Annotated in this window: 90 protein-coding genes, 1 tRNA gene, 1 pseudogene and 1 riboswitch; of the genes and pseudogenes, 57 read left to right on the top strand and 35 right to left on the bottom strand. The window is 73.2% G+C overall.

What is annotated here, in order from left to right; all coding sequences use genetic code 11:
- The 3 genes and pseudogenes from K7G60_RS16625 to K7G60_RS16615 form a co-directional block, all read left to right on the top strand.
- Window positions 1–87: pseudogene (locus K7G60_RS16625) on the top strand (class F sortase); the annotation flags it as partial.
- Between the two features lie 214 nt (window positions 88–301).
- A tRNA-Leu gene (locus K7G60_RS16620) sits at window positions 302–389 on the top strand.
- A 97-nt stretch (window positions 390–486) separates the two neighbouring features.
- Window positions 487–636: a hypothetical protein gene (locus K7G60_RS16615; RefSeq protein WP_225801683.1), complete on the top strand. Its 150-nt coding sequence runs from the start codon at window positions 487–489 to the stop codon at window positions 634–636.
- 8 nt (window positions 637–644) lie between these two features.
- Here K7G60_RS16615 and K7G60_RS16610 read toward each other — a convergent pair whose 3' ends face one another.
- The 3 genes from K7G60_RS16610 to K7G60_RS16600 all read right to left on the bottom strand — a co-directional run bounded on the left by K7G60_RS16610 (window position 645) and on the right by K7G60_RS16600 (window position 2,370).
- Window positions 645–1,382 carry a class I SAM-dependent methyltransferase gene (locus K7G60_RS16610; RefSeq protein ID WP_225801682.1) on the bottom strand — a complete coding sequence of 246 codons (738 nt, stop codon included), beginning with the start codon at window positions 1,380–1,382 and terminating at the stop codon, window positions 645–647.
- Window positions 1,383–1,459: 77 nt separating this feature from the next.
- A complete protein-coding gene (locus tag K7G60_RS16605; protein ID WP_225801681.1) occupies window positions 1,460–1,921 on the bottom strand; it encodes a hypothetical protein in 462 nt (153 codons plus the stop codon).
- 17 nt (window positions 1,922–1,938) lie between these two features.
- Window positions 1,939–2,370: an ATP-binding protein gene (locus K7G60_RS16600; RefSeq protein WP_225801680.1), complete on the bottom strand. Its 432-nt coding sequence runs from the start codon at window positions 2,368–2,370 to the stop codon at window positions 1,939–1,941.
- A gap of 271 nt (window positions 2,371–2,641) precedes the next feature.
- On the opposite strand from K7G60_RS16600, the gene K7G60_RS16595 reads away from it, so the two are divergent.
- The 3 genes from K7G60_RS16595 to K7G60_RS16585 all read left to right on the top strand — a co-directional run bounded on the left by K7G60_RS16595 (window position 2,642) and on the right by K7G60_RS16585 (window position 4,634).
- Entirely contained in the window at window positions 2,642–3,517 is an 876-nt protein-coding gene (locus tag K7G60_RS16595; protein ID WP_225801679.1) for a helix-turn-helix transcriptional regulator, read from the top strand.
- Window positions 3,518–3,754, top strand: coding sequence for a DUF397 domain-containing protein (locus tag K7G60_RS16590; RefSeq protein WP_015037566.1), 237 nt, complete (start codon window positions 3,518–3,520; stop codon window positions 3,752–3,754).
- A 73-nt stretch (window positions 3,755–3,827) separates the two neighbouring features.
- Window positions 3,828–4,634, top strand: a complete 807-nt coding sequence (locus tag K7G60_RS16585) for an SAM-dependent methyltransferase (protein WP_225801678.1) — start codon at window positions 3,828–3,830, stop codon at window positions 4,632–4,634.
- A gap of 58 nt (window positions 4,635–4,692) precedes the next feature.
- Here K7G60_RS16585 and K7G60_RS16580 read toward each other — a convergent pair whose 3' ends face one another.
- Together K7G60_RS16580 and K7G60_RS16575 are read right to left on the bottom strand one after the other, a co-directional pair.
- Window positions 4,693–6,582 (bottom strand): M64 family metallopeptidase, encoded by a 1,890-nt coding sequence (locus K7G60_RS16580; RefSeq protein WP_225801677.1) that lies wholly within the window; start codon window positions 6,580–6,582, stop codon window positions 4,693–4,695.
- 73 nt (window positions 6,583–6,655) lie between these two features.
- A complete protein-coding gene (locus K7G60_RS16575) occupies window positions 6,656–7,999 on the bottom strand; it encodes a 6-phospho-beta-glucosidase (RefSeq protein ID WP_225801676.1) in 1,344 nt (447 codons plus the stop codon).
- Window positions 8,000–8,113: 114 nt separating this feature from the next.
- Between K7G60_RS16575 and K7G60_RS16570 the strand changes: the two genes are divergently transcribed.
- Complete coding sequence (locus tag K7G60_RS16570; protein ID WP_225801675.1) at window positions 8,114–8,557, top strand: YchJ family protein; 444 nt, start codon at window positions 8,114–8,116, stop codon at window positions 8,555–8,557.
- A 28-nt stretch (window positions 8,558–8,585) separates the two neighbouring features.
- Here K7G60_RS16570 and K7G60_RS16565 read toward each other — a convergent pair whose 3' ends face one another.
- From K7G60_RS16565 to K7G60_RS16555, 3 genes are all read right to left on the bottom strand, one after another.
- Window positions 8,586–10,679, bottom strand: a complete 2,094-nt coding sequence (locus K7G60_RS16565; protein WP_225801674.1) for an MDR family MFS transporter — start codon at window positions 10,677–10,679, stop codon at window positions 8,586–8,588.
- A gap of 65 nt (window positions 10,680–10,744) precedes the next feature.
- Complete coding sequence (locus K7G60_RS16560) at window positions 10,745–10,939, bottom strand: hypothetical protein (protein ID WP_221518607.1); 195 nt, start codon at window positions 10,937–10,939, stop codon at window positions 10,745–10,747.
- A gap of 476 nt (window positions 10,940–11,415) precedes the next feature.
- On the bottom strand, window positions 11,416–12,474 hold the full coding sequence (locus tag K7G60_RS16555) for an ATP-dependent DNA ligase (RefSeq protein WP_225801673.1): 1,059 nt from the start codon (window positions 12,472–12,474) through the stop codon (window positions 11,416–11,418).
- 52 nt (window positions 12,475–12,526) lie between these two features.
- On the opposite strand from K7G60_RS16555, the gene ligD reads away from it, so the two are divergent.
- Together ligD and K7G60_RS16545 are read left to right on the top strand one after the other, a co-directional pair.
- A complete protein-coding gene (gene ligD / locus K7G60_RS16550) occupies window positions 12,527–13,555 on the top strand; it encodes a non-homologous end-joining DNA ligase (RefSeq protein ID WP_225801672.1) in 1,029 nt (342 codons plus the stop codon).
- Between the two features lie 134 nt (window positions 13,556–13,689).
- A complete protein-coding gene (locus tag K7G60_RS16545) occupies window positions 13,690–14,592 on the top strand; it encodes an alpha/beta fold hydrolase (protein WP_225801671.1) in 903 nt (300 codons plus the stop codon).
- Window positions 14,593–14,717: 125 nt separating this feature from the next.
- Here the strand turns inward: K7G60_RS16545 and K7G60_RS16540 are convergent, their stop codons facing one another.
- Both K7G60_RS16540 and K7G60_RS16535 read right to left on the bottom strand, forming a co-directional pair.
- Window positions 14,718–15,389 carry a TetR/AcrR family transcriptional regulator gene (locus tag K7G60_RS16540; RefSeq protein ID WP_225801670.1) on the bottom strand — a complete coding sequence of 224 codons (672 nt, stop codon included), beginning with the start codon at window positions 15,387–15,389 and terminating at the stop codon, window positions 14,718–14,720.
- A 55-nt stretch (window positions 15,390–15,444) separates the two neighbouring features.
- Window positions 15,445–16,236: an IclR family transcriptional regulator gene (locus tag K7G60_RS16535; protein ID WP_225801669.1), complete on the bottom strand. Its 792-nt coding sequence runs from the start codon at window positions 16,234–16,236 to the stop codon at window positions 15,445–15,447.
- Window positions 16,237–16,450: 214 nt separating this feature from the next.
- On the opposite strand from K7G60_RS16535, the gene K7G60_RS16530 reads away from it, so the two are divergent.
- Window positions 16,451–16,702, top strand: a complete 252-nt coding sequence (locus K7G60_RS16530; RefSeq protein ID WP_225801668.1) for a WhiB family transcriptional regulator — start codon at window positions 16,451–16,453, stop codon at window positions 16,700–16,702.
- Window positions 16,703–16,803: 101 nt separating this feature from the next.
- Here the strand turns inward: K7G60_RS16530 and K7G60_RS16525 are convergent, their stop codons facing one another.
- The 4 genes from K7G60_RS16525 to K7G60_RS16510 all read right to left on the bottom strand — a co-directional run bounded on the left by K7G60_RS16525 (window position 16,804) and on the right by K7G60_RS16510 (window position 21,182).
- A complete protein-coding gene (locus K7G60_RS16525; RefSeq protein ID WP_225801667.1) occupies window positions 16,804–17,778 on the bottom strand; it encodes an acyl-ACP desaturase in 975 nt (324 codons plus the stop codon).
- A gap of 416 nt (window positions 17,779–18,194) precedes the next feature.
- On the bottom strand, window positions 18,195–19,868 hold the full coding sequence (locus K7G60_RS16520; RefSeq protein WP_225801666.1) for an ABC-F family ATP-binding cassette domain-containing protein: 1,674 nt from the start codon (window positions 19,866–19,868) through the stop codon (window positions 18,195–18,197).
- Window positions 19,869–20,112: 244 nt separating this feature from the next.
- The gene (locus K7G60_RS16515; protein ID WP_225801665.1) at window positions 20,113–20,529 is read right to left on the bottom strand and encodes an SsgA family sporulation/cell division regulator; all 417 of its coding nucleotides are present in this window, start codon (window positions 20,527–20,529) and stop codon (window positions 20,113–20,115) included.
- Between the two features lie 167 nt (window positions 20,530–20,696).
- The gene (locus K7G60_RS16510) at window positions 20,697–21,182 is read right to left on the bottom strand and encodes a (4Fe-4S)-binding protein (protein WP_225801664.1); all 486 of its coding nucleotides are present in this window, start codon (window positions 21,180–21,182) and stop codon (window positions 20,697–20,699) included.
- Between the two features lie 84 nt (window positions 21,183–21,266).
- Here K7G60_RS16510 and K7G60_RS16505 point away from each other — a divergent pair, with 84 nt between their 5' ends.
- Window positions 21,267–22,343, top strand: a complete 1,077-nt coding sequence (locus tag K7G60_RS16505; protein ID WP_225801689.1) for an oxidoreductase — start codon at window positions 21,267–21,269, stop codon at window positions 22,341–22,343.
- Here K7G60_RS16505 and K7G60_RS16500 read toward each other — a convergent pair.
- Both K7G60_RS16500 and K7G60_RS16495 read right to left on the bottom strand, forming a co-directional pair.
- A complete protein-coding gene (locus K7G60_RS16500) occupies window positions 22,340–22,639 on the bottom strand; it encodes a YciI family protein (protein ID WP_225801663.1) in 300 nt (99 codons plus the stop codon). The two genes, K7G60_RS16505 and K7G60_RS16500, sit on opposite strands and share 4 nt — an antisense overlap.
- A gap of 53 nt (window positions 22,640–22,692) precedes the next feature.
- Complete coding sequence (locus K7G60_RS16495) at window positions 22,693–23,289, bottom strand: hypothetical protein (protein WP_225801662.1); 597 nt, start codon at window positions 23,287–23,289, stop codon at window positions 22,693–22,695.
- A 133-nt stretch (window positions 23,290–23,422) separates the two neighbouring features.
- Here K7G60_RS16495 and K7G60_RS16490 point away from each other — a divergent pair, with 133 nt between their 5' ends.
- The 3 genes from K7G60_RS16490 to K7G60_RS16485 all read left to right on the top strand — a co-directional run bounded on the left by K7G60_RS16490 (window position 23,423) and on the right by K7G60_RS16485 (window position 24,674).
- Window positions 23,423–24,127, top strand: coding sequence for an endonuclease V (locus K7G60_RS16490; protein ID WP_225801661.1), 705 nt, complete (start codon window positions 23,423–23,425; stop codon window positions 24,125–24,127).
- A gap of 62 nt (window positions 24,128–24,189) precedes the next feature.
- Entirely contained in the window at window positions 24,190–24,309 is a 120-nt protein-coding gene (mmpA, locus tag K7G60_RS39405) for a morphogenic membrane protein MmpA (protein WP_374115636.1), read from the top strand.
- Window positions 24,306–24,674 (top strand): VOC family protein, encoded by a 369-nt coding sequence (locus K7G60_RS16485; RefSeq protein WP_225801660.1) that lies wholly within the window; start codon window positions 24,306–24,308, stop codon window positions 24,672–24,674. The genes mmpA and K7G60_RS16485 overlap by 4 nt, the downstream gene beginning before the upstream one ends.
- A 67-nt stretch (window positions 24,675–24,741) precedes the next feature.
- On the opposite strand, the gene K7G60_RS16480 is transcribed toward K7G60_RS16485, so the two are convergent.
- Complete coding sequence (locus K7G60_RS16480; protein ID WP_263985965.1) at window positions 24,742–25,947, bottom strand: saccharopine dehydrogenase NADP-binding domain-containing protein; 1,206 nt, start codon at window positions 25,945–25,947, stop codon at window positions 24,742–24,744.
- 233 nt (window positions 25,948–26,180) lie between these two features.
- Between K7G60_RS16480 and K7G60_RS16475 the strand changes: the two genes are divergently transcribed.
- The 4 genes from K7G60_RS16475 to K7G60_RS16460 are packed head-to-tail and all read left to right on the top strand — an operon-like array spanning window position 26,181 to window position 31,939.
- Window positions 26,181–27,326, top strand: coding sequence for a CaiB/BaiF CoA-transferase family protein (locus K7G60_RS16475; RefSeq protein WP_225801659.1), 1,146 nt, complete (start codon window positions 26,181–26,183; stop codon window positions 27,324–27,326).
- The gene (locus K7G60_RS16470; protein WP_225801658.1) at window positions 27,323–28,465 is read left to right on the top strand and encodes an acyl-CoA dehydrogenase family protein; all 1,143 of its coding nucleotides are present in this window, start codon (window positions 27,323–27,325) and stop codon (window positions 28,463–28,465) included. The genes K7G60_RS16475 and K7G60_RS16470 overlap by 4 nt, the downstream gene beginning before the upstream one ends.
- 44 nt (window positions 28,466–28,509) lie before the next feature.
- Complete coding sequence (locus tag K7G60_RS16465; RefSeq protein WP_225801657.1) at window positions 28,510–29,724, top strand: acetyl-CoA C-acetyltransferase; 1,215 nt, start codon at window positions 28,510–28,512, stop codon at window positions 29,722–29,724.
- A 40-nt stretch (window positions 29,725–29,764) separates the two neighbouring features.
- A complete protein-coding gene (locus K7G60_RS16460) occupies window positions 29,765–31,939 on the top strand; it encodes a 3-hydroxyacyl-CoA dehydrogenase NAD-binding domain-containing protein (protein ID WP_225801656.1) in 2,175 nt (724 codons plus the stop codon).
- Here K7G60_RS16460 and K7G60_RS16455 read toward each other — a convergent pair.
- From K7G60_RS16455 to K7G60_RS16445, 3 genes are read right to left on the bottom strand one after another with little or no spacing between them, the layout of a single operon-like run.
- The gene (locus K7G60_RS16455) at window positions 31,926–32,663 is read right to left on the bottom strand and encodes a MerR family transcriptional regulator (protein WP_225801655.1); all 738 of its coding nucleotides are present in this window, start codon (window positions 32,661–32,663) and stop codon (window positions 31,926–31,928) included. The two genes, K7G60_RS16460 and K7G60_RS16455, sit on opposite strands and share 14 nt — an antisense overlap.
- Before the next feature lie 55 nt (window positions 32,664–32,718).
- Window positions 32,719–33,273, bottom strand: coding sequence for a Clp protease N-terminal domain-containing protein (locus K7G60_RS16450; RefSeq protein WP_225801654.1), 555 nt, complete (start codon window positions 33,271–33,273; stop codon window positions 32,719–32,721).
- Complete coding sequence (locus K7G60_RS16445; RefSeq protein WP_225801653.1) at window positions 33,273–33,482, bottom strand: helix-turn-helix domain-containing protein; 210 nt, start codon at window positions 33,480–33,482, stop codon at window positions 33,273–33,275. The genes K7G60_RS16450 and K7G60_RS16445 overlap by 1 nt, the downstream gene beginning before the upstream one ends.
- A 101-nt stretch (window positions 33,483–33,583) precedes the next feature.
- On the opposite strand from K7G60_RS16445, the gene K7G60_RS16440 reads away from it, so the two are divergent.
- Both K7G60_RS16440 and K7G60_RS16435 read left to right on the top strand, forming a co-directional pair.
- On the top strand, window positions 33,584–34,066 hold the full coding sequence (locus K7G60_RS16440; RefSeq protein ID WP_225801652.1) for a macro domain-containing protein: 483 nt from the start codon (window positions 33,584–33,586) through the stop codon (window positions 34,064–34,066).
- Between the two features lie 92 nt (window positions 34,067–34,158).
- The gene (locus K7G60_RS16435) at window positions 34,159–34,677 is read left to right on the top strand and encodes a hypothetical protein (RefSeq protein ID WP_225801651.1); all 519 of its coding nucleotides are present in this window, start codon (window positions 34,159–34,161) and stop codon (window positions 34,675–34,677) included.
- Window positions 34,678–34,690: 13 nt separating this feature from the next.
- Here K7G60_RS16435 and sph read toward each other — a convergent pair whose 3' ends face one another.
- Window positions 34,691–35,725, bottom strand: coding sequence for a sphingomyelin phosphodiesterase (sph, locus tag K7G60_RS16430; protein WP_263985964.1), 1,035 nt, complete (start codon window positions 35,723–35,725; stop codon window positions 34,691–34,693).
- 125 nt (window positions 35,726–35,850) lie between these two features.
- Here sph and K7G60_RS16425 point away from each other — a divergent pair, with 125 nt between their 5' ends.
- Window positions 35,851–36,339 carry a hypothetical protein gene (locus tag K7G60_RS16425; protein WP_225801649.1) on the top strand — a complete coding sequence of 163 codons (489 nt, stop codon included), beginning with the start codon at window positions 35,851–35,853 and terminating at the stop codon, window positions 36,337–36,339.
- A gap of 97 nt (window positions 36,340–36,436) precedes the next feature.
- Window positions 36,437–37,321, top strand: coding sequence for an oxygenase MpaB family protein (locus K7G60_RS16420; protein WP_225801648.1), 885 nt, complete (start codon window positions 36,437–36,439; stop codon window positions 37,319–37,321).
- Window positions 37,322–37,685: 364 nt separating this feature from the next.
- On the opposite strand, the gene K7G60_RS16415 is transcribed toward K7G60_RS16420, so the two are convergent.
- On the bottom strand, window positions 37,686–39,224 hold the full coding sequence (locus K7G60_RS16415) for a M1 family metallopeptidase (protein WP_225801647.1): 1,539 nt from the start codon (window positions 39,222–39,224) through the stop codon (window positions 37,686–37,688).
- A gap of 223 nt (window positions 39,225–39,447) precedes the next feature.
- On the opposite strand from K7G60_RS16415, the gene K7G60_RS16410 reads away from it, so the two are divergent.
- The 3 genes from K7G60_RS16410 (at window position 39,448) to K7G60_RS16400 (ending at window position 43,194) form a co-directional block, all read left to right on the top strand.
- Window positions 39,448–41,463, top strand: coding sequence for a Xaa-Pro dipeptidyl-peptidase (locus K7G60_RS16410; RefSeq protein WP_225801646.1), 2,016 nt, complete (start codon window positions 39,448–39,450; stop codon window positions 41,461–41,463).
- On the top strand, window positions 41,460–42,773 hold the full coding sequence (locus tag K7G60_RS16405; RefSeq protein WP_225801645.1) for a M14 family metallocarboxypeptidase: 1,314 nt from the start codon (window positions 41,460–41,462) through the stop codon (window positions 42,771–42,773). The genes K7G60_RS16410 and K7G60_RS16405 overlap by 4 nt, the downstream gene beginning before the upstream one ends.
- Before the next feature lie 118 nt (window positions 42,774–42,891).
- Window positions 42,892–43,194 carry a hypothetical protein gene (locus K7G60_RS16400; protein ID WP_225801644.1) on the top strand — a complete coding sequence of 101 codons (303 nt, stop codon included), beginning with the start codon at window positions 42,892–42,894 and terminating at the stop codon, window positions 43,192–43,194.
- 89 nt (window positions 43,195–43,283) lie between these two features.
- Here K7G60_RS16400 and K7G60_RS16395 read toward each other — a convergent pair whose 3' ends face one another.
- Window positions 43,284–44,240, bottom strand: a complete 957-nt coding sequence (locus K7G60_RS16395) for an FAD-dependent oxidoreductase (RefSeq protein ID WP_225801643.1) — start codon at window positions 44,238–44,240, stop codon at window positions 43,284–43,286.
- A 70-nt stretch (window positions 44,241–44,310) separates the two neighbouring features.
- Between K7G60_RS16395 and K7G60_RS16390 the strand changes: the two genes are divergently transcribed.
- The 4 genes from K7G60_RS16390 to K7G60_RS16375 all read left to right on the top strand — a co-directional run bounded on the left by K7G60_RS16390 (window position 44,311) and on the right by K7G60_RS16375 (window position 47,771).
- The gene (locus K7G60_RS16390; protein ID WP_225801642.1) at window positions 44,311–44,757 is read left to right on the top strand and encodes a hypothetical protein; all 447 of its coding nucleotides are present in this window, start codon (window positions 44,311–44,313) and stop codon (window positions 44,755–44,757) included.
- Between the two features lie 188 nt (window positions 44,758–44,945).
- Complete coding sequence (locus K7G60_RS16385; RefSeq protein ID WP_225801641.1) at window positions 44,946–46,583, top strand: ABC-F family ATP-binding cassette domain-containing protein; 1,638 nt, start codon at window positions 44,946–44,948, stop codon at window positions 46,581–46,583.
- Between the two features lie 58 nt (window positions 46,584–46,641).
- Window positions 46,642–47,373: a 2-phosphosulfolactate phosphatase gene (locus tag K7G60_RS16380; RefSeq protein ID WP_225801640.1), complete on the top strand. Its 732-nt coding sequence runs from the start codon at window positions 46,642–46,644 to the stop codon at window positions 47,371–47,373.
- Window positions 47,370–47,771, top strand: coding sequence for a hypothetical protein (locus tag K7G60_RS16375; RefSeq protein WP_225801639.1), 402 nt, complete (start codon window positions 47,370–47,372; stop codon window positions 47,769–47,771). The genes K7G60_RS16380 and K7G60_RS16375 overlap by 4 nt, the downstream gene beginning before the upstream one ends.
- A 409-nt stretch (window positions 47,772–48,180) precedes the next feature.
- On the opposite strand, the gene K7G60_RS16370 is transcribed toward K7G60_RS16375, so the two are convergent.
- Window positions 48,181–50,598: a Tex family protein gene (locus K7G60_RS16370; protein WP_225801638.1), complete on the bottom strand. Its 2,418-nt coding sequence runs from the start codon at window positions 50,596–50,598 to the stop codon at window positions 48,181–48,183.
- Between the two features lie 166 nt (window positions 50,599–50,764).
- On the bottom strand, window positions 50,765–51,631 hold the full coding sequence (locus tag K7G60_RS16365) for a hypothetical protein (protein WP_225801637.1): 867 nt from the start codon (window positions 51,629–51,631) through the stop codon (window positions 50,765–50,767).
- A gap of 125 nt (window positions 51,632–51,756) precedes the next feature.
- On the opposite strand from K7G60_RS16365, the gene K7G60_RS16360 reads away from it, so the two are divergent.
- Both K7G60_RS16360 and K7G60_RS16355 read left to right on the top strand, forming a co-directional pair.
- Window positions 51,757–52,728 carry a GlxA family transcriptional regulator gene (locus K7G60_RS16360; protein WP_225801636.1) on the top strand — a complete coding sequence of 324 codons (972 nt, stop codon included), beginning with the start codon at window positions 51,757–51,759 and terminating at the stop codon, window positions 52,726–52,728.
- Between the two features lie 215 nt (window positions 52,729–52,943).
- The gene (locus tag K7G60_RS16355) at window positions 52,944–53,585 is read left to right on the top strand and encodes a DJ-1/PfpI family protein (protein ID WP_225801635.1); all 642 of its coding nucleotides are present in this window, start codon (window positions 52,944–52,946) and stop codon (window positions 53,583–53,585) included.
- A 1-nt stretch (window position 53,586) separates the two neighbouring features.
- On the opposite strand, the gene K7G60_RS16350 is transcribed toward K7G60_RS16355, so the two are convergent.
- On the bottom strand, window positions 53,587–54,330 hold the full coding sequence (locus tag K7G60_RS16350; RefSeq protein ID WP_225801634.1) for an enoyl-CoA hydratase/isomerase family protein: 744 nt from the start codon (window positions 54,328–54,330) through the stop codon (window positions 53,587–53,589).
- Window positions 54,331–54,396: 66 nt separating this feature from the next.
- On the opposite strand from K7G60_RS16350, the gene K7G60_RS16345 reads away from it, so the two are divergent.
- Both K7G60_RS16345 and K7G60_RS16340 read left to right on the top strand, forming a co-directional pair.
- The gene (locus K7G60_RS16345; protein WP_225801633.1) at window positions 54,397–55,062 is read left to right on the top strand and encodes an HdeD family acid-resistance protein; all 666 of its coding nucleotides are present in this window, start codon (window positions 54,397–54,399) and stop codon (window positions 55,060–55,062) included.
- Window positions 55,063–55,192: 130 nt separating this feature from the next.
- Window positions 55,193–55,645 carry an ATP-binding protein gene (locus tag K7G60_RS16340; protein ID WP_030686739.1) on the top strand — a complete coding sequence of 151 codons (453 nt, stop codon included), beginning with the start codon at window positions 55,193–55,195 and terminating at the stop codon, window positions 55,643–55,645.
- Between the two features lie 65 nt (window positions 55,646–55,710).
- Here K7G60_RS16340 and idi read toward each other — a convergent pair whose 3' ends face one another.
- The 3 genes from idi to K7G60_RS16325 all read right to left on the bottom strand — a co-directional run bounded on the left by idi (window position 55,711) and on the right by K7G60_RS16325 (window position 58,868).
- Complete coding sequence (gene idi / locus K7G60_RS16335; RefSeq protein ID WP_374115635.1) at window positions 55,711–56,331, bottom strand: isopentenyl-diphosphate Delta-isomerase; 621 nt, start codon at window positions 56,329–56,331, stop codon at window positions 55,711–55,713.
- Between the two features lie 152 nt (window positions 56,332–56,483).
- Complete coding sequence (locus K7G60_RS16330; RefSeq protein WP_225801632.1) at window positions 56,484–57,728, bottom strand: bifunctional class I SAM-dependent methyltransferase/N-acetyltransferase; 1,245 nt, start codon at window positions 57,726–57,728, stop codon at window positions 56,484–56,486.
- 198 nt (window positions 57,729–57,926) lie between these two features.
- Complete coding sequence (locus K7G60_RS16325; RefSeq protein ID WP_225801631.1) at window positions 57,927–58,868, bottom strand: cation diffusion facilitator family transporter; 942 nt, start codon at window positions 58,866–58,868, stop codon at window positions 57,927–57,929.
- A gap of 389 nt (window positions 58,869–59,257) precedes the next feature.
- On the opposite strand from K7G60_RS16325, the gene K7G60_RS16320 reads away from it, so the two are divergent.
- From K7G60_RS16320 to K7G60_RS16235, 18 genes are all read left to right on the top strand, one after another.
- Complete coding sequence (locus K7G60_RS16320) at window positions 59,258–61,081, top strand: DUF5941 domain-containing protein (RefSeq protein ID WP_225801686.1); 1,824 nt, start codon at window positions 59,258–59,260, stop codon at window positions 61,079–61,081.
- On the top strand, window positions 61,078–61,815 hold the full coding sequence (locus K7G60_RS16315) for a sugar phosphate nucleotidyltransferase (RefSeq protein ID WP_225801630.1): 738 nt from the start codon (window positions 61,078–61,080) through the stop codon (window positions 61,813–61,815). The genes K7G60_RS16320 and K7G60_RS16315 overlap by 4 nt, the downstream gene beginning before the upstream one ends.
- Entirely contained in the window at window positions 61,803–62,864 is a 1,062-nt protein-coding gene (locus K7G60_RS16310; RefSeq protein ID WP_225801629.1) for an iron-containing alcohol dehydrogenase family protein, read from the top strand. Before K7G60_RS16315 ends, K7G60_RS16310 begins: the two co-directional genes overlap by 13 nt.
- A complete protein-coding gene (locus tag K7G60_RS16305) occupies window positions 62,842–63,654 on the top strand; it encodes a CDP-alcohol phosphatidyltransferase family protein (RefSeq protein WP_225801628.1) in 813 nt (270 codons plus the stop codon). The genes K7G60_RS16310 and K7G60_RS16305 overlap by 23 nt, the downstream gene beginning before the upstream one ends.
- Window positions 63,655–63,701: 47 nt before the next feature.
- Complete coding sequence (locus K7G60_RS16300; protein ID WP_225801685.1) at window positions 63,702–64,547, top strand: glycosyltransferase family 2 protein; 846 nt, start codon at window positions 63,702–63,704, stop codon at window positions 64,545–64,547.
- A 49-nt stretch (window positions 64,548–64,596) separates the two neighbouring features.
- Entirely contained in the window at window positions 64,597–65,529 is a 933-nt protein-coding gene (locus K7G60_RS16295) for an ABC transporter permease (RefSeq protein WP_225801627.1), read from the top strand.
- Window positions 65,522–66,307 carry an ABC transporter ATP-binding protein gene (locus K7G60_RS16290; protein ID WP_225801626.1) on the top strand — a complete coding sequence of 262 codons (786 nt, stop codon included), beginning with the start codon at window positions 65,522–65,524 and terminating at the stop codon, window positions 66,305–66,307. Before K7G60_RS16295 ends, K7G60_RS16290 begins: the two co-directional genes overlap by 8 nt.
- Before the next feature lie 117 nt (window positions 66,308–66,424).
- Entirely contained in the window at window positions 66,425–67,072 is a 648-nt protein-coding gene (locus K7G60_RS16285) for a TetR/AcrR family transcriptional regulator (RefSeq protein WP_225801625.1), read from the top strand.
- Between the two features lie 313 nt (window positions 67,073–67,385).
- A complete protein-coding gene (gene hpnC, locus K7G60_RS16280) occupies window positions 67,386–68,297 on the top strand; it encodes a squalene synthase HpnC (RefSeq protein WP_225801624.1) in 912 nt (303 codons plus the stop codon).
- Window positions 68,294–69,244, top strand: coding sequence for a presqualene diphosphate synthase HpnD (hpnD, locus tag K7G60_RS16275; protein ID WP_225801623.1), 951 nt, complete (start codon window positions 68,294–68,296; stop codon window positions 69,242–69,244). Before hpnC ends, hpnD begins: the two co-directional genes overlap by 4 nt.
- A 103-nt stretch (window positions 69,245–69,347) precedes the next feature.
- Window positions 69,348–71,057: a hydroxysqualene dehydroxylase HpnE gene (hpnE, locus tag K7G60_RS16270; RefSeq protein WP_225801622.1), complete on the top strand. Its 1,710-nt coding sequence runs from the start codon at window positions 69,348–69,350 to the stop codon at window positions 71,055–71,057.
- The gene (locus K7G60_RS16265; RefSeq protein ID WP_225801621.1) at window positions 71,054–72,154 is read left to right on the top strand and encodes a polyprenyl synthetase family protein; all 1,101 of its coding nucleotides are present in this window, start codon (window positions 71,054–71,056) and stop codon (window positions 72,152–72,154) included. Before hpnE ends, K7G60_RS16265 begins: the two co-directional genes overlap by 4 nt.
- Before the next feature lie 107 nt (window positions 72,155–72,261).
- Complete coding sequence (gene shc, locus K7G60_RS16260; RefSeq protein WP_225801620.1) at window positions 72,262–74,247, top strand: squalene--hopene cyclase; 1,986 nt, start codon at window positions 72,262–72,264, stop codon at window positions 74,245–74,247.
- On the top strand, window positions 74,247–74,897 hold the full coding sequence (locus K7G60_RS16255) for a 1-hydroxy-2-methyl-2-butenyl 4-diphosphate reductase (protein WP_225801619.1): 651 nt from the start codon (window positions 74,247–74,249) through the stop codon (window positions 74,895–74,897). The genes shc and K7G60_RS16255 overlap by 1 nt, the downstream gene beginning before the upstream one ends.
- Window positions 74,898–74,904: 7 nt before the next feature.
- A complete protein-coding gene (gene hpnH, locus K7G60_RS16250; RefSeq protein ID WP_225801618.1) occupies window positions 74,905–75,927 on the top strand; it encodes an adenosyl-hopene transferase HpnH in 1,023 nt (340 codons plus the stop codon).
- Window positions 75,928–75,934: 7 nt separating this feature from the next.
- Window positions 75,935–77,320 (top strand): aspartate aminotransferase family protein, encoded by a 1,386-nt coding sequence (locus K7G60_RS16245; protein ID WP_225801617.1) that lies wholly within the window; start codon window positions 75,935–75,937, stop codon window positions 77,318–77,320.
- A gap of 74 nt (window positions 77,321–77,394) precedes the next feature.
- Window positions 77,395–78,021, top strand: coding sequence for a helix-turn-helix domain-containing protein (locus K7G60_RS16240; RefSeq protein ID WP_225801616.1), 627 nt, complete (start codon window positions 77,395–77,397; stop codon window positions 78,019–78,021).
- Window positions 78,022–78,039: 18 nt separating this feature from the next.
- Window positions 78,040–78,195 (top strand): DUF6126 family protein, encoded by a 156-nt coding sequence (locus tag K7G60_RS16235; protein WP_225801615.1) that lies wholly within the window; start codon window positions 78,040–78,042, stop codon window positions 78,193–78,195.
- A 6-nt stretch (window positions 78,196–78,201) separates the two neighbouring features.
- Here the strand turns inward: K7G60_RS16235 and K7G60_RS16230 are convergent, their stop codons facing one another.
- A complete protein-coding gene (locus K7G60_RS16230; protein ID WP_225801614.1) occupies window positions 78,202–79,023 on the bottom strand; it encodes a tyrosine-protein phosphatase in 822 nt (273 codons plus the stop codon).
- A gap of 372 nt (window positions 79,024–79,395) precedes the next feature.
- Window positions 79,396–79,550: riboswitch (cyclic di-AMP (ydaO/yuaA leader) on the top strand.
- Between the two features lie 4 nt (window positions 79,551–79,554).
- Between K7G60_RS16230 and K7G60_RS16225 the strand changes: the two genes are divergently transcribed.
- The gene (locus K7G60_RS16225) at window positions 79,555–80,511 is read left to right on the top strand and encodes a LysM peptidoglycan-binding domain-containing M23 family metallopeptidase (RefSeq protein WP_225801613.1); all 957 of its coding nucleotides are present in this window, start codon (window positions 79,555–79,557) and stop codon (window positions 80,509–80,511) included.
- A 163-nt stretch (window positions 80,512–80,674) separates the two neighbouring features.
- Window positions 80,675–81,469 (top strand): SGNH/GDSL hydrolase family protein, encoded by a 795-nt coding sequence (locus K7G60_RS16220; protein ID WP_225801612.1) that lies wholly within the window; start codon window positions 80,675–80,677, stop codon window positions 81,467–81,469.
- Here K7G60_RS16220 and K7G60_RS16215 read toward each other — a convergent pair.
- Genes K7G60_RS16215 through K7G60_RS16195 form a run of 5 tightly spaced genes read right to left on the bottom strand, consistent with a single transcriptional unit; the run spans window position 81,456 to window position 86,630 of the window.
- On the bottom strand, window positions 81,456–82,316 hold the full coding sequence (locus K7G60_RS16215) for an STM4011 family radical SAM protein (RefSeq protein WP_225801611.1): 861 nt from the start codon (window positions 82,314–82,316) through the stop codon (window positions 81,456–81,458). The genes K7G60_RS16220 and K7G60_RS16215 overlap by 14 nt on opposite strands.
- A 6-nt stretch (window positions 82,317–82,322) precedes the next feature.
- Window positions 82,323–83,657, bottom strand: coding sequence for an STM4012 family radical SAM protein (locus K7G60_RS16210; RefSeq protein ID WP_225801610.1), 1,335 nt, complete (start codon window positions 83,655–83,657; stop codon window positions 82,323–82,325).
- Complete coding sequence (locus K7G60_RS16205) at window positions 83,654–84,475, bottom strand: STM4013/SEN3800 family hydrolase (protein WP_225801684.1); 822 nt, start codon at window positions 84,473–84,475, stop codon at window positions 83,654–83,656. The genes K7G60_RS16210 and K7G60_RS16205 overlap by 4 nt, the downstream gene beginning before the upstream one ends.
- 11 nt (window positions 84,476–84,486) lie before the next feature.
- Entirely contained in the window at window positions 84,487–85,674 is a 1,188-nt protein-coding gene (locus K7G60_RS16200; protein ID WP_225801609.1) for an STM4014 family protein, read from the bottom strand.
- On the bottom strand, window positions 85,671–86,630 hold the full coding sequence (locus K7G60_RS16195; protein ID WP_225801608.1) for an STM4015 family protein: 960 nt from the start codon (window positions 86,628–86,630) through the stop codon (window positions 85,671–85,673). The genes K7G60_RS16200 and K7G60_RS16195 overlap by 4 nt, the downstream gene beginning before the upstream one ends.
- Window positions 86,631–86,797: 167 nt before the next feature.
- Here K7G60_RS16195 and K7G60_RS16190 point away from each other — a divergent pair, with 167 nt between their 5' ends.
- The 4 genes from K7G60_RS16190 to K7G60_RS16175 all read left to right on the top strand — a co-directional run bounded on the left by K7G60_RS16190 (window position 86,798) and on the right by K7G60_RS16175 (window position 90,979).
- Window positions 86,798–87,124, top strand: a complete 327-nt coding sequence (locus tag K7G60_RS16190; RefSeq protein WP_225801607.1) for a hypothetical protein — start codon at window positions 86,798–86,800, stop codon at window positions 87,122–87,124.
- Window positions 87,125–87,150: 26 nt separating this feature from the next.
- Window positions 87,151–88,209: a DUF6745 domain-containing protein gene (locus K7G60_RS16185; protein WP_225801606.1), complete on the top strand. Its 1,059-nt coding sequence runs from the start codon at window positions 87,151–87,153 to the stop codon at window positions 88,207–88,209.
- A gap of 141 nt (window positions 88,210–88,350) precedes the next feature.
- Window positions 88,351–89,127 carry an SIMPL domain-containing protein gene (locus K7G60_RS16180; protein ID WP_225801605.1) on the top strand — a complete coding sequence of 259 codons (777 nt, stop codon included), beginning with the start codon at window positions 88,351–88,353 and terminating at the stop codon, window positions 89,125–89,127.
- A 649-nt stretch (window positions 89,128–89,776) separates the two neighbouring features.
- Complete coding sequence (locus K7G60_RS16175; RefSeq protein ID WP_225801604.1) at window positions 89,777–90,979, top strand: MBL fold metallo-hydrolase; 1,203 nt, start codon at window positions 89,777–89,779, stop codon at window positions 90,977–90,979.
- Window positions 90,980–91,319: the final 340 nt, after the last annotated feature.

Here is a 91,319-nt window from a genome sequence, read left to right as displayed (position 1 = left end):
GTGATCACCTGCGGCGGCACCTTCACCGAGGAGAGCGGCTACGAGGACAACGTGGTGGTCTCGGCCCGCCTGGTCGAGGTCCGCTGACCGCGCTCCGCCGACCTGACGAATTTCCGCCGAAGGATTGGCCTGGACCGGTTGGTGGTCGTCAGTGTGGCCTCCACGGAGCCGGCGTCGGGGGGCGCCGGGTTCTCCCCCGGTACCGGTTGACCACGGGAAACGCTGGTGAAAGGCGCCTCGAACCCCTGGTAGAGTTATCTCTGTCGTCGCGGGGGAAACCCCGGAACGACAATCACACCCAGTCCGGGTGGCGGAATGGCAGACGCGCTAGCTTGAGGTGCTAGTGCCCTTTATCGGGCGTGGGGGTTCAAGTCCCCCCTCGGACACCACGCGGAAGTGCCGGTCGATCTCATGTCGACCGGAACTTCCCGTTTTCACCGACGGGACATCGCCCGAGGTCAGGGGCGTGGGCGCCGCCTGTCCTGGGTGGGTGAACGAGAACATTCCCCCTGCCCCCGGTGCGCCGGCGAGTACACCTACGAGACGAACGACCTCGTGGTGTGTCCGGAGTGCGGCCATGAGATCGACGGCTTCGGCGCCATGCGGCTCAAGTCCAGCGTGGTCAAGAAGGCCTGAGCCGCACCTCACCGCGCGGGTCGCCCGCCGCCGTCCTGTGCCTTCCGCGCCACCACCAGCCTGCACCGCGGGCTGCCGTCCTGCCGTCGTCCCAGGGACTCGATCGGGACGAGGGCGACCTCGAAGCCCGGTTCCTCCAGGCGGGCGCGGACGTCGGCGAGGCGGAAGGTGCGGTAGTACATGACGAACGGCGGTCGCCAGAGGGCGTTCCTGACGCGCATCGCCGTGTCGAAGCCCCACAGGGCCCAGTAGAGGCGGGATCCGACCGGCGGCGGGGCGGGGAGGGGGAAGGCGAAGGTGCCGCCCGGGCGCAGGACCGTGTGGATCCGGGCGAAGAGGGTGCGCTGTTCGGCCGGGAGGAAGTGGCCGAAGGCCCCGAAGCTGACCGCCAGGTCGAAGGTCGGGGCGAAGGGGAGGGCCAGGGCGTCGGCGCGGACCAGGTCGGCGTCCGGGTGGACGTCCCGGGCCCTGGCCAGCATGCCCGTGCTGAGGTCGACGCCCGTGATCCGGCCCGAGCAGACCGAGCGGAGGACGCCGAGGCCGGCGCCGGTGCCGCAGCAGACGTCGAGGCCCGAGTCGAAGGGGCCGAGGGTTTCCAGGGTCTCGGCGACCGCGTCGAGGAGACGGTCGGAGGTGCGGAAGGGGGTCGCGTCGAACTTGTCCGCGAGCAGGTCGTAGCCGCGCTCGACCGAGGAGAGGGCCTGGACGGTCAGCTCGCGGAGGCTGGGACCCTGCGGGGTGAACATGCACCGAGCCTAGGCGGTCGCGGGCCGTGCGGGCCGGAGCGGTGCGCACCGGGGGCCGTCGGCGAGGGCCGCACCGGTCAGAGCGTGCTGCCCACCGGGGGTGCCGGCCAGGCCGGGGCGGTTCCCGTCAGCTGGCAGACGAGGAGGTAGAGGGGGATCGGCGGGGTGTAGGGGGAGGTGCCGTCGGGGTGGTGGATGAGCCGCGGGCGGCGGTCCGGGATCTCGGCGCCGGGTGCGTAGCAGGCGGGCAGCGGCCAGGTGAGGTCGTGGTCGGAGCCGGCGGGGACCAGCCACCACCACCAGTCGGAGTCGGCGTAGACGCAGCCCTTGGCGGGGAGCCGGGAGAGGATCTTGAAGCCGAAGCGGGCGGGGACGCCGACGGCGTCGCAGCCGAGGCCGGTGTGGAGTCCGACGGGCACGGTGAGGCGGGTGGCGCCGAGCTCGCGCGCGCCCCGGGTGCGGTCCAGCACGGATTCGGGTGAGCGGCGCGGGACCGGCACGGAGGCGGCTTCGGGGGTCCTGAAGGATCGCGGGAGCATGCGGATCGCCATCGACCTCAGCACGGTTCCCCCATGCCGTGGGCGAGTTCCGCCCAGACGATCTGTGCCGTGCCGAGACCGGTGCGGTCGGCGCCCCAGGCGGTGCAGAGGGCGTCGACGATGAGGAGTCCGCGGCCGCGTTCCTCCTCACCGCAGTCGCGTATCCGGGGTCCGGCGGGGCCGCCCTCGTCCCGTACGGCTATGCGCAGGGTGTCCTCGCCCTCGCGGAGTTCGCAGACGACGCGGTCGCTCGCGGTGTGCACGACGGCGTTGGTGACGAGCTCGGAGACGACGAGGGCGACCGTGTCGCGTATCCCGGGGTCGCAGCCCCAGAGGATGAGCCGCTCCTCCGCGAGCCGGCGGGCCCGGGCGACGGAGCCGGTGAGGGCGGGGAGCTCGAAGGCGAAGCGGCGGACGGGGTCGGTGTGCTGCTGCGGGCGCTGGGCCATGACCCGAGGGGCTCGAGGGCTCATGAGACCTGAGGGCTGCGCGTTACCAGAAGCCACGACCGGTTCCTCACAACAGTGGGCAGGACTGCCGTACGGCGCTGTCGCCGTGACGCGGTGGCGCACGGCGGCAGCGTGTACTGGTTCACCGGAACACTGTCCTCCTGAGTCGGACACTTGGCAAGTGGCACTCTGAAAATTGCAGAGTGCCGTGTTCTCTCTGGCCCGGCTTCGTGGCACACTCGTCGAAACAGCGCGTCGGGGAGGTCTGAGAGTGAGCGAGCCGCGGTCCGCCCCGACGGTGGGACAGGTCGTCCTCGGAAAGCGTCTGCAGGACCTGCGCGAGCGGGCCGGCATGAAGCGGGAAGAGGCCGCGAAGATCCTCCGGGTGGCCCCGGCCACCGTCCGGCGGATGGAGACCGCCGAGGTCGCGCTGAAGATCCCGTACGTGCAGCTCCTGTTGAAGGAGTACGGGGTCACGGACTCCGAGGCGGAGGGCTTCGTCGCCCTCGCGGAGGAGGCCAACCTCCCCGGCTGGTGGCAGCGGTTCCACGACGTGCTGCCCGGCTGGTTCTCCATGTACGTCAGCCTGGAGGGGGCGGCCAGTCTCATCCGGGCCTATGAACCCCAGTTCGTCCCCGGTCTGCTCCAGACCGAGGAGTACGCCCGCGCCATTCTGCGCAGCGGGGCGGTCGGTGCCGGCAGCGATGCCGGCAAGGACGAGGACGCCGAGCGCCATGTAGCCCTGCGGATGGAGCGCCAGTCCCTGCTGACCAGGGACGACGCTCCGAAGCTCTGGGTGATCATGGACGAGACGGTGTTCCGCCGACCGGTCGGTGGCGGGCCCGAAGTGATGCGCGACCAGCTCGACCGGCTGCTCGAAGCGTCCGAGCTGCCGAACGTCACCCTGCAGATCGCGGAGTTCGCGTCCGGCCACCACCCCGGCACCTACGGACCGTTCGTCCTCTTCCGCTTCGCCATGCCCGAACTCCCGGACATGGTCTACAGCGAGTACCTGACCGGCGCGGTCTATCTCGACGCGCGTCCCGAGGTGGCATCCCACCTGGAGGTCATGGACCGCATGGCGGCGCAGGCCGCGACTGCACAACGCACGAAGGAGATTCTCCGGAATCTCCGCAAGGAGCTGTGAATGGATCGCATATACAACGGCATGCCCGCCGCGGAGCTCGGTGCCGAGGGTTGGCACAAGCCCTGGAGCGGCGGGAACGGGGGCAACTGCGTGGAGGCCATGAAACTGGCCGACGGCAGGGTCGCCGTGCGACAGTCCGCAGACCCTGAAGGACCAGCGCTCATCTACACCCACGGGGAGATCGCCGCTTTCATCCAGGGTGCCAAATCCGGTCAGGCTGACTTTCTGCTCACCTGAACCTTCCGTCCCGGCCCCGCCATCGCGTAACTCTTGTAGCAGCGCCACCCGTTCATCCCGACCAGGAGAGCCGATGACCCAGGATCCCGCAGCCGTACGGATCGACACCAGCAAGCCGCATCCGGCGCGCATGTACGACTGGTTCCTGGGCGGCAAGGACAACTACCCGGTCGACGAGGCGATGGCACGCCAGCTGCTCACCGTCGACGCCCGGGGCCGGGACATGGCCCGCGTCAACCGGGCCTTCATGCACCGCGCCATCCGCTGGCTCAGCGCCCACGGCGTCCGCCAGTACCTGGACGTCGGCACGGGCATCCCGACCGAGCCCAACCTGCACCAGATCGCGCAGGAGGCCGCGCCGGAGTCCCGCGTCGTCTACTGCGACAACGACCCGATCGTGCTCGCGCACGCGGCTGCCCTGCTGCGCTCGACCCCGGAGGGGGCCACCGAGTACATCCAGGCGGACGCCCGCGAGCCCGAGATCATCCTCGAAAGGGCCGGAAAGGTCCTTGATTTCGACCAGCCCATCGCGCTGTCGATGCTCGCCCTGCTGCACTTCGTGGGGGACGAGGACGGTGCGTACGAACTGGTCTCCAAGCTCGTCGAGAAGCTCGCGCCGGGCAGCTACCTGGTGCTCTCGCACGTCACCGGGGACTTCAACCCCGAGGGCGCGGCGCAGGCGGCCGCCATGTACAAGGCGCGCGGGCTGACCCTGCGGCCCCGCTCGCGCGACGAGCTGGCCGCGTTCTTCGACGGCCTCGAGTTCGTCGAGCCCGGGGTCTCGCTCACCGCCGAGTGGCACCCGGAGCTGGGCGAGCCCGTACCGGTCCAGGGCGACGAGCCCATCCCGGGGTGGGCCGCGGTGGCCCGCAAGCCCTGACCCGGTCCGTACGCGAAGGGGGCCCGCCGGCATCGCCGGCGGGCCCCCTTCCGTCCTGCTACGGCTGCACCAGCGTCACCAGGAAGCTCCGCGCCCGGCCGATGTTGCCGGCCGCGTCGATCGTCCGGTACTCGACGGTGTGCGTGCCGTAGTCCGGGGTCGCGTCGTCCCACGGCACCGCCCGGCTCCGGCCCAGCTTCCCGTACACGAGGTCGTCGATCACCGTGCCGCCCGGCGAGAAGCGGAAGGGCGCGGCGGCGTCCGTCGGCCAGCCGTAGTACGTGTACCAGCCGTCGCCGTCGACCCGGAACTGGCTCACCACGGCGCCCTCCTGATCGTCCCGTGCGGTCAGCCGCATCGTGAACGCGCCGTCGTACACGTACTCCACGGGGCGCCCGGGACGCCGCACCGTCCGCAGCGGCTCGGACAGTTCGTACGCGGCCGTGGCCGGGCGGGCGTCCACCGTCCAGCTCAACTCCTCGTCCGTGCCCGCGAGCCGGGCCGTGAGGACGTGGGTTCCCGGCGCGATCCGCAGCGAACGCAGGTCCAGGTCACGGTCGTTGCGGCCGTCCGCCGCGACCGGCCGGCCGTCCAGCCGCCAGCGCACGGCGGGGGTGCCGTCCACCGCGTGGGTGGTGTCCGCGTGGACCACGCTCCGGGCGCCGACGGGGGACCCGGTCGGGGTGTGCCCGGTGAAGCCGGGATCCTCCGGACCCCCCACGGTGGTCAGCGAGGGGTCCACCGTCCAGCCGACCGTCCGGGTGAGCGCCGCCGAGTCGCGGACCGCCGGGTCGCGGACGAAGGGCGTCGGGTCGGTGACCGTCGCCGTCAGGGTGTGCGTCCCGGGGGAGACCCGCAGCTCCCGTAGGTCGACGGTGCGGGCGCCGCGGGTGTCGAGGGTCCGCCCGTCCAGCTTCCAGGTCACGGAGAGCGCGCCGCCCACCGGGTGCAGGGTGTCCACCCACACCGTGCGGTCCGCCCCGATCGGCGCCGTGTCCGGGGTGTGGTCCTGGATCAGGTTCACCTTCGCCGAGATCGCCCGGACCATCACCTCGCGCTCCACCTGGTCGAAGGCGTAGCCGAGGGTCTTCATGAGGGAGTGCCGGCTCGGGCGCCAGACGCCCTTCGTGCTGTACATCCCGCCTTCGTGGCGGCCGATGACCCCGCCGGACTCGCTCTCCTCGCCGAGCCAGCGCCACCACTTGGCCCGCTGCTCCCGCATCTGCTCCTCCGTCAGGAGGGTGTGGTGCGCGGAGGACGGTTCGGATCCCTCGTAGGCCCCGCCCGGGACCCCGCGAGCGTAGTAGTCGTACTCGTCCTGGAGGCCGCCGAGCGAATGCCCGATCTCGTGCGGGGTGATGAGCGAGGAGAGCGCGTTGCCGCCGGAGGCCGTGGCGTAACTCCCGCCCGCCCCGCCGTAGGTGTCGCTGTGGGCGAGGGCGACGATCTGCCGGTTGGCGCGGACGGTGCCGGGGACGAGGTCGGCGAGCGCGCCCGCCTTCCGGCTGTCGACGGTGAGCAGCCGCTGCACGCTGTCCGGATCGCAGCCGCCCCAGAAGCCCATGTCGAGCGCCGTGTCACGGACGGGGGCGTCGAGGCCCGGGTCGCAGTCCACGCCGGACTCCGCCGAGGGGACCTCCACCGCCCACACGTTGATGTACGAGCGGTACGAGGCGAAGGGCTCGATGCTCCACAGGGTGTTGAGGTGCCGTTCCAGGTCCGCGCGGAACGCCGGCATCTCCGCCGCGGTGTACCCGTCGCCCATGAACACCAGGTTGAACCGCCGGTCGGCGGGCCCGGTGGTCTGCACGGGGACGACGGCCGGCCCTTCGCCCGGCGTGGGCGTTCCGGCGGCCGCCGGCGTGGTTCCCACCAGGCCGGCGGCCAGCAGGCAGACCGCGGCGAGGAGGCCCGCCGCACGTCGAACTCCCTTGCGCAGTGAGGTCATGGGGCGCGAGCCTAGGCCGCGCCCCCCGGCCCGTAAAGGTGTTCGTCAGCCGTCCGTTCGTCGCCCGGCCATCTCAGCTTCGCAGCCAGGCAAGTCCCGGGTGCTCCGCCGTGTAGCCCTCCACGAGACGGCGGGCCACCGCCACCGAGTCCACCAGGGGGTGCAGCGCGAAGGCCTTGACGGCCGTCGCCCGCGAGCCGCTCTCCACGGCCGCGAGGACCTCGCGCTCCACCGCCTTCACGGCGGTCACCAGACCGACGGCGTGGTACGGCAGCGGGGCCACGGAGACGGGGTGGGCGCCGTTCGCGTCCACGAAGCACGGCACCTCGATCACCGCGTCCGCGTCGAGTACCGAGAGCGTCGAGCCGTTGCGGACGTTGAGGATCAGCGTGGTCCGCTCGTCCCGGGCGATCGCCCCCATGAGCGCGAGCGCCACCTTCTCGTAGCCGCCCGACTCCAGGTCCTCCTCGTCGCGCTCCCCGATCCCGGCGGCCTCCCGGTTGGCGGCCATGTAGGTGGCCTCGCGGTCGGCGAGCGTACGCCGCCAGGCGGCGAGGGCCGGGGTGTCGGGCTTGCCCATCTCCTCGTAGAAGCGGCCCTGTTGGTCCCGCAGGTACGCTCCGCGCGTCCGCTCGGCCGTCCGGTAGGCGTGGACCGCCTCCCGGTTGAAGTAGTAGTAGTGCAGGTACTCGTTGGGGATCGCGCCGAGCGAGCGCAGCCACTCCGGGCCGAAGAGCCGGCCCTCCTCGAAGGAGCCGAGCGCCTCCTCGTCGGCGAACAGCCGCGGCAGCACGTCCCGGCCGCCGACCCGCAGCCCCCGCAGCCAGCCCAGGTGGTTGAGGCCCACGTAGTCGATCCAGGCCTCGTCCGGGTTCGCGCCCAGGACGCGGGCGACCCGGCGGCCGAGGCCGACCGGGGAGTCGCAGATGCCGACGACCCGGTCGCCGAGCACCCGGGCCATCGCCTCCGTGACCAGGCCGGCCGGATTGGTGAAGTTGATGACCCAGGCGTCGGGGGCGAGTTCGGCGATCCTCCGGGCGATGCGGATCGCCACGGGCACGGTCCGCAGGCCGTACGCGATGCCGCCCGCCCCCACCGTCTCCTGGCCGAGCACGCCCTCGGCGAGCGCGATCCGCTCGTCGGCCGCCCGCCCCTCCAGACCGCCGACCCGGATCGCCGAGAACACGAAGTCCGTCCCGCGCAGCGCCTCGTCCAGATCCGTCGTCGCCGTCACCACCGGCGCGTCCGGCACGCCCTCCGCCTGGTCCGCGAGCACCCGCGCGATGGCCGAGAGCCGCCCCTCGTCGAGGTCGTACAGGGTGACGTGGGTGACCCGCCCCTCGGCGTGGTCGCCGAGGAGGGCGCCGTACACCAGCGGCACCCGGAATCCGCCGCCTCCGAGAATCGTCAGTTTCATGCTCGTACGCTACTCGGACGCGCCCTCTGAGCAGTGGGATTCCGGGCCGCCGTCCACGGGGGCGTCCACATGCCGGGCGCCGCCGCGACCACCCGGGTGGGGGACAATGACGCCATGTCCCGACGCAAGACCCGCCCCCGCACGTCCCCGGCCGCCGCGCCCGCCGTGACCGCGACCTCGCCCTGCCCCTGCGGTCTCGACGCCGCGTACGGCGCGTGCTGCGGCCGGTTCCACTCGGGCGCCGGCGGTACGGCGCCCACGGCCGAGCTCCTGATGCGCTCCCGCTACAGCGCCTTCGTCGTCCGCGACGAGGCCTACCTGCTGCGCACCTGGGCGCCGGAGACACGGCCGGGCGAGGTCGACTTCGACCCGGGGATGCGCTGGACCGGCCTGGAGATCGAGGAGACCGCCGAGGGCACCGCCTTCCACCAGCGCGGCACCGTCACCTTCACGGCCCGCTACGTCCACGGGAGCGAGGCCGGTTCCCTCCACGAGCGGAGCCGTTTCGCCCGCCACGAGGGCGCGTGGGTGTACGTGGACGGCGACTTCCCGGACTGAGCCGGGCCCCTTGCCCGACCGGGCCGGCTCAGCGCGCGCCCGCGCCCGCCGGCACCCGTTCTCTCGGGAGCCCGCTCGCGAGGTCCTCGGCCACGATCTTCTTGGCGATGGCGTCCGTCGCCACCCGCAGCTCGGGCCCGCTGGGCCGGCCGCGCTCCCGCGCGACCGCGTCGGAGAGCCACTCGCCCCAGGCGCGGGTGATGACGTCCGCCTCGCGCCTGCCCGCCTGCGTGTGGGAGAGCAGGTTGCCGTCGCGGGTGAGGAAGCCCTCGTCGACCATCCGGTCGAAGACCGGCAGCAGCACCTCGGGCGGCACCCGCCGGCCGGCCGCGATCAGGCCGAGGCTCGCGTGCCCGACCGTCCGCGTGAAGAGTTCGACCTGCATCACCGCCCAGGCCCCGGCCGTGTCGAGCCGGGTGTCGGACGCGGCGACGATCCGCCGGGCCGTCTCGTAGTCGGTGCGCCGCAGGATCCGGCCGACGACCAGTTCGAGGAGCTTCTCCGAGTCGCCGGACATGGTGGGGGAGCCGAAGCCCTCGCCCATGTCGGGGGCGGCGGAGCGGGCCGAGTCGCGCAGCTCTACCTGCTTGAGGAAGAGGGCGACGACGAAGCCGACGGCCGCGACCGGCACCGTCCAGAGGAAGACGGTCTGCAGGGTGTCCGCGTAGGCCCGGACGATCGGCTCGGCGATCCGGTCCGGGAGGGCGTGCAGCCCGGCCGGGCTCTGCGCGGCCTGCGCGATCCCGGCCGGATCCACGCCGAGGCTCCTGGCGACGGTGCCGGCCTCGACGACACCGCTGGTGAGGTTGGGCCGGAGGGAGTTGGCGTAGATCGTGCCGAAGACGGCCGTGCCGAAGGAGCTGCCGAGGGTGCGGAAGAAGGTGACGCCGGAGGTGGCGGTGCCGAGGTCGGAGTAGTCGACGGTGTTCTGCACGGCGATGGTCAGGACCTGCATGCACAGGCCGATGCCGGTGCCGAGGACGAACATGTACAGCGATTCCAGCCAGGTGCCGGTGTCCGGTCCCATGAGGGAGAGCAGGAAGAGGCCGATGCCCATCACCAGACAGCCGACGATGGGGAAGACCCGGTACCGGCCGCTCTTGCTGACGACGTTGCCGCTGAAGATCGAGGCGATGAGCAGGCCGACGACCATGGGCAGGGTGCGGATGCCGGACATGGTCGCCGACTCCCCGTCGACGTACTGCAGATAGGTCGGCAGGAAGGTCATCGCGCCGAGCATGGCGAAGCCGACGACGAAGCTGAGCACGGAGCAGACGGTGAAGACCGGGTTCCGGAACAGCCGCATGGGCAGCATGGGCTGGACCGCCCGGGTCTCGATCCAGCAGAAGAGCCCCAGGGCGACGAGACCGCCCGCGAAGAGTCCGATGATGACGCCGGAGCCCCAGGCGTACTCGTTGCCGCCCCAACTGGTCGCCAGGATCAGGGCGCTGGAGCCGACGGCGACGAACGCGATGCCGGCGTAGTCGATGACCGGCCGGCTCGCGGAGCGCACCGAGGGGATCGAGCGGGCGGCGGCGATGACGACGAGGATCGCGATGGGGACGTTGACGTAGAAGGCCCAGCGCCAGCTGAGGTGGTCGGTGAACAGACCGCCGAGGAGCGGGCCGACGACGGTCGAGACGCCGAAGACGGCCCCGATCGCGCCCTGGTACTTGCCGCGGTCGCGCAGGGGGATCACATCGGCGATGAGCGCCATGGAGGTGACCATCAGACCGCCGGCGCCGATGCCCTGGAGGCCGCGCCAGACGATCAGCAGCGTCATGTTGGTGGCGAGTCCGCAGAGGAACGAGCCGGTGATGAAGACGACCGCGGAGATCTGGAAGATCACCTTGCGGCCGAAGAGGTCGCCGAACTTGCCGACGAGGACGGTGGCGACCGTCTCGGCCAGCAGGTACGAGGTGACCACCCAGGACATGTGGGCGGCGCCGCCGAGGTCCGAGACGATCGTGGGCAGGGCAGTGCCGACGATCGTCTGGTCGAGGGCGGCGAGGAGGACGCCCAGCATGATCGTGCCGAAGACGATGTTGCGGCGGCGGCTGTCGAGCACGGGTGGCTCGGTGGCGGCCGTGGGTGCGGGCGCTGCGTCGCTGGTCGTGGTCACCCTCGCAGCGTCACACCGCCGCCGCCCTCACGCATGCGGGGGACGGCCGGACAGGTGGGGGCGGATCAGGGGGTGACGGGCAGTCGGGGGTGGTGCTTGGCGAGGATCTTGTTGGCCCGCGCCAGGGCGGCGAGCGCGTGCTCGCGGTCCGCCCGGTCCTCCGCGCAGAGCGGTCCCCGGAAGCGGTACACCTCGCGCGCCGCGCAGTCCGCGTCGACCTCGGCCTGGAGGACGTGCAGCGGCAGGCAGGCGCCGATCATCGCGGCCACGCTGTCGGGGATCGGGACGGGAACGAGGCGCGAGGGCGAGGTGATCACGGGTCAGTCCTAGTCGGTCCGGGGAGGGTACGGAAGAGTCTCCTCTCCATACGTACCGGATGGCCGTACGGGTTCCGGCACGGCGGTGTCGCGAGCGGGCAACGGCGGGGTGCGCCGGCGGAGGGCGGCGCGGGCCCCGGAGGAGCGGCGCGCGCGGCGGTGCGGTCCGGTGCCGGGCGCGTTCCCGCAGGTACGGGGGCGGGTGGCCGCCGCCGCTTTGCGCACCGTCCTTGCGTATCGCGCGGGAGTTCGTCGAACACATGACCTGATCACGGTGGCGGGGGCCGGCGGCCCGGCCGTGGAATGTGTGGCATCTCACGTACCGGTCCGGCTGCTTCCGCCGGCGTCCGTTCCGTGCTTGCGGTCGCCGTCCGCCGTCTCCGGGCCGCGGTCCACGGGGTCTATGTGATCCACGTGATCTACGTGAAGATCTCCGCCAGGTCGTACGAGACGGGTTCCCCCAGTTGCGCGTAGCCGCAGGAGTCCGGCGTCCGGTCCGGGCGCCACCGCTTGAACTGGGCGGTGTGACGGAACCGGTCCCCCTCCATGTGGTCGTAGCCGACCTCGCAGACCCGCTCCGGCCGCAGCGCGACCCAGGACGGGTCCTTCCTGCCCGACCAGCGGTTCGGGGCGCCCGGCAGCCGGGCGCTCTCGTGCGCGGCCTCGTCCGTCCACGCCGCCCACGGGTGCCCGTCCGGGGGATCCATCCGGAGCGGCTCCAGCTCCTCGACGAGCTCGGCGCGGCGGGCGGCGGTGAAGGCCGCGCACACGCCGACGTGCTGGAGGGCGCCCCGCTCGTCGTAGAGGCCGAGCAGTAGCGAGCCGACGACCGGTCCGCCCTTGTGGAAGCGGTATCCGGCGACGACGACGTCGGCCGTCCGCTCGTGCTTGATCTTGTACATGAGGCGGGCGTCCGGCTGGTACGCCAGGTCGAGCGGCTTGGCGATCACCCCGTCGAGGCCGGCGCCCTCGTACTGATCGAACCAGCGCGCCGCGAGCCCGGCGTCCCGGGTCGCCGGGGCCAGGTGGAGGGGCGCGCCGACCCCGGCGAGGACCCGCTCCAGGGCCGCCCGGCGCTCGCTCAGCGGGGTGTCGAGCAGCGAGTCGTCCCCGAGGGCGAGCAGGTCGAAGGCGATGAACCGGGCCGGGGTGGTCTCGGCGAGCAGACGGATCCGGGAGGCGGCCGGATGGATGCGCTCCGCGAGCCGGTCGAAGTCCAGGCGGCCGTCGTGCTCGACGACGATCTCCCCGTCGACGACGCAGCGCTCCGGCAGCCGGGCCGTCAGCGCCTCGACCAGCTCGGGGAAGTAGCGGGTGAGCGGCTTGCCCGTCCGGCTGCCGATGACGAGCTCCGGCCCGTCCCGGTGCACGATCGCGCGGAAGCCGTCCCACTTCGCCTCGTAGTGCATCCCGGGTGGGATCCGCTTCGCGGGCTTGGCCAGCATCGGTTTCACGGGCGGCATCACCGGGAGGTCCATGGGCCGATTGTCCGGTATGCGCTACTTGTCGGCGAACCCTAGGCTGACCGGCATGGCAGGCAAGGCGGCGGCGGTGGAACTCGAAGTGGGCGACCGGACCGTGCGGATCTCCAGCCCCGACAAGGTGTACTTCCCGGAGCCCGGCTACACCAAGATGGACCTGGTCCGGTACTACCTGGCCGTGGGCGACGGCATCACCCGCGCCCTGCGGGACCGCCCCACCACCCTGGAGCGCCGGCCCGACGGGATGACCGGCGAGTCCTTCTTCCAGAAGCGCGCCCCGAAGCACCTCCCGGACTGGATCCCGACGGCCCGCATCACCTTCCCCAGCGGCCGGACGGCCGACGAGATGTGCCCCACCGGGCCGGCGGCCGTGCTGTGGGCGGCCAATCTCGGCACCGTCACCTTCCACCCCTGGCCGGTGCGCCGGGACGACACCGACCGTCCCGACGAGCTCCGCATCGACCTCGACCCCCAGCCCGGCACGGACTACGCCGACGCCGTCCGCGCCGCACGCGAGCTGCGCGCGGTCCTCGACGAGCACGGGCTGCGCGGCTGGCCGAAGACCTCCGGCGGCCGGGGCCTCCACGTCTTCGTGCCCATTCATCCCCGATGGACGTTCACCCAGGTCAGGCGGGCGGCGATCGCCTGCGGCCGGGAGCTGGAGCGGCGGATGCCGGACCGGGTCACGACCGGGTGGTGGAAGGAGGAGCGCGGCGAGCGGATCTTCGTCGACTACAACCAGATGGCCCGGGACCGCACGATGGCCTCCGCCTACTCCGTGCGCCCCCGGCCGAACGCCCCCGTCTCGGCGCCGCTGAGGTGGGAGGAGATCGGCGAGGTCGTGCCGCAGGACTTCGACATCAGGACGATGCCGGCCCGGTACGCGGAGGTCGGCGACGTCCACGCCGACATGGACGACGAGCGGTTCGGTCTGGAGTCGCTGCTCGAACTGGCCCGGCGGGACGAGGCGGAACGCGGTCTCGGCGACCTGCCGTACCCGCCGGAGTACCCGAAGATGCCGGGCGAGCCGAAGCGGGTGCAGCCGAGCCGGGCGAAGGAGGGGACCGAGGGGGAGTAGGGGCGGAGGGGGAGCGGGGGGCGGAGGGCCGGGACGCTTCCGGGGGACGTCGCCGGCCTCATGGTCCACTCTGAAACAACACGAACGATCGTGCTAGCATTTTTTCGTGCCCAGGACGACCGAGGAGATCCGGCATGTACCCCATGGCCCCGCTCATCCGCACCGCCCTGAACGCCGCCGCGCGCCTCGCCCCGGGCCGGGCCGGCCGCTGGGCCTTCCACCTCTTCACCCGGCCGCTCGGCAGGGCCCGGCTCCGACCGGGGGAGGCCGCGCTCTTCGCGGGCGCGCGCACCGACCGCCTCCGCGTCCGCGGCAAGGAGGTGGTCACGTACGCCTGGGGTGACGGCCGGCGGCCCGTCCTGCTCGTCCACGGCTGGTCCTCCCGCGCCTCGCGGCTCGGTGCCTTCGCCGAGGAGCTCCTCGCGCGGGGCTACAGCCCGGTCGCCTTCGACGCGCCCGGCCACGGCGACTCCTCCGGCAAGGCGAGCAACATCGTCGAATACCGGGAGATCATCCGGGAGTTGCACGCCCGGCACGGCGACTTCGAGGCCGTCGTCGCCCATTCGTTCGGCGTCCTCGCCTCCCTCTTCGCCCTCCGCGACGGCGTCCGCACCTCCCGCTTCGTGGGGCTCGGCGGCGTCGGCTCCTTCGAGATGGTCCTGGAGGGCTTCCAGGCGGGACTCGGCCTGGACGACCGGGTGATGCGGGCCCTGCGCGCGCACGTCGAGCGGCGGCTCGTCCCCGGCGAGCCCGGCGTCTGGGAGCGCTTCGGCGCCGACCACGCGCCGGACGAACTCGGCGCGCCCGTCCTGCTGTTCCACGACGAGGGCGACGACATGGTGCCCCTGGCCCAGGCGCGGTTCCTCGCCCGGGCCCACGGCGGGCGGGCCCGGCTCGTCGTCACCCGGGGGCTCGGCCACCGCCGCATCCTCATGGACCCCGACGTGGTGGCCGAGGCGGTGGGTTTCGCGACGGCGGGCGCCGTCACGGAGCGGGCGGCCGGCGCGCGCCAGGGTGTCGGCGCGACGGCGCCGTGAGGGGGGGCGCCCGTCGGGGCCTTCGTGACGTCCGCGCGGCTCCTCGGGGCGCCCCGGCGCGGAGTCTTCGGGGTGCCGGCGCGGAGTTCTCGGGGCGTCCGGCGCGAGGTCCTCGGGGCGTCCGGTCAGGCCGGGTCGGCGAGCGCCGCCCGGCCCTTGTCCGTGGCCGAGGCGAGCAGGCGGGCCGTGACGCCCCGCTCGGCGAGGGCGTACGCGCCGGGCTCGCCGAACAGCACGGACTGGGCGTTGGCCGCCTCCATGAGGGCGATCACCTCGAAGGCCAGCTGCTCCGCGTCCAGGTCCTCGACGAACTCCCCGACGGCGCGCGCCTCCGTCAGGGCCCCCTCCACGTACGCGGTCCAGTCGCGGCGGGCCCCGGCGACGGCGTCGTGGACCGGGCCCGTACGGGCGTCGAACTCGGCCGAGACCGCGTAGAAGAAGCAGCCGCCCGCGAACACCCGCTCCGCGGAGTACGCGAGCCAGTTCCGGCACAGCTCGCGCACCCGCCGCGCGCCGGGCGGCAGGTCCTCCAGCGGAGCGACGACGCGGCCGGCGAAGACGGCGACGGCGGCCCTGACGGTGGCGAGCTGGAGCTCCTCCTTGGAGCCGAAGAGGGCGAAGACACCGCTCTTGCTCAGCTCCAGCTCGGTCGCGATCCGTCCCAGGGACAGGCCTTCGAGCCCTTCGACCGAGGCGATGTCCATCGTCCGGCCGAGGACGAGGCGCCGCGTCTGATTGCCCCGCTCGACCCGTCCGTCCGTCTTGGTCCGGGTGCCGCTTCCGGTGCTGCCGCTCATGGCCCCATCGTACTGAACGCACGACCGTGCGGATATTTCCGCGTGGCATCGGGTGCTACCCGGCCCGCCCTCCCGGTTCCCGCCGCTCCGCCGGCGCGAGCAGCAGCACCTCCAGGGCCCGCGCGCAGGCCCGCGCCTGCGCCAGGTACCAGTCGAGCCGCGCGTCGGTGATCAGCTCGGGCGCCCCTCGCACCGCGAGCGCGAACCGGGCGTGCCCCGCGCGCTCCAGGACCGGCACGGCCACCGTCCGCACCCCGTGGGCCGGCTCGCCGCCGTCGAGGGCGTACCCCGCCTCCCGTACGCGTACCAACTCGGCGGCCAGGGAGGGCGGTTCGGCGACGGTCCGCTCCGTGGACGCGTGCGGCGGCACCGAGCGCGGGCCGCCCTCGCCCGTCCGGGGCCACGCGAGCAGCACCTTCCCGAGCGCCGTCGAGTGCAGCGGTCGGCGCAACCCCGCCCTCGGGGTCACCGGACCGCCCGCCACGATCACCGCGTACGGGCCGCTGCGCAGCGCCAGATCGGCCGTCGCCCCCGTCCGCTCGGCGAGATCGGACAGCTCGGGCGCGGCCAGGTGCAGCCCCCGCTGGTGGTACGAGAGCCGGCCCAGCTCGGTCATCGCCGGACCGAGGCGGTAGCGCGCGGTCCGGGCGTCCTGCTCCAGGAAGCCCGCGCCGAGCAGGGTGCGGGCCAGCCGGTGGGCCGTCGAGGTGGAGAGCCCGAGCCGGCGCGCGAGGTCGGAGGCGCTCAGATCGGGCCCGTTGTCGTGGAAGCAGTGCAGCACGTCCAGTGCGCGGCGGACCGCCTGGGCGCCCGCCGGGGGTCGGACGATGCCGGCCTCGGTCGTCATAGGGTTCGCTCCCCGTGGGTGATCGGGCTCCCACGCTCCCACATGACGGGAGCCGAACCGGGCTCCGGAGGAGGCTGGAAACACTCCGTTCACGAGAGATCCCGCATCGTGGGAGCCCGGTCGGGAACGGCGGAACGGCCGTGCCGGGCGCCGGGTATGCGCCATTGATCGAACGTTGATGGCGTGTTTACGGCGCTTGGGCAAGCTGTCGGTCATGCAGACGGATACCGACGTGCTGACCGCCCCCGACCTCTCCTGGCGCGAGAACGCCCTGTGCGCCCAGGCCGGCCCGGAGTTCTTCTTCCCGGCCCCCGGCTCGTCGACGCGCGAGGCGAAGCAGCTGTGCGGGGCGTGCGAGGGGCGCCTGGCGTGCCTGGAGTACGCCCTGACCCACGACGAGCGGTTCGGGGTGTGGGGCGGACTCTCCGAGAAGGAGCGCGGGCGGCTCAGGCGGCGGAGCCGCTGAGCCGCCGGCTCCCCGGCCGTTCCGGTGGGGCGGCTCGGGCAGCCCGGCGGCTCGGCGGGCGACTCCTGTGAGGGGCGGCGGCTCCCGCGGGGGACGGCGGCTCAGTCGGCCGCGCGCGCGGCCATCCGGGCCTTGCGGGCCGCGAGCTTCTCGTCGAACTTGCTCGCCTCGCTGTCCAGGCCGTTCATGTAGAGCCCCAGCTCCTCCTGGGCGCGCAGGCCGTCCGGGCCGAGGCCCTCGATCTGGAGGACCTTGAGGAAGCGCAGGACGGGCTGGAGGACGTCGTCGTGGTGGATGCGCATGTTGTAGATCTCGCCGATCGCCATCTGCGCGGCCGCCCGCTCGAAGCCCGGCATGCCGTGTCCGGGCATCCGGAAGTTGACCACGACGTCCCGCACGGCCTGCATGGTCAGGTCGGGGGCGATCTCGAAGGCCGCGCCCAGCAGGTTGCGGTAGAAGACCATGTGCAGGTTCTCGTCGGTGGCGATGCGGGCGAGCATCCGGTCGCAGACCGGGTCGCCGGACTGGTGGCCGGTGTTGCGGTGCGAGATGCGGGTGGCGAGCTCCTGGAAGGCCACGTACGCGACGGAGTGCAGCATCGAGTGCCGGTTGTCGGACTCGAAGCCCTCGCTCATGTGCGCCATCCGGAACTGCTCCAGCTTGTCCGGGTCGACGGCGCGCGAGGCGAGCAGGTAGTCGCGCATCACGATGCCGTGCCGGCCCTCCTCGGCGGTCCAGCGGTGCACCCAGGTGCCCCAGGCGCCGTCGCGGCCGAAGAGGCTGGCGATCTCGTGGTGGTAGCTCGGGAGGTTGTCCTCGGTGAGCAGGTTGACGACGAGCGCGATCTTGCCGATCTCGGTGACCTTGGACTGCGACGGCTCCCAGGCCTCGCCGTCCTCGAAGAAGCCGGGGAAGTTGCGGCCGTCCGACCACGGCACGTACTCGTGCGGCATCCAGTCCTTGGTGACCTTCAGGTGCCGGTTGAGCTCCTTCTCCACGACCTCTTCGAGCGCGTAGAGCAGCCGTGCGTCGGTCCACCCTGTCGAGCTGCCGAGGGAGTGAGAGGTGAGCGTCAAGGGAACTCCTGGGGACGGAGAGGGCATACGGGCATACCTACGGATTCGTAGGTTACGAGACCGTAGGTTAAGCCTCCGTAAGTCGTCGGCCAAGCCTGTCCCGGCGATGTCCGGTTACGTTCCGTTATGCGTGCAGCTCCGACGGGGTCGTGGAGACGCAGGTCACGCCAGGACCGGTCGCCGGGAGTCAATCGGCCGACTACACAGCGCAGATGTCCGGCGGCTCAGAGCAGCCGACCGGCCGACCGCTCTCCACGGCCGGGACGATCACCCGCGCACCGACCTCCGCTTCCGCGCCCGCGCGCCCGAGGAGCGCCGCGACCGCCGCGCCCCGCGGCACATGGCCGTGGGGCGCGGCGGTCGTCGCCGTGCGGAGGCCCCCGGTCCCGGGCGTCACCCCGCCCCCGGTCCGGGGCTCACTCCGCGCTAGGGCCCCGGGAGTCGCTCCGGCGGGGGCTCGGGGCCGTCCCCCTGACCTCCTCCGCCGTCGTCGGCCGCAGCTCGCCGTCGAGCAGCAGCCAGCGGGTGATCCCCAGCGACTCGAGGAACGCCACGTCGTGGCTCGCCACGATCAGCGCCCCCTCGTAGGCCTCCAGGGCCGCCGTCAGCTTCCGCACCGACGCCATGTCCAGGTTGTTCGTCGGCTCGTCCAGCATCAGCAGCTGCGGAGCCGGCTCCGCGAGGAGCAGCGCGGCGAGCGTCGCCCGGAACCGCTCCCCGCCCGACAGGGTGCCGACGGGCCGGTCCGCCCGCGCCCCGCGGAACAGGAACCGGGCGAGGCGCGCCCTGATCGCGTTCGCCGTCGCCGCGGGGGCGAAACGCGCCACGTTCTCCACCACGCTCAGCCCGTCGTCGAGCACGTCGAGCCGCTGCGGCAGGAAGCGCAGCGGCACCCGCGCGTCCGTCTCGCCCGCCAGCGGCTCCAGCTCCCCGGCGATCGTCCGGAGCAGCGTCGTCTTCCCGGCGCCGTTCCGGCCGACCAGGGCGATCCGCTCCGGGCCGCGCAGCTCGAACGCGCCGTCCACCCGGGCCCCGTAGCGCAGCTCCAGGTCCCGCAGGTGCAGCACCTCGCGGCCCGGAGGTACCGAGGTGCGGGGCAGCTCGACCCGGATCTCGTCGTCGTCCCGTACCGCTTCCACCGCCGCGTCGAGCCGCTCCCTGGCCTCGCCGAGGCGTTCCGCGTGCAGCGTGCGCTGCTTGCCGGCCGTCACCTGCGCGGCGCGCTTCTGCCCGTTCGCGACGATCTTGGACGAGACCCTGTTCTCGAAGCTCTTCTGTCCGTACCGCCTGCGGCGCGCCAACTTCATCTGGGTGTCGGCGAGTTCGCGCTTCTGACGCTGTACGTCGGCCTCGGCGACCCGCACCATCCGCTCCGCCGCCTCCTGTTCGGCGGCGAGCGCCGTCTCGTAGGCGGTCCAGTTGCCGCCGTACCAGGCGACCTCGCCGTCGCGCAGATCGGCGATCTGGTCGACCCGCTCCAGGAGTTCCCGGTCGTGGCTGACCACGACCAGGACCCCCGACCACTTCTCCACCGCCTCGTACAGCCGGGCGCGGGCGTGCAGGTCCAGGTTGTTGGTCGGCTCGTCGAGCAGCAGCACGTCGGGCCGGGCGAGCAGCAGCGCGGCGAGGCGCAGCAGCACGGACTCGCCGCCCGAGATCTCGCCCACGGTCCGGTCCAGGCCGACGTGGTCGAGTCCGAGCTGGTCGAGGACGGCCCGGGCCCGCTCCTCCACGTCCCAGTCGTCGCCGAGGGCGGTGAAGTGCTCCTCCGAGGCGTCGCCCGCCTCGATGGCGTGCAGGGCGGCCCGCTTGCCGGCGACGCCGAGGATCTCGTCCACCCGCCGCGAGGTGTCCAGGACCAGGTTCTGCGGGAGGTGTCCCAGCTCACCGGTGACCCGGACGGTGCCGGACGCGGGCGTCAGTTCGCCCGCGATCAGCTTCAGGAGCGTGGACTTGCCGGAGCCGTTGAGCCCGACGAGGCCGGTGCGGCCGGGACCGATCGAGAGCCGGAAGTCGTCGAGGACCTCGGTGCCGTCGGGCCAGGAGAAGGAGAGGGCGGAACAGGTGATGAAGGTGGGGTGATGCGCCATGGAGGCCTCCCGGTCGCGCGAGCGTGGAAATGGGGCAACGCGAGAGACACCGGGGCGCGGGCAGTGTGGAGAACGGCTCGTACGCCGAGGTCGAGAACGGCACACGCGGCACAGGGGGCACGCGCGGCTCGGTGTCTCGCAACCTCAGACGAGCAACGTCCTTCTCCGATCGGGCGACGACAAGGTCGGTACGGACCGTACGGCCCGGACGGGGAGACCCGCAAACGATTTACGCGGTGGATTCTCAGGGGTGCTCGCGGAGCAGCTCCGCGAGGTCCTGGTCCCAGTCCAGGTACTGGTGCTCGCGCCCCGCCGGCACCAGGTGCTGCGAGCGCTCCAGGAAGCGGCGCAGCTCGGAGGTCCGCACATGGACCATGGCCACCCCCTCCGGGGCGTGGAACTCGACCACCGTGCGGTCGTAGCCGTACGGACGCAGGCGCACGTCCCCGACCCCGGCCGGGCGCTCGACCCCCTGGACGAGCAGCTCGCGCGCGAAGGCCCAGGAGACCTCGACGCCCTCCAGGGTCGCCGGCGGCGGAAAGGCCATGCTCACGGCGTACGGATCCTGCCGGTCGTACCGCAGCGTGGCGGGGACGGTCTCCATCCGGGGAGCGGATGCGACCAGACGGGCCTGTACGGCCTGCTCGATGACGGCGGACAAGACCGGCTCCTCTCACACGGGCTTCGAGTCCTGTGCGTCTCCCCGACACCAGGGCACCTGACACCCCTCAAGACGAGCGGCGCGGCCGGAACGTGCACTCGGTCCCCACGTGAGCTGCGTCACCGGTTTCCCGGGTGTCCGGCACGGAGGCGGGGACGGGCCGGTCGTCAGCGCTCGTCGGGGACGTCGTCGTCCGGTTCGGCGCAGGGGCCCGAGTGGTCGCAGTACGGCTGGTTGCCGGAGGCTCCGCAACCGCAGAGCATCACGCGCGTCTCGTGCCGGTCGCCGTGGGCGCCGGTCACGATGAGGTCGCCCCGCACCACCAGCTGCCCGGCGGGCGTGCGCCGGACCGTGGTGGGGGAGTCCGGGGCTTCGGCGACGGCGTCATCGAGGTGGTGGTGGTACTGGAGCGCGCCGGAGGGACAGCGCCGGACGACCTCCCCGACCCGGGCGGGCACGGCGGCGTCGGGCAGCACCCACGGGCGCCGGGAGAGGTCGAAGACCTCCGGCAGGCCGTGGACGCACTCGGCCGCGTGCAGACAGCGGCGCGGCTCGAAGGTGACGGTGATGCCCTCGCCCTCGTACTCCTTGAGCCTCGGCTTCTCGTCGCCGGCCCGCTCGCTCGTCCGGTCGGCCGTCGCACGGTCGGTCATGCGACCAGCCTAGGAACGCCCGGCCCCGGACGCACCCTGGACGGGGAGCGTCCCGGGGCACTAGCTTCCGGCGCCATGACGTCCATGGGGAAGACGAGACGAACGATGTCGGTGGGGCTGATCGGGGCGGCGCTCGCGCTGACCCTGGCCGCCCCGGCGCGGGCCGGGGAGACCCCCACGGCAGCGGCCGGCTGGCAGCTGACACCGACCGGCACCGACGCCCGCTTCCGGGGGCTCGCACCGGTCGACCGCGGGACCGCGTGGGCCGCGGGCTCGAAGGGCACGGTGCTGCGCACCACCGACGGCGGCCGGAGCTGGCGGAACGTGTCGCCGCCCGGGGCGGGCGACCTGGAGTTCCGCGACGTCGAGGCCTTCGACGCCCGCCGGGCCGTCGTCCTCGCCATCGGCGAGGGCGAGGCCTCCCGGGTGCTGCGCACCGAGGACGGCGGCGCCACCTGGACCGAGTCCTTCCGGAACACCGACGCACGGGCCTTCTACGACTGCATGACCTTCTTCGACCACCGGCACGGACTCGCCATGAGCGACCCGGTCGACGGGAAGTACCGCATCCTCTCCACCCGGGACGGCGGCCGCTCCTGGGAGGTCCTGCCGAGCACCGGGATGCCGGACGCGCTCCCCGGCGAGGCGGGCTTCGCCGCGAGCGGCCAGTGCCTCGTCTCGGCCGGCCCCCGGGACGTGTGGCTCGCGACGGGCGGCGGCGCCACCGCGCGCGTGCTCCACTCCGCCGACCGGGGACTGACCTGGACCGCCACGGACACGCCGATCCCGGCCGGCGACCCGGCCCGCGGCGTCTTCGGGCTCGCCTTCCGCGACCGTGCGCACGGCATCGCCGTCGGCGGCGACTACCGCAAGGACCAGCCGTCGCCGCGGGCCGGCGCGGCCAGCACCGACGGGGGCCGCACCTGGCGCCCCTCGGCCACGCCGCCGCCCGCCTACCGCTCCGGCGTCGCCTGGCTCCCGCACAGCAAGACGGCCGCGCTCGCCGTCGGCCCCACCGGCACCGACCTCACCACCGACGGGGGCCGCACCTGGCGCACGGTCGACACCGGCTCGTACGACACGGTCGACTGCACCCCGGACGGCTCCTGCTGGGCCTCCGGAGAGAAGGGCCGCATCGCCCGCCTGGCCGCGAAGCCCTAGGAGGGCAGCTGCTCCCGGTACGCGGCGATCCCGTCGACCGTCTTGGTCGCGTAGAACTCCGTGATCCGGTACACGCACACGCCCTCGACGCTGAACGGGTCGGCCGCCGCGATCCTCTCGATCTCCGCGCGGTCGACCCCGGCGGCCAGGATCACCCCGCCGTCCCGGGGGTTCTTCCGCCCCGATGCCAGGAACACGCCGGCGGCGTACTGCGCGTCGAGCCACTCGACGTGCGCGTCGAGCAGCGCGTCCACCCGCTCGACGGGCGCGGTGTAGGTCAATTCGAGTATGAACATGATCGCCAGGCTACCCGTGCCCCCGGTGGCGCCCGGGGCGCCGGGGCCTGCGCTCAGCGAAGACCGCGCCTCTCGCGCTCGGCTTCGATCAGTTCCTCCATGAGCGCCTCCGGGTCCACCGCGTACGCCGTGTCGTCGAGGGCGTCGCGGTCCCGGGTGCTCAGCGGTAGGCCGAGCCCGGCGAGTTCGGCGGCCAGTTCCGCGAACGCGATGCGCTGGTCGGGCTCGTCCTGGTGACCCGCCTGCTCGGCGGCGGCCCCCTCGGCCAGGGTGAGGCCGGCCATGCTCCAGAAGGTGAATTCGGTGTCCAGCTCTATGAGGGGCCAGGCACGGTCCGAGGGCTCGTCGGGGTGCAGCCAGTAGCCGACCCACCCCTTTCCGCCCTTCGCCACGAGCTTGACGTGCCCGGCCATCTCCGCGGCTCCGGCGTTGACGGCCTGCATCTCCGGGTCCGCGAGTTCCTCTTCGCTCAGGTAGCCGGTGTCCAGGAGCGGGTGAACCTCTCCCGCCTCGAAGAATTCGAGGTCGAGAAGGCGGGCGAAGTCGGTGCGGCCTTCCCACTGGGCCACCAGCAGCACGCGCAGATCGTCGGGTACCGGCCGGCCGTCCAGCCGCTCGCGGGAGAACTCGGCGAGCCGTGCGTCGTACATGCGCCCCCTCCAGAGGTCGAAGCAAGATCCTCGCTTCAACGTAACAGCGGTGTCCGACAGGAGACCGGGCACGCCGGCGACCGCCGCTTCCCGCCGTCATCCGGGACCGGAGCACCCCCTAGGGTGACCCGTCATGACGATCATCGGGATTCCGGCGGGCTGGCCCGCCGACGAGGACGCCGCGCGGGACGTGCAGCGGGAGCTGCGGGGGCGGCTCGTGCTCGGGGAGAGCGGGCCGCCGCCGGGGGAGGGGCACGTCACCGGGCTCGACGTGGCCTACGACGACGAGCGCGACCTCGTCGCCGCCGCGGCCGTCGTGCTCGACGCGCGGACCCTCGACGTGGTGGAGGAGGCCACGGCGGTCGGCCGGGTCTCCTTCCCGTACGTCCCCGGCCTCCTCGCCTTCCGTGAGATCCCGACCGTGCTCGCCGCGCTCGACGCCCTGACCGCCGACCCCGGCCTGCTGGTCTGCGACGGCTACGGCCTCGCCCACCCCCGCCGCTTCGGCCTCGCCAGCCACCTCGGGGTGCTCACCGGACGGCCGTCCATCGGCGTCGCCAAGAACCCCTTCACCTTCACGTACGACCGGCCCGGCGACGCCCGCGGCGACTTCGCCCCGCTCCTCGCCGACGGGGAGGAGGTCGGCAGGGCCCTGCGGACCCAGGCCGGGGTCAAGCCCGTCTACGTCTCCGTGGGCCACCGCGTCTCCCTCGACAACGCCTGCGCCCACACCCTGCTGCTCTCCCCGCGCTACCGCGTGCCCGAGACCACCCGTCACGCCGACTCCCTCTGCCGCAAGGCGCTCAGGGAGGCGCAGGAGTCACTCGGATCCGTCTGAGTACCCCGGGTGAGTACCCGTACGGATGCCCGTTGTCACACCCCCACGGCAGAGTGGGGTCCATGACAGCTCGCGTTCCCGCACCCCGCGGCCTCACCGCCGCCCTCGCCGTCGCCGGGGTCTCCGCCCTCGCCTGGGCCTGCGCCATCCTGTACGTCATCGCGGACTGGACGCTCGGATGATCGGACGCCTGCGCTGCGCCGTCCTCGACTGCCCGGACGCCCGCGAACTGGCCGCGTTCTACCAGGGGTTGCTGGGCGGCGAGATCGCTTGCCCCGACCCGGCGCTCGCCGTCGGAGAGGACTCCGCCGTACTGTGCGACGAGGGCGGCCCGGTGCTCGCCTTCCAGAGCGTGGCCGACCACCGCCCGCCCGTCTGGGGCGCGCCCGAGCAGCAGTTCCACCTGGACGTACGGGTCGGGGACCCGGCCGCCGCCCACGCGGCCGTGCTCACGCTCGGGGCCACGCCGCTCGACGGGGGCGAGGCGCCCTCCTGGCGCGTCTACGCCGACCCGGCGGGCCACCCCTTCCGCCTCGTCCGCGCCTGATCCGAGGCGTCGCCCGGGCCCGTCCTCCGGACCGGCCGGCTCGCGGCCTGATCCGAAAGGACACGCCTCAACTCCGGTGCGCCACCCGGAAGCGGATGCCCGCCGCCCGCAGCCGGCCGATCAGGGCGTCGCCCATCGCCACCGCCGTCGTCACCTGGCCCGCCGTCTTCGGCAGGGGATCGAAGGCGAGGCAGAGGGCCGACTCGGCGAGCATCCTCGCCGTCTCGTCGTAGCCCGGGTCGCCGCCGGAGACCTCGGTGAAGACCCGCCGCCCGCCGCCCTCGCCGACGAACCGGACCGAGAACCAGCTGCGGGCGCGGCGCTCGGCCGACGGGCCCTGGCCCGACGAGTAACGTCCCATCAGCCAGGAGCGGACCGGCGGCAGTTGGGCGGCGACGACGCTCGCGCCGATGGCGGCCGTGCCGCCGAGGGCCATCGGGAGGGTCTTCACGGAGGCGTAGTGCCGGTAGCGGAAGTCCGGTCCGTAGCGTTCGAGGGCGGCGGCCGAGCGGGCCACGACCTGCGGGTCGAGCGTCGGCAGCGGCAGCGCCCAGGTGCCCGTCTCCCGGCTGAACCGCGGTCCGCCCAGGGGCGCGCGGGCCCGGCGGCCCACGAGGCGCGGTTCGTGCAGCCGCCGTTCGTGCGCGGCCCGCAGGATCTCCCGGCCCCGGCCGAACGCGGTGAGCGCCGAGGCGAAGGTGCCGCCGGAGAAGGCGGCGCCCGCCCGGACGAAGCCGTCGACGCGCAGCGGTACGTCCTCCGGCAGCTGCCGGACGGTGAAGTACACGCCCAGGTCGTGCGGGACGGAGTCGAAGCCGCAGGCGTGCACGATCCGGGCGCCGGTCTCCCGGGCGCGCGCGTCGTGCCGCACGAACATGAGGTCCACGAACTCGGACTCGCCCGTCAGGTCCAGATAGTCGGTGCCCGCCTCCGCGCAGGCCGCGACCAGCCCCTCACCGTGCCAGACGTACGGCCCGACCGTGGTCGCCACCACCCGAGCGGACTCGGCGAGTTCGCGCAGCGAGCCGGGGTCGGCGGAGTCGGCGACGAGCAGCGGCAGGGCGGCGAGCCGCGGCCGTCCGGCGGCAAGCCGGTCCCGCAGGGCCTCCAGCTTGCCGAGGCTGCGCCCGGCGAGCGCCCAGCGGCAGTCCGCGGGGGCGTGCTCGGCCAGGTACTCCGCGGTGAGCTCGCCCACGAAGCCGGTCGCCCCGAAGAGGACCACGTCGTACGGTCTGGCTCCGGTCTCGCGCCCCACGCCCGCCCCTGTCTCCATCAAGCCCTCATCTCGGCCGTACCGCGTCGCCGCGCGGTTGTCGTCGGCGGAGGATAGCGGAACCGGGGGCGGACTCCCGCTCCCGGATCCGGCCCGATCCGGAAGACGGGCCCCGGACCCCGGGCCTCCGGAATTTCCAAGCGCTTGCTCGGTCCGGGGGCTTGTGCCGAGTGGAACACGTTCCTAGCATCTTCGGTGTTACAGCATTGGTGTCACACGTATCTGGGGGCTCGATGAGCACGACGCACACCGCCCGCAACGGCCCGCTCACGGGCGTGCGCGTGGTCGAACTCGCCGGGATCGGCCCCGGCCCCTTCGCCGCCATGCTCCTGGCCGACCTCGGTGCCGACGTCGTCCGCGTCGACCGTCCCGGCGGCGCCGGCATCGGCATCGACCCCGCCCGCGACCTCACCAACCGCAACAAGCGCTCCGTCCTCGTCGACCTCAAGGCCGAGGACGGCCCCGCCACCGTGCTCGACCTCGTCGAGCGGGCCGACATCCTCGTCGAGGGCTACCGGCCCGGCGTCGCCGAACGCCTCGGCGTCGGCCCCGAGGCCTGCCTCGCCCGCAACCCGCGCCTCGTCTACGGCCGGATGACCGGCTGGGGCCAGGACGGCCCGCTCGCCCCGACCGCAGGACACGACATCGGATACATCGCGATCACCGGCGCCCTCGGCATGTTCGGCCCCGACCCGGACGGCCCGCCCACCGTCCCCGCCAACCTCGTCGGCGACTACGCGGGCGGCTCCCTCTACCTCGTCATCGGCGTCCTCGCCGCCCTCCAGCACGCCCGGACGCACGGCGAGGGCCAGGTCGTCGACGCCGCCATCGTCGACGGCACCGCGCACCTCACCACCATGATCCACGGCATGCTCGCGGCCGGCGGCTGGCAGGACCGCAGGGGCGTCAACCTGCTCGACGGCGGCTGCCCCTTCTACGGCGTGTACGAGACCTCCGACGGCGGCCACATGGCGGTCGGCGCCCTGGAGGAACGGTTCTACGCCGAGTTCGTGCGCCTCCTCGGCGCCGAGGAGGTCGCCGCCGCCCGCCACGACCTCGCCCGCTGGCCCGAGCTGCGCAAGGCCGTCGCCGACCGCTTCCGGAGCCGCACCCGCGAGGAGTGGACCGCCGTCTTCGACGGCAGCGACGCCTGTGTCGCTCCCGTCCTCTCCCTCCGCGAGGCTCCCGCCCATCCGCACCTCGCGGCCCGCGCCACCTTCACCGAGCGGGACGGGATCGCGCAGCCCGCCCCCGCACCCCGCTTCTCCGTCACCCCCGGCACCCTCCGCACGGGTCCCGCCCTGCCCGGTGCCGACACCGCCGGCGTCGCCCGCGACTGGGCCGTGCCCACCCTGAAGACCCAGGAGACCGAAGCATGAAGCGCCAGCTGTACACCGCCGACCACGAGGCCTTCAGGGCGGTCGTCCGCACCTTCCTGGAGAAGGAGGTGCTGCCCCACTACGCCCAGTGGGAGAAGGACGGCATCGTCTCCCGGGAGGTCTGGCTCGCCGCCGGACGGCAGGGCCTGCTCGGGCTCGCCGTCGACGAGGAGTACGGCGGTGGCGGCAACCCCGACTTCCGCTACGGCGCCGTCCTGGCCGAGGAGTTCACCCGGGCCGGCGCCCCCGGTCTCGCCATCGGCCTGCACAACGACATCATCGGCCCCTACCTCACCTCGCTCGGCACCGAGGAGCAGAAGCGGCGCTGGCTGCCCGGCTTCTGCTCAGGCGAGCTGATCACCGCCATCGCCATGACGGAACCCGGCGCCGGCTCCGACCTCCAGGGCATCCGCACCACCGCCGAGGACCACGGCGACCACTGGATCCTCAACGGCTCCAAGACCTTCATCTCCAACGGCATCCTCGCCGACCTGGTGGTCGTCGTCGCCCGGACCACCCCCGAGGGCGGCGCCCACGGCCTCTCCCTGCTCGTCGTCGAGCGCGGCGCGGAGGGCTTCGAGCGCGGCCGGAACCTCGACAAGATCGGCCAGAAGTCCCAGGACACCGCCGAACTCTTCTTCACCGACGTCCGCGTCCCGAAGGAGAACCTGCTCGGCGAGCTCAACGGCGCCTTCGTCCACCTCATGACCAACCTCGCCCAAGAGCGCCTCGCCATCGCCGTCGCCGGCATCGCCGGGGCCGAGCACCTCCTGGAGCTCACCACCCGGTACGTCAAGGAGCGCGAGGCGTTCGGCCGCCCGCTCTCCCGGCTCCAGCACATCCGCTTCGAGATCGCCGAGATGGCCACCGAGTGCGCCGTCACCCGGACCTTCGTCGACCGCTGCATCGAGGAGCACGGCGAGGGCGGTCTCGACGCCGTCCACGCCTCCATGGCCAAGTGGTGGGCGACCGAGCTCCAGAAGCGGGTCGCCGACCGCTGCCTGCAACTGCACGGGGGGTACGGCTACATGAGCGAATTCCCGGTCGCCCGTGCCTTCACCGACGGCCGGATCCAGACCATCTACGGCGGTACGACCGAGATCATGAAGGAGATCATCGGCCGCTCCCTCCTCGGCTGACCCGCCCCGCACCCCCGAAGAACCCCCATCGCGAAAGGCTTCCCGTGAGCACCGAAGCGTACGTGTACGACGCGATCCGCACCCCGCGCGGACGCGGCAAGGCCAACGGCTCCCTGCACGGCACCAAGCCCATCGACCTGGTCGTCGGGCTCATCCGGGAGATCCAGTCCCGCAACCCCGGACTCGACCCGGCCGCCATCGACGACATCGTCCTCGGCGTCGTCGGCCCGGTCGGCGACCAGGGCTCCGACATCGCCCGGATCGCCGCCATCGCCGCCGGCCTGCCCGACACCGTCGCGGGCGTCCAGGAGAACCGCTTCTGCGCCTCCGGCCTCGAAGCGGTCAACATGGCCGCCATGAAGGTCCGCTCCGGCTGGGAGGACCTCGTCCTCGCCGGCGGCGTCGAGTCCATGTCCCGCGTCCCGATGGCCTCCGACGGCGGCGCCTGGTTCGCCGACCCGATGACCAACCTGGCGACCAACTTCGTCCCCCAGGGCATCGGCGCCGACCTCATCGCCACCCTTGAGGGCTTCACCCGCCGCGACGTCGACGAGTACGCCGCCCTCTCCCAGGAGCGCGCCGCGGCCGCCGTCAAGGACGGCCGCTTCGTCCGCTCGATCGTCCCCGTCAAGGACCGCGCCGGACTCACCGTCCTCGACCACGACGAGTTCCTGCGCCCCGGCACCACCGCCGACACCCTCGCCAAGCTCAAGCCGTCCTTCAAGGACATCGGCGAGCTCGGCGGCTTCGACGCGGTCGCCCTGCAGAAGTACCACTGGGTCGAGGAGATCGACCACGTCCACCACGCGGGCAACTCCTCCGGCATCGTCGACGGAGCCTCGCTGCTCGCCATCGGCTCCAAGGAGGTCGGCGAGCGGTACGGGCTCGCGCCGCGCGCCCGGATCGTCTCGGCCGCCGTCTCCGGATCCGAGCCGACCATCATGCTCACCGGCCCCGCCCCGGCCACCCGCAAGGCCCTCGCCAAGGCCGGCCTCACCATCGACGACATCGACCTCGTCGAGATCAACGAGGCCTTCGCCGCCGTCGTCCTGCGCTTCGTCAAGGACATGGGCCTCTCCCTGGACAAGGTCAACGTCAACGGCGGCGCCATCGCGCTCGGCCACCCGCTCGGCGCCACCGGCGGCATGATCCTCGGCACCCTCGTCGACGAGCTGGAGCGCCAGGACAAGCGCTACGGCCTCGCCACCCTCTGCGTGGGCGGCGGCATGGGCATCGCCACCGTCGTCGAGCGCGTCTGACCGTCCCGTCCGCACCCCTTCTTACGGAGAAGCAGCAGTCATGAGCGAGAGCACCACCATCCGCTGGGAGCAGGACGAGACCGGGATCGTCACCCTCGTCCTCGACGACCCCGACCAGTCCGCCAACACCATGAACCAGGCCTTCCGGGCCTCGGTCAAGGCGATCGCCGACCGCGTGGAGGCCGAGAAGGACTCCATCCGAGGCATCATCTACACCTCCGCCAAGAAGACCTTCTTCGCCGGCGGCGACCTCAAGGACATGATCAAGGCGGGCCCCGAGCACGCCCAGGACATCTTCGACTCCGCCATCGAGATCAAGAACGCGCTGCGCCGCATCGAGACCCTCGGCAAGCCGGTCGTCGCCGCCATCAACGGCGCCGCGCTCGGCGGCGGCTACGAGATCGCCCTCGCCTCCCACCACCGCGTCGCCCTCGACGCCCCCGGCTCCAAGATCGGCCTGCCCGAGGTCACCCTCGGCCTGCTGCCGGGCGGTGGTGGCGTCGCCCGCACCGTACGCCTCATGGGCATCACCGACGCCCTCCTCAAGGTGCTGCTCCAGGGCACCCAGTACACCCCGAAGCGCGCCCTGGAGAACGGCCTCGTGCACGAGGTGGCCGCCACCGCCGAGGAGATGATGGCCAAGGCCATCGCCTTCATCGACGCCCACCCGGAGTCCCGGCAGCCCTGGGACGTCCCCGGCCACCGCATCCCCGGCGGCACCCCGTCGAACCCGAAGTTCGCCGCCAATCTGCCGGCCTTCCCGGCCAACCTGCGCAAGCAGCTGAACGGCGCCCCCTACCCGGCGCCGAAGGCCATCATGGCCGCCGCCGTCGAGGGCTCCCAGGTCGACTTCGAGACCGCGCTCACCATCGAGAGCCGCTACTTCACCGAGCTGGTCATCGGCCAGACGGCGAAGAACATGATCCAGGCGTTCTTCTTCGACCTCCAGGCCGTGAACTCGGGCGCGAGCCGCCCGAAGGGCGTGGAGAAGCGACAGGTCCGCAAGGTCGCCGTCCTCGGCGCCGGCATGATGGGCGCCGGCATCGCGTACTCCTGCGCCCGCGCCGGCATCGAGGTCGTCCTCAAGGACGTCTCCGCCGAGTCCGCCGCCAAGGGCAAGGGCTACTCCGAGAAGCTCTGCGCCAAGGCCGTCTCCCGGGGCCGCACCACCCAGGAGAAGGCCGACGCACTGCTCGCCCGCATCACGCCCACCGCCGACGTGGCGGACCTGGCCGGCTGCGACGCCGTCATCGAGGCGGTCTTCGAGGACACCGCGCTCAAGCACAAGGTCTTCCAGGAGATCGAGCACGTCGTCGCCCCCGACGCCCTGCTGTGCTCCAACACCTCCACCCTCCCGATCTCCGTCCTCGCCGAGGGCGTCGAGCGCCAGGCCGACTTCATCGGCCTGCACTTCTTCTCGCCCGTCGACAAGATGCCGCTCGTCGAGATCATCAAGGGCGAGCGGACCGGCGACGAGGCCCTGGCCCGCGCCTTCGACCTGGTCCGCCAGATCAACAAGACGCCGATCGTGGTCAACGACTCGCGCGGCTTCTTCACCTCGCGGGTGATCGGCCACTTCATCAACGAGGGCGTCGCCATGGTCGGCGAGGGCATCGAGCCCGCCTCGATCGAGCAGGCCGCCGCCCAGGCCGGCTACCCGGCGAAGGTCCTCTCCCTCATGGACGAGCTGACCCTCACCCTCCCGCGCAAGATCCGCAACGAGACGAGGAAGGCGGTCGAGGAGGAGGGCGGCACCTGGGTCACCCACCCGGCCGAGGCCGTCATCGACCGCATGGTCGACGAGTTCGGCCGCCCCGGCCGCAGCGGCGGCGCGGGCTTCTACGAGTACGGCGAGGACGGCAGGCGCGGCAGGCTCTGGCCGGGGCTGCGCGAGCACTTCACCAAGCCTGGGTACGAGATCCCGTTCCGCGACATGCAGGAGCGGATGCTGTTCTCCGAGGCCCTGGACACCGTCCGGCTCCTGGAGGAGGGCGTCCTGACCTCCGTCGCCGACGCCAACATCGGTTCCATCATGGGCATCGGCTTCCCGGCCTGGACCGGCGGCATCCTGCAGTACATCAACGGCTACGAGGGCGGAGTGGCCGGCTTCGTAGCCCGCGCGCGCGAGCTGGCGGAGACGTACGGCGAGCGGTTCGCCCCGCCGGCGCTCCTGGTGGAGAAGGCGGACCGGGGCGAGGTCTTCACCGACTCCTGAAGGCGGACCGCAACTCCTCGCTCAGGGACCGCTGAAAGGCGGTGAGGAGGGCCTGGACCACCATCGGCTGCATGTGCGCCGAGAGCGACTTCATCGCGCTCAGGTGGTCCGGGTCCTCCCCGTTCTCCCGGTACGGGCTCCACACCTCGTCCCGGAAGAGCCGGGAGAGCTCCTGGGCGGCCGCGCGGGCGTGCTCCAGGAGCACGGTCCGGGAGGCGAGGATCGTCTCGTGCTCGATGGGCACGTCGAGCAGCTCGACCCCGAGCCGCAGCAGCGCCCCGTCGAGCCGGTACGTGTCGGCCTCGTCCGTCCGGTCGAGCACCCCCATGGCGGCCAGTCGGTCCACGTCCCGCCCGGTCAGCGCCCGCCCGGCCCGCCGCTCCAGCTCGCGCCGGGTGATCGTCTCGGCGGACTCGGGCGCCCAGGAGGCCACCAGGGCCCGGTGGATGGCCAGATCCTGCGCGCTGAGGTCGTCCGGCAGCTGCTCCAGGTACCGCTCGATCGCCGCGAGGGTCATGCCCTGCCGCTGCAGCTCCTCGATGAGCGCGAGCCGCGACAGGTGGTCCTGCCCGTAGTGCCCCACCCGCCGCGCGCCGATGACGGGCGGCGGCAGCAGCCCCCGGGTCCCGTAGAACCGCACGGTCCGCACCGTGACCCCGGCCCGCGCGGCCAGCTCGTCCACCGTGTAGACGGGCACCAGGTCGTCGTCGCTCGCGTCCTCCATGGTTCAACAGTATTGCTGTCTCACCATCGCTGTAAAAGACCCCGGCGGAACCGGATCAGAGGGGCGCGGGGGAGGACAGGGCCGTGTCGACGGAGGCGAAGGTGACGCCGTGGTCGGCCAGCGCCTCGGCGACGGCGCCGCCGAGGGCGGTGAGGGCCAGGAGGAGGTGCTCGTCGCCGATCTCCCGGTCCTTGCGGGCCAGGGCCACCCGGAGCGACTTCTCCAGGACGGTCTTCGCCTCGCGGGAGAAGCCGGGGCGGCCCGACCACCACCCGGTGTCCTTGCGGTCGCCGGCCAGTGCGCCCGCGCCGTGGGCCTCCTCGACGCGCTCGACGATCGCGCCGACGTCGATGCCGAGGCCGGCCAGGGCCTCCGCGTCCGCCCGGGACAGTCCGCCCCGGCGCCGCGCGTCGGAGAGCGCGGAGAGCAGGGACGGCCGGCGCTCCGGCGGGCACAGCCGCCCGAGCGCCGCCGCCGCGCGGGTGTCCTCGCGGTCGAGCAGGGCCAGGAGCAGGTGCTCCGGGGTGACGACGGCCGCGCCGCCGCGCTCCGCGTACGCGGCCGCGCCCCTCACCGTGGCGCGCGCGGCCTTCGTGAACCGTTCGAACATCACTGCCTCCCGTACTTCTTGTGGACGGCCTGCCGGCTGACACCCAGCTCGGTCGCGATCTCCTGCCACGACCATCCGTGGTCGCGCGCGCTGCGCACCTGGACGGCCTCCAGCTGTTCCAGCAGTCGCCGCAGGGCGGAGACGGCCCGCAGCCCGACCCGGGGGTCGCGGTCGCCGGCCCGTGCGGCGAGGTCGGTCGCATCGGTCATGCTGTCAATGTAGGTTGACATCCGGAAGCATGTCAACCCTGGTTGACGTCAGGCGTCAGAGGGATCGCCCCGCTGTCGGTGCCGCCTCCTACGGTGATCCCATGACCGTGATCGAATACGTACGGGGCGACGCCACCGCGCCCCGGGGGAAGGGCGCCCGGATCGTCGCCCACGTCTGCAACGACCTGGGCGGCTGGGGCAAGGGCTTCGTGCTCGCCGTCTCCCGGCGCTGGCCGGAGCCCGAGGCGGCCTACCGTCGCTGGTACCGGGAGCGGGCGGGCAACGACTTCGGGCTCGGCGCGGCCCAGTTCGTCCAGGTCTCGCCGTACCTCTGGGTGGCGAACCTGGTGGGCCAGCGGGGGATCCGCACCGGCCGGAGCAGTGGGGTCCCCGTGCGGTACGAGGCGATCGACACGGCCCTCGGCCTGCTGGCGGACAAGGCCGTCGAGCTGGGGGCCTCGGTCCACATGCCCCGGATCGGCTGCGGACTCGCCGGCGGCACCTGGGACCGGGTGGAGCCGTTGGTCCGGGAGCGGCTGACGGCACGGGGGATACCGGTCACCGTGTACGACTTCGGCGCCTGAGGGGCGCGAGGGCGGGGTGTCGTCGGGGCGTCCGGCCGCGCGGGCTAGAGTCGGCGGCTGTTCGATCCGGGGGCACGGAACAGGGGAGTGAGATGTACGCGCAACTCAGGGAGACGGCCGACGAGTTGGCCGGCGTCCTGTGGCGGGAGCACACCGTCTACCGGGAGCGGGGCGGCGGTGTGGTGATCCGGGGCGAGCACGTGCGCCGCTGGATCAGCCTCGCCCCGACCGGGGGGAAGGACCGGGCCCTGCTGCGGGCCGGGCGGATCCTGGACGGGGGGACCACCGCCCCGGCCCGTACGGAGGTGGTCGTCGACCTGACGGCCGGGACGGCGGAGCTCGCGACCGTCTGCCGCCGGCTGCTCGCCGATGTCGCCGCGGCCGCCGACCCCGCGCCGGGGCCGTCCCGCGCCGGAAGACCGGGGGAGCGGGGGGAGAGGGAGGAGAAGGCGAAGAAGGAGGGGCCGGGGCGGGCGGCCCGCGCCGCCCGCCCCGGCCGCCGCCCCCGCAGGGAGCGGCACACGAGCCCCGGTTCCTGGTTCGTCCTGCTCTGCGTCGTCGCGGTGCTCGGTGCCTGGCTGTACAGCCTCTTCGGGCAGTACCGCTACTGAGGGGCCGCTCCGGTCAGAAGCCGGTGACGGGGTAGTGGTCGGAGAGGTTGGTGTAGGTGTACTGCTTGCCCCAGCTGGAGACCGTCCACGGCGCGCTCTGCTCCAGGACCACGTTGTTGGTCCAGCCGGCGGGCCGGGCGTTCCCGGACCGGTAGAGGACGTAGTCGAGGTCCTCGCGCGGGTCGTCCGGGTAGCGCTCGGAGGCGATCGAGTTCAGCTCCGTGTCGAAGGAGTACGGGTGGCCGGTGCGCGCGTCGGCCCCCACCAGGCCCGCGTCGGCGAGCATCGTGCCGTACTCGGGGGTGCGCGAGTCGACGTTCATGTCGCCGGCGACGACCACCTGCTCGTTCGCCGGGATGTTCTTGGCGTCGAGGAAGGCGTCCATGGCCTTGAACTGCCGGCTGCGCATCTGCGCCGCCTCACCGGCGGAGCAGCCCGGGTCGGTGGACTGGGCGTGCGTGCCGACGACGTGGACGAGGCTGCCGTTCACGTTCAGGACGGTGTAGACGAAGCCCTTGTTCGAGTACCAGTCGGCGCCGCAGGCGTCCTTGTAGACGTACTGCTCCTTGCGGACGATCGGCCACTTGCTGAGGATCGTCACCCCGCCGTCCTCGGGCGTGGTGGAGGAGTAGGCGCCGCCGGTGGCGTCCCAGCCGGTCTTGGAGCGGCCCATGACCGGCGTCTGGTACGGGTACTGCGCGGCGGCGTTCGCCTTGAGCGCGTCGGAGGAGGAGTTGTCGAAGGCCTCCTGGAGCACGACCACGTCCTGCCCCTGGAAGAAGGGGGCGGCGGGGATCGCCTTGGCCCGGTGGTCCTGCCCCCAGTTCGGGTACAGGGTCTTGGAGAACAGGAACGTGTTGTACGTGAGCACCTTCAGCCGCGGGGTCTCGGCGGCCGTGGCGGAGGCGGCGGTCGCGCCCGGGGCGGCCGTCACCAGGGTGGCGGCGGCGAGCGCGAGCGAAAGGGCGGCGCCGGGGGCGCGGCGGAGCGCGGCGAACGACACGTGAACTCCCGTGAGTACGTGGGGGGTTGGACTGGCGCCGCACATACAATCAGCCGTGGTTACCTTCCGGTAGCCTTTGGGTGCCGGGAATCTTGCCGAGCCTGCAAGATCACGCCAACTCTCGCCCGGGTGTCTGATTTGGGATGTTTTGGAGCAGGTAGAATGCGCGCATGACCCTCGCGACGAACTCCACTGTCTTCAAGATGGACCTCGGTCCGCTCAACCCCGTCTGGGCCGAGCTCATCCTCGGTCTGGTGTTGTTCGGGCTCACCTTCCTCATCATGGCGAAGGCCATCCTTCCGAAGATCAAGCGCACCCTCGACGAGCGCGAGGACGCCATCGACGGCGGCACCGAGCGCGCCGACGACCTGCGCTCCGAGGCCGCCGCGATCCGCGAGCAGTACGAGGCGGAGCTCGCCGAGGCCCGCCACGAGGCCGCGCGCATCCGCTCCCAGGCCACCGAGGAGGGCTCGGCCGCCATCGCCGCGGCCCGTGCCGAGGGCCAGGCCGAGCGCGACGCGATCCTCGCCGCCGGCGCCGCCAAGATCGCCGAGGAGCGCGCCGCCGCCGAGCGCGAGCTCAACGCCGACGTCGACGCCTGGGCCCACGCCCTCGCCGCCCGCATCGTCGGCGAGCCGGTCGGCGCCGACCGCGCCTGATCCCGTACTCCCCCGAAGGGGTCGTCACCAGGGCCGCAGCGCCCGAGTGACGGCCCCTTCGTCATGGGTGCAGTCTGGAACACGTGAGGAGAAGGCCATGGAACGTGTGAAGCCGCTCGACCGCGCCCCGGCCGGTCACGACCCCGTGCCACCGCCCGTCGGCGGAGTGTTGTGGAGCGTCGCGGGGGACGTCCGGGCGCTCCTGATGCTGCCCGCCGCCCTCACCCTGCAGGTCGCCCACCCCGCGATCGGCGCCGGCGTCGACGACCACTCCGTCTTCCGAACCGACCCCTGGGGCCGCGGGGAGCGGTCCCTGCGCTCGCTCCAATTGTGGATCTACGGAGGCGAGGAGGCCGCCGGGGAAGGCCGACGGCTGAGGGAGCTGCACCGGACCATCCAGGGCACCGACGCCCACGGCCGTCGCTACCACGCCCTCACCCCGGCCTACTACTCCTGGGTGCACGCGACCGGCTTCCCCGTCTACCAGCACGGGCTCCGTCTCCTGGTCCGCCCCCTGACCGAGGCGCAGGAGCGGCAGCTGTACGCCGAGTGGCTGCAGGTCGGCCGGATCCTCGGCATCCACGACCGGGACATGCCGCAGACGATCGAGGCGTTCTGGCCGTACTACCGGAAGGTCCTCGCCGAGGAGATCGAGGCCACCACCGTCGTACGGGAGCTGCTCGACACCGATCTGCCGCTGCCCGCCCCCGACCGGGGCCCGCTGCCGCTCCGGCTCGCCCTCCGCCTCCTCTGGCCCCTCCTCCGCCGCCCCTTCCTGAGGCTGCGCGCCTTCCTCACCGTCGGCCTGATGCCGCCGGACGCCCGGGAGGCCATCGGTCTGGAGTGGACGGACGCGCAGGAGCGCGCCCTGCGCCGGTTCGCCCGGATCGTCCGGGCCGTGGTCCCGGTCCTGCCCGAGCGGCTGCGCTATCTGCCCCTCGCCCGGAAGGCCCGCGAGGCCGCCCGCCGCACCCGGGACTAGCGCCCACCCTTCGCGCCCCCGTTGTGGGCGGTCGTTCCGCTGGGGCAAGGGGGTCCCCCCTGCTCGAGCGGAGCCGAGAGCTCGGGGAGGGTGGGCACAACGGAACGGCGCCCCTTGCCGGCGCCCGAGGCTCACGCGCCTGGACCCGCACCCCGTGCACGGCTCCCTGGTGGTGCGGGTCCAGGCGCGGAACGCGGAGGCGCCGCTGAAGGGCGCCGTCCCGTGTGCCCACCCGTCCCGCCCTGCGGGACGACTGCCCACACGGCGGGTGGCGGAGGGGCACCGCCCCGCCGGGCACGGCGCCCACACGGGGCGGGGGTGGGCCGGGGCGCAGTGAAACCTTTCGGCCCGGTCCGCGGCCGGATCAGTGCCCGGTGTGGCCCTCGTCGTGGATCGTGTTCGTCTCCGCGATCTTCTTCCACGACTTCGGCTGCGCGAGCTTCGCCGGCTTCGCGGCAGAGCGTCCCGACGGCGCCGCCGTCGGGACGGACAGGCCGGCCGAGGCGGCGGTCGGAGCGGCCGGCTTCGACGGCTGGTACAGCCAGGTGTCGAAGAGCGCGGCCAGCGGCTTGCCGGAGACGCGCTCCGCGTACCGGACGAAGTCCGCGACGTGCGCGTTGCCGTACGCGTGCTCCTGCGGCCAGCCCTTCAGGATCGCGAAGAAGTCCTCGTCGCCGATCTCGTTGCGCAGGGCCTGGAGCGCCAGCGCGCCCCGGTCGTAGACGGCGCCGTGGAACTGGTTCTCGGCGCCCGGGTCGCCGGGCTTCACCGTCCAGAACGGGTCCTCGGCCGCCCGCGCGGCGTACACGTAGTCCGCCAGCTCCTGGGCCGTGCCCTCGCCCTCCTTCTCCGACCACAGCCACTGGCTGTAGCGGGCGAAGCCCTCGTTGATCCAGATGTCCTTCCAGTCGGCGACGGACACGCTGTCGCCGTACCACTGGTGCGCCAGCTCGTGGACGACCACCGACACGTTCGCGCCGTTGGCGAACTGGCGCGGGCTGTAGAACGGACGGGTCTGCGTCTCCAGGGCGAAGCCGCTGGTCACGTTGGGCACGTAGCCGCCGAGGGAGTTGAAGGGGTACGGTCCGAAGACCGACTCCAGCCACTCCGCCACCTCGGTCGTGCGTTCGATCGAGGCGCGCGCCGCGCCCGCGTTGTCGCCGAGGTCCTTGCTGTACGCGTTGAGGACGGGCAGCCCGTTCGCGGTCCGGTCCGTCGTGATGTCGAACCTGCCGACGGCGAGCGTCGCCAGATAGGTCGCCTGCGGCTTGTTGGAGCGCCAGTTGAAGCGGGTCCAGCCCAGCCGCGAGGACTGCGACTGCAGCACGCCGTTGCTGATGGCCTGGTGGCCGTCCGGCACCAGCACCGAGACGTCGAAGGTGGCCTTGTCCAGCGGGTGGTCGTTGGACGGGAACCACCAGACGGCCGAGTCCGGTTCCTGCGCGGCGACGCCGCCGTCCGGGGTGCGGGCCCAGGCCGACCAGCCGTCGATCTTGAACTCGGAGGGCTTGCCCGCGTAGCGGACGACCACCGAGAGCGGCGCGCCCTTCGCCGTCGGGGACGCCGGGGTGACCTCCAGCTCGTGGTCGCCCGAGGCGGCGAACTTCGCCGGGCGGCCGTTCACCCGGATCTCGCTGACCTTCAGGCCGAAGTCAAGGTTGAAGCGGGACAGGTCCTGCTTGGCGGTGGCGAGGATCGTCGCCGTGCCCTCCAGGAGGTCCGTCGCCGGCTGGTACTTCAGGCGCAGGTCGTAGTGGGAGACGTCGTAGCCGCCGTTGCCGCTGGCGGGGTAGTAGGAGTCGCCGATGCCCGGGGCGCCGGGGGCGAAGGAGGCCGCCGATGCCGGGATCGCCAGCAGCAGGGAGGCCGCGAGGGCGCTCGGAACGATGAGTCTGCGGTGCACAGGTGCTCCCAAGTCATAAGAAACGTAAGACGCGCGGGTGGTCGTCGGTCCTTAGTTCGGACCTTATTCAGCCTTCCGACGCCCCGTCACGTCCAGAGGACCCCCCGTCACACGATCGCCATTCGGCCGACACGAACCCGTCCGTCACCTGAATGACCCCGGATCCCCCTGATTCCCTACGGCACTCTTTTGCCCGGGAGTTGACCGGGGTACGTTCCGGCGCATGCCGATGCGAAAGCGGAGAACCCGCGGAGCCCGACTGACGTACGGAACCCTCGTGTCCGCGGCCACGGCCGCCCTGTTCGCGACCCTGGTCACCCCCGTCGGCGCGCAGCCGGAACCGGTGTCGCCCTTCCCGCGCGAGTCCCGGCCCGTCCACTCGTACGCCGACGCCGTCCGCGAGTCCGTCTGGGTCGACACCGGCCTCGACGGCGACGGCGACGGACGCGTCGACCGGGTCGCCGTCGACATCGTGCGCCCCCGCGAACCCGCGGCGGCCGGCCGGAAGATCCCGGTCATCATGGACGCCAGCCCGTACTACGCCTGCTGCGGACGCGGCAACGAGGGCCAGAAGAAGACCTACGACGCCGACGGCAACCCCGTCCAGCTCCCGCTCTTCTACGACAACTACTTCGTCCCCCGCGGCTACGCCTTCGTCGCCGTCGACCTCGCCGGCACCAACCGCTCCGACGGCTGCGACGACGTCGGCGGACGCTCCGACGTCCAGTCCGCGAAGGCCGTCGTCGACTGGCTGAACGGCCGCGCCCGCGGTTACACCTCCCGCACCGGCGGGACCCCGGCCCGCGCCACCGCCTGGAGCACCGGAAACGTCGGCATGATCGGCAAGAGCTGGGACGGCACCGTCGCCAACGGCGTCGCCGCCACCGGCGTCGAAGGGCTGAAAACGATCGTTCCGATCGCCGCGATCTCCTCCTGGTACGACTACTTCCACTCGCAGGGAGCCCCGCTCTACGACGCCAACCCGAGCTGGCTCTCCGAGTACGTGAACAGCCCCGAGGCGCAGGGTCGCTGCGGCGCCGTCCAGGACCGCGTCACCGCGGGCACGCCGTACAGCGGCGACTGGACCCCGGCCTGGACCGAGCGCGACTACGTGAAGGACGCCGGCAAGGTCAGGGCCAGCGTCTTCGTCGTCCACGGACAGCAGGACCTCAACGTCCGCGCCGGTCACTTCGGCCAGTGGTGGGACGCGCTCGCCGCCCACGGCGTCGAGCGGAAGATCTGGCTCTCCCAGACCGGCCACGTCGACCCCTTCGACTTCCGGCGCGCCGACTGGGTCCGCACCCTGCACCGCTGGTTCGACCACTACCTCCTCGGCTACGACAACGGCGTCGACCGCGAGCCCGTCGCCGACATCGAGCGCGCCCCGGACGTCTGGAGCACCGACCGGCAGTGGCCGTCGCGCGCCGCCACGGCCACCACCCTGCGCCCCGCCCCCGGCGCCGCCTCCGGGCCGGGCGTCCTCGGCCGTGCGGCCGCCGCCCCCGGCTCCACCGCGACCTTCACCGACGACCCGGGCCTGGGCGAGCTGGACTGGGCCGCCCGGATCGACGGCACGACCCCCGAGAAGGCCGGGTTCGTCACCCGTCCGCTCTCCCGGGACCTGAGGATCTCCGGCTCCTCGAAGGTGACGGTCACCGCCACCCCCACCACCTCCACCGCCCACCTCTCCGCCGTCCTCGTCGACCTGGGCCCCGACACCATCCGGGACTACGCGGCGGCCGGCGAGGGCATCACCACCCTCACCGACCGCACCTGCTGGGGCGCGAGCACACCGGGCGACAGCGCCTGCTTCAAGGAGACCGCGGCCCGTACGACGGACGTCGCGCACACGGTCGTCAGCCGGGGCTGGGCCGACCTCGGCACCTGGGCCGACCCGCGCCAGGGGCGCCCGCTGACCCCCGGAAGGGCGTACACCCTCACCCTCGACCTGGCCCCGACCGACCACGTCGTCCCGGCCGGCCACCGGCTCGCCCTGATCGTCGGCGGCACCGACAAGGACCTCCTCGATCCTCCGTCGACCACCCCGACCCTCACCCTCGACCTCGCCCGCACCTGGGCGAAGCTGCCCCTCGTCGGCGGCGCCGGGGCGTTCGACCGGGCGACGACGGGAGCGGCCCCGGCCCTGCCCGCGCCCACGGTGGCGCCGCCCCTGAGCGGTACCGCCCCGCCGGCCGCCGTCACCGGACCGCGCCTGCCCGGCCCGGGAGCGGCCCGATGAATTCCCCGACCGCGTACCGGAGTTCCCGACGGTCGTTCGCCCTCGTGATGGGTGCCGCCGTCCTCGCCCTGCCGCTGGTCACCGTCCCCGCGAAGGCGGCGGACAGCGCGCCCGCGAAGACCCTCCCGCGCACCGGCTTCGAGGAGAGCCGGGGCGCCCGGTGGACGTCCGAGGCCGAGGAGGGCGAGTTCCTCGCGGCGGTCGACCGGGGGAGCGACCGGGTCTCGCTGCGCGAGATCGGCACCACCGGCCAGGGCCGCCCGCTGCGGCTCGCCACCGTCGGCGCGGGCCGCGCGGGCACGACCGTGCTGCTCGTCTGCAGTCAGCACGGCGACGAGCCGGCGGGCCGGGAGGCCTGTCTGAGCACGGTGCGCGACCTCGCGTACGCCCAGGACCGGGAGACGCGGCGCTTCCTCGCCCGCACCACCCTCCTCGTCGTCCCCACCGCCAACCCCGACGGCCGGGAGGCCGACACCCGGGGCAACGGCGACGGAGTCGACGTCAACCGCGATCACCTCGCCCTGCGGACCGCCGAGGCGCGCGCGATCGCCGCCGTCATCCGCGACCGGAGGCCCGCCCTCGTGTACGACCTCCACGAGTACGGCGCCACCCCTCGCTACTACGACAAGGACCTGCTCGCCCTCTGGCCCCGCAACCTCGACGCCGATCCACACGTCCACGACGAGTCCCGGACGCTCTCGGAGTCCTACGTCCGGCCCGCCGCCGGGCTCGCCGGCTACAGCAGCGGCATCTACGGCATCTGGACCGACCCCCTCACCGGCGAGCCGGTCAAGCAGGTCGCCGGTGACGGCCAGGAGCGGATCCTGCGCAACACGGTCGGCGTCAAGCACTCCGCCGGGCTGCTCGTGGAGACCCGGGTGGACGCCCTCGACCAGGCCGAGAAGGACGATCCGGCCCTCAACCACCGGCGTCGCGTCGCCACCCAGCACGCCGCCCTGGAAGGGGCCTTCGCCTACCTCGACGAGCGGCGCGGGCCGCTCACGGCGGCCACCGCCCTCGCCCGGCACAGGGGCTTCGCCGACCGGGGGCCGGTCTATCTCGGCGGCGCCGACAACGACCCGGCCGAGCCGGAGGAGATCCTCGCCGACCCGCCCTGCGGCTACCGCCTGGACGCCGCGCAGTACGCCGAGGCCGGCGACGAACTCGCCCTGCACGGCGTGAACGTACGGGAGGAGGGCGCCGGGGCGTTCGTGCCGCTGCGCCAGTCGCAGCGCGCGCTCGTCCCGTTGCTCCTGGACGCGCGGGCCGCCTATCGCCTCGTCAGTGGGATTCCTGTGGAGGAGTGTTGACGATCGGGTGGCTCCAGCCTGGCGAGGCGCGATTCCTTCGTTTGCCGAGGTAAAGTTACCAATCGGTACTGACCATGCCTCGAACGGGGCCCCACGGCCCTGAAGTTGGAGAACCACCATGCGCCACACCAAGCCCGCACGCCGTACGCTCACGGCTCTGCTCGCCACGACGCTGCTCGCCGGGGGCGTGCTGCTCGGACAGACGGCGACCGCCGAGCCGGCCGCCGCCAAGCCCATCACCTGCAACGTCACCCAGCTGCGGGCGGACGCCCACAAGGAGCGCGACCGGGGCAACCAGCTCAAGCGCCTCGGCGCCAGGGAGGAGGCCCGCAGGGCCTTCGCCCGTGCCGACGCCCTGGAGCGCAGGGCCCAGCAGTGCATCGACGCGGAGCGGAACAACAAGCCGCCGCTCTGGAAGTAGTGCGTCCCGCGGGGCGGTTGCCATCCGAAAGGAGGCGACCGCCCCGCGGTCGTCCGGGCCCGCTCCCCGCCCGAACCTCGCCCCGCCCCTCAGCCGAGCGCCAGCTCCGCCGCCCGCTCCGCGCAGCCCCACGCCACGGTCACCCCCGCACCGCCGTGCCCGTAGTGGTGGACGAGCCGCCCGCCGCCCGGCAGCGGCACCGCCTCGATCCGCACCCCGCCCGCCCGCGCGGGCCGCAGGCCCACCAGATGCCCGAGGACCCGGGCCCCCGCGATCTCCGGCCGCACCCGCGCGCACCGCTCCACGATCGCCGCCGCCGTGGCCGCATCCGGGACGAGCCGCTCGTCGCCCTCCTCGGCCGTCCCGCCGAGCACCAGCCGGTCGGCATGGGGGAAGTAGTACGTGGTCTCGCCCGCCGACTCGTCCGCCGCCGTGAACCACTCCTCGATCCCCGGGTTCTCCACCAGGACCAACTGCCCCCGCACCGGCCGCAGTCCGGGATCCGGTACGAGCTCCCGCGCCGCGAGCCCCGTGCAGTCGACCACCACCGGGGCCAGCGCCGCCGCCTCCTCGAAGCCACCGGCCTCGCGCTCCTCGAAGACCCCGCCCATCGCCTCGAACCGGCCGCGCAGAAAGGCCAGATGGACCGGCATGTCGATCAGCGGCAGCCGCGCCGCGAGCCCCGTCCGGTACGGCCCCGGCACCTCCTCCGGCGCCAACTGCCGCAGTCCCTCGACCTCCTTCGCCCACGGACCGAGCCCGTCGAGGACCGTGTCCGCGTGGACCCCGGCCACCCACCGGACCCCACTGCGCCCCGGATCGGCGGCCAGCTCCCCGTACACCCGCAGGGACGCCAGCGCCCAGGCCCCCACCTCGGCCGCCGGCTCGATCCGGTACGGCCACCACAGGGCGCCCGCCACCGCCGAGGTCGTCCTCGTCACCGCGTCCCGGGACCAGATCCGCACCCGCAGCCCGCGCTCCGCCAGCGTCGTCGCCGTCGCCAGACCGACGACCCCGCCCCCCACCACGATCACGTCGCTCCTCATGCCCGGGACCGTACCGGGACCGGGACATTTCCGGGACGGCGCGGCCACGGAAGGCGGAAATACTCGAGTCATGCCGGTCCCGTACACCTCCCTCGACCTCGTTCCCGCCGCCCCGTCGGACGGCGACCACCACCACGACTTCCTCGTCGGCGGCAGGCCGCTGCTCCACCGGCTCGACGAGACCGACGGCCTCGACACCGTCTCGCCCCTCGCGGCGGACCTCCCGCCCACCGTCCGCGCCGAGCACGCCCGCCGCCTGCTCCTGGCCGACGGCACCCGCCAGGCGATCCACTCCTGCCCCGACTGCGAGGATCCCGGCTGCGGCGCGGTCACCGCCGTCGTCGCCCGCGAGGGCGGGGACGTCGTCTGGCGCGACTTCGCCTGGCAGACCGGCACCGCCGCCGAGCCCGTGCGCGAGGGCTACCCAGGCGTCGGGCCGTACCGCTTCCACGGCGCGACCTACCGGTCCGTGCTGCTCCGGCTCCTCGACTCCTCGGCGTGTCGCCGCGTCGCCTAGGCCCTGTCGTCACATTCCCGCCTGCCCCGCGACGCCATGCACGCGCTCTCGCCGCACCGGGCACACGCCCGAGCGCGTCCAGTACGAGGACGCGCGCCCGGCACGCCGGGAGCACGCACCTGACGCCGCGGGGCCGCCCTCCGGGCGACGACGGGAACGTGACGACAGGGCCTAGAATTCGTTCTCTGATGACTGCAACCCTCGTCGCCAAGGACCTCGCCGCCGGCCACGGCGAGCGCACCCTCTTCTCCGGGCTCGACCTCGTCGTCGCCCCCGGTGACGTCATCGGCCTCGTCGGCGTCAACGGCGCCGGCAAGTCGACCCTGCTGCGGCTGCTCGCCGGGCTCGACACCCCGGAGGAGGGCGAGCTGCGGCTCTCCCCGCCCACCGCCGCCGTCGGCCACCTCCCGCAGGAGCCCGAGCGGCGCGCGGGGGAGACCGTGCGGGAGTTCCTCGCCCGCCGCACCGGCGTCGCCGCCGCCCAGGCCGCCATGGACGAGGCCACCCAGGGACTCGTCGACGGCACGCCCGGCGCGGACGACGCGTACGCCCTCACCCTGGAGCGCTGGCTGAACCTGGGCGGCGCCGACCTCGACGAGCGCGCCGAGGAGGTCGCCGACTCCCTCGGCCTCACCGTCGGCCTCGACCAGCCGATGACCGCCCTCTCCGGCGGCCAGGCCGCCCGCGCCGGCCTCGCCTCGCTGCTGCTCTCGCGCTACGACGTCTTCCTGCTCGACGAGCCCACCAACGACCTCGACCTCGAAGGCCTGGAGCGCCTGGAGTCCTTCGTGAAGGGGCTGCGCGCCGGGACGGTCGTCGTCAGCCACGACCGCGAGTTCCTCACCCGCACCGTCACCAAGGTCCTCGAACTCGACCTGGCCCAGCAGCAGATCACCCTGTACGGCGGCGGCTACGAGGCGTACCTGGAGGAGCGGGACACCGCCCGGCGCCACGCGCGCGAGGAGTACGAGGAGTACGCCGACAAGAAGGCCGCCCTCGAAGGGCGCGCCCTCATGCAGCGCAACTGGATGGACAAGGGCGTCCGCAACGCCCGCCGCAAGGCGTCCGACAACGACAAGATCGGCCGGAAGCTGCGCGGCGAGGCCAGCGAGAAGCAGGCCGCGAAGGCCCGGCAGACCCAGCGCATGATCGAGCGCCTCGACGTGGTGGAGGAGCCCCGCAAGGAGTGGGAGCTGCGCATGGAGATCGCCGCCGCGCCCCGCTCCGGCTCGGTCGTCGCGACCCTGCGCGAGGCCGAGGTGCGCCGCGGCGACTTCGCCTTCGGCCCCGTCACCCTCCAGATCGACTGGGCCGACCGGGTCGCCGTCACCGGGGCCAACGGCGCCGGGAAGTCGACCCTGCTCGCCGCCCTCCTCGGCCGTCTCCCGCTGGACTCCGGCGACGCGGTCCTCGGCTCGGGCGTCGTCGTCGGCGAGGTCGACCAGGCCCGGAAGCTCTTCCACGGCACGGAGACGCTCCTGGAGGCCTTCTGCGCGGCCGTGCCCGACACCGAGCCCGCCGAAGTCCGCACGCTGCTCGCCAAGTTCGGCCTCAAGGCCGTCCACGTGCTGCGGCCCGCCACCACGCTCTCCCCGGGCGAGCGGACGCGCGCCGCGCTCGCCCTGCTCCAGGGCCGGGGCGTGAACCTGCTCGTCCTCGACGAGCCGACCAACCACCTGGACCTGCCGGCCATCGAGCAGCTGGAGTCCGCCCTCGACTCGTACACCGGCACGCTGCTGCTCGTCACCCACGACCGGCGCATGCTCGACGCGGTCCGCACCACCCGTCGCGTCGAGGTCGCCGACGGCAAGGTGACCGAGCTCTGATGCCGCTCTCGTACGGACCCGGCCGCGCGACGGCGGGGTCCCCCGGCCGGTGCGGGCGATGACGGTCCTCTTCGGCTGGGGGCCCGTCGAGGCGCGGGCCCTCGCCCCGGCGGCCGCCTGCGTGGTCGTGGTCGACGTGCTGTCGTTCACCACCGCCGTGGGCGTCGCCGTCGAGGGCGGCACCGCCGTCCATCCGTACCGCTGGAGGGACGCCACGGCCGCCGCGTACGCGCGGGAGAAGGACGCCGTACTCGCCGTCGGCCGGCGCGAGGCCACCGGGGCGCACCCGTGGACGCTCTCCCCGGCCGCCCTGCGCGCGGCGCCCGCGCCCGGCCGGCTCGTCCTGCCGTCCCCGAACGGCTCCACCATCGCGGCCGAGGCCGCCTCGTGCGGCGCGGCCGTCGTCGCGGCCTCCCTGCGCAACCGCTCGGCGGTCGCCCGCCGGCTCGCCGACCGGGGCTACGGCACGGCCGACCGTCCGCTCGCCGTCATCGCCTCCGGCGAGCGGTGGCCCGACGGCTCGCCGCGCCCGGCGCTCGAAGACCTGCTGGGCGCGGGAGCGGTGCTCTCCGCCCTCGCGGGCCCGCACATCCAGATGACCCCGGAGGCGACCGCGGCGGCCACGCTGTGGGCGGCGACCGAGGACCCGGTCGCCGCCTTGCACGGCTGCGACTCGGGCCGTGAACTGTACGAGTACGGCTTTCCGCAGGACGTCGCCGTGGCCGCCGAGATCGACGGCTCGACGACCGTTCCCGTCCTGCTGGACGGCGCTTTCCAGGAGGCACGATGACCGACCTACTGACCCGGCTGACCGAGATGCTGGACGATCTGGACGCGGACGTGGACGAGACGATCGACCTCGCCGACGAGATCGCCGCCTCGGGCGACGCCGGTCTCCTGCCGCGCCTCCAGGCGGAGCTGGACCGGGCCCTCGACGAGCGGAACGCCTATGCCCGGGAGCTCCTCGGCGGCGTCATCGCCGCCCTCGGCGGCCCGGACGTCCTCCCCGCCCTGATCCGCGCCTCCGCCGTCGACCTCGGGGACGACCAGGACGGCCTGGCCGCCGAGATCGTCGACCTGGTCCAGGTGGACCCGAAGACGGCCCGCCGGCTCCTCCAGCCGATGACGGAGGACGACGACCTCTCCGTCGCCAACCGCGCCGACTGGGCGCTGCGCTTCCTGCCGTAGGCGGGGCGCACGCGAGGAGGCCACGGCCCGGTGGGCCGTGGCCTCGTTTCACGTGGACGGGGGCGGCGGTCCACCAGGAGTCGCCGCGGACGCAGCCGGTGCCGTAGCGGCCGGCGGCGTACGAGGTGCCCGCGAGCGGGACGAGGGCCATGGTCATCGCGGCGGCGGGCACGCCCGCGCCTTCGCGATCACGCGCTTCACGGGTGGCGCGACCTCCGGAACAGGAACATCGTGCGTCCCCCCACGGAGGCCGAGGACGATCACGATCGCCTGTCCTGTGCGCGGCAACGGGCAGAACGGATCACCTCGGCGCGATGCCCCGTTGGCCCGAGTTCGTCCTCGCGTCCCCGGCCGGGGACGCGAGGACGAACTCGCCCGAGCCGTCGGAAATCACATCCGACCCGCGGTTCTATCGGCGCTTGCCACCACCGTCGCCCAGCAGGCCGGCCTTGCGGAGGGCGTCCGCCATCGCGCTGTTCGCGGGCGCGGGCGCCGCCGAACGGTCCCGACCGCCGCGCTCCCCGCGGTTTCCGCCCTCGGCCCGGCGGCCACCGCCCTGACGCTGCTGCGGCGGCCGGCCGGAACGCTCGCCACGGTCCCCGCGCTCGCCCCGCTCGCCCCGCTCACGCCTGGGCGCGCCGCCCTGGCCGCCCGCGCCCGGCTCGTCGTCCAGCCGCAGCGTCAGCGAGATCCGCTTGCGGGGGACGTCCACGTCCACGACCTTCACCTTGACCACGTCACCGGGCTTCACCACGTCACGCGGGTCCTTGACGAAGGTCTTCGACATCGCCGACACGTGCACCAGACCGTCCTGGTGCACACCGATGTCCACGAACGCGCCGAACGCGGCCACGTTGGTGACGACCCCCTCCAGGACCATCCCCGACGCCAGGTCGCCGATCTTCTCGACGCCCTCCTTGAAGGTGGCCGTGCGGAACGCCGGACGCGGGTCGCGGCCCGGCTTCTCCAGCTCGCGCAGGATGTCCGTCACCGTCGGCAGACCGAAGGTCTCGTCGACGAAGTCGTCCGCCCGCAGCGAGCGCAGCGTGCCCGTGTCGCCGATCAGCGCCGCGACCTCGCCGCCCGTCGCCTTCACCATCCGGCGCACCACCGGGTACGCCTCCGGGTGCACCGCCGAGGCGTCGAGCGGGTCGTCGCCGCCCCGGATGCGGAGGAAGCCCGCGCACTGCTCGTACGCCTTCGGGCCCAGCCTGGCCACGTCCTTGAGCGCCTTGCGGGAGCGGAAGGGGCCGTTGGCGTCCCGGTGCGCGACGATGTTCTCCGCGAGGCCGGAGCTGATGCCCGAGACCCGCGAGAGCAGCGGCGCCGAGGCGGTGTTGACGTCCACGCCGACACCGTTCACGCAGTCCTCGACCACCGCGTCGAGCGAACGCGAGAGCTTCACCTCGGCCAGGTCGTGCTGGTACTGGCCGACGCCGATGGACTTCGGGTCGATCTTCACCAGCTCCGCCAGCGGGTCCTGGAGCCGCCGGGCGATGGAGACCGCGCCGCGCAACGACACGTCGAGGCCCGGGAGTTCCTGCGAGGCGAAGGCGGAGGCCGAGTAGACCGAGGCGCCGGCCTCCGAGACCATCACCTTGGTCAGCTTCAACTCGGGGTGCTTGGCGAGGAGTTCGGCCGCCAGCCTGTCGGTCTCGCGGGAGGCCGTGCCGTTGCCGATCGCGATCAGCTCGACCGCGTGTTCCTTCGCCAGACGCGCCAGCCTCTCCAGCGCCTGGTCCCACTTGTTGGCGGGGACGTGCGGGTAGATCGTGTCGGTGGCGACGACCTTGCCGGTCGCGTCGACGACGGCGACCTTCACGCCCGTGCGGAAACCGGGGTCGAGCCCCAACGTCGCCCGGGTGCCGGCCGGTGCGGCGAGCAGCAGGTCCCGCAGGTTCGCCGCGAAGACCCGGACCGCCTCGTCCTCGGCGGCCGTCCGCAGCCGCAGCCGCAGGTCGATCCCGAGGTGCACCAGGATGCGGGTCCGCCAGGCCCAGCGGACCGTGTCCTGGAGCCACTTGTCCCCGGGGCGACCCCGGTCGGCGACGCCGAAGCGGCTCGCGACGATCCCCTCGTACGAGGAGGGACCCTCGGTGGGCTCCTCCGGCTCCAGCTCCAGGCTGAGGACGTCCTCCTTCTCGCCGCGCAGCATGGCGAGCACCCGGTGCGAGGGCAGCGCCGTGAAGGGCTCGGCGAAGTCGAAGTAGTCGGCGAACTTCGCCCCCGCCTCCTCCCGCCCCTCGCGGACCTTCGCCACCAGTCGCCCGCGGCCCCACATGCGCTCGCGCAGCTCACCGATGAGGTCGGCGTCCTCGGAGAACTTCTCGGCGAGGATCGCCCGCGCGCCCTCCAGGGCCGCGGCGGCGTCCGCGACGCCCTTGCCGGCGTCCACGAAGGCCGCGGCGGCGGCCGCCGGTTCGACGGACGGGTCGGCGAGCAGCCCCTCGGCCAGCGGCTCCAGACCGGCTTCGCGGGCGATCTGGGCCTTCGTCCGGCGCTTCGGCTTGAAGGGCAGGTAGATGTCCTCCAGGCGCGCCTTGGTGTCGGCCGCCCGGATGCTCGCCTCCAGCTCGCCCGTCAGCTTGCCCTGCTCGCGCACCGAGTCGAGGATCGCCGACCGGCGGTCCTCCAGCTCGCGCAGATAGCGCAGCCGCTCCTCCAGGGTGCGCAGCTGCGTGTCGTCGAGCATCTCGGTCGCTTCCTTGCGGTAGCGCGCGATGAACGGCACGGTCGAACCGCCGTCGAGGAGATCGACGGCTGCCTTCACCTGTCGCTCGCGTACGCCGAGCTCCTCGGCGATCCTTGCTTCGATGGACGTCGTCACGGTGTCCCGACTCGCCTTCTCGTGCCTCAAGCTTGCGAGTGCATTCTGCCGGGTCGGTCACCCGTACGCGGTAACCGGCCCGTTCCGCGCGCGTCCCCGGGGCCCGTCTTCCGGATCGGGCCCCGCGAGCCGTCCCGATCCGGAAGACGGGCCCCGGCCCGCCGGGTCAGCCCTTGCCGACCAGATCCGCCGGGAAGGCGCCCGCGCCGGCCGCCGCGACCAGGAAGCCGTGCCCCAGCTCGGTGAGGCGCTCGACCCCGGCCGCGCCGAGGTGCTCGTACGGTGCGGAGTCCAGCCGGTCGGTGTGCTCCTCCAGCTCGGCGCGCAGGGCCGTCCCCGCCTCCGTCAGCTCGCCCTCGGCGTCGAGCAGCCCGCGCTCGCGCAGCCGCTCCCGGGCCGCGTCCCAGTCGGCGCGCCGCCAGCCGCGGGTGCCGAGGACCCAGCGCGGGGACATGCCCTTGCCGGTGGCGGTGTGGGAGGCGAGGGCCTCGACGGGGTCGAGGCCGACGGAGAGCAGGGCCGAGAGGTGGCCGTCGCCGCGGTGCTCGCGGAGCAGGGTGGCGGCGTACCAGTAGGCGAGGTGGGGCTGCTCGGGCACCGGCAGGTCGGCGTTGGCCGAGTAGAGCGGCCGGGCGTGCCGGGTGCAGGCCTCGGTGGCGCGCAGGGCGAGCTCCGCCGCCTCGGCCATCTCCGGGGAGGCGACGGCCTCGTCGCCGAGCAGACGCCGCAGGGTGGCGTCCGCGGCCCGCAGCCGCGCGTCCAGGACCTCGGCGGGGGAGGCGGTCTCCCAGACGGCGGGGAGGTGCCCGGAGAGGAACTCGTGGTTGTAGTTGTAGAAGGTGGCGGCGACCGTGCCCGCGCCCACCGCGCCGAGGGCGGCGCTCCGCGCGGCGAGCCGCATCGCGCTCTGGTCGGTGAGACCGAGGGCGGCGAACTCCCGGTCCAGGTCCGGCGAGAAGTACAGCGTGGAGTGGATCGGGTTGAGGGCGTTGTGGCACCGGCGGCCCGCGCGCGGGGGGAGAGCAGTCGTCATGGACCGAACGTTACCGACTGGTCGGTACGACGGGAACGGTCGGGCGGGGCGAGCCTGCGCGGGATGGCAGGAAAGGTGGGTTTCCCGTCGTTGCGGACGCCGTGGGAGCCGCCAAGGATGGAGGCATGACGCAGCGACCCGTCCTCGTCGTCCTCTTCGACGGCGTCCAGAGCCTCGACGTCACCGGCCCCGTCGAGGTGTTCGCCGGTGCCGGCCGCGCCGCCGGGGACCCGGCCGCCTACCCGATCCGCACGGCCTCCCTGGACGGCGGACCGGTCCGTACGCACAGCGGACTGCGACTGCTCCCCGACACCTCCCTCGACGCCGCCGTCGCCGACGGGCCCCCGCACACCCTCGTCGTCCCCGGCGGCGAGGGCACCCGCGCGCCCGACCCGGCCCTGATCGACTGGCTGCGCGTCCAGGCCCCCGGGGCCGGACGCCTGGTCTCCGTCTGCACCGGCGCCCTGCTCCTCGCCGAGGCCGGACTCCTCGACGGCCACCGGGCCACGACCCACTGGGTCGCCTGCGAGCACCTCGCCCGCCGCCATCCCGGGGTCGAGGTGGACCCGGACCCCATCTTCGTCCGGGACGGCCGGGTCTCCACCTCCGCCGGGGTCACCGCCGGCATCGACCTGGCCCTGGCCCTCGTGGAGGAGGACCTCGGCCGGGACGTCGCCCTCACCGTCGCCCGCCACCTGGTCGTCTTCCTGCGCCGCCCCGGCAACCAGGCCCAGTTCAGCGCCCAGTTGGCCGCCCAGACCGCCCGCCGGGAGCCGCTTCGGGACCTCCAGGCCTGGATCGCCGAGCATCCCGAGGCGGACCTCTCCGTCGAGGCGCTGGCCGCCCGTGCCCGGCTCTCGCCCCGCCACTTCGCCCGCGCCTTCCACGCGGAGACCGGCGTCCCGCCCGGCCGCTACGTCGACCGGGTCCGGCTCGAACACGCCCGCCGGCTCCTGGAGGAGACCTCGCGCGGCGTCGAGGAGGTCGCCCGCGCCTCCGGGTACGGCACGCCCGAGGCCATGCGCCGCGCCTTCCTGAAAGCCCTGGCGACCGGCCCCGCGGAGTACCGCCGCCGCTTCCACGCGGTCCTGTCCTGACCGTCCGCCCGTGTCGTCGGCCTCCGCCTCGTCGGCCTCCGCCTCGTCGGCCTCCGCCTCGTCGGCCTCCGCCTCGTCGGCCTCCGCCTCGCCGGTCGACCCGGTGGTCGACCGAGCGCCGTCCGGAGGCGACCCCTTCGTGGACCGGCCCCCGCCCGTCGATCCGTGGCCGGCCGGCCCGCCCTCACCGTTCCCACTTACCGAGAGGAACCCCCGTGCAGATCGCCGTCCTGCTCTACGACCGCTTCACCACCCTCGACGCCGTCGGCCCGTACGAGCTGCTCGCCCGCCTCCCCGGCGCCGAGACCGTCTTCGTGGCCAAGGAGGCCGGCCCGGTCCGCAACGACCAGGGCAGTCTCGCGCTCGTCGCCGACCGGAGCCTCGCCGAGGTCCCGCGCCCGGACGTCGTCCTGGTCCCCGGCGGTCCCGACGCGCGGGTCGCCATGAACGACCCGGAGATCCTCGACTGGCTCCGTACCGCCGACGCCACCAGCACCTGGACCACCTCCGTCTGCACCGGCTCGCTGATCCTCGCCTCGGCGGGCCTGCTGGAGGACCGCCGGGCGACCACCCACTGGCTCGCCTTCGACGAACTGCGGGCGCTGGGCGTCGAGCCCACCGGCGAACGGGTCGTCTCCGACGGCAAGTACGTCACGGCCGCCGGCGTCTCCTCCGGCATCGACATGGCGCTGCACCTGCTCGGCCGGATCGCCGGGGACGAGACCGCCCAGACGATCCAGCTCCTCACCGAGTACGACCCGCAGCCGCCGTACGACGCGGGCTCGCCGGAGAAGGCCCCGGCCGCGATCGTCGCGCACTGGCGCGGACGGCCCGTCGAGTCGCTCGCACGGGACTGACTCAGAGCCCGTACGTGAAGCGGGGCGCGCGGCGTTCGAGGAAGGCGGCGACGCCCTCGGCGGTGTCACCGCTGCCACGTGCCTGCTCCGCCCAGTGGGCGTCCCGGTCCAGGCGGCCGTCGGCGAACTCCTTGGCCGCCGCCTGGGTGAGCAGCGAGCGGGAGGCGAGCAGCCGGGCGAACTCGGCCACCCGCTTGTCCAGCGCGCCCGCCGGATGCAGCTCGTCCACGAACCCGGTCCGCAGCGCCCGCTCCGCCTCCATCAGCTCGCCGGAGAACAGCAGGTACTTGGCGGTCGAGGGGCCGACCAGGGCGGTGAGCCTGCGCGTCGAGGAGGAGGCGTAGACGATGCCGAGCTTCGAGGGCGTGATCCCGAAGCGGGCTCCCTCCTCGGCGAAGCGCAGGTCGCAGGCGGCGGCGAGTTGGCTGCCGCCCCCGACGCAGAAGCCCCGCACCGCCGCGACGGTCGGCTTGGGGAAGGCCGCGAGCGCCTCCTCGGCCCGTACCGCGAGGGCCTGCTGCTCGTCCCCGGGCTCCCGCAGCGCCGCGATGTCCGCCCCGGCGCAGAAGGTGTCGCCCTCGCCGGTGAGGACCAGCACCCGGACGGCCGGGTCGGCGGCGAGCCGCTCCAGAAGGGCGGGGAGGGCGCGCCACATGCCGACGCTCATGGCGTTGCGCTTGGCGGGGTTGGAGATGACGACGGTGGCGATCCCGTCCGTGACGCTGTCCTTCAGCTGCGGCTCCATGGGGCGGATGCTATCCGCCGGGCCCGAACGTACGATCAGGAAGGGGTCGCTCCGAGGAGGCGCCGCATGGCCGAGGAAGCCCGGGGGACACGAGCCGACCCCGATCCCGTCCGAGAGATGGCGCGCGAGGGGAAGAAGCTCAGCCGCGGCTTCAGCTGGCTCGCCGCGCTCGGCACCCTGCTCGTGATCGGCGGTGTCGTCGGCCTGGTCTACACGGGTGCCGCCACCCTGACCTCGATGCTGCTCTTCGGCTGGCTGCTGCTGATCGGCGGCGTCGTGGGGCTGCTCCAGGCCGTCCAGTCCCGCGGTACCAGCTACTTCTGGCTCGCCGTGGTGGTGGCCGCCCTGAACATCGCGGCCGGCGTCGTGGTCATCCGTCATCCGGAGGGCTCGGCGGAGGCGCTGACGATGTTCGCCGCCCTGCTCTTCCTCACCGGCGGGCTGTTCCGGCTGGTGGGCAGCGTGGTGGTGCGCGGGCCGCAGTTCGGCTGGACGCTGTTCCAGGGCGCCTTCGGGCTGCTGCTCGGTCTGCTGGTCCTGTTCGACTGGCCGCACAGCAGCCGGTACGTCCTCGGTGTCTTCTTCTCGCTCGCCCTGCTCTTCGACGGCCTGGGTCTGATCGCGATCGGGGTGGGCGGCAGGCGGATCGTCAGTATGGTGACTCCGTCGCCGCCGCCGGAGGGCCCACCTCCGGAATCCTCAGAAACCGCACAGGATCAGTCGAACAACTGACGTTGGCATACCCAGCCGATCAGAAGGTGGCCGATAGGTGTCGACTTCTGGTCAGTAGGCCGGTCCGCTCGCGCGTATTGCCAAGACTCGATCCGTGGCGAGAATCGAGCACGAGGGTGGGAACGGGACCGTGGAGACCCACGGGGGTGTCCCCGCCCGGCAACCTTCCTACGAAGGAGTCTGGCGCTTCACCGCTGCAGCGGTCGACGTCTCCGTCCCGCAGGCCCGGCACGCCGTGCGCGACCTGCTGGTCCGTCAGGGCGTCCCCGTCCGTGAGGAGATCATGGACGGCCTGCTGCTGATCGTCTCCGAGCTGGTGACCAACGCCGTGCGGCACGCGGCGCTGCTCTCCCCGGAGATAGCGGTGGAGGTCGCGATCGGCCCCGAATGGGTCCGGGTGTCCGTCGAGGACAACCACCCCTACCGCCCCAAGGCACTGGAGGCGGACTGGGGACAGACCGGCGGCCGGGGCCTCCTCCTGGTCCGCGAGATCGCCCAGGAGGCCGGCGGCGCCTGCGACGTCGAGCACACCGCGAGCGGCGGGAAGATCATCTGGGCGGCCCTCCCCCTGGGACCCGTCTGAGGAGTCCCTCCGGCCCCGGCCGCCTCCGGCCCCGAGGGCCGGAGGCGCGCCCGGAGCGCGGAGGCTCACCAGCCCCCGGACGGACCCGTCAGTTCCCTGATCGCCGGCCGCGCCGCGTCCAGGACCGTCATGAACCAGGCGGAGAAGGGCACGGCGGCGTGCCGCTCGACCAGCTCCTCGGCGGTCACGAAGTCGGTGGACTCGATCTCCTCCGGGTCCGGCCGCGGCGCGGCCTGCACGAGCCCGACGAAGAGGTGGTTGAACTCCTGCTCCACCAGGCCCGAGGCCGGGTCCGGGTGGTTGTAGCGGACGGTGCCGGCCTCCGCGAGCAGCGTCGGCGAGACGCCCAGCTCCTCGAAGGTCCGCCGGGCCGCCGCGGCGAACGGCGCCTCGCCCGGGTAGGGGTGGCCGCAGCAGGTGTTCGACCAGACGCCGGGGGAGTGGTACTTGCCGAGCGCCCGCCGCTGGAGCAGCAGCCGGCCCGACTCGTCGAAGAGGAAGACCGAGAAGGCGCGGTGGAGCTGTCCCGGCGCCTGGTGCGCGGCGAGCTTCTCCGCGGTGCCGATGGTCCTCCCCTCCTCGTCGACCAGTTCGAGCATGATCGGCGCCGGGGCTCCGGACGGCTGGACGCCGTTCGACGTGATCTCCGGCGAGATCTGAGCCGCGGGGGCTGGTGTGGTCGGCATACCCATCCTTCGCATCGGTCCTCGGCCCGGTGGGGCCCCCACAGTGTGCCGTACAAAAGCGGCTTGTCGGCACTTCGGCGTCCGGACGTGGCCGCTCCCACCGCACCGGAGTACAAGCGGTGCGGCGGGAGCGGTAGGGAGCCGAAGGGGCACTACACCCCGAAAGGTGCCGGATAGACGAGCGTGCCCGGCGGAACGGGCACGGAGCCGTCCAGGACGAGCGCCATCATCGCCTCGTCCGGAACCTCGAAACCTGGCTTGATTCCATACTCGGACGCCCGTACGAAACCGAACCGCGGGTAGTACTCCGGATGGCCCAGCACGAGCACGAGCGGCTCTCCCCGCAGCCGCGCCGCGTCGAGCACCGCCCGGACGACGGCCTGCCCGGCCCCCGTCCGCTGGTGGGCGGGCGCCACCGAGACCGGGGCCAGCGCGGCCGCGGGGACGCCGTCCACCAGACACCGGGTGATCAGCGCGTGCGCCGCGACCGTGCCGTCCGGGGCCTCGGCCACGTACGACAGGCCCGGCAGCCAGGCGTCGTCCCGCCGGAGCGCGTCGACCAGATCGGCCTCGGCCTGTGACCCGAAGGCCGTGGCCACGACCCGACGGATCGCCGCCGCGTCCGCGTCGGTCTCCGGCCGGGTGCTCCAGCGCGGATCGGCGGCCCGCAGGGCGAAGCCGGCGTACCCGTAGTCGGAGCCGTGCTCGCGCCGCAGCGCGATCTCGGCACGGGCCCCCGCCACCGCCTCGGCCATGCCGGGCACGGTGGTGTCCGCCGCGTCGGCGTGCGCGGCGAGCGGGACGTAGTACTCGTCCCAGTCGCTCTCGGGCTGCGGGACGGTCCCCAGGACGTGGTAGCCGGCCTCCACGGCCGCCGCCGCGTTCTCGGCGACGGTGCGCAGGGCGTAGTGGTCCTCCCAGAAGGCGCGGGCCGCCGGGCCCGGCTCCTCGGTGGTCCAGACGCACTCGGTGAGCACCAGCGTGCCCCCGGGGGCCAGGAGCCGGCGCCATTCGGCCAGCGCCCGGTCGAAGCCGAGGACGAAGACCGAGCTCTCCGCCCAGACCAGGTCGAAGGAGCCGTCGGGGAACGGCAGCGCGCCCATGTCGGCGTTCAGGGTGCGGACCGCGCCGTCCAGCCCGCGGGCGGCGGCGGTCTCCCGCAGCTCCGCGAGGAACGGTTCGTGCGTGTCGACGGCGGTCACCTCGGCGCCCGCCTCGGCGGCCAGGAGCAGCGCGGAGCGGCCGGGACCGCAGCCCAGGTCGAGCACGCGCGGACGTTCCGGAAGGCGCCCCGAGAGCGCGAGGAGCCGACGGGTGGTGGCGTCGGAGCCGGGACCCTGCCGCGGCAGGCCGTGGTGCAGGGCGAAGAAGGAGTCGTGCAGAGCGTTGTCGGACAACGTGGAAACCCTTTGGATGGAAGGGCCCCGGCCGACGACATGACGTACCGGCGGGAGAACCGGGATCAGGTCAGCCGGAGACCCGGAGGCTGAGGGACGACCGGGTGCTGCCGCACTGGGCAGCCTCCATCGCGACGGTCATCGACCTCAGCTCCTCTCCACACGCGTTCGTGCGATGAGACTAACAGCCGGCGCCGCTCAGAGGCAGAGCTTCGCCTCGTGCTCCGCGTGCCCGGCCGGCTCCAGCTGGAAGGTGCAGTGCTCCACGTCGAAGTGCGAGCCCAGGCAGCCCTGCAGGGCGTGCAGCATCTTCTCGTGCCCGACCGAGTCCAGCGCGTCCTGGTCGACGACCACGTGCGCGGAGAGGACCGGCATCCCCGATGTGATCGTCCAGGCGTGCAGGTCGTGGACGTCCTCGACGCCCGGCAGTGCCAGGATGTGCGCCCGTACCTCCGCCATGTCGACGCCCTTCGGAGCCGCCTCCAGGAGGACGTCCAGGGTCTCGCGCAGCAGCTTGACCGTGCGCGGCACGATCATCAGGCCGATCACGATCGAGGCGATCGGGTCCGCGTACTGCCAGCCCGTCGCCAGGATGATCGCGGCCGCGACGATCACGGTGACCGAACCCAGCGCGTCCGCGAGCACCTCCAGGTACGCCCCGCGCACGTTGAGGCTCTCCTTCTGGCCCCGCACGAGCAGCGACAGCGAGATCACGTTGGCCACCAGGCCGATCACCGCGAACGTGATCGCCAGGCCGCCCTTGGTCTCGGCCGGCTCGATGAACCGCTGGACCGCCTCGTACAGCACGTATCCGCCGACGACGAGCAGCAGCAGACAGTTGGCGAGCGCGGCCAGGATCTCGGCCCGGGCGTACCCGAAGGTGCGGTTCCCCGAGGGGGGCCGGTTCGCGAAGTGGATCGCGAGCAGCGCCATCGCGAGGCCGACCGCGTCGGTCGCCATGTGCGCCGCGTCCGCGATCAGCGCGAGCGAGTCGGCGGCCAGACCGCCGACGATCTCGATCACCATCACGGAGAGCGTGATGCCGAGTGCGATCCGCAGCCGGTTCTTGTACGCGGCGGCCGCCGTGCCCGTGGGCGGCGGGCCGCCGTGGCTGTGCCCGTGATCGTGTCCAGCCCCCATGACAAGGCCTCCCGGTCGTGTCGTCTGTGTGCCCCGGTTCGCAAGTGAACTACGGGAGGGGGGTATCTGCAACACGGCACTGAACACCGTTGTCATATGCTCTGACCTGCGACGACGCCGGAACGGCAGGGTGGTGGCGCCGACCTCCCGGAACGGGGTTTGTGGGACGGGCCGCCGATCACCGAGGATGATCCCCGCGGAACCCGGCGCACCCGGACGGACACGCAGGGTCCCGGGGGAGTCCTGTCGGCGAAGCCTCGGTGAACTCACGTTCCGTTCATCCGATAGCCTCAGCCGACGTGTCGCCGCCCGGTGCCGGGCCACACCGCCGCGCCCGGGGCCGCCATGGCCCCGCCGGCCCCTCCGTCAGCTCCAAGGAGTGAGTTCGTCTGTCGACCGCCATCCTCACCGGCCCGCCGGCACCCGGATCCTCGCTCGACGGCGATCTGCGGTCGCTCGGCTTCGACGTCCGGATCGCCTCCGGCGCCGAGGAGGCCGCCGCCCTGCTGGCCGCCGTCCCGGCGGGCGAGCGCGTCGCGCTCGTCGACCCCCGGTTCGTCGGCCACCTGCACGCGCTGCGCCTCACCCTGACCGACCCCCGCTTCCCCGCGGCCGCCGCCCCCGGCGCGCTCACCGCCCAGCACGAGGCCCGCCCCGCGCTCGCCCGCGCTCTGGAAGCGGTCTCCACGGCCGCCGGGGCCGCCGCCGGCAGCGGCACGCTCACCGACGCGCACGGCCTCACCGAATCCCTCGCCGAGGCCCTCGACGCCGACGGCGTCGCCGTGCACCGGCCCCAGCTCGGCACCCTCGTCGCCACCGTGCCCACCGACGCCGAGGCCCGCCACGAGGCCCGCGCCGCCGTGGAGGCCGTCGACGACGAGGCCGTACGCCTGCGCTCGGCCGTCAAGGCGCACGACGGCTTCTTCACCACCTTCTTCATCAGCCCGTACTCGCGCTACATCGCCCGCTGGTGCGCGCGCCGCGGCCTCACCCCGAACCAGGTCACCACCGCCTCGCTGCTCACCGCCCTGATCGCGGCCGGCTGCGCGGCCACCGGCGTCCGCGGCGGCTACGTCGCCGCCGGCGTCCTCCTGATCGTCTCCTTCGTCCTCGACTGCACGGACGGGCAGCTCGCCCGCTACGCGCTCAAGTACTCGACGATGGGCGCCTGGCTCGACGCGACCTTCGACCGGGCCAAGGAGTACGCCTTCTACGCGGGCCTCGCCCTCGGCGCCGCCCGCAACGGCGACGACGTCTGGGCGCTCGCCCTCGGCGCCATGGTCCTCATGACCTGCCGGCACGTCGTGGACTTCTCCTTCAACGAGGCCAACCACGACGCGACGGCCAACACCAGCCCGACCGCGGCCCTCTCCAGCCGGCTCGACAGCGTCGGCTGGACGGTCTGGGTCCGCCGCATGATCATCCTGCCGATCGGCGAGCGCTGGGCGATGATCGCCGTCCTCACCGCCGCCACCAGCCCCCGGATCGTCTTCTGGGCCCTGATCGTCGGCTGCGCCTTCGGCGCCTGCTACACCACGGCGGGGCGCGTCCTGCGCTCCCTGACCCGCAAGGCGAAGCGGACGGACCGGGCGGCCCAGGCGCTGGCGGACCTGGCGGACTCGGGGCCGCTGGCCGAGCTGGGCGCCAAGGCCGGACGGCGGCCGGGCGTCCGACCGTTCGCTCCTTTGCTGTTCGCGCTGTTCGGTGCGGCTCTCCTGCTTGCGTTCGCCTGGATGGAGCCGTTCGGCAGCCCGTTCACGGTCGTGGCCGCCGCCGTGTACGCGGTCTTCGCCGGCGGCGCCGTCGCCCGCCCGCTCAAGGGCGCCCTCGACTGGCTCGTGCCGCCCGTCTTCCGCGCCGCCGAGTACGGCACGATCCTGATCCTCGCGGCGAAGTCGGACGCCCCGCAGGCGCTCCCCGCCGCATTCGGGCTGGTCGCGGCCGTCGCCTACCATCACTACGACACGGTGTACCGCATTCGCGGAGGCACCGGCGCGCCGCCCGCCTGGCTGGTGCGCGTCACCGGCGGACACGAGGGGCGCACGCTCCTGGTGACCGCTCTCGCCGCCCTGCTGGCGGACCGCGGCGACGACTTCGCCCTGGCACTGACCGCGACGGCGGTCGCCGTCGCGCTGGTGGTGCTCGTGGAGTCCATCCGCTTCTGGGTCTCCTCCGGAGCACCCGCCGTTCACGACGAAGGAGAAACAGCATGATCGGCCTCGTACTGGCAGCCGGTGCCGGACGGCGTCTGCGCCCCTACACCGACACCCTTCCGAAGGCCCTCGTGCCGGTCGACGGTGACACCACCATCCTCGACCTCACGCTGAAGAACTTCGCCGAGATCGGCCTCACCGAGGTCGCGATCGTCGTCGGCTACCGCAAGGAGGCCGTCTACGACCGCAAGGACGCCCTGGAGGCCAAGTACGGCCTCGAGATCACCCTCGTGGACAACGACAAGGCCGAGGAGTGGAACAACGCCTACTCCCTGTGGTGCGCCCGCGAGGTCCTCAAGCGCGGTGTGATCCTCGCCAACGGCGACACCGTTCACCCGGTCTCCGTCGAGAAGACCCTGCTCGCCGCCCGCGGCAACGGCCAGAAGATCATCCTTGCCCTCGACACGGTGAAGAACCTCGCCGACGAGGAGATGAAGGTCATCACCGCCGAGGACAAGGGCGTCCAGCGCATCACCAAGCTCATGGACCCGGCCACCGCCACCGGTGAGTACATCGGCGTCACCCTCATCGAGGCCGAGGCCGCCGAGGAGCTCGCCGACGCCCTCAAGGCCACCTTCGAGCGCGACCCCGACCTCTACTACGAGGACGGCTACCAGGAGCTCGTCAACCGCGGCTTCACCGTCGACGTGGCCCCCATCGGCGACGTCAAGTGGGTCGAGATCGACAACCACGACGACCTCGCGAAGGGCCGTGAGATCGCGTGCCAGTACTGACCCGGCTGATCCCCTCGCCGGTCGTCGTCGACATCCGCCGGGGAGCGCTGGACGACCTGTCCGCGCTCCTCGCGGACCAGCGGATCTCCAGCAACGGCAAGATCGCCGTCGCCATCAGCGGCGGCTCGGGCCTCAAGCTGCGCGACCACTTCGCCCCCGAGCTGCCGGGTGCCGACTGGTACCCGGTCTCGGGCGGCACGATCGACGAGGCCGTCAAGCTCGCGGACGCCATGCGCGGCAAGCGGTACGACGCCGTGGTCGCCCTCGGCGGCGGCAAGATCATCGACGTGACCAAGTACGCGGCGGCCCGGGTCGGGCTGCCGCTGGTGGCCATCGCCACCAACCTGTCGCACGACGGGATCTGCTCGCCGATCTCCACCCTGGACAACGACAACGGCCGCGGCTCGTACGGCGTCCCCACCCCGATCGCGCTGGTCATCGACCTCGACGTGATCCGGGACGCCCCCGTGCGGTACGTCCGCTCCGGCATCGGCGACGCGATCTCCAACCTCTCCGCCATCGCGGACTGGGAGCTCTCGCACCGCGAGACCGGCGAGAAGGTCGACGGCCTCGCGGCCGCCATGGCCCGCAGCGCCGGCGAGGCCGTGCTCCGCCACCCCGGCGGCGTCGGCGACGACGACTTCCTCGTGACCCTCTCCGAGGGCCTGGTGATGTCCGGCATCGCCATGTCGATCAGCGGTGACAGCCGCCCCTCCTCGGGCGCCTGCCACGAGATCAGCCACGCCTTCGACCTGCTCTTCCCGACCCGCGCCGCCAGCCACGGCGAGCAGTGCGGTCTCGGCGCGGCCTTCGCCATGCACCTGCGCGGCGACCGCGACGCGTCCGCCCTGATGGTCGAGACCCTTCGACGGCACGGGCTCCCCGTCCTGTCGGAGGAGATGGGCTTCACCGTGGACGAGTTCGTCCAGGCGGTGTCCTTCGCCCCGCAGACCCGGCCGGGCCGCTTCACCATCCTCGAACACCTCGACCTGTCCGACGACGAGATCAGGGACGCGTACGCCGACTATGCCAAATCCATCGGTAGCTGAGGTCCGTCCGGCGCGGAAGCCCTCGGTGGCGGAGCTCCGCCCGGTCGTCCACCCCCCGGGCGTGAAGGACCGGCGGAGCGGCGAGCACTGGGGCGGCCGCCTGTACATGCGGGAGATCTCGCTCAGGATCACCCGACAGCTCGTGGGCACCAGGATCACGCCGAACCAGCTGACGTACGTCATGACGCTCGCGGGCGTCCTCGCCGCACCGGCCCTGCTGGTGCCCGGGATCCCGGGGGCGCTGCTCGGCGCGCTCATGGTCCAGCTCTACCTGCTGCTCGACTGCGTCGACGGCGAGGTGGCCCGCTGGAAGAAGCAGTACTCGCTGGCCGGCGTCTACCTGGACCGGGTCGGCGCCTACCTGTGCGACGCGGCCGTCCTCGTCGGCTTCGGACTGCGCGCCGCCGACCTGTGGGGCTCGGGCCGGATCGACTGGCTGTGGGCCTTCCTGGGCACGCTCGCCGCGCTCGGCGCGATCCTGATCAAGGCCGAGACCGACCTCGTCGGCGTCGCCCGCCACCAGGGCGGACTGCCGCCGGTCAAGGAGGCGGCGTCCGAGCCGCGCTCCTCCGGCATGGCGCTGGCCCGCCGGGCCGCCGCCGCGCTCAAGTTCCACCGGCTCGTCCTCGGCATCGAGGCCTCGCTGCTCGTCGTGGTCCTGGCGATCGCGGACCAGGCCAGGGGAGACCTCTTCTTCTCCCGGCTCGGTGTCGCCGTCCTCGCCGGGATCGCCCTGCTCCAGACCGTGCTGCACCTCGTGTCGATCATGGTCTCCAGCAGGCTGAAGTGAGGCCGGCCGTGAGTACGCCGCTCAGGGTGGGCGCCGTCATCATCACGATGGGCGACCGCCCCGACGACCTGCGCGCGCTCATCGAATCGGTCGCCGCGCAGGAGGGCGACCCGGTCGCGGTCGTCGTCGTCGGTCAGGGCACCCCGGTCACCGGGGTGCCCGACTGGGTGAGGACCGTCGACCTGCCCGAGAACCTCGGCATCCCCGGCGGCCGGAACGTCGGCATCGAGGCCTTCGGCCCCGGCGGCACCGACGTCGACGTCCTGCTCTTCCTCGACGACGACGGGCTGCTCGCCCACCGGGACACCGTCGAGCTGGTCCGGCAGGCCTTCACCGCCGACCCGCGCCTCGGCATCGTCAGCTTCCGGATCGCCGATCCGGAGACCGGGGCCACCCAGCGCCGGCACGTGCCCCGGCTCCGCGCGGCCGACCCGATGCGCTCCTCGCGGGTGACCACCTTCCTCGGCGGCGCCAACGCCGTCCGCACCAAGGTCTTCGCCGAAGTCGGCGGTCTGCCGGACGAGTTCTTCTACGCGCACGAGGAGACCGACCTCGCCTGGCGCGCGCTCGACGCCGACTGGATGATCGACTACCGTTCCGACATGGTGCTGTTGCACCCCACCACAGCCCCGTCCCGGCACGCCTCGTACCACTTCAACGTGGCCCGCAACCGAGTGTGGCTGGCACGTCGCAATCTGCCCGCGCCCCTGGTGCCGGTCTATCTCGGCGTCTGGCTCCTGCTCACCCTGGCCCGGCGGCCCTCGCCCTCCGCGCTGAAGGCGTGGCTCGGCGGATTCCGCGCGGGCTGGACGACCCCCTGCGGACCGCGCCGCCCCATGAGGTGGCGTACGGTGTGGCGCCTGACCCGGCTGGGTCGCCCCCCGGTCGTCTGACATCGTGGTACTCCACGTGCCGCGCATCTTGAACACGAAAGTTTCGACTGTGAGTGACACACACCTGGGCGGGGCGGTCGCGACGAGCGCGCCTCCGTCCTCCGTCGACGAGGGCCTGGAGCCGGCCGCCCTCGCCGCGAAGTACGGCCTCGCCGTCAGCGGCGCCCGGCCCGGCCTGTTCGAGTACGTCCGCGATCTGTGGAGCCGTCGCCACTTCATCCTGGCCTTCTCCTCGGCGAAGCTGACCGCCCAGTACAGCCAGGCGAAGCTGGGCCAGGTGTGGCAGGTGGCGACCCCCCTGCTGAACGCCCTGGTCTACTACCTGATCTTCGGGCTGATCCTCGGCGCCGGTAAGGGCCTGAGCAAGGACGTCTACATCCCGTTCCTGGTCACCGGCATCTTCGTGTTCACCTTCACCCAGAACTCGGTGATGGCGGGCGTCCGGGCCATCTCGGGCAACCTCGGCCTGGTCCGGGCCCTGCACTTCCCGCGCGCCACCCTCCCGATCTCCTTCTCGCTCCAGCAGCTCCAGCAGCTGCTGTTCTCGATGATCGTGCTCGTGGCGGTCGCGCTCTCCTTCGGCAGCTACCCCTCCCTCCGGTGGCTGCTGGTGGTCCCGGCGCTGCTCCTGCAGTTCGTGTTCAACATCGGACTGGCCCTGATCATGGCCAGGATGGGCGCCAAGACGCCGGACCTCGCCCAGCTGATGCCGTTCGTCATGCGCACGTGGATGTACGCGTCCGGCGTGATGTTCTCGATCCCGGCCATGCTGGCGGACAAGCCGGCGTGGATCGCCGACGTCCTCATGTACAACCCGGCTGCGGTCTACATGGACCTGATCCGCTACTCCCTCATCGAGGGCTACGGCGCCGAGAACCTGCCGTCGCACGTCTGGATGACCGCCCTCGCCTGGGCCCTCGTCTTCGGCATCGGCGGCTTCGTCTACTTCTGGAAGGCCGAGGAGAGGTACGGCCGTGGCTGACACGAACCGGGACCGCGTCCCCACCGTCATCTGCGACGACGTCCACATCGTCTACCGGGTCAACACCGGAGGCGGGGGCAAGGGCAGCGCCACGGCGGCGCTCAGCCGGATCGTCGGCCGCGGCAAGGCCGAGGTCTCCCGGGGCGTCCGCAAGGTCCACGCCGTCCGCGGCGTCACCTTCACCGCCTACCGGGGCGAGGCCATCGGCCTCATCGGCACCAACGGCTCCGGCAAGTCCACGCTCCTGCGCGCCATCGCCGGCCTGCTCCCCACCGAGAGCGGCAAGGTCTACACCGACGGGCAGCCCTCGCTCCTGGGCGTCAACGCGGCCCTCATGAACGACCTCACCGGCGAGCGCAACGTGATCCTGGGCGGCCTCGCCATGGGCATGAGCCGCGAGGAGGTGCGCTCCCGCTACGAGGACATCGTCGACTTCTCCGGCATCAACGAGAAGGGCGACTTCATCAGTCTCCCCATGCGGACGTACTCCTCCGGCATGGGCGCCCGGCTCCGTTTCGCCATCGCGGCGGCCAAGAACCACGACGTCCTCCTCATCGACGAGGCGCTCGCGACCGGTGACCGCAAGTTCCAGATCCGCTCCGAGGAGCGCATCCGCGAGCTCCGCAAGGAGGCCGGCACGGTCTTCCTGGTGAGCCACAGCAACAAGTCCATCCGGGACACCTGCGACCGGGTGCTCTGGCTGGAGAAGGGGCAGCTCCTGATGGACGGCCCCACGGAGGAGGTCCTCAAGGCGTACGAGCGCGAGACCGCGCGCTAGTCTCCACCGCGTCTGCGGAGCCCCTGCCGGATTCATCCGGTAGGGGTTCCTCCGTTTTCCGCGCGTCGCGCCCCCACCTGGAATGTTCATGCGGTTAACTTCGGGCAGGATGGGCGCATGGCAGCGATCTCGGCGGGAAAGACCTACCATCACGGCGATCTGCGCAACGCGTTGATCTGCGCGGCCGTCGACCTCGCCACCGAAGGCGGCCCCGAGCGGGTCGTCCTGCGCGAGGCGGCCCGCCGGGTCGGCGTCTCGCCCACCGCCGCCTACCGGCACTTCGACGGGCGCGGCGAACTCCTCCGCACCGTCCGGGCCCATGCCCGGCGGGAACTCGCCGCCTCCATGGAGCGGGCCGCCGCCCGCGAGCCCGGCGCCGACGACCCCGTCCTCGCCGCCGAGCGCCGGGTCGTCGCCCTCTGCCGGGGATACGTCGGCTTCGCCGTGGAGCAGCCCGGCCTCTACCGGGCCGCGTTCTGCGTCCCCCGCCCCGCCGCCGCGGGCGAGCCCACGCCCGCCCGGCCGTCCGCCGAGCCCGAGATCCGCGCGTTCACCCTGCTCAGGGAGGCGCTCGAAGCGCTCGCCCGGCCGGGCACCGCACGGCCCGGCGCCCGCCCCGCCACCGCCGCCGCGGCGTGGTCGGCCGTGCACGGACTGTCACTTCTCCTGGTCGACGGGCCCCTCCGCCGTCTCACCGCACAGGGCCGGAGTGTGGTCGTCGAGGCGACCCTCGCGATGGTGGTTTCCGGCGCGGCCACCGACTGATCCCGAACTCCCTTGCGGGGACTGCGGGTTGGCGGCCGGTGCGGACTCCGTACGGGTGAGGCGCGCGACGCCCGCCACCCCGGAACGGCGAAGGTCGTCGTACAACGTAAGCTGGACCGGTCTGTTTCGCGGCAAGTAGGGCGATACCCCGCGGCCATCGGGCCCGCCGTGGCGGACCTTACGGGCAGGGGTCGGCGGCGTGTCCGAAATAGGATGGATTGGATCGGCAGTGTAGAACGGGAGTCGTGACGGCCATGACGCAGAATCTCCAGCTCCACGAGGGTGTCGCCGTCCCTCCGTCAGGAACCGCCCAGTGACGGAGACCCGGCAGGCGCAGATCGACGCCTCCTCGCGCACCACGCTCGGCAAGGCCGCGGACGAGAACTTCCCCGTGGCCCCCTTCTTCCTGCCCCGTGCCTGGCGCGACGACCTCATGGCCGTCTACGGATTCGCCCGGCTCGTCGACGACATCGGCGACGGCGACCTCGCCCCCGGCGGCGCCGACGCCCGCCACCTCGGCGTCGGCCCCGGGACCGCGGACGACCGGGTCGCCCTCCTCGACGCCCTGCAGGCCGACCTCCAACGGGTCTTCGACTCCACCCCGCACCACCCCCTGCTGCGGGCCCTCCAGCCGACCGTCCGGCGCCGCGGGCTCGCCCCCGCGCCCTTCCTCGGCCTGATCGCCGCCAACCGGCAGGACCAGCTGGTCCGCCGCTACGAGACGTACGACGACCTCCTCGCGTACTGCGAGCTCTCCGCCAACCCCGTCGGCCGGCTCGTCCTCGCCATCACCGGCACCGACACCCCCGAGCGGATCCGGCGCTCCGACGAGATCTGCACCGCCCTGCAGATCGTCGAGCACCTCCAGGACGTCGCCGAGGACCTCGCCCGCGACCGGATCTACCTGCCGGCCGAGGACCTCGAGCGCTTCCACGTCACCGAGCGCGACCTCGCCGCGCCCACCGCCGGCGCCTCCGTGCGGGCCCTGATCGCCTTCGAGGCCGAGCGGGCCCGCGCGCTCCTCCACGCGGGCACCCCGCTCGTCGGCAGCGTCCACGGACGGCTCCGCCTCCTCCTCGCCGGCTTCACCGGCGGGGGACTCGCGGCGCTCGACGCGATCACCGACGCCGGGTACGACGTGCTGACCGGCCCACCGAAGGCCACCAAGCCGAGCCTGATGCGCCAGGCGGGAGCGGTTCTGCTCCGGGCGCGGAGAGAGGGGTGAGCGCGACCGTGGAGGCCCAGCACCAGCCGTCCGCACCGGTCCAGGCCGCCTACAGCTACTGCGAGGCGGTCACCGGCCAGCAGGCCCGCAACTTCGCCTACGGGATCCGGCTGCTCCCCGCCGAGAAGCGACAGGCGATGTCCGCGCTGTACGCCTTCTCGCGGCGCGTCGACGACATCGGCGACGGCACGCTCGCGCCCGAGGAGAAGCGGGAGCGGCTCGAAGCCACCCGTGACGTCCTCGACCGCGTCCGCAAGGGCCTGGTCGAGGAGGACGACACCGACCCCGTCGCCGTCGCCCTCGCCGACTCCGCCCGCCGCTTCCCGATCCCGCTCGACGGCCTCGACGAGCTCATCGACGGCGTCCTCATGGACGTGCGCGGCGCGACCTACGAGACCTGGGACGACCTCAAGGTCTACTGCCGCTGCGTCGCCGGCGCGATCGGCCGGCTCTCCCTCGGCGTCTTCGGCACCCAGCCCGGCGCCCAAGGCGCCGACCGGGCACCCGAGTACGCCGACACCCTGGGCCTCGCGCTCCAACTCACCAACATCCTCAGGGACGTACGGGAGGACGCCGGGAACGGGCGCACCTACCTGCCCGCCGACGACCTCGCCAAGTTCGGCTGCGGAGACGGCTTCGGCAGCGTGACCCCGCCCCCCGGGGCCGACTTCGCCGGGCTCGTCCACTTCGAAGTGCGGCGCGCCCGCGCCCTGTTCGCCGAGGGCTACCGGCTCCTCCCGATGCTCGACCGGCGCAGCGGCGCCTGCGTCGCCGCCATGGCCGGCATCTACCGGCGCCTCCTCGACCGGATCGAGCGCGACCCCGGGGCCGTCCTGCGCGGCCGCGTCTCGCTGCCGGGCCGCGAGAAGGCGTACGTCGCGGTGCGCGGCCTCTCCGGCCTCGACACCCGCCACATCGCCCGGCGCACCGCCAGGAGGCGCGCCTGATGCGCCCCTGCGCCCCCGCCCGCCGGGCAACCCCCGGCGCCGCCCCGGCGTCCCTGCCCGGGGCACTCCCGAATCCGACCACGACGACCCGAACGGAGGCGGCGTGAACCACGAAGGAACCGAGCGGAACACCCCGCCGGGCGCTGATGCCGCTCCGGGCACCGGTCCGGCTGCGCCCCTCACGGCCGCCGGGCCCGTCGTCGGCACCGGACCGGACGAGACCGTCGCCGGCACCGGCTCCCTCCCGGGCAAGGGTTCCGTCTCCCGTGCCGGTGCGGACGCGCCTGTCCCGGGCAAGGGTTCCGTCTCCCGTGCCGGTACGGACGCGCCCGCCCGCGGCACCGGGACCGGCTCCCGTACCGGTGCGGACGCGCCGGCCGCCGGCACCGGTACCGGCGGTGGCCCGCGGCCCCGTGCCGTCGTCGTCGGCGGCGGCCTCGCCGGCATCACCACCGCGCTCCGGCTCGCCGAGAACGGCGTCCACGTCACCCTGCTCGAAGGCCGGCCCCGGCTCGGCGGCCTCGCCTTCTCCTTCCGCCGCGGCGACCTGACCGTCGACAACGGCCAGCACGTCTACCTGCGCTGCTGCACCGCCTACCGCTGGTTCCTCGACCGGGTCGACGGCGCCCACCTCGCCCCCCTCCAGGACCGCCTCGACGTCCCCGTACTCGACGTCGGGCACCCCCGCGGCCCCCGGCTCGGCCGGATCCGCCGCGACGACCTCCCCGTACCGCTGCACCTCGCGCGCAGCCTCGCCACCTACCCGCACCTCTCCCTCGCCGAGCGTGCCTCCGTCGGCCGGGCCGCGCTCGCCCTGAAGAGGCTCGACCCCGCCGACCCGGCGCTCGACGGCATCGACTTCGCCACCTGGCTCGGGCGGCACGGACAGTCCCCGCGGGCCGTCGAGGCCCTCTGGGACCTCGTCGGCGTCCCCACCCTCAACGCCCCCGCCCCGCAGGCCTCCATGGGGCTCGCCGCGATGGTCTTCAAGACCGGCCTCCTCTCCGAGCCCGGCGCCGCCGACATCGGCTGGGCCCACGTCCCGCTCGGCGAACTCCACGACACCCGGGCCGCGAAGGAGCTCGACGCCCTCGGCGTCCGCACCCTGCTCCGCACCAAGGCCGAGCGGATCTCCCGCACCGACGACGGGCGTTGGACCGTCGACGTGCCGGGGGAGCGGATCGAGGCCGACGCCGTCGTCCTCGCCGTCCCGCAGCACGAGACCCACGGCCTGCTCCCCGAAGGCGCCCTCGACGACCCCGACCGGCTCCTCGACATCGACACCGCCCCCATCCTCAACCTGCACGTCGTCTACGACCGCAAGGTGCTGAAGCGGCCCTTCTTCACCACGCTCGGCTCCCCCGTGCAATGGGTCTTCGACCGCACGGACTCCTCCGGACTGCTGAGGGGCGGGCCCGAAGGGCCCTCGGACACGGGTGGGCGACGGGTGGGCCAGTACCTCGCCGTCTCCCAGTCCGCCGCCCAGGACGAGATCGACGAACCCGTCGCCGCCCTGCGCGCCAAGTACCTCCCCGAGCTGGAGCGGCTCCTGCCCGCCGCCCGCGGCGCCGGGGTCCGCGACTTCTTCGTCACCAGGGAGCGGACGGCCACGTTCGCCCCCGCCCCGGGCGTCGGCCGGCTCAGGCCCGGCGCCCGCACCAGGGCCCCGGGGCTGTACCTGGCCGGGGCCTGGACCGCCACCGGCTGGCCCGCGACCATGGAGGGTGCCGTCCGCAGTGGATTCAGCGCCGCGGGCGCCGCGCTCTCCGCCCTCGGCCGCCGCCATGACCATCCGCTGCAGGAGGCGGTATGAGTGTGAGTACCGGAACAAGAGGAGAGACCGTGCCGACAGTGCAGCCGGGACATCCGGCCGTCGACACCGCGGACGTGTCCGCACTGCTGGAGCGGGGGCGGACCCTGTCCACCCCCGTACTGCGGGCGGCCGTCGACCGCCTCGCGCCGCCCATGGACACCGTGGCCGCCTACCACTTCGGCTGGATCGACGCGCGGGGCAACCCCGCCGAAGGCGACGGCGGCAAGGCCGTCCGTCCGGCGCTCGCCCTGCTGTCGGCCGAGGCCGCGGGCGCCGCGCCCGAGGTCGGGATCCCCGGCGCCGTCGCCGTGGAGCTCGTGCACAACTTCTCGCTGCTCCACGACGACCTGATGGACGGCGACGAGCAGCGCCGCCACCGCGACACGGTGTGGAAGGTGCACGGCCCCGCGCAGGCGATCCTGGTCGGTGACGCCCTCTTCGCCCTGGCCAACGAGATCCTGCTCGAACTCGGCACCGTCGAGGCCGGCCGCGCCACCCGCCGGCTGACCACGGCCAGCCGCAAGCTCATCGACGGGCAGGCCCAGGACATCTCCTACGAGCACCGCGAGCGGGTCACCGTCGAGGAGTGCCTGGAGATGGAGGGCAACAAGACGGGCGCCCTGCTCGCCTGCGCCGTCTCCATCGGCGCCGTCCTCGGCGGGGCCGACGACCGCACCGCCGACAAGCTGGAGGAGTACGGCTACCACCTCGGCCTCGCCTTCCAGGCCGTGGACGACCTGCTCGGCATCTGGGGCGACCCGGAGGCCACCGGCAAGCAGACCTGGAGCGACCTGCGCCAGCGCAAGAAGTCCCTCCCGGTCGTCGCCGCCCTCGCCGCGGGCGGCCCGGCCTCCGAGCGGCTCGGCGAGCTGCTCGCCGCGGACGCCAAGTCCAGCGACTTCGACACCTTCTCCGAGGAGGAGTTCGCCACCCGCGCGGCCCTCATCGAGGAGGCCGGAGGACGCGAGTGGACCTCCCAGGAGGCCCGCCGCCAGCACGCCGTCGCGATCGAGGCCCTGAACGAGGTGGACATGCCCGCCCGCGTGCGGGCGCAGCTCGTCGCACTGGCCGACTTCGTGGTCGTACGGAAGAGATGATCACCATCACCCTGATATGAGTTCGCGGTCGCCGGCCGGCGCCACCCGGTGCCGGCCGACGGCAGACCCGCAGGAGCAGAAGGAACCGACTGCACGAAGGGGAAGCCATGACAGCGACGACCGACGGAAGCGCCGGGGCCGTGGGCCCCCGGGCAGCCACGGCCAGCAAGACGAAAGACACCGACGCCTCCGCGTCCGGCCTCGACGGCGCCGCCGCACGGGCCGCCGAACGGGCCGTCGAGCACCTGCTCGCCCGGCAGGACCCGGCCGGCTGGTGGAAGGGCGACCTGGAGACCAACGTCACCATGGACGCCGAGGACCTGCTCCTCCGCCAGTTCCTGGGCATCCTCGACGCCGACACCACCCGCGCCGCCGCGCTCCACATCCGCCGCCGGCAGGGCGAGGACGGCGCCTGGGCCACCTTCTACGGCGGACCGGGAGAGCTCTCCGCCACCGTCGAGGCCTATGTGGCCCTGCGGCTCGCCGGAGACCCGCCCGAGGCCCCGCACATGGCCCGCGCCTCCGCCTGGGTCCGCGCCCGGGGCGGGATCGCCGCCGCCCGGGTCTTCACCCGGATCTGGCTGGCCCTCTTCGGCTGGTGGCGCTGGGAGGACCTGCCCGAGCTGCCGCCGGAGCTGCTCTTCCTGCCGAAGTGGTTCCCCCTCAACATCTACGACTTCGGCTGCTGGGCCCGGCAGACGATCGTGCCGCTCACCGTGGTCTCCGCGAAGCGCCCGGTCCGGCCCGCGCCCTTCCCGCTGGACGAGCTGCACACCGACCCGGCGCGGCCGAACCCGCCCCGGCCGCTCGCCCCGGCCACCGGCTGGGACGGGATCTTCCAGCGGCTCGACAAGGCACTGCACGTCTACCACCGCTTCGCCCCCCGCGCGCTGCGCGGGACGGCCATGAACGTCGCCGCCCGGTGGATCGTCGAGCGCCAGGAGAACGACGGCTGCTGGGGCGGCATCCAGCCACCCGCCGTCTACTCGGTCATCGCCCTCCACCTCCTCGGCTACGACCTCCGGCACCCGGTCATGCGGGCCGGCCTGGAATCCCTCGACCGGTTCGCCGTCTGGCACGAGGACGGCTCGCGGATGATCGAGGCCTGCCAGTCGCCCGTCTGGGACACCTGCCTCGCCACCATCGCCCTCGCCGACGCGGGGCTCCGCCCCGACCATCCGGCGCTCGTCCGGGCCGTGGACTGGATGCTCGACGAGGAGGTCACCCGGACCGGGGACTGGGCGGTGCGCCGGCCCGGACTCCCGCCGGGCGGCTGGGCGTTCGAGTTCCACAACGACAACTACCCCGACATCGACGACACCGCCGAGGTCCTGCTCGCCCTGCGCAGGGTCGAGCACCCCGACCCCGCCCGGGTGGAGGCGGCCATCGGCCGGGGCGTCCGCTGGACGCTCGGCATGCAGTCGCGCAACGGCGCCTGGGGAGCCTTCGACGCCGACAACACCAGCGCCTTCCCCGACAAGCTGCCGTTCTGCGACTTCGGCGAGGTCATCGACCCGCCCTCCGCCGACGTCACCGCCCACGTGGTGGAGATGCTCGGGTACGAGGGCATGGCCGACGACCCGCGTGCCCGCCGGGGCATCGAGTGGCTGCTCGCCGAGCAGGAGCCCAACGGCGCCTGGTTCGGCCGCTGGGGCGTCAACCACGTGTACGGCACGGGCTCGGTGCTCCCCGCGCTCACCGCCGCCGGACTGCCGGGCTCCCACCCGGCGATCCGCCGGGCCGTCGCCTGGCTCGCGACCGCGCAGAACGACGACGGCGGCTGGGGCGAGGACCTCCGCTCGTACAAGGAGGAGGAATGGGTCGGGCGCGGCCCCTCCACCGCCTCCCAGACGGCCTGGGCGCTGATCGCCCTCCTCGCCGCCGGCGAGCGCGACTCCGAGCCCGTCCGCCGGGGCGTCGCCTGGCTGGTCGAGACCCAGCGGGAGGACGGCTCCTGGGACGAGCCGTACTTCACCGGCACCGGCTTCCCCTGGGACTTCTCCATCAACTACCACCTCTACCGGCAGGTGTTCCCGCTCACGGCGCTCGGGCGCTACGTGCACGGGGATCCCTCGCCGCGCAAGGCGGACTGATGGGTCGCGAGCCCGGCCCGGACGCCGGCCCGCCACTGCTGATCGCCTGCGCGCTCGGCATCGAGCAGTTCGCCCTGCGCAGCGGGGAGCGGGGCGGCGCGCCCGGCCCGGTGACCGTGCTGCGCACCGGCATGGGGCCGGACCGGGCCCGCCGGGCGGTGTCCCGGGTGCTCGGCGAGGAGCCCTGGCGGGACGCCGCGGTGATCGCCTCCGGCTTCTGCGCGGGCCTCGCCCCGGGCATGCACCCGGGGGACCTGATCGTCGCCGACGAGACCCGCGGCCCCGACGGCACGACCCTCTGCACAGGGACGGAGCTCCTGGTGAGGGCCCTGGCCAAGACGGTGCCCGGGCGCGCCGTCCACACCGGGCCGCTGATCGGCTCCGATCACGTGGTGCGCGGTCCCGAGCGGGCCGCGCTGGGCGCCGGCGGTGCGATCGCCGTCGACATGGAGTCGGCCGCCACGCTCCGTACCGCGACGTCGTGTGGACCCCGCCCGGTTGCGGCCGTCCGGGTGGTCGTGGACGCTCCGGAACATGAACTGGTCCGGATCGGCACGGTACGCGGGGGAATATCAGCCTTCCGTGTTCTTCGTGCCGTCCTTCCCGCTTTCTTCGAATGGCACCGTTCTTCGCTGCTCCCCAGGAGGTGAACGAGTTATGGCCATGCCGCTCCGTCAGTCCGTCCGGGTCGGGACCTACCTCTTCGAACAGAAGCTCCGCAAGCGGGACAAGTTCCCGCTGATCGTCGAGCTGGAGCCGCTCTACGCCTGCAACCTCAAGTGCGAGGGCTGCGGAAAGATCCAGCACCCGGCGGGTGTCCTCAAGCAGCGCATGCCGGTCGCCCAGGCGGTCGGCGCGGTCCTGGAGTCCGGCGCGCCCATGGTGTCCATCGCGGGCGGCGAGCCCCTGATGCACCCCCAGATCGACGAGATCGTGCGCCAGTTGGTGGCCCGGCGGAAGTACGTCTTCCTCTGCACCAACGCGCTGCTGCTGCGCAAGAAGCTGGAGAAGTTCACCCCCTCCCCGTACTTCGCCTTCGCCGTCCACATCGACGGACTGCGGGAGCGGCACGACGAGTCCGTCGCCAAGGAGGGCGTGTTCGACGAGGCGGTGGCGGCCATCAAGGAGGCCAAGCGGCGCGGCTTCCGGGTCACCACCAATTCGACCTTCTTCAACACCGACACCCCGCAGACCGTCATCGAGGTGCTCAATTTCCTCAACGACGACCTCCAGGTCGACGAAATGATGATCTCGCCCGCCTACGCCTACGAGAAGGCCCCCGACCAGGAGCACTTCCTCGGCGTCGAGCAGACCCGCGAACTCTTCAAGAAGGCCTTCGCCGGCGGCAACAGGCGCCGCTGGCGGCTCAACCACTCGCCGCTCTTCCTGGACTTCCTGGAAGGAAAGGCCGACTTCCCCTGCACCGCCTGGGCCATTCCCAACTACTCCCTCTTCGGCTGGCAGCGTCCCTGCTATCTGATGAGCGACGGATACGTCCCCACGTACCGCGAACTCGTCGAGGACACCGACTGGGACAAGTACGGCCGCGGCAAGGACCCGCGCTGCGCCAACTGCATGGCGCACTGCGGCTACGAGCCCACCGCCGTCCTCGCCACCATGGGCTCCCTCAAGGAGTCCCTGCGCGCGATCCGGGAGACCGTCTCCGGGAACGACGGGTGAGTGCCTCATGAAGGGCGGGTTCGACCTGCGGGCGCTGCTCTCCGAGCGCGGCGGCGAGCGGTACGAGCTGCACGCCCGGTACCTCAACCCCCAGCTGCCGCGCATGCTGCACACCATCGGCTTCGACAAGGTCTACGAGCGGGCCGAGGGCGCCCACTTCTGGGACGCCGACGGCGTCGACCACCTCGACATGCTCGCCGGCTTCGGCGTGATGGGCCTCGGACGGCACCACCCCGTCGTCCGCAAGGCCCTCCACGACGTCCTGGACGCCGGGCTCGCCGACCTCACCCGCTTCGACTGCCAGCCGCTGCCGGGCCTCCTCGCCGAGAAGCTGCTCACCCACAGCCCGCACCTCGACCGGGTCTTCTTCGGCAACAGCGGCACCGAGGCCGTGGAGACCGCCCTCAAGTTCGCCCGGTACGCCACCGGGCGGCCGAGGGTCCTCTACTGCCACCACGCCTTCCACGGGCTCACCACCGGCTCCCTCTCCGTCAACGGCGAGCAGGGCTTCCGGGAGGGCTTCGACCCGCTCCTGCCGGACACCGCGATCGCCCTCGGCGACCTCGACGCCCTGGAGCGGGAGCTGCGCCGGGGCGACGTGGCCGCCTTCGTCGTCGAGCCCATCCAGGGCAAGGGTGTCCACGAGGCGCCGCCGGGCTTCCTCCGGGGCGCCCAGGAGCTGCTGCGCCGGCACGGCGCGCTGCTCGTCGCGGACGAGGTGCAGACGGGCCTCGGCAGGACCGGCGACTTCTACGCCTACCAGCACGAGGAGGGGGTCGAGCCGGACCTGGTCTGCGTCGCCAAGGCGCTCTCCGGCGGCTACGTGCCGGTCGGCGCCACCCTCGGCAAGGACTGGATCTTCAAGAAGGTCTACTCCTCGATGGACCGGGTCCTGGTCCACTCGGCGAGCTTCGGGTCGAACGCGCAGGCCATGGCCGCCGGGCTCGCCGTCCTCTCGGTCATGGAGGACGAGGACACCGTCGCGCACGCCCGCCGGATCGGCGACCTGCTCTCCGGCCGCCTGAAGGAGCTCGTGCCGCGGTACGAGCTGCTGCACGAGATCCGCGGGCGCGGCCTGATGATCGGGATCGAGTTCGGGCGGCCGTCCTCGCTCGGACTGCGCGGACGCTGGACGATGCTCCAGGCGGCCCGCAAGGGCCTCTTCGCCCAGATGGTCGTCGTCCCGCTGCTCCAGCGGCACCGGATCCTCACCCAGGTCTCCGGGGACCACCTGGAGGTGATCAAGCTGATCCCGCCGCTGATCATCGACGAGGCGGACGTGGACCGGTTCGTCACCGCCTTCACGGCGGTCATGGACGACGCCCACGGCGGCGGCGGGCTGATGTGGGACTTCGGGAGGACGCTGGTCAAACAGGCGGTCGCGCAGCGCTGACCGGATTTCGACGAGGGTTTTGCCTCTGGGGCAAGAAACTTGCCTCAGAGGCATGATCCTGGCGGAATGGACGCATGGACCACGTCCCCGGGGACACCTCCCCGGACCCCGCCCCCGACGTCCTGCCCGACGTCGCCCCCCAGCTGCGGGCCCTGCGCCGCCGCCGGGGACTCACCCTGGAGGCCGCCGCCCGGCGGGCCGGCCTCTCGCCGGCCCACCTCTCGCGCCTGGAGACGGGGAACCGGCAGCCCTCGCTGCCGATGCTGCTCGCCCTGTCCCGCATCTACGGTACGACGGTCTCCGAGCTCCTGGGCGAGACGCCCCCCGAGCGCGACCCCGTCGTCCGGGCCGGCCGCTCCGAACCCGTCGAGGCCGACGGCTGGATCTACCGCCAGGCGGGCGGTGCCGGGCGCGCCCTCCAGTGCCTGCGGGTCCACGTGCCGTACGCCACCCGGGCCGACATCGTGCGCGTCCACCCCGGCGAGGAGTGGATCCACGTCCTGGAGGGGCGGGTCCGGCTCGCGCTCGGGGAGGCCGTCCACGTCCTCGATCCCGGGGACAGCGCGCACTTCGACTCGCTGACCCCGCACCGGATCGGCGCCGCCACGTCCGGCGGGGCCGAGCTGCTCTTCGTCCACACCCTGATGCAGAGCCCCGCCGCCGAGCTGTGCCTCGGCGAGGGGACCCCGCACCGGCGCTGACATTCAGAAAGGACCGACATGTCCGAGAAGTCCGTACACGTCACCGGCGAAGAGCGCGGTGAGGGCAGGTTCCCCAAGGGCCTCGTGCTCCGCCTCTTCGCCTACCTGATCGCAGGCCACCTCTTCGCCGGCTTCCTCTACCTGCTCTTCATGATGGGCGGGCAGAACCAGTAGGCGGCCTCACGCCTCCGTGAGCAGCAGCTCCCGCAGCCGCTCGCGGGTCTCCGGGGCCAGCTTCAGGCCCTTCGCGAGGTAGGCGTCCACGGAGCCCCAGGTCGCCTCGATCGTCTCGAAGGCGGCCCGCAGATACTCCACCCGCGCGTCGAAGAGCGGGCTCAGCAGCTCCATCACCTCGGGCGACATCGCGTCCGGGGAGGTGGAGCTGCGGCGCACCTTGTAGCGGCGGTGCGGGTCGTTCGACTTCACGTAGTCGGCCTCGATGGCCTCCCGCTCGACCCCGACCGCGAGCAGGGTGATCGCGACGGCGAGCCCGGCCCGGTCCTTGCCGGCCGCGCAGTGCATGAGCGCCGGGATGCTCTCCTCCGCCATGGAGTGCAGGATCCGGCTGTGCTCCGAGGTCCGCTCGACCACCATCTTCCGGTACGAGTCGGACATCCGGGCGGCCGCCTTGCCGTCGCCGAGGACCTCCCGCAGCTGCGCGATCTCGCCGTCGCGCACCAGCTTCCAGAACTCCTTGCCGTCGGCCGGGTCGTTGAGGGGTATGTTCACGTTCCGCACGCCGGGCAGGTCGACGTCCGCGCCCTCCACCTTCCGGTCCGCCACGTTGCGGAAGTCGAAGACGGTGTGCAGGCCCAGCGAGGCGAGGAAGGCGGCGTCGCCCTCCGTCGCGTGGGCGAGGTGGCCGCTGCGGAAGAGGCGGCCGGGGCGGACGGCGCGCCCGTCCGTCGTCGGCAGGCCGCCCACGTCCCGGAAGTTGCGGACCTCCGTCAGTTCGGGCTCGGCGGTTTCGGTGGGCGGGACCTGCGGCAGCTGCTGCGTCACGGCTGCTCCTGTTCTGTCGGTCGGTTCCTGGGCCAATCATCTCGGGCGGGGGCCGGGGCACGCACCCCCTCGCGCAGGAATGGGCGATCTGTCCGTATTGGGGTATTGCGCATAAGTCGCCCCGGTTGCAGGGGAGATGGGGATCGGGGCGTGAGCAGCGTCATAATCGTGACGGACCGTGCCTGATCGTCTTTTCCAAATACCCCCCGGAAAAAGGGGATCGAAGGACCGCCATCCACGGAGGGTGACCGGAATTCCGGCCGGATATCACGTGATCCCGGAGTGCGTGAAAATCGTGGCTTGTTCGCGCCGACCCGCTCGTCTAGCGTCGCGCTCAATCCGGACGGACCGCCGAATCCTGCCACCGACCGGAATCCGCACTCACCCGTACGAGGCAGGAGCGGGGGACCCAGGTAAGTCGCCGATCCCTCGAAGAAGGACGGCTCGGGGTGAAGTCGCGCGAACGCGCGGCCGGACATCTCCAGTCCGAACCCGACAGCTCACCTCGCAGGCGCCGGAGAGGAATTCGCCATGCCCGCGAAGGGTAAGCACCGCCGCACCAAGTCCAACCGTCTGACCCGCGGCATCGCCGCCGCCGGCACCGGTGGCGCCGTCGTCGCCCTCCCGCTCCTCGGAGCCACCGGCGCCCACGCCGCCGCCCCGGCCGCCGCCCCCGCCCAGGCCGTCGCCCAGGTGAAGGCCGCCGCGCCCGCCACCGCGAAGGCCGCGCCGAAGACGTACTCCGTCGTCCGGGGCGACTACCTCTCGAAGATCGCCGCCGAGCACCACCTCGCGGGCGGCTGGCACAAGCTGTACGAGGACAACCGCCAGGTCATCGGCGAGGACCCCTCGCTGATCCTGCCCGGCATGAAGCTCACCCTCGGCGCGAAGAGCACCGCCAAGGCCCACGCGCCGAAGGCCCACCAGGGCAAGCGGAGCTCCGGCAAGAACGGCGACGACGCCCCGCGCGCCTCCCGCGGCAGCGAGCGCTCCTCGGCCCCGGCCGCCGCGACCGCCGCCTCGTCGTCCCCGGCCACCTCCTCGTCCCCCGCCACGTCCTCGTCGGCCGGCACGACCTCCTCCTCCGGCTGGGTCGCCCCCGTCAGCGGCGGCATCTCCACCCCGTACCGCGCGGCGGGCGCCATGTGGTCCTCCGGCTACCACACCGGTGTCGACTTCATGGCCTCCACCGGCACCACCGTCCTCGCGGTCGGCCCCGGCACCGTCTACTCCGCCGGCAACGGCGGCGCGTACGGCAACCAGGTCGTCATCCAGCACGCCGACGGCACCTTCTCGCAGTACGCCCACCTGTCCTCGATCTCCGTCTCCGCCGGCCAGACGGTCAGCGGCGGCCAGCAGATCGGCCTGTCCGGCTCGACCGGCAACTCCAGCGGCCCGCACCTGCACTTCGAGATGCGCACCGGGCCGGAGTACGGCTCCGACATCGACCCGCTGGCCGCCCTGCGCCAGCACGGCGTGAGCATCTGACGCACCGTCGTCCTCTTCCCGCCCTCCGGAGGCCCGGCACCCACGTGCCGGGCCTCCGGCGTATTCCGGCTTGGTGGAATCTTTATCGGTGGCATATATCACCCGTCGTCAACCCCTCCTTACGGTCGCGTAGGTCACATCCGAAGGGGAAGGATGTGCTCCCGTGGCAGACGATTCGAGATCAACAGACAAGAACGCATTCGGGTCGTACGCGGCGATCGGTGACAGCTTCACCGAGGGCGTCGGCGACCCCGGCCCCGACGGGGCCTACGCGGGCTGGGCGGACCGCTTCGCGGTCCTGCTCGCCGACCAGCTGCCGGAGCACGACGCCTTCCGCTACGCCAACCTGGCCGTACGCGGGCGCCTCCTCGACCAGATCGTGGCGGAACAGGTCCCGCGGGCGAAGGAACTCGCCCCCGACCTGGTGACCTTCTGCGCGGGCGGCAACGACATCATCCGCCCCGGGACGGACCCCGACGACGTGGCCGAGCGCTTCGAACGCGCCGTCGCCGACCTGACCTCCGCCGTCGGTACCGTCATGGTGACCACCGGCTTCGACACCCGCGGCGTGACCCTCCTCAAGCACCTGCGCGGCAAGATCGCCACCTACAACGGTCACGTCCGGGCCATCGCGGACCGCTACGACTGCCCGGTCCTCGACCTGTGGTCGCTCAAGTCCGTGCAGGACAGGCGCGCCTGGGACGACGACCGGCTGCACCTCTCGCCCGAGGGGCACACCCGCGTCGCCCTGCGCGCCGCCCAGGTCCTCGGCCTGCCCGTGCCCGCCGACCCGGACCAGCCCTGGCCGCCGGTCCCGCCGCGCGGCACCCTCGAGGTGCGCCGCGACGACATCCACTGGGCCCGGGAGTACCTGGTGCCCTGGATCGGACGCCGGCTGCGCGGCGAGAGCTCCGGCGACCACGTCGAGGCGAAGCGCCCCGACCTCATGCCCCTGTAGCCGGCGGTGCGGCGGGGATCCGCTCCAGGACCCCGCCCGCGAACACGTCGTACAGCGGCAGCGTCTCCAGGTGGACGTAGCCGATGTGGCAGTCGCAGACGGCGAGGGGGCAGGCGCGGGGACGCAGTGCGGCGCGGTACGAACCGTCGTACAGGTTCCCCAGCTCGGCCTTGACGAAGTGGCAGCGCCGCACCGTCCCCCCGCCGTCCACCGAGACCACCGACTCCCCGGTGCGGCAGGGCAGCCCCGCCGAGCGGTGCGGATGCCGGCTGTAGGGGAACAGCGGGTCGAGCTCCGTCCAGTCCTCGGCCTCCGCGTCGGTGTACGCGTGCCCCTCGGCCGCGTTCACCCAGAGGTAGACGTGCGGCGGCAGCGCGTCCCGCAGCCGGCGGGCGTGCTCCCGGTGCTCGGGCAGACCGACCACCCCGACGCTGTACCGGACGCCCCGCTCCGCCAGCTCGTGGCACTTCGCGAGGAACCGCTCGTACGGAGTCTGTCCGGGGTGGTACGTGCACCAGAGGGCCACGCTCTCCGGGTCCGCCTCCGCCAGCCACTCCGTCCGGCAGCTCAGGTTGGTCTGGATCGCCACCCGCTCCACGTGCGGCAGCCGGGACAGCTCGACCAGCGCCCGCCGGTACCAGGACCGGACGAGCCCCTCGCCCCACGGAGTGAAGAGGATCCGCAGCCGGTCCCCGGTCTGCGCGGCGGCCCAGCCGGTGAACCGTTCGAGCGCCGCCCGGTCCGCGCGCAGCTGCTCCCGGCTGTCCCGGCGCTTGGCGAAGGGGCAGTACGGACAGTCGAAGTCGCAGGAGGAGAGCGGGCCCCGGTAGAGCAGGGTGAGGTCCACGGCCGCCTACTTCGCCTCGTACGCGGCCATCGCGGCCCGCACGGCGGGGGAGAAGAGCTCGGGGCCGAGACCGTCGGAGTGCGCGAGCCCCTCGGGCGAAAGCCGCAGCAGCCCCGCCGGGGCGTCCGCGTCCAGCCAGCCGAGCGCCTCGAAGCGGCCCAGCTCGCCGGCGAAGTCGGCGAACGGCGAGGAACCGAACCGCTCCTCGTACCCGGCCAGCGGCATGCCCCCGGCCTGGAGCAGCGACTGGAGCAGATGGCGGCGACGGGCCTCGTCCCCGTCCACCGCCCGGCCCACCTCCGCGCGGGAGAAGTCCTCGGTCTCCGTGTACGCGTCGATGATCGAGCGGATCTCCCGCATGTCGACGGCGTAGTCGAAGGAGTAGTGCAGGGCCGAGGTGTACGACCGGGCACCGCAGCCCAGGCCGATCATGCCGTCCGTCTGGCAGGCGTAGTCGTCCGGGCCGGCGGGACCCGCGTCCGCGCGGCGGAACATCCGCATCGACACCTGCTCGTAGCCGTGCGCCAGGAGGTGGTCCCGGCCGTACCGGTACAGGCGCAGCCGCAGCTCGTCCCACTCCCGGTCGGCGGCCGCCGGGTCCTGGATCCGGCCGAGACCGGTGAGCGGGCGCACGTACAGCGGGTAGAGGTACAGCTCCTCGGGCCGCCAGGCGAGGGCCGCGTCGAGCGAGACCCGCCAGGACCGCTCGGTCTGCCCGTCGATGCCGTAGATCAGGTCGATGTTGAGCACGGGCACGCCCGTGTCCCGGATCCGGCCGAGCGCCGCCTCGACGTCCGCGCGGCGCTGCGGCCGGACCGCCGCCCGCGCCTCGGCCTCCACGAAGCTCTGCACGCCGATGCTGAGCCGCGTCGCGCCCCGGTCCGCGAGCAGCGCGAGCCGGTCGGCCGTCGCGGTCGCCGGCGAGGTCTCCACGGAGAGCGGCACCGCCCTCAGGTCCACGCCCATCCGCTTCTCGGCGATGTCGCAGAGCCGCTCCAGCTCGGCGGCGGTGAGGAAGGTGGGCGTGCCGCCGCCGAACGCGGCCGTGGCGAACCGCACCGGCGACGCGTCCCCGAGCGCCTCGCGGACGGTGGCGGCCTGGCGGTCGAGGGCGTCGAGGTAACGGGTGGTCAGCTCGCCCGGGGCGCCGATCCGGGTGAAGAGGTTGCAGAAGCCGCAGCGGACCTCGCAGAACGGTATGTGCGCGTACAGGGAGAGCGCGTCCTTCGGCTCCCCGGCCCAGAGCGCGGCCAGCTCCGGGCGCTCGGGGAGCGCGCGGTACGCCGTCTTGTGCGGATAGGCGTAGACGTAGCTCCGGTACGGGCGGGGGGTGTCGCTCACGCCGCCACCCCGCCTTCGGGTCCGGACAGGACGAACTGCGCGTACGGCACGGTCCACACGACCTCGTGGCCGAGCCGGTGCCCGGTGAAGCCGTCCTCCCCGTACGCGGTGCCGTGGTCGGAGCAGACGATCGCGAAACAGGGGCGGCGGCTGCTCATCGCGGCGAAGAGCCGCCCGATGTGCCGGTCGACGTACTCCAGGGCGGCCGCGTGCGTCTCCCGCGAGTCGCCCGCCTCGCGGGTCGCCCCCGGCAGATGGAACCAGTTGGGCTGGTGCAGCGCCGACACGTTGACGAAGAGGAAGAGGCGCTCCTCGTGGGGGAGGCCGGCGACGACCTCCTCGGCGCACGCGACCTGGGACTCGAAGGAGCTCGGGGAGGCGACGCCGAAGGAGGGCTCCCAGTGGCTCTCCCGGAACAGGCCGGGGAGCACGGAGCCCAGGGGCGGCTGCTTGTTGAAGAAGCCCACCCCGCCGACGCACACCGTCCGGTAGCCCTCGCCCGCCAGCGCGGAGACGAAGTCCGGGGTGTCGTGGACCCAGGTGCCGTCGGCCGTCGACTCGCTGCCCGCGAAGCGGGCCGCGAACAGCCGGGGATGGGGACCCTGGGCCACCGGGGTCGGCAGGAACCCGGCGAAGATCGCCTGGTGGGAGGCGTACGTGAAGCTCCCCGGCGCGTGCCGCCGCTCCCAGACGCCGCCGGGGAGGTGACGGGCCAGGTTCGGGATGCGGCCCTCGGCCGCGAGCTCGGCGGCCACGTCGTACCGGAGGGTGTCGAGGGTGACCAGGAGCAGATCGTGGCTGCCGACGATCGCGTTCATGTCGGGCTGGTTCACGTGGTGCTCGTTCCTGTGACGGTGCCGGTGGTGCTGGTGCTGGTGCTGGTGCGGGGGGAGGCGTGAGCGGGGTCCGCGCCCCGGCCGCTCCGGAATTGTGCCGCGACCTGCGCCGCGTACGTGTCGAGCCCCTCGGCGCCGCTGCCGGACAGACCCGTGAGACCGGGCAGCAGATCGCCGAAGGCGTTCACCTCGCCCACGGCGAACCGGCGCCAGCCGGTCGCGGGCAGCAGGTCGACCCCCACGCACCGGGTGCCCGGGAAGGCGGCGGCGGCCCGCTCGCAGACCGCGAGCGCGTCCGCCCACCGGCCACCGGCCGCGGCGATCGCCGCCCGCGCGGCGTCCAGATCGCCCCGGGCACCGCCCAGGTGCAGATTGGTCATGGGAGAACGACTGGTGCGGAGCACGGCATGGGTGGCGCGCCCGTCGACCACCACCACCCGCAGGTCGGCCGCCCGGCCGTCCTGGGTCGCCTTCGGCAGCCAGCGCTCGACGTGCAGGCCGTCGGGGGCGAGGGCGTCCACGATCGCGGCGACCTCGCGCTCGCTCGTGTAGCGCCGCACCCGCAGGGAGTTGAAGAGCCGTCCGCCGGCCCCGTGCTCCACCGAGGTGGTGGCCTGGACCCGCCCCGCGCCGTTCGTCTCCACCGCGAGCACCCCCGAGGCGGAGGAGCCGTGCGCGAGCTTCACGAACACCCGGCGCAGACCCGTCCCCGCGGTCAGCGCCCTGACGTCCGCCCAGCCGCGCACCACCGGGGCGTCGGGACCCGAGGTCGGCGACTCGGGCACCGGCACTCCGGCCGCCCGGAGCCGGCCGTGGCTCAGCCTCTTGTCGAACAGGACCGGGAGCTCGGCGGGATCGTCGACGAGGACGGCGCCCGCCGCCGCGACGGAGCCGGCCAGGTCCGCCACTGCGGCGGTGAACCGTCCGTACCAGCGGCCGGTGCCCTCCACCCGGGCCGGATCGTCGACCCCGCGCAGCAGCCGGTCGGCCTCCGGATCCTCACCGGGCGAGTCGAGCCGCACGGTCTCGCCGCCGGCGAACCGCGCCCGGCCCCGGAGCACCTCCGGCCAGGACACCGCCCGCGCCTCGGGCAGCCCGGCGGCGCGCAGCGCGTCCTGGAAGAACGCGACGCGGCGGCCCGCCGGATCGCCGACGACCACGAGGCGCGGGCCGGAGGTCATTCGGCGACCGCGACGTAGCGCCAGACGTCTCCGTCGCCGTCGTCCTCGGCCACCTGCGCGTCACCGAGGTCCACGGTCACGCCGTACGGGACGAGCGCGGCGCGGACCCGCTCGCACATCGCCTCCGACAGGTAGTGGTGGGAGAGGTCGAGGTGGGCGAGGTGGGTCAGCGGCTGTCCGTCGAGAAGGGCCGCCGCGCCCGCGTCGGTGAGCACGCCCATGGACAGGTCGAGCCGCTCGAGGCGCGCGACGACGGGCGCGCCCGCGACGGCGGCCGCCACGGCGTCCTGGATCACGCTGTCGCACAGTCCCAGGCGGCGCAGGGCGGGGAACGCCGTGCCGGAAAGCAGCGGCGCCAGGTCCTCGACGGTGCTGTCGCCGCCGTACTCGTCGGTGCCGAGCCAGAGTTCCAGGTTCTCCAGGGCGGGCAGGTCGCTGCCCACGATCCCCCGCACCACCTCGGCGCGCAGGCCACCGGTCTCCACGACCAGGGTCTCCAGACCGGTGTGCCGGATCGAGGGGAAGGCCAGTCCCGAGCCACCGCGCACGCCGAACTCCCGCAGGGCCGGGTAGGCGGCGAGGAGCGGCGTCACGTCGGACTGGACGATCCAGGAGATCTCGCAGTCCTCGCTGGTCATGTCGCCGAGGAACACCGCCTCCAGGGCCGTCAGCCGGTTGTTGGCGCCGATCAGCGCGGTGACGATGTCGGCGGACGAGTTCTCGTAGGCCTCGTCCCAGCCGCCGACGACCAGCGCGCGCACCCGGCCCGTGTCGACCGTCTTCAGGAACCGCTCGAACTGCGGCCCCCACAGCTCGTCACCGGGATCCGAGTACGTCGGGGCGGAGATCCGCCAGGCGACCGACTCCGGCGCCGGCAGCTCCACCTGTGCGTCCGCGCCCGGGAAGTCGAACACGGGCAGGCCGTGGAATTCCTGCAGGTAGGTGCCAACGGTCATGGCGGCGCTCCAGACGACGGTCGGGGTGGCTCGGGCTGATGGAGAGAGTTCTACCAAGCGGCACCGACAGCGTCCCTCGCCGGGTCGCCTGCCGGCCGGTTGTCAGTGCCGGGTCCTAGCGTCGTTCCCGTGTCCGGCAGCACGTGCCGGACGGGGAGGGGAGAGTCATGTACCGGCAGGGAGACGTGCTGATCGCGCCCGTCGCGGAGGCGGCCGTTCCGGAGCGGGTGAAGAAGGCGGCGGGGGAGCCCAGGGACGGCCGGGGCCGCCTGGTCCTCGCCCTCGGCGAGGTCACCGGGCACGCCCACGCGATCCCCGGTCCCGGCCGGCTCGTGCGGGAGCCGGGCCCCCTCGGCCCGCTCCTGCTCGAACTGCCCGAGGGCGGACGGGTGGTGCACGAGGAGCACGCACCGATACCCCTCCCCAAGGGCTGGTACCGGGTGGTGCGGCAGCGGGAGTACGTGCCCGGCGCGTACCGGATCGTCGCGGACTGATGTCCGCCGGAGAAGCAGTGAAGGACATGGGGGACACCGAGATGAACCGCAGCGTCACCACCACGACCGCCGACAGGTGGCGGGCCGTCGCCGCCGCCACCGGACCCGCCGACCGCGCCGCCGCCGAGGCCGGAGTCCGGGTCGCCTACCGCTCGGCCGGCCTCGCCCCGCCGGAGCGCGTCCTCTGGGCGGACTCGCCCCTCGCGGCCGTCATGCTCCTCCAGGGCCTGACGGACGCGGGCCGTTCGGTACGGGACGAGGTGCGCACCCGGCCGTGGGCCGAGGAGCGCCGCCGCCTCCACGACGAGCTCGGCCCGGCCGGCTGGGCGGCCCACTGGCAGGCGACCGGGGCGCCGCTCTGGGACCTCACACGGGCCCTCGTCGACCGGATACGTGCCGCGGCGACGGAGGCCTTCGAGGGGACGGGGGCCTCCGAAGGGGCGGAGACGAAGGCCGGGAGGGGCGACGTCCGTCTCGTGCTGCTCGACGCGGTGCTCGGCCAGCACGACGCCGCCTGGCTCGCCGCCTTCGACGGACACGGCGCACGGCTCGCGGGACTCGCCACCGTCGCCGAGCACGCCGGCTGGTGGTGGCCGTACGAGAACGCCGTCGTGATCTGCGAGCGGCCCGTCGAACTCCACCGGGACGAGGCCGGACGCCTCGACCGGGGCGACGGTCCCGCGCTCGCCTTCCGCGACGGGTTCGCCCTCCACGCCTGGCGGGGCATGCAGGTCTCCGCCGAGTTCCTCGCCGGACTCCCCGGCCTCACCCCCGAGCGGATACGCACGGAGGAGAACGCCGAACTGCGGCGCGTGATGCTGGAGTACTACGGCTACGACCGCTACCTCGCCGCCTCCGGGGCCCGCCACGAGCACGGTGACGAGACGGGCGTCCTCTGGCGGATCGAACTCGCCGACGACGAGGACGTCGTGATGGTCGAGGTCGTCAACTCCACGCCCGAGCCGGACGGCACCCACCGGACGTACTGGCTGCGGGTGCCGCCCAGGACCCGGACCGCGCGGGAGGGCGTCGCCTGGACCTTCGGGCTGCGGCCCGAGGAGTACGAGCCGCTCGTCCAGACCTGAGCGCACGCCCGGGACCCGGCCGCGGTTGGTGCGGAGAGGTGAAGGGAGCCGCCGGTCAGGAGTGGCGCGCCGGGGGCGGCGGCGCCGGGTGCTGGGATGTGCCCGCCGGAGCCCCGGCACCCACTTCCGAAGGGACCGCCTGTGACGATCCGCCGGCCCAGCGCCGCCCGCACCTCCCGTCTGCTCGTTGCCACCGCCGTGCTCGGCGGCCTCCTCGCCGGCACCGCGGCCCCCGCCCTGGCCGCCGCGCCCGAGCGGACCGCCCTGCGCACCGCCGCCCGGGAGACCGCCCCGGCCACGCCCACGGTCACCGTCACGGGCAACGGCCGCGCGTCCGCCGCGCCCGACCTGGCGATCGTCTCCGTCGGGGTCGAGGCCACCCGTCCGACGGCGAAGGAGGCGATGGCGGCACAGACCACCGCCGCCGAGGCGGTGCTCGACGTGCTGCACGAGCAGGGGATCGCCGACCGGGACATCCGCACCGACAGCCTCTCGCTCACCCCGGTCTACACCCAGAACAAGGACGGGGACAGCAAGGTGACCGGCTATCAGGCGGGCCAGTCCTTCTCCGTGAAGGTCCGCGACCTCGACAGGACCGGCCAGGTCATCGGCGCGGTCAACGACGCCAAGAAGGACGCGGGCCGGATCAACGGCGTCGTCTTCGACGTCGCCGACCCGTCCGCGCTGCGGGCGAAGGCCCGCGAGGCCGCGTACCAGGACGCGTACGACAAGGCCGCGCAGCACGCCCGGCTCAGCGGCCACCGGCTCGGCCGGCTCGTCTCGCTGAGCGAGGGCGAGTCCGTACGCCCCGGCCCCGGCTCGGCCCCCGGACTCCCGGCGGACGAGCCGACCGTTCCCCTGGCGCCGGGCGAGATCGAGGAGCAGGTCACGGTCTCGGCGGTCTACGAGCTGATCTGACGGGGCCGCCAGGACGGGACTCCACGACGCCCGACCGCCGGGTCCGCACCGGCCTCGGCCCTGTCCCCGCCCCGTGGCCTCCGGCCACCAGGGACCCCTTCGGCCGCGAGCCGGGCCCCGCCGCGACCTCAGCCCCGGCCGGTGACCTGAGCCCCGGCCGGGACCCGTGCCGCGGTCCCGGTCTCGGCCCCGTCCTCCGCGTCCCGGCCCGCGGCCGCCACGTCCCGGTCCGGGAGGTTCGGTTCACGGGCGAGGGCCGTGTCCGCCCAGCGGAGCGTCGTGGTGCGGGAGAGGGAGCGGCACAGGCCGTGGTCTGGACGGCGAGGCCGTCGAGGAAGGCGGTGAGCCGCTTCCGGACCTCCGCCTCGTCCTCCAGGAGCGGATGCACGGTCTGCGCGGAGGAGGCGGGTCCGGCGACCTCCTCCGCCGGCCACCCCGCGCACCAGCCGGTCGACCACCAGGTGGCCCCGGCGCCCGTCACGTGGCCGGTCCGGCCGACGGACAGCAGGGGAGCGGCGTTCACGGAGAGGGCTTCAGGTCCGGGAAGGGCGGGATCGTACTGAATGACCGCTCAGGACGGCCGACCGGCCCGGCCGCCTCCGGCGCGGGCCGCCCATAATGGAACGACCCCCAGAGATCAGGAGGTCCTGTGACCGGTACCGGCTCCGACCGTTCTGCACGGGCCCGGCTGCGCGAGCTGCGCCCCGAGTCCTTCGGCGCGGAACCCACGGGTGAGCGTCTCGCCCGGATCCGTCGCTCGCCGAACTTCGCGGACGGGATCTTCCAGAACCCCGAACCGGCGCGACGAGGCCCCTCCGGGTCCGGCATCGAGTTCGCCAAGATCTACTTCGAGAAGGAAGGACGCGCGCGCCGCGCCCCCACCGGCACGATTCCCGTCCACCCCACCACCCTCGCCGACCTGGCCAGGCCCCCGGCCACCGGGCTGCGCCTGACCTGGATGGGGCACTCCGGGGTCCTCGCGGAGATCGACGGCCACCGGGTCCTCTTCGACCCGGTCTGGGGCGACCGCTGCTCCCCGTTCCCCTTCGCCGGCCCCAAGCGGCTCCACCCGGTGCCCGTGCCGCTCGCCGAGCTCGGCCCGGTCGACGTCGTCGTGATCTCGCACGACCACTACGACCACCTCGACCTGCCGACGATCAAGGCGCTGGCCACCACGGACACGCTCTTCGCGGTGCCGCTCGGCGTCGGCGCGCACCTGGAGCGCTGGGGCGTGCCCGCCTCCCGCCTGCGCGAGCTGGACTGGAACGAGTCCACCGAGGTCGGCGAGCTCCGGCTCACGGCCACCCCGGCCCGGCACTTCTGCGGCCGAGGCCTGCGCAACAAGCAGCACACCCTCTGGGCGTCCTGGGTGGTGCGGGGCCCGGCCCACCGAATCTTCCACAGCGGCGACACCGGCTACTTCTCCGGCTTCAAGGACATCGGCGCCGCCCACGGCCCCTTCGACGCCACCATGATCCAGATCGGTGCCTACTCGGAGTTCTGGACCGACATCCACATGACGCCCGCCGAGGGGATGCAGTCCCATCTGGACCTCCAGGGCGGCAGCCCGGGCGGCGTGCTGCTGCCGATCCACTGGGGCACCTTCAACCTCGCCCCGCACGCGTGGGCGGAGCCGGGGGAGTGGACGAAGGACGCGGCCGAGGAGGCCGGCCAGGCGGTGGCGTTCCCCAGGCCCGGTGAGCCGTTCGAGCCCGCGGGGAAGCTGCCCGGGGAGTCGTGGTGGCGGGCTCTGTCCCTTCCGATCGCACGCCCGTGGCACCGCACCCGGAGCGTCGAGGTCGCGGCCGAGGAGACGCGCAGCGACGACCTCGACCTCGCGGGCGACAGGTGACACCGATCAGGTGACACAGATCGGGGACGGTCCCGCCGGGGCCGCCGGTGCCGGAGCGTCTCCCGGCTGAAGGGCGCGGCCGGGTGCCGAGGGTGCCGGACGACGGTGGACCGCACCCGCCGGCCCCCGTGAAGTCCCCTCCGTGCACCCGCGGACCGTGTCTCAGGCCGCTGCCGCCCGCGGTGCCGCCCCGCTTTGGCGGCGTCGAGCAGCCGGGCAGCCGCTGGGACACGTACACCCGTCGGCCGCCGCCCGCTCGAAAGGCCCCGCCCGCACCCGTGGCGGTTCCCGTCCCTTCGGCGGGGGGGCCGGCCCCCCGGGCGGGGGGGGCCGGGGCCCG

Origin of the sequence: Streptomyces sp. NK15101 (genome assembly GCF_020400725.1) — a bacterium.
GTDB lineage: Bacteria > Actinomycetota > Actinomycetes > Streptomycetales > Streptomycetaceae > Streptomyces.
The sequence above is the reverse complement of the archived record's forward strand: the minus strand, read 5'-3'. Positions and strand labels throughout refer to the sequence as shown.

Bases quoted from the DNA above. Each gene is read 5' to 3' on its own strand.
- shc (WP_225801620.1), top strand. From the start codon at position 72,262: ATGACAGCGACGACCGACGGAAGCGCCGGGGCCGTGGGCCCCCGGGCA.
- K7G60_RS16445 (WP_225801653.1), bottom strand. From the start codon at position 33,482: ATGACCGATGCGACCGACCTCGCCGCACGGGCCGGCGACCGCGACCCC.
- K7G60_RS16610 (WP_225801682.1), bottom strand. From the start codon at position 1,382: ATGTTCACCCCGCAGGGTCCCAGCCTCCGCGAGCTGACCGTCCAGGCC.
- K7G60_RS16580 (WP_225801677.1), bottom strand. From the start codon at position 6,582: ATGACCTCACTGCGCAAGGGAGTTCGACGTGCGGCGGGCCTCCTCGCC.
- K7G60_RS16400 (WP_225801644.1), top strand. From the start codon at position 42,892: ATGCGCCACACCAAGCCCGCACGCCGTACGCTCACGGCTCTGCTCGCC.
- K7G60_RS16350 (WP_225801634.1), bottom strand. From the start codon at position 54,330: ATGGAGCCGCAGCTGAAGGACAGCGTCACGGACGGGATCGCCACCGTC.
- K7G60_RS16185 (WP_225801606.1), top strand. From the start codon at position 87,151: ATGGGGGACACCGAGATGAACCGCAGCGTCACCACCACGACCGCCGAC.
- K7G60_RS16405 (WP_225801645.1), top strand. From the start codon at position 41,460: ATGAATTCCCCGACCGCGTACCGGAGTTCCCGACGGTCGTTCGCCCTC.
- K7G60_RS16245 (WP_225801617.1), top strand. From the start codon at position 75,935: ATGAAGGGCGGGTTCGACCTGCGGGCGCTGCTCTCCGAGCGCGGCGGC.
- K7G60_RS16435 (WP_225801651.1), top strand. From the start codon at position 34,159: ATGTACGCGCAACTCAGGGAGACGGCCGACGAGTTGGCCGGCGTCCTG.
- K7G60_RS16395 (WP_225801643.1), bottom strand. From the start codon at position 44,240: ATGAGGAGCGACGTGATCGTGGTGGGGGGCGGGGTCGTCGGTCTGGCG.
- K7G60_RS16190 (WP_225801607.1), top strand. From the start codon at position 86,798: ATGTACCGGCAGGGAGACGTGCTGATCGCGCCCGTCGCGGAGGCGGCC.
- K7G60_RS16500 (WP_225801663.1), bottom strand. From the start codon at position 22,639: ATGTTCATACTCGAATTGACCTACACCGCGCCCGTCGAGCGGGTGGAC.
- K7G60_RS16510 (WP_225801664.1), bottom strand. From the start codon at position 21,182: ATGACCGACCGTGCGACGGCCGACCGGACGAGCGAGCGGGCCGGCGAC.
- K7G60_RS16200 (WP_225801609.1), bottom strand. From the start codon at position 85,674: ATGACCTCCGGCCCGCGCCTCGTGGTCGTCGGCGATCCGGCGGGCCGC.
- K7G60_RS16480 (WP_263985965.1), bottom strand. From the start codon at position 25,947: ATGGAGACAGGGGCGGGCGTGGGGCGCGAGACCGGAGCCAGACCGTAC.
- K7G60_RS16495 (WP_225801662.1), bottom strand. From the start codon at position 23,289: ATGTACGACGCACGGCTCGCCGAGTTCTCCCGCGAGCGGCTGGACGGC.
- K7G60_RS16460 (WP_225801656.1), top strand. From the start codon at position 29,765: ATGAGCGAGAGCACCACCATCCGCTGGGAGCAGGACGAGACCGGGATC.
- K7G60_RS16505 (WP_225801689.1), top strand. From the start codon at position 21,267: ATGGGGAAGACGAGACGAACGATGTCGGTGGGGCTGATCGGGGCGGCG.
- K7G60_RS16540 (WP_225801670.1), bottom strand. From the start codon at position 15,389: ATGAGCGGCAGCACCGGAAGCGGCACCCGGACCAAGACGGACGGACGG.
- K7G60_RS16425 (WP_225801649.1), top strand. From the start codon at position 35,851: ATGACCCTCGCGACGAACTCCACTGTCTTCAAGATGGACCTCGGTCCG.
- mmpA (WP_374115636.1), top strand. From the start codon at position 24,190: ATGACAGCTCGCGTTCCCGCACCCCGCGGCCTCACCGCCGCCCTCGCC.
- K7G60_RS16470 (WP_225801658.1), top strand. From the start codon at position 27,323: ATGAAGCGCCAGCTGTACACCGCCGACCACGAGGCCTTCAGGGCGGTC.
- K7G60_RS16195 (WP_225801608.1), bottom strand. From the start codon at position 86,630: ATGACCGTTGGCACCTACCTGCAGGAATTCCACGGCCTGCCCGTGTTC.
- K7G60_RS16390 (WP_225801642.1), top strand. From the start codon at position 44,311: ATGCCGGTCCCGTACACCTCCCTCGACCTCGTTCCCGCCGCCCCGTCG.
- K7G60_RS16555 (WP_225801673.1), bottom strand. From the start codon at position 12,474: ATGGACCTCCCGGTGATGCCGCCCGTGAAACCGATGCTGGCCAAGCCC.
- K7G60_RS16490 (WP_225801661.1), top strand. From the start codon at position 23,423: ATGACGATCATCGGGATTCCGGCGGGCTGGCCCGCCGACGAGGACGCC.
- sph (WP_263985964.1), bottom strand. From the start codon at position 35,725: ATGTGCGGCGCCAGTCCAACCCCCCACGTACTCACGGGAGTTCACGTG.
- K7G60_RS16360 (WP_225801636.1), top strand. From the start codon at position 51,757: ATGACGCAGCGACCCGTCCTCGTCGTCCTCTTCGACGGCGTCCAGAGC.
- K7G60_RS16485 (WP_225801660.1), top strand. From the start codon at position 24,306: ATGATCGGACGCCTGCGCTGCGCCGTCCTCGACTGCCCGGACGCCCGC.
- K7G60_RS16300 (WP_225801685.1), top strand. From the start codon at position 63,702: ATGGGCGACCGCCCCGACGACCTGCGCGCGCTCATCGAATCGGTCGCC.
- K7G60_RS16535 (WP_225801669.1), bottom strand. From the start codon at position 16,236: ATGACGACCGAGGCCGGCATCGTCCGACCCCCGGCGGGCGCCCAGGCG.
- K7G60_RS16410 (WP_225801646.1), top strand. From the start codon at position 39,448: ATGCCGATGCGAAAGCGGAGAACCCGCGGAGCCCGACTGACGTACGGA.
- K7G60_RS16375 (WP_225801639.1), top strand. From the start codon at position 47,370: ATGACCGACCTACTGACCCGGCTGACCGAGATGCTGGACGATCTGGAC.
- K7G60_RS16570 (WP_225801675.1), top strand. From the start codon at position 8,114: ATGTCCCGACGCAAGACCCGCCCCCGCACGTCCCCGGCCGCCGCGCCC.
- K7G60_RS16600 (WP_225801680.1), bottom strand. From the start codon at position 2,370: ATGGCCCAGCGCCCGCAGCAGCACACCGACCCCGTCCGCCGCTTCGCC.
- K7G60_RS16235 (WP_225801615.1), top strand. From the start codon at position 78,040: ATGTCCGAGAAGTCCGTACACGTCACCGGCGAAGAGCGCGGTGAGGGC.
- K7G60_RS16420 (WP_225801648.1), top strand. From the start codon at position 36,437: ATGGAACGTGTGAAGCCGCTCGACCGCGCCCCGGCCGGTCACGACCCC.
- ligD (WP_225801672.1), top strand. From the start codon at position 12,527: ATGGCAGGCAAGGCGGCGGCGGTGGAACTCGAAGTGGGCGACCGGACC.
- idi (WP_374115635.1), bottom strand. From the start codon at position 56,331: ATGCCGACCACACCAGCCCCCGCGGCTCAGATCTCGCCGGAGATCACG.
- K7G60_RS16440 (WP_225801652.1), top strand. From the start codon at position 33,584: ATGACCGTGATCGAATACGTACGGGGCGACGCCACCGCGCCCCGGGGG.
- K7G60_RS16520 (WP_225801666.1), bottom strand. From the start codon at position 19,868: ATGGCGCATCACCCCACCTTCATCACCTGTTCCGCCCTCTCCTTCTCC.
- K7G60_RS16265 (WP_225801621.1), top strand. From the start codon at position 71,054: ATGAGTGTGAGTACCGGAACAAGAGGAGAGACCGTGCCGACAGTGCAG.
- hpnH (WP_225801618.1), top strand. From the start codon at position 74,905: ATGGCCATGCCGCTCCGTCAGTCCGTCCGGGTCGGGACCTACCTCTTC.
- K7G60_RS16315 (WP_225801630.1), top strand. From the start codon at position 61,078: ATGATCGGCCTCGTACTGGCAGCCGGTGCCGGACGGCGTCTGCGCCCC.
- K7G60_RS16205 (WP_225801684.1), bottom strand. From the start codon at position 84,475: ATGAACGCGATCGTCGGCAGCCACGATCTGCTCCTGGTCACCCTCGAC.
- K7G60_RS16575 (WP_225801676.1), bottom strand. From the start codon at position 7,999: ATGAAACTGACGATTCTCGGAGGCGGCGGATTCCGGGTGCCGCTGGTG.
- K7G60_RS16605 (WP_225801681.1), bottom strand. From the start codon at position 1,921: ATGCTCCCGCGATCCTTCAGGACCCCCGAAGCCGCCTCCGTGCCGGTC.
- K7G60_RS16545 (WP_225801671.1), top strand. From the start codon at position 13,690: ATGTACCCCATGGCCCCGCTCATCCGCACCGCCCTGAACGCCGCCGCG.
- K7G60_RS16590 (WP_015037566.1), top strand. From the start codon at position 3,518: ATGGATCGCATATACAACGGCATGCCCGCCGCGGAGCTCGGTGCCGAG.
- K7G60_RS16450 (WP_225801654.1), bottom strand. From the start codon at position 33,273: ATGTTCGAACGGTTCACGAAGGCCGCGCGCGCCACGGTGAGGGGCGCG.
- K7G60_RS16225 (WP_225801613.1), top strand. From the start codon at position 79,555: ATGCCCGCGAAGGGTAAGCACCGCCGCACCAAGTCCAACCGTCTGACC.
- K7G60_RS16345 (WP_225801633.1), top strand. From the start codon at position 54,397: ATGGCCGAGGAAGCCCGGGGGACACGAGCCGACCCCGATCCCGTCCGA.
- K7G60_RS16285 (WP_225801625.1), top strand. From the start codon at position 66,425: ATGGCAGCGATCTCGGCGGGAAAGACCTACCATCACGGCGATCTGCGC.
- K7G60_RS16560 (WP_221518607.1), bottom strand. From the start codon at position 10,939: ATGATCGGCGCCTGCCTGCCGCTGCACGTCCTCCAGGCCGAGGTCGAC.
- K7G60_RS16585 (WP_225801678.1), top strand. From the start codon at position 3,828: ATGACCCAGGATCCCGCAGCCGTACGGATCGACACCAGCAAGCCGCAT.
- K7G60_RS16455 (WP_225801655.1), bottom strand. From the start codon at position 32,663: ATGGAGGACGCGAGCGACGACGACCTGGTGCCCGTCTACACGGTGGAC.
- K7G60_RS16475 (WP_225801659.1), top strand. From the start codon at position 26,181: ATGAGCACGACGCACACCGCCCGCAACGGCCCGCTCACGGGCGTGCGC.
- K7G60_RS16325 (WP_225801631.1), bottom strand. From the start codon at position 58,868: ATGGGGGCTGGACACGATCACGGGCACAGCCACGGCGGCCCGCCGCCC.
- K7G60_RS16305 (WP_225801628.1), top strand. From the start codon at position 62,842: ATGCCAAATCCATCGGTAGCTGAGGTCCGTCCGGCGCGGAAGCCCTCG.
- K7G60_RS16240 (WP_225801616.1), top strand. From the start codon at position 77,395: ATGGACCACGTCCCCGGGGACACCTCCCCGGACCCCGCCCCCGACGTC.
- K7G60_RS16380 (WP_225801640.1), top strand. From the start codon at position 46,642: ATGACGGTCCTCTTCGGCTGGGGGCCCGTCGAGGCGCGGGCCCTCGCC.
- K7G60_RS16530 (WP_225801668.1), top strand. From the start codon at position 16,451: ATGCAGACGGATACCGACGTGCTGACCGCCCCCGACCTCTCCTGGCGC.
- K7G60_RS16365 (WP_225801637.1), bottom strand. From the start codon at position 51,631: ATGACGACTGCTCTCCCCCCGCGCGCGGGCCGCCGGTGCCACAACGCC.
- K7G60_RS16385 (WP_225801641.1), top strand. From the start codon at position 44,946: ATGACTGCAACCCTCGTCGCCAAGGACCTCGCCGCCGGCCACGGCGAG.
- K7G60_RS16255 (WP_225801619.1), top strand. From the start codon at position 74,247: ATGGGTCGCGAGCCCGGCCCGGACGCCGGCCCGCCACTGCTGATCGCC.